The 115343-nt window shown below is 33.3% G+C and carries 109 protein-coding genes, 2 tRNA genes and 1 other RNA gene (2 of these 112 cut by a window edge); 58 read left to right on the top strand and 54 right to left on the bottom strand.

Annotated features, from left to right (window positions below):
• Positions 1–103, top strand: partial view of a M48 family metallopeptidase gene (locus tag Q0856_RS10220; RefSeq protein ID WP_298504688.1) — the 3' end only. 707 nt of this gene lie to the left of the window's left edge; only the last 103 of its 810 coding nucleotides appear in the window; its start codon lies beyond the left edge, outside the window; the stop codon is at positions 101–103.
• A gap of 165 nt (positions 104–268) precedes the next feature.
• Positions 269–1657, top strand: a complete 1389-nt coding sequence (locus Q0856_RS10215; protein ID WP_298504685.1) for an MFS transporter — start codon at positions 269–271, stop codon at positions 1655–1657.
• Positions 1658–1718: 61 nt separating this feature from the next.
• On the opposite strand, the gene Q0856_RS10210 is transcribed toward Q0856_RS10215, so the two are convergent.
• From Q0856_RS10210 to Q0856_RS10195, 4 genes are read right to left on the bottom strand one after another with little or no spacing between them, the layout of a single operon-like run.
• Positions 1719–2444 (bottom strand): head GIN domain-containing protein, encoded by a 726-nt coding sequence (locus tag Q0856_RS10210; protein ID WP_298504684.1) that lies wholly within the window; start codon positions 2442–2444, stop codon positions 1719–1721.
• Between the two features lie 29 nt (positions 2445–2473).
• Positions 2474–3568: a hypothetical protein gene (locus tag Q0856_RS10205; protein WP_298504827.1), complete on the bottom strand. Its 1095-nt coding sequence runs from the start codon at positions 3566–3568 to the stop codon at positions 2474–2476.
• Positions 3549–4109 carry a hypothetical protein gene (locus Q0856_RS10200; RefSeq protein ID WP_298504682.1) on the bottom strand — a complete coding sequence of 187 codons (561 nt, stop codon included), beginning with the start codon at positions 4107–4109 and terminating at the stop codon, positions 3549–3551. Before Q0856_RS10200 ends, Q0856_RS10205 begins: the two co-directional genes overlap by 20 nt.
• Positions 4110–4111: 2 nt before the next feature.
• Positions 4112–4663, bottom strand: a complete 552-nt coding sequence (locus tag Q0856_RS10195) for an RNA polymerase sigma factor (protein ID WP_298504680.1) — start codon at positions 4661–4663, stop codon at positions 4112–4114.
• A gap of 345 nt (positions 4664–5008) precedes the next feature.
• Between Q0856_RS10195 and lon the strand changes: the two genes are divergently transcribed.
• Positions 5009–7459 (top strand): endopeptidase La, encoded by a 2451-nt coding sequence (gene lon, locus Q0856_RS10190; protein WP_298481225.1) that lies wholly within the window; start codon positions 5009–5011, stop codon positions 7457–7459.
• A gap of 24 nt (positions 7460–7483) precedes the next feature.
• Positions 7484–8182 carry a (d)CMP kinase gene (gene cmk, locus Q0856_RS10185; RefSeq protein WP_298504678.1) on the top strand — a complete coding sequence of 233 codons (699 nt, stop codon included), beginning with the start codon at positions 7484–7486 and terminating at the stop codon, positions 8180–8182.
• A gap of 37 nt (positions 8183–8219) precedes the next feature.
• Here cmk and Q0856_RS10180 read toward each other — a convergent pair whose 3' ends face one another.
• Positions 8220–8600, bottom strand: a complete 381-nt coding sequence (locus tag Q0856_RS10180; RefSeq protein WP_298481229.1) for a LysM peptidoglycan-binding domain-containing protein — start codon at positions 8598–8600, stop codon at positions 8220–8222.
• Between the two features lie 261 nt (positions 8601–8861).
• Here Q0856_RS10180 and rpsA point away from each other — a divergent pair, with 261 nt between their 5' ends.
• Positions 8862–10688 carry a 30S ribosomal protein S1 gene (gene rpsA, locus Q0856_RS10175; protein WP_298504677.1) on the top strand — a complete coding sequence of 609 codons (1827 nt, stop codon included), beginning with the start codon at positions 8862–8864 and terminating at the stop codon, positions 10686–10688.
• 90 nt (positions 10689–10778) lie between these two features.
• Here the strand turns inward: rpsA and Q0856_RS10170 are convergent, their stop codons facing one another.
• On the bottom strand, positions 10779–12167 hold the full coding sequence (locus tag Q0856_RS10170) for an alpha/beta hydrolase (RefSeq protein ID WP_298504674.1): 1389 nt from the start codon (positions 12165–12167) through the stop codon (positions 10779–10781).
• A gap of 159 nt (positions 12168–12326) precedes the next feature.
• On the opposite strand from Q0856_RS10170, the gene pyrR reads away from it, so the two are divergent.
• The 8 genes from pyrR (at position 12327) to Q0856_RS10130 (ending at position 19283) form a co-directional block, all read left to right on the top strand.
• Positions 12327–12866 carry a bifunctional pyr operon transcriptional regulator/uracil phosphoribosyltransferase PyrR gene (pyrR, locus tag Q0856_RS10165; RefSeq protein ID WP_298481239.1) on the top strand — a complete coding sequence of 180 codons (540 nt, stop codon included), beginning with the start codon at positions 12327–12329 and terminating at the stop codon, positions 12864–12866.
• Positions 12867–12869: 3 nt separating this feature from the next.
• Positions 12870–13796 (top strand): aspartate carbamoyltransferase catalytic subunit, encoded by a 927-nt coding sequence (locus tag Q0856_RS10160; protein ID WP_298504673.1) that lies wholly within the window; start codon positions 12870–12872, stop codon positions 13794–13796.
• A 2-nt stretch (positions 13797–13798) separates the two neighbouring features.
• Positions 13799–14131 carry a ribonuclease Z gene (locus Q0856_RS10155; RefSeq protein WP_298481243.1) on the top strand — a complete coding sequence of 111 codons (333 nt, stop codon included), beginning with the start codon at positions 13799–13801 and terminating at the stop codon, positions 14129–14131.
• Between the two features lie 6 nt (positions 14132–14137).
• The gene (locus tag Q0856_RS10150; protein ID WP_298504825.1) at positions 14138–15043 is read left to right on the top strand and encodes a ribonuclease Z; all 906 of its coding nucleotides are present in this window, start codon (positions 14138–14140) and stop codon (positions 15041–15043) included.
• Between the two features lie 75 nt (positions 15044–15118).
• On the top strand, positions 15119–15766 hold the full coding sequence (gene pdxH / locus Q0856_RS10145; protein ID WP_298481245.1) for a pyridoxamine 5'-phosphate oxidase: 648 nt from the start codon (positions 15119–15121) through the stop codon (positions 15764–15766).
• A gap of 56 nt (positions 15767–15822) precedes the next feature.
• Positions 15823–16311, top strand: coding sequence for a histidine phosphatase family protein (locus Q0856_RS10140; protein WP_298504670.1), 489 nt, complete (start codon positions 15823–15825; stop codon positions 16309–16311).
• Positions 16308–18377 (top strand): polyphosphate kinase 1, encoded by a 2070-nt coding sequence (gene ppk1, locus Q0856_RS10135; protein WP_298504668.1) that lies wholly within the window; start codon positions 16308–16310, stop codon positions 18375–18377. The genes Q0856_RS10140 and ppk1 overlap by 4 nt, the downstream gene beginning before the upstream one ends.
• A 12-nt stretch (positions 18378–18389) precedes the next feature.
• On the top strand, positions 18390–19283 hold the full coding sequence (locus Q0856_RS10130; protein WP_298481250.1) for an exopolyphosphatase: 894 nt from the start codon (positions 18390–18392) through the stop codon (positions 19281–19283).
• A gap of 35 nt (positions 19284–19318) precedes the next feature.
• Here the strand turns inward: Q0856_RS10130 and Q0856_RS10125 are convergent, their stop codons facing one another.
• The 30 genes from Q0856_RS10125 to Q0856_RS09980 form a co-directional block, all read right to left on the bottom strand.
• Positions 19319–19918, bottom strand: a complete 600-nt coding sequence (locus tag Q0856_RS10125) for a GrpB family protein (RefSeq protein WP_298504665.1) — start codon at positions 19916–19918, stop codon at positions 19319–19321.
• A gap of 30 nt (positions 19919–19948) precedes the next feature.
• Positions 19949–20302: a DoxX family membrane protein gene (locus Q0856_RS10120; RefSeq protein ID WP_298504663.1), complete on the bottom strand. Its 354-nt coding sequence runs from the start codon at positions 20300–20302 to the stop codon at positions 19949–19951.
• Positions 20303–20328: 26 nt separating this feature from the next.
• The gene (locus Q0856_RS10115; RefSeq protein WP_298481254.1) at positions 20329–20628 is read right to left on the bottom strand and encodes a DUF1905 domain-containing protein; all 300 of its coding nucleotides are present in this window, start codon (positions 20626–20628) and stop codon (positions 20329–20331) included.
• 29 nt (positions 20629–20657) lie between these two features.
• Positions 20658–21047, bottom strand: a complete 390-nt coding sequence (locus Q0856_RS10110; protein ID WP_298504659.1) for a VOC family protein — start codon at positions 21045–21047, stop codon at positions 20658–20660.
• 46 nt (positions 21048–21093) lie between these two features.
• Positions 21094–21816, bottom strand: a complete 723-nt coding sequence (locus tag Q0856_RS10105) for a pirin family protein (RefSeq protein ID WP_298504655.1) — start codon at positions 21814–21816, stop codon at positions 21094–21096.
• An 18-nt stretch (positions 21817–21834) separates the two neighbouring features.
• On the bottom strand, positions 21835–22134 hold the full coding sequence (locus Q0856_RS10100; RefSeq protein WP_298504652.1) for a putative quinol monooxygenase: 300 nt from the start codon (positions 22132–22134) through the stop codon (positions 21835–21837).
• A 396-nt stretch (positions 22135–22530) separates the two neighbouring features.
• The gene (locus Q0856_RS10095) at positions 22531–23112 is read right to left on the bottom strand and encodes a Crp/Fnr family transcriptional regulator (protein WP_298504649.1); all 582 of its coding nucleotides are present in this window, start codon (positions 23110–23112) and stop codon (positions 22531–22533) included.
• Between the two features lie 234 nt (positions 23113–23346).
• Entirely contained in the window at positions 23347–23784 is a 438-nt protein-coding gene (locus Q0856_RS10090; protein ID WP_298504647.1) for a DUF2214 family protein, read from the bottom strand.
• A gap of 3 nt (positions 23785–23787) precedes the next feature.
• On the bottom strand, positions 23788–24417 hold the full coding sequence (locus tag Q0856_RS10085; RefSeq protein ID WP_298504645.1) for a hypothetical protein: 630 nt from the start codon (positions 24415–24417) through the stop codon (positions 23788–23790).
• Positions 24418–24509: 92 nt separating this feature from the next.
• A complete protein-coding gene (locus Q0856_RS10080) occupies positions 24510–25085 on the bottom strand; it encodes a Crp/Fnr family transcriptional regulator (RefSeq protein ID WP_298481269.1) in 576 nt (191 codons plus the stop codon).
• A 142-nt stretch (positions 25086–25227) separates the two neighbouring features.
• Positions 25228–25689 carry a RidA family protein gene (locus tag Q0856_RS10075; protein WP_298504641.1) on the bottom strand — a complete coding sequence of 154 codons (462 nt, stop codon included), beginning with the start codon at positions 25687–25689 and terminating at the stop codon, positions 25228–25230.
• Positions 25690–25901: 212 nt separating this feature from the next.
• Positions 25902–26357: an SRPBCC domain-containing protein gene (locus tag Q0856_RS10070; protein WP_298481272.1), complete on the bottom strand. Its 456-nt coding sequence runs from the start codon at positions 26355–26357 to the stop codon at positions 25902–25904.
• On the bottom strand, positions 26354–26680 hold the full coding sequence (locus Q0856_RS10065; protein ID WP_298504638.1) for a metalloregulator ArsR/SmtB family transcription factor: 327 nt from the start codon (positions 26678–26680) through the stop codon (positions 26354–26356). The genes Q0856_RS10070 and Q0856_RS10065 overlap by 4 nt, the downstream gene beginning before the upstream one ends.
• Before the next feature lie 570 nt (positions 26681–27250).
• A complete protein-coding gene (locus Q0856_RS10060) occupies positions 27251–27577 on the bottom strand; it encodes a hypothetical protein (RefSeq protein WP_298504637.1) in 327 nt (108 codons plus the stop codon).
• A gap of 120 nt (positions 27578–27697) precedes the next feature.
• Entirely contained in the window at positions 27698–28192 is a 495-nt protein-coding gene (locus Q0856_RS10055; RefSeq protein ID WP_298504634.1) for a VOC family protein, read from the bottom strand.
• An 80-nt stretch (positions 28193–28272) separates the two neighbouring features.
• The gene (locus Q0856_RS10050) at positions 28273–29175 is read right to left on the bottom strand and encodes an AraC family transcriptional regulator (RefSeq protein WP_298504630.1); all 903 of its coding nucleotides are present in this window, start codon (positions 29173–29175) and stop codon (positions 28273–28275) included.
• Positions 29176–29264: 89 nt separating this feature from the next.
• Entirely contained in the window at positions 29265–31436 is a 2172-nt protein-coding gene (locus Q0856_RS10045) for a molybdopterin-dependent oxidoreductase (protein WP_298504628.1), read from the bottom strand.
• A gap of 431 nt (positions 31437–31867) precedes the next feature.
• Positions 31868–32428 (bottom strand): dihydrofolate reductase family protein, encoded by a 561-nt coding sequence (locus Q0856_RS10040; RefSeq protein ID WP_298504626.1) that lies wholly within the window; start codon positions 32426–32428, stop codon positions 31868–31870.
• Between the two features lie 106 nt (positions 32429–32534).
• Positions 32535–33710 (bottom strand): acyltransferase family protein, encoded by a 1176-nt coding sequence (locus Q0856_RS10035; protein WP_298504624.1) that lies wholly within the window; start codon positions 33708–33710, stop codon positions 32535–32537.
• A gap of 83 nt (positions 33711–33793) precedes the next feature.
• The gene (locus Q0856_RS10030) at positions 33794–34558 is read right to left on the bottom strand and encodes a LytTR family DNA-binding domain-containing protein (protein WP_298481288.1); all 765 of its coding nucleotides are present in this window, start codon (positions 34556–34558) and stop codon (positions 33794–33796) included.
• A gap of 303 nt (positions 34559–34861) precedes the next feature.
• A complete protein-coding gene (locus Q0856_RS10025; RefSeq protein WP_298504622.1) occupies positions 34862–35794 on the bottom strand; it encodes a hypothetical protein in 933 nt (310 codons plus the stop codon).
• A gap of 146 nt (positions 35795–35940) precedes the next feature.
• Positions 35941–36636 (bottom strand): hypothetical protein, encoded by a 696-nt coding sequence (locus tag Q0856_RS10020; RefSeq protein WP_298504619.1) that lies wholly within the window; start codon positions 36634–36636, stop codon positions 35941–35943.
• 43 nt (positions 36637–36679) lie between these two features.
• The gene (locus Q0856_RS10015; RefSeq protein WP_298504823.1) at positions 36680–37528 is read right to left on the bottom strand and encodes an IS3 family transposase; all 849 of its coding nucleotides are present in this window, start codon (positions 37526–37528) and stop codon (positions 36680–36682) included.
• Positions 37529–37738: 210 nt separating this feature from the next.
• Positions 37739–37984 carry a helix-turn-helix domain-containing protein gene (locus Q0856_RS10010; RefSeq protein ID WP_298504617.1) on the bottom strand — a complete coding sequence of 82 codons (246 nt, stop codon included), beginning with the start codon at positions 37982–37984 and terminating at the stop codon, positions 37739–37741.
• A gap of 104 nt (positions 37985–38088) precedes the next feature.
• A complete protein-coding gene (locus tag Q0856_RS10005; protein WP_298504615.1) occupies positions 38089–38565 on the bottom strand; it encodes an integrase core domain-containing protein in 477 nt (158 codons plus the stop codon).
• 251 nt (positions 38566–38816) lie between these two features.
• Entirely contained in the window at positions 38817–39779 is a 963-nt protein-coding gene (locus Q0856_RS10000; protein WP_298504613.1) for an NAD(P)-dependent alcohol dehydrogenase, read from the bottom strand.
• A 333-nt stretch (positions 39780–40112) separates the two neighbouring features.
• Entirely contained in the window at positions 40113–41039 is a 927-nt protein-coding gene (locus tag Q0856_RS09995) for an AraC family transcriptional regulator (protein WP_298504612.1), read from the bottom strand.
• Between the two features lie 244 nt (positions 41040–41283).
• Positions 41284–41976 carry a hypothetical protein gene (locus Q0856_RS09990; protein ID WP_298504610.1) on the bottom strand — a complete coding sequence of 231 codons (693 nt, stop codon included), beginning with the start codon at positions 41974–41976 and terminating at the stop codon, positions 41284–41286.
• Positions 41977–42217: 241 nt separating this feature from the next.
• Positions 42218–42799 (bottom strand): tRNA-(ms[2]io[6]A)-hydroxylase, encoded by a 582-nt coding sequence (locus tag Q0856_RS09985; protein WP_298504609.1) that lies wholly within the window; start codon positions 42797–42799, stop codon positions 42218–42220.
• A 58-nt stretch (positions 42800–42857) separates the two neighbouring features.
• On the bottom strand, positions 42858–44639 hold the full coding sequence (locus Q0856_RS09980; protein ID WP_298504607.1) for a DNA polymerase III subunit gamma/tau: 1782 nt from the start codon (positions 44637–44639) through the stop codon (positions 42858–42860).
• Between the two features lie 129 nt (positions 44640–44768).
• On the opposite strand from Q0856_RS09980, the gene rnpB reads away from it, so the two are divergent.
• An RNA gene (gene rnpB / locus Q0856_RS09975) (RNase P RNA component class A) lies at positions 44769–45082 on the top strand.
• Positions 45083–45111: 29 nt separating this feature from the next.
• Here the strand turns inward: rnpB and Q0856_RS09970 are convergent.
• Genes Q0856_RS09970 through Q0856_RS09955 form a run of 4 tightly spaced genes read right to left on the bottom strand, consistent with a single transcriptional unit; the run spans position 45112 to position 47622 of the window.
• Positions 45112–45591 (bottom strand): OsmC family protein, encoded by a 480-nt coding sequence (locus Q0856_RS09970; RefSeq protein ID WP_298504606.1) that lies wholly within the window; start codon positions 45589–45591, stop codon positions 45112–45114.
• A 24-nt stretch (positions 45592–45615) separates the two neighbouring features.
• The gene (locus tag Q0856_RS09965; RefSeq protein WP_298504604.1) at positions 45616–46161 is read right to left on the bottom strand and encodes an RsmD family RNA methyltransferase; all 546 of its coding nucleotides are present in this window, start codon (positions 46159–46161) and stop codon (positions 45616–45618) included.
• Entirely contained in the window at positions 46161–46994 is an 834-nt protein-coding gene (locus Q0856_RS09960; RefSeq protein ID WP_298504602.1) for a DUF3822 family protein, read from the bottom strand. The genes Q0856_RS09965 and Q0856_RS09960 overlap by 1 nt, the downstream gene beginning before the upstream one ends.
• On the bottom strand, positions 46972–47622 hold the full coding sequence (locus Q0856_RS09955) for a hypothetical protein (protein ID WP_298504601.1): 651 nt from the start codon (positions 47620–47622) through the stop codon (positions 46972–46974). The genes Q0856_RS09960 and Q0856_RS09955 overlap by 23 nt, the downstream gene beginning before the upstream one ends.
• A gap of 101 nt (positions 47623–47723) precedes the next feature.
• Between Q0856_RS09955 and Q0856_RS09950 the strand changes: the two genes are divergently transcribed.
• The 6 genes from Q0856_RS09950 to Q0856_RS09925 are packed head-to-tail and all read left to right on the top strand — an operon-like array spanning position 47724 to position 52915.
• Positions 47724–49157 (top strand): ATP-binding domain-containing protein, encoded by a 1434-nt coding sequence (locus Q0856_RS09950; protein ID WP_298504600.1) that lies wholly within the window; start codon positions 47724–47726, stop codon positions 49155–49157.
• 25 nt (positions 49158–49182) lie between these two features.
• On the top strand, positions 49183–49749 hold the full coding sequence (locus Q0856_RS09945; RefSeq protein WP_298477177.1) for a DUF4126 domain-containing protein: 567 nt from the start codon (positions 49183–49185) through the stop codon (positions 49747–49749).
• Positions 49750–49782: 33 nt separating this feature from the next.
• Positions 49783–50496 carry a 3-deoxy-manno-octulosonate cytidylyltransferase gene (gene kdsB, locus Q0856_RS09940; protein WP_298477228.1) on the top strand — a complete coding sequence of 238 codons (714 nt, stop codon included), beginning with the start codon at positions 49783–49785 and terminating at the stop codon, positions 50494–50496.
• Positions 50487–51185 (top strand): HAD family hydrolase, encoded by a 699-nt coding sequence (locus Q0856_RS09935; RefSeq protein ID WP_298504598.1) that lies wholly within the window; start codon positions 50487–50489, stop codon positions 51183–51185. Before kdsB ends, Q0856_RS09935 begins: the two co-directional genes overlap by 10 nt.
• 7 nt (positions 51186–51192) lie before the next feature.
• A complete protein-coding gene (locus tag Q0856_RS09930) occupies positions 51193–52320 on the top strand; it encodes an iron-containing alcohol dehydrogenase family protein (protein WP_298477171.1) in 1128 nt (375 codons plus the stop codon).
• Between the two features lie 55 nt (positions 52321–52375).
• The gene (locus Q0856_RS09925) at positions 52376–52915 is read left to right on the top strand and encodes a 1-acyl-sn-glycerol-3-phosphate acyltransferase (RefSeq protein ID WP_298504596.1); all 540 of its coding nucleotides are present in this window, start codon (positions 52376–52378) and stop codon (positions 52913–52915) included.
• On the opposite strand, the gene Q0856_RS09920 is transcribed toward Q0856_RS09925, so the two are convergent.
• The 9 genes from Q0856_RS09920 to thrA form a co-directional block, all read right to left on the bottom strand.
• Complete coding sequence (locus Q0856_RS09920; protein WP_298504595.1) at positions 52912–53415, bottom strand: hypothetical protein; 504 nt, start codon at positions 53413–53415, stop codon at positions 52912–52914. The genes Q0856_RS09925 and Q0856_RS09920 overlap by 4 nt on opposite strands.
• Before the next feature lie 105 nt (positions 53416–53520).
• Positions 53521–54231 carry a YebC/PmpR family DNA-binding transcriptional regulator gene (locus Q0856_RS09915; RefSeq protein WP_298477157.1) on the bottom strand — a complete coding sequence of 237 codons (711 nt, stop codon included), beginning with the start codon at positions 54229–54231 and terminating at the stop codon, positions 53521–53523.
• A gap of 74 nt (positions 54232–54305) precedes the next feature.
• Positions 54306–54593: a 4a-hydroxytetrahydrobiopterin dehydratase gene (locus Q0856_RS09910; protein ID WP_298504592.1), complete on the bottom strand. Its 288-nt coding sequence runs from the start codon at positions 54591–54593 to the stop codon at positions 54306–54308.
• A gap of 17 nt (positions 54594–54610) precedes the next feature.
• A complete protein-coding gene (locus tag Q0856_RS09905) occupies positions 54611–55432 on the bottom strand; it encodes a sugar nucleotide-binding protein (RefSeq protein WP_298477151.1) in 822 nt (273 codons plus the stop codon).
• Positions 55433–55434: 2 nt separating this feature from the next.
• Entirely contained in the window at positions 55435–56349 is a 915-nt protein-coding gene (locus Q0856_RS09900; protein WP_298504591.1) for a glutaminase, read from the bottom strand.
• Positions 56349–57434: a glycine cleavage system aminomethyltransferase GcvT gene (gene gcvT / locus Q0856_RS09895; protein WP_298504588.1), complete on the bottom strand. Its 1086-nt coding sequence runs from the start codon at positions 57432–57434 to the stop codon at positions 56349–56351. The genes Q0856_RS09900 and gcvT overlap by 1 nt, the downstream gene beginning before the upstream one ends.
• A 93-nt stretch (positions 57435–57527) precedes the next feature.
• Complete coding sequence (gene thrC / locus Q0856_RS09890) at positions 57528–58820, bottom strand: threonine synthase (protein ID WP_298504586.1); 1293 nt, start codon at positions 58818–58820, stop codon at positions 57528–57530.
• A gap of 3 nt (positions 58821–58823) precedes the next feature.
• Positions 58824–59747, bottom strand: coding sequence for a homoserine kinase (locus tag Q0856_RS09885; protein ID WP_298504584.1), 924 nt, complete (start codon positions 59745–59747; stop codon positions 58824–58826).
• Between the two features lie 2 nt (positions 59748–59749).
• Positions 59750–62194, bottom strand: a complete 2445-nt coding sequence (gene thrA, locus Q0856_RS09880) for a bifunctional aspartate kinase/homoserine dehydrogenase I (RefSeq protein WP_298504582.1) — start codon at positions 62192–62194, stop codon at positions 59750–59752.
• 260 nt (positions 62195–62454) lie between these two features.
• On the opposite strand from thrA, the gene Q0856_RS09875 reads away from it, so the two are divergent.
• Complete coding sequence (locus tag Q0856_RS09875) at positions 62455–63993, top strand: NAD(P)H-hydrate dehydratase (protein WP_298504579.1); 1539 nt, start codon at positions 62455–62457, stop codon at positions 63991–63993.
• A gap of 88 nt (positions 63994–64081) precedes the next feature.
• On the opposite strand, the gene Q0856_RS09870 is transcribed toward Q0856_RS09875, so the two are convergent.
• Positions 64082–64477, bottom strand: a complete 396-nt coding sequence (locus Q0856_RS09870; protein WP_298477129.1) for an STAS/SEC14 domain-containing protein — start codon at positions 64475–64477, stop codon at positions 64082–64084.
• Positions 64478–64657: 180 nt separating this feature from the next.
• Positions 64658–67207, bottom strand: a complete 2550-nt coding sequence (locus Q0856_RS09865) for an ATP-dependent Clp protease ATP-binding subunit (protein ID WP_298477126.1) — start codon at positions 67205–67207, stop codon at positions 64658–64660.
• Positions 67208–67467: 260 nt separating this feature from the next.
• Here Q0856_RS09865 and gyrA point away from each other — a divergent pair, with 260 nt between their 5' ends.
• A complete protein-coding gene (gene gyrA, locus Q0856_RS09860; RefSeq protein ID WP_298477122.1) occupies positions 67468–70002 on the top strand; it encodes a DNA gyrase subunit A in 2535 nt (844 codons plus the stop codon).
• 36 nt (positions 70003–70038) lie between these two features.
• On the top strand, positions 70039–71301 hold the full coding sequence (locus Q0856_RS09855) for a tetratricopeptide repeat protein (protein WP_298504576.1): 1263 nt from the start codon (positions 70039–70041) through the stop codon (positions 71299–71301).
• Between the two features lie 77 nt (positions 71302–71378).
• Here Q0856_RS09855 and Q0856_RS09850 read toward each other — a convergent pair whose 3' ends face one another.
• A complete protein-coding gene (locus tag Q0856_RS09850) occupies positions 71379–72557 on the bottom strand; it encodes an acetyl-CoA C-acyltransferase (RefSeq protein WP_298504573.1) in 1179 nt (392 codons plus the stop codon).
• Positions 72558–72678: 121 nt separating this feature from the next.
• Here Q0856_RS09850 and Q0856_RS09845 point away from each other — a divergent pair, with 121 nt between their 5' ends.
• The 14 genes from Q0856_RS09845 to Q0856_RS09780 all read left to right on the top strand — a co-directional run bounded on the left by Q0856_RS09845 (position 72679) and on the right by Q0856_RS09780 (position 90433).
• The gene (locus Q0856_RS09845; protein ID WP_298477113.1) at positions 72679–74730 is read left to right on the top strand and encodes an HDIG domain-containing metalloprotein; all 2052 of its coding nucleotides are present in this window, start codon (positions 72679–72681) and stop codon (positions 74728–74730) included.
• A gap of 110 nt (positions 74731–74840) precedes the next feature.
• A tRNA-Ser gene (locus Q0856_RS09840) sits at positions 74841–74929 on the top strand.
• 98 nt (positions 74930–75027) lie between these two features.
• Positions 75028–75102, top strand: a tRNA-Pro gene (locus Q0856_RS09835).
• A 229-nt stretch (positions 75103–75331) separates the two neighbouring features.
• On the top strand, positions 75332–76609 hold the full coding sequence (locus tag Q0856_RS09830) for a site-specific integrase (RefSeq protein ID WP_298504570.1): 1278 nt from the start codon (positions 75332–75334) through the stop codon (positions 76607–76609).
• 305 nt (positions 76610–76914) lie between these two features.
• Positions 76915–77334, top strand: coding sequence for a hypothetical protein (locus Q0856_RS09825; protein ID WP_298504567.1), 420 nt, complete (start codon positions 76915–76917; stop codon positions 77332–77334).
• Between the two features lie 119 nt (positions 77335–77453).
• Positions 77454–81215: an efflux RND transporter permease subunit gene (locus Q0856_RS09820; RefSeq protein ID WP_298504564.1), complete on the top strand. Its 3762-nt coding sequence runs from the start codon at positions 77454–77456 to the stop codon at positions 81213–81215.
• Positions 81212–82432 (top strand): TolC family protein, encoded by a 1221-nt coding sequence (locus Q0856_RS09815; protein ID WP_298504561.1) that lies wholly within the window; start codon positions 81212–81214, stop codon positions 82430–82432. Before Q0856_RS09820 ends, Q0856_RS09815 begins: the two co-directional genes overlap by 4 nt.
• Positions 82433–82442: 10 nt before the next feature.
• Positions 82443–83051 (top strand): DUF3347 domain-containing protein, encoded by a 609-nt coding sequence (locus Q0856_RS09810; protein ID WP_298504559.1) that lies wholly within the window; start codon positions 82443–82445, stop codon positions 83049–83051.
• On the top strand, positions 83052–83504 hold the full coding sequence (locus Q0856_RS09805) for a heme-binding domain-containing protein (protein WP_298504556.1): 453 nt from the start codon (positions 83052–83054) through the stop codon (positions 83502–83504).
• 74 nt (positions 83505–83578) lie between these two features.
• Positions 83579–86083: a heavy metal translocating P-type ATPase gene (locus Q0856_RS09800; RefSeq protein ID WP_298504553.1), complete on the top strand. Its 2505-nt coding sequence runs from the start codon at positions 83579–83581 to the stop codon at positions 86081–86083.
• A 15-nt stretch (positions 86084–86098) separates the two neighbouring features.
• Positions 86099–86686 (top strand): DUF2911 domain-containing protein, encoded by a 588-nt coding sequence (locus Q0856_RS09795; RefSeq protein WP_298504550.1) that lies wholly within the window; start codon positions 86099–86101, stop codon positions 86684–86686.
• Position 86687: 1 nt separating this feature from the next.
• Complete coding sequence (locus Q0856_RS09790) at positions 86688–87395, top strand: PepSY domain-containing protein (RefSeq protein ID WP_298504548.1); 708 nt, start codon at positions 86688–86690, stop codon at positions 87393–87395.
• The gene (locus Q0856_RS09785; protein ID WP_298504545.1) at positions 87392–89167 is read left to right on the top strand and encodes an efflux RND transporter periplasmic adaptor subunit; all 1776 of its coding nucleotides are present in this window, start codon (positions 87392–87394) and stop codon (positions 89165–89167) included. The genes Q0856_RS09790 and Q0856_RS09785 overlap by 4 nt, the downstream gene beginning before the upstream one ends.
• Positions 89168–89413: 246 nt before the next feature.
• Entirely contained in the window at positions 89414–90433 is a 1020-nt protein-coding gene (locus Q0856_RS09780) for a sulfotransferase (protein ID WP_298504543.1), read from the top strand.
• Positions 90434–90689: 256 nt separating this feature from the next.
• Here Q0856_RS09780 and cysC read toward each other — a convergent pair whose 3' ends face one another.
• Entirely contained in the window at positions 90690–91280 is a 591-nt protein-coding gene (cysC, locus tag Q0856_RS09775; protein ID WP_298504540.1) for an adenylyl-sulfate kinase, read from the bottom strand.
• Positions 91281–91713: 433 nt separating this feature from the next.
• Here cysC and Q0856_RS09770 point away from each other — a divergent pair, with 433 nt between their 5' ends.
• The 21 genes from Q0856_RS09770 (at position 91714) to Q0856_RS09670 (ending at position 114452) form a co-directional block, all read left to right on the top strand.
• Positions 91714–92100 carry a hypothetical protein gene (locus Q0856_RS09770; protein WP_298504538.1) on the top strand — a complete coding sequence of 129 codons (387 nt, stop codon included), beginning with the start codon at positions 91714–91716 and terminating at the stop codon, positions 92098–92100.
• A gap of 44 nt (positions 92101–92144) precedes the next feature.
• Entirely contained in the window at positions 92145–92456 is a 312-nt protein-coding gene (locus Q0856_RS09765; protein ID WP_366139606.1) for a DUF6660 family protein, read from the top strand.
• Positions 92457–92579: 123 nt separating this feature from the next.
• Positions 92580–96914: a CusA/CzcA family heavy metal efflux RND transporter gene (locus Q0856_RS09760; protein WP_298504532.1), complete on the top strand. Its 4335-nt coding sequence runs from the start codon at positions 92580–92582 to the stop codon at positions 96912–96914.
• Between the two features lie 4 nt (positions 96915–96918).
• Entirely contained in the window at positions 96919–98124 is a 1206-nt protein-coding gene (locus Q0856_RS09755) for an efflux RND transporter periplasmic adaptor subunit (protein ID WP_298504529.1), read from the top strand.
• A gap of 3 nt (positions 98125–98127) precedes the next feature.
• The gene (locus Q0856_RS09750; RefSeq protein ID WP_298504527.1) at positions 98128–98541 is read left to right on the top strand and encodes a transcriptional repressor; all 414 of its coding nucleotides are present in this window, start codon (positions 98128–98130) and stop codon (positions 98539–98541) included.
• Positions 98542–98822: 281 nt separating this feature from the next.
• A complete protein-coding gene (locus tag Q0856_RS09745) occupies positions 98823–100013 on the top strand; it encodes a di-heme oxidoredictase family protein (RefSeq protein WP_298504524.1) in 1191 nt (396 codons plus the stop codon).
• A 2-nt stretch (positions 100014–100015) separates the two neighbouring features.
• On the top strand, positions 100016–100450 hold the full coding sequence (locus Q0856_RS09740; RefSeq protein WP_298504521.1) for a Rieske (2Fe-2S) protein: 435 nt from the start codon (positions 100016–100018) through the stop codon (positions 100448–100450).
• The gene (locus Q0856_RS09735) at positions 100447–101670 is read left to right on the top strand and encodes a hypothetical protein (RefSeq protein WP_298504520.1); all 1224 of its coding nucleotides are present in this window, start codon (positions 100447–100449) and stop codon (positions 101668–101670) included. The genes Q0856_RS09740 and Q0856_RS09735 overlap by 4 nt, the downstream gene beginning before the upstream one ends.
• A 103-nt stretch (positions 101671–101773) precedes the next feature.
• The gene (locus Q0856_RS09730; RefSeq protein WP_298504517.1) at positions 101774–102358 is read left to right on the top strand and encodes an isoprenylcysteine carboxylmethyltransferase family protein; all 585 of its coding nucleotides are present in this window, start codon (positions 101774–101776) and stop codon (positions 102356–102358) included.
• A gap of 29 nt (positions 102359–102387) precedes the next feature.
• A complete protein-coding gene (locus Q0856_RS09725) occupies positions 102388–104352 on the top strand; it encodes a heavy metal translocating P-type ATPase (protein ID WP_298504514.1) in 1965 nt (654 codons plus the stop codon).
• An 89-nt stretch (positions 104353–104441) separates the two neighbouring features.
• Positions 104442–106292, top strand: coding sequence for a P-loop NTPase fold protein (locus Q0856_RS09720; protein WP_298504511.1), 1851 nt, complete (start codon positions 104442–104444; stop codon positions 106290–106292).
• 604 nt (positions 106293–106896) lie between these two features.
• Positions 106897–107232: a single-stranded DNA-binding protein gene (gene ssb / locus Q0856_RS09715; protein WP_298504509.1), complete on the top strand. Its 336-nt coding sequence runs from the start codon at positions 106897–106899 to the stop codon at positions 107230–107232.
• A 75-nt stretch (positions 107233–107307) separates the two neighbouring features.
• Positions 107308–107757, top strand: coding sequence for a JAB domain-containing protein (locus Q0856_RS09710; protein ID WP_298504507.1), 450 nt, complete (start codon positions 107308–107310; stop codon positions 107755–107757).
• Between the two features lie 11 nt (positions 107758–107768).
• Entirely contained in the window at positions 107769–107966 is a 198-nt protein-coding gene (locus tag Q0856_RS09705; RefSeq protein WP_298504504.1) for a hypothetical protein, read from the top strand.
• Positions 107967–108422: 456 nt separating this feature from the next.
• On the top strand, positions 108423–108950 hold the full coding sequence (locus tag Q0856_RS09700; RefSeq protein WP_298504502.1) for a BfmA/BtgA family mobilization protein: 528 nt from the start codon (positions 108423–108425) through the stop codon (positions 108948–108950).
• Position 108951: 1 nt separating this feature from the next.
• A complete protein-coding gene (gene mobB / locus Q0856_RS09695; protein ID WP_298504500.1) occupies positions 108952–109980 on the top strand; it encodes a MobB family relaxase in 1029 nt (342 codons plus the stop codon).
• A complete protein-coding gene (locus Q0856_RS09690) occupies positions 109977–111419 on the top strand; it encodes a type IV secretion system DNA-binding domain-containing protein (protein ID WP_298504498.1) in 1443 nt (480 codons plus the stop codon). Before mobB ends, Q0856_RS09690 begins: the two co-directional genes overlap by 4 nt.
• 271 nt (positions 111420–111690) lie before the next feature.
• Complete coding sequence (locus Q0856_RS09685) at positions 111691–112527, top strand: RteC domain-containing protein (RefSeq protein ID WP_282117153.1); 837 nt, start codon at positions 111691–111693, stop codon at positions 112525–112527.
• A 287-nt stretch (positions 112528–112814) separates the two neighbouring features.
• Positions 112815–113093: a helix-turn-helix domain-containing protein gene (locus Q0856_RS09680; RefSeq protein ID WP_298504497.1), complete on the top strand. Its 279-nt coding sequence runs from the start codon at positions 112815–112817 to the stop codon at positions 113091–113093.
• Between the two features lie 150 nt (positions 113094–113243).
• Positions 113244–113741, top strand: coding sequence for a hypothetical protein (locus Q0856_RS09675; RefSeq protein WP_366139605.1), 498 nt, complete (start codon positions 113244–113246; stop codon positions 113739–113741).
• 33 nt (positions 113742–113774) lie between these two features.
• Positions 113775–114452 carry an ATPase gene (locus tag Q0856_RS09670; RefSeq protein WP_298504494.1) on the top strand — a complete coding sequence of 226 codons (678 nt, stop codon included), beginning with the start codon at positions 113775–113777 and terminating at the stop codon, positions 114450–114452.
• A 1-nt stretch (position 114453) separates the two neighbouring features.
• Here Q0856_RS09670 and Q0856_RS09665 read toward each other — a convergent pair whose 3' ends face one another.
• Positions 114454–115343, bottom strand: the 3' end of a protein-coding gene (locus Q0856_RS09665) for a restriction endonuclease (RefSeq protein WP_298504492.1). 1405 nt of this gene lie beyond the right edge of the window; the window shows 890 of its 2295 coding nt (coding positions 1406–2295); its start codon lies off the right edge, out of view — the gene reads right to left on this strand; it ends in the stop codon at positions 114454–114456.

The raw sequence follows: 115343 nt of genomic DNA, 5'->3' as shown, positions 1-115343 counted from the left end.
GAGTACGCACCCCTCTAATGATACTAGAATAGCAAATTTAACAGCTTGGGCTCCATTGGCAAAAGAAGAAGCAGCTAAATTTGGAGTAGTTACTTTTAAGTAAGTTGTCTGGGAATATGCCTATGAGGTATTAATTAGAAACTAAATTATTTGGTTTAGGATAAGACTCGAAGCATTTAAATCTCGATTATCAAATAAAAATAATAACTTATTAATTGTATATTTAAAGACCGTTCTATTAAAGGAACGGTCTTTTTTTATTAAAAATATGGCAAGAACATTAGCAATAAAGGGGAGTAGAAAATTATTAAACGCTTGGGCTTTTTATGATTGGGCTAATTCCGTGTATAGTTTGGTAATTTCCTCTGCGGTTTTTCCGATATTTTATGGAGCCTTATTTAGAGAAGCAGGAATAGAAAAAGTATCCGTTTTTGGAGGAGAAATAGCTAGAGCACCTTTAATTAGTTATACTACATCAGCTGCTTTTGTTTTTATAACACTCATTATTCCTTTGCTTTCTGGAGTTGCCGATTATATGGGGAATAAGAAGGTGTTTATGAAATTCTTTTGTTACCTAGGTGGTTTTTCTTGTATCGGATTGTATTGGTTTTCTTTAGAAAATATTTATGTTGGGCTGGCCTGTTATTTTTTTGGTTTAGTTGGTTTTTGGGTAAGCTTTGCAATCAATAACTCGTACTTACCAGATGTAGCATACGAGGAACAGCAAGACAAAGTAAGTGCTAAAGGCTTTTCTATGGGGTACATAGGAAGTGTTATTTTGTTACTTTTCAATTTAGCAATGGTAATGAAGCCAGATTTTTTTGGTTTTGATGTAAGTATATCAGACACAATAAAGGAAACAGGAGATTTGGCAGAAATTAACGCGGCATTAGAGGCTGCAAAAAACGCCGCTTCTTTAAAAGCCATGAAGGTTTCTTTTGCTACCGTAGGTGTTTGGTGGATAATTTTTGCACAATACACTTTTTATTATTTGCCACTCGGGAATAAGAAAGAAGGGGAAAAGAAAAATATTGTTCTTAATGGATTTAAAGAACTTAAATTGGTGTGGTATCAATTAGGAGATGAGGTAAAATTAAAACGTTACTTAATAGCTTTCTTTGTATATAGCATGGCTGTTCAAACAGTAATGTTAATTGCAACTTATTTTGGAGAAGAAGAAATTAATTGGGGAACAGATAACGAGCGCACAACAGGCCTTATTGTTAGTATTCTGGTGATACAAATAGTTGCAATTTTTGGAGCAACTTTAACAGCACTAGCATCGAGAAAATATGGTAATATAAAAACATTAATAATTGTTAATTTAATGTGGGTGGCTATATGTGTTTATGCTTATTTTGTAGTAACTCCTACGGATTTTTATATCGCAGCAGGTTGCGTTGGAATGGTAATGGGCGGTATACAAGCCTTGTCAAGGTCTACTTATTCTAAGTTTATTCCAGAAACTACAGATACGGCTTCCTTTTTTAGTTTTTATGATGTTGCTGAAAAAATAGGAATTGTTATAGGTACGTTTATGTACGGATTTGTAGCGCAGTATACGGGTAGTATGCGTAATGCTATCATTTTTTTGGGTGTATTCTTTTTAATAGGTATGCTTTTGTTAACTAAAGTAGAGAAAAAGGATAAAGCATAAAAAAACCTCTAATGTTAGAGGTTTTAGGTTTGATTATAGTTTTTGATTGTGAATAAACTCCTTATCCTTTAGAGATATCTCCGGAACCAGATACTTTGGTGTCTATCTTAATCGGGTTCCCTTTATAAGTAATGTCTCCAGAGCCAGATACTCTAGCTTTTAGTCTTTCCTTTACAGTAACTTTAATATCCGCGGAGCCAGAAATATTTGCATCTACATTAGTAGCATTTAAATCAAAAGCTTTAATATCTCCACTTCCAGATATGGTGGCATCGAAGTTATTGGTCGTGCCGCTTAAGTTAATATCTCCGGAACCGGACATAGAGGCGTCAATGTTATTTGAGTTTATATCAAGGCTAATATCTCCAGAACCAGACATAGCAGTTTTAAAATCGGAAGTTTTAATGGTTTTTTTGCCAATAATATCTCCGGATCCAGAAAGAGTTACTGCGCTAATACTTTCCACAGGAACAGTTATTATAATGCCATTGTTCCAAGTAGATGGTTTTAAGTTAACTCCTTTTTCTACTTTAATTACTAATTTATTATCCTTTACTTCTGTAAGTATATAATCTAGTAAATTTTCTTCCCCCTTTAAAGATATTTTACCTTCAGAACCATCTACCAATTCAACATCAAACCAACCAGAGACTGATATAGCATCATAATCTGAAGTGGTTCTATTTACTGTAGTTACATTTCCATTTCCTTTTATTTTTTTGCCCCATTGTGCAATACAAGAGGAATACATTAAAATAGATAAACTTAAAATTGCTATTTTTTTCATGATTTTTGTTTTTGATTGATGTTTTTTAATTAGTTGTTTTTATAAAAAGAAACGCTTCCGTATTCGCTATCTATAGAAACGTGGTGTCCACTATTTGGGCTGCCGTGATAACCTTTATAGTGTTTTTTATTAGATTTTTTGGTACTTAAGTTAATTTCAAATTCGTCCTTTCCGCTTACGCCGGCATATTCTGTTGAGATATCAAAATCAAAATGATATTTAGGACTGTATCCAATTTTAATTCCAGTATAGTCACTATTAATTGATAGATTTCCAGCATCTTCCGCCATTTCTTTAATTTGTAGTGCCCCGTAATCTGAAACCAATTGAACGTTTCCGTGTATTGTTCCAAGTTTTACATTAATGTAGTCTCCATTACCTTCTATATTATTAACCTCGCCAATGTCTATTTTTCCGTAGTCACTTGAGTATTGAAGGTTTTTCATATAGGAGATAGAAGCGTTGGTGTAGTCTGCTTTTATAATCAGGTTTCCAGCTTTTTCAATAGTAAATCCAGAATAGTCGGCTGTGATAGTTCCGCTATTAATGTAATTTATATTTGATTTAGAAGTATAGTCAAAATTTAGAGTATTGTTGCGCCCTCTTAATTCTCCAATATCTAATCGGCCGTAATCGCAGGATATTTTAGCATGACCATCAACTCTATCTAAAATAATATTACCATAATCGTTAGATAAATTTACGCGGTTTTTGATAGGCATTTTTATAGTGTAGTTAATTTGCATATTAACATTACCACTATTGCCCCAATTCCATCCCCAGCTACTTTTGGAGTTATTGAATATGGTTTTAGCAGAAACCATACTTGAGCTTCCTTCAAAATTAACCGTAATAGACTCTAATTTTTTCTGAACTTTTTCTTTGTTATTGCCGTTAGTTTTTATGTGAACTTCGATAAGAATACGGTTTTCATTCCATGAGGTAATATTTAAGTTTCCGTAACTATTAGCAATTTTCAATAAAGCATCAGAATTTACAGAATATTCTTTTTTTATGGTCTTTTCTTTGGTATATTTTCCTTTTAGTTTTCCGTTATGGGCAGAAACCAATAAGGGAGCTATAAATAAAATAAGAGTAGTGTATTTATATAGTAAAGTTTTCATCATGCGTATTTTTTATTTTTTTTATTCTATCAATTTGGGCAAGAACCTCATTAAGTAAATCTATCCGAGTTTGAAAATTGGTAATCATTGCACTGAGGATTAATTTGCTATTTCCTCCATTCAATAAATCTTGCTCTAATTGGCTATAATTCTTTTCTAATTTGTTTAATTGCAAAAGAGTGTCTTCAATTATTTTCTTTGTTTCAGGTGAGTTTTCTTTTTCTAGTTCTTTTATTTGGTCATCTATTAAGCTAACAAAATAGAGTTCCGATTTAGAGACTTCCGGAGAAATTTCAGCTACTTTATCTTCAGTAGTTATGCTGTTATTTAAGCCACCAATAGCAAGAAAAAATAGTAGGGCAATAGAGGCTGCTATGGATAAAGGTTTCCACCACGAGTTTTTCTTTTTAGTAATAGTTGCTACAGTATTTTTCTGGCGCAATTTTTCTAAAAACCTAGTCTCATGCCCTTCTATTGGTTCTTCTATATCAAAAGAGCCTTGAAGGTCGTTAAAGAGTTTATTAATAGTATCTTTTTCCATTGTTAAGAGGTTAACATTTTTTGTCTTAGGCTTTCTTTTGCCCTAGATATTGTTGTTCTACAGTTGGCATAACTTAAATTCATTATGGTTCCAATTTCTTCATAATCATACCCTTCAATTAAATGTAAGGTCAAAGAAATTCTGTAATTGTCTTTTAGTTTTTTCATGGTTTCCAATACTTTTTGAGCCTTCAGTTCCGTAAACACATGATCAGAAGAAATTCCATTGTTGTCTTCGACCTTGTACATTGCATCTTCAAAAGCGACTTCATTATTTTTTTGTTGCTTTCTGTAATGATAAATACTGTTGTTGATTACAATACGCTTTAACCAAGCGCCAAAGCTAACTTCAGCTTTAAAAGTATGCAGTTTCGTAAACGCGTTTAAAAACGATTCTTGCATAACATCTTCAGCTTCCGCACTATTTTTTACAATTCTTATGGCAGTGTTGTACATTGCTTTATAGTAGAGATTGTAAATTTCTAGTTGTGCACTTTGTTTACCGTCAAGGCATAATTGCAATAGGTTATCAATATTTTCTCTTTTTTGGCTCAAAAAGGGTTTAGTTTGTTATAAAGATATCGCAATTTATTTTTTGTTACAGTTTGTTTAAAAAAAGAAAGTGGAATAATGTGGTATTCTTGAATTTGTTATTATTACTCGGTAATACAAGATCTATTTAGAAGTTAATATTTTTGTTTTCTACGGTTTGTTTCTAGTTATGATAGGAGTAATAAAAGTAGATTTGGTATGTGCTTGGCATAACAATTGTCTTTATAGTAACGAAAGAAAGTGATGAGGAAGGTAAAGCCAATAAATTCAAGGCTTTATGAATAATTTTAATAATTAGATAAAAAAAGAATTCTGTTGTATTAGTGACAGAATGACCGAAATAAGTATATGGGAGATTCTAAATTTTCAAATTTTGACAATATGTCTTTGCATAGTATAGACGAGGATTCTGAGTTAATACCTTTATTAACGCCGGAGGATGAAGAAAAAATGAATAGTGAAGGTTTGCCAGAAACTTTACCAATATTGCCTTTGCGTAATACCGTATTGTTTCCTGGTGTCGTAGTACCAATTACGGCAGGTAGAGATAAATCTATTCAATTAATTAAGGATGCAAATAATGGTTCTAAGGTTATAGGTGTCGTTTCTCAAAAAGATGAGGAAACCGAGAATCCAGGTGTTGATGATATTAATACACTAGGTACTGTAGCTAGGATTTTACGAGTTTTAAAAATGCCAGATGGTAATACTACAGTAATTATTCAAGGGAAAAAAAGGTTCGAAATAGCAGAAGTGCTTACTAAAGAACCTTATTTAACAGCAACTGTAAGGGAAACCAAAGAAGAAAGAGAAGATCAAGATAGTTCTGAGTTTTTGGCTATTATAGATTCTATAAAAGAATTAGCTCTTAAGATTATTAGAGATAATCCTAATATTCCTAGCGAAGCTTCTTTTGCTATTAAAAATATTCAGAGTGATTCTTTTTTAATCAATTTTGTGTCGTCAAATCTTAATTTAGAAGTAAAGGCTAAGCAAGAATTATTAGAAATTGGAAATTTAAAAGAGAGAGCTCTAGCTACTTTAAAATATATGAATGTAGAACTTCAAAAACTGGAGTTAAAGAATGACATTCAGTCTAAAGTTCGTAATGATTTGGATAAGCAGCAACGCGAGTATTTTTTACATCAGCAAATGAAAACCATCCAAGAAGAATTAGGTGGTGTTTCCTATGATGAAGAAATACAGGAAATGAGGGAGAGAGCCAAAAAGAAAAAATGGAATAAAAAGGTAGGAGAGCATTTTGATAAAGAACTATCGAAAATGCAAAGAATGAACCCTCAAGTAGCAGAGTATTCCATTCAAAGAAATTATTTGGACTTGTTTTTAGATTTGCCGTGGGACGAATTTTCTAAAGACAAGTTCGATTTAAAACGAGCTCAGAAAATTTTAGACAGGGATCATTACGGGTTAGAAGATGTAAAGAAGAGAATAATAGAGTATCTAGCAGTTTTAAAACTAAGAAACGATATGAAATCTCCTATTCTTTGTCTTTATGGGCCTCCGGGAGTGGGTAAAACATCTTTAGGGAAATCTGTAGCTGAAGCTTTAGGCAGAGAATATGTTAGAATTTCTTTAGGAGGATTACGCGATGAAGCAGAAATAAGAGGGCATAGAAAAACGTATATTGGAGCAATGCCGGGAAGAATTGTACAGAGTTTAAAAAAGGCCGGGACTTCGAATCCAGTTTTTATCTTAGATGAAATAGACAAATTATCTAATAGCCATCAGGGAGACCCTTCTTCTGCCATGTTAGAGGTTTTAGATCCAGAGCAAAATAGCGAGTTTTATGATAATTTTTTAGAAATGGGATACGACCTTTCTAAAGTAATGTTTATTGCTACCGCAAATAATTTGGGGTCTATTCAGCCGGCATTACGAGATAGAATGGAGATTATTAATGTTACTGGTTATACTATTGAAGAAAAAGTAGAGATAGCTAAAAAGCATTTGTTGCCAAAGCAATTAAAAGAACATGGTTTATCCGATGAACATTTAAAAATAGCAAAACCGCAATTAGAAAAAATTGTGGAAGGTTATACAAGGGAGTCCGGTGTTCGTTCTTTGGAAAAGCAAATTGCTAAAATGGTTCGTTATGCTGCAAAATCTATCGCGACCGAAGAGGAATACAGTATTAAGATAGGTAATGAAGATGTAGAGGATGTGCTTGGTGTTCCAAGGTTAGAAAGAGATAAATATGAAAATAATGATGTTGCCGGCGTAGTTACGGGTCTGGCATGGACAAGTGTTGGTGGAGATATTCTTTTTATAGAGTCTATCCTGTCTAAAGGAAAAGGAGCTTTGAATATTACAGGGAATCTTGGAAAGGTGATGAAAGAATCCTCTACAATTGCAATGGAGTATATTAAATCTAACGCAGATATATTCGGAATAGAAACTGAAGTGTTCGATAAGTATAATGTGCATATTCACGTACCAGAAGGAGCAACTCCAAAAGATGGACCAAGCGCAGGTATAACCATGTTAACCTCTTTAGTTTCTTTGTTTACGCAACGTAAAGTAAAAAAGAGTTTGGCAATGACGGGGGAAATAACTTTAAGAGGAAAAGTTTTGCCAGTAGGAGGCATAAAAGAAAAAATACTAGCAGCTAAAAGAGCGCGTATTAAAGAGATTATACTTTGCGAATCGAACAGAAAAGATATCCTAGAAATTAAAGAAAGCTATTTAAAAGGATTAACTTTCCATTATGTTACAGATATGCATGAAGTTATAGATTTGGCATTAACTAAAACAAAGGTTAAGAATGCTAAAAAGTTATAATGCTTTGTAAGTAAAATTAAAGTGATGACAAAAATTACCATAGCAATAGATGGTTATTCATCTACCGGAAAAAGTACTATAGCTAAGCAATTAGCAAAGGCTTTAGAGTATGTATATGTGGATACTGGTGCTATGTATAGAGCGGTTACGTTATTTGCTATGCGTAATAAATTCATAGGAGGTTTAAAAGAAGATATAGAAGGTTTGGTAGGTGCATTGTCTACAATTGTTTTAAAGTTTATATACAATGAAGAACTAGGTTTTTCGGAAATGTACTTAAATGGAGAAAATGTAGAGAAAGCAATCCGAACTTTAGAAGTTTCTAAAAATGTGAGTAGAATTGCGGAGATACAAGCGGTTAGAGAAATACTTGTACAGCAACAAAAAGAGATGGGGAAAGACAAAGGAATAGTTATGGACGGTCGGGACATAGGAACTGTGGTTTTTCCAGATGCAGAGTTAAAAATTTTTATGACAGCTTCCGCGGATAAAAGAGCTTATCGTAGGTATAAGGAGTTGTTAGATAAAGGAGAGAAAGTTTCTTATGAAGAAGTTCTTAAAAATGTAGAAAGCAGAGATTATATAGATTCGCATAGAGAATTTTCTCCATTACGGCAGGCAGAGAATGCTATACCTTTTGATAATAGCGATATGGGGTTAGAAGAACAATTTGAGCGAATGCATAATTTTGCATTAAGAATAATCAATAAAAAAGGACGCTAATTAGCGTCCTTTTACGTAAAAATTAGTTTGTTGTTTCTTACAAGTTAGGAATAACTAATTCCTGATCCGGATGAATAACATCAGGATTTTTTAAAATACCAGTGTTAGCAGCGAAAATTTCTTTGTATTTCATTGCATCGCCGTAATAGTGTTTTGCAATTTTACTTAGAGATTCTCCACCTTTAACCGTATGTCTGTGGTATACAGAATCATCCGAAACGGTAATATTTGCTTTAACGTCAGAAGGGCTTTCTCCGCCTAATTCTTTAATTTTATCCCATAATAAGTTTTTCTCGTATGGAGTATTTGCTTCTCCTTTTATTTTTAGGATGCCACCTTCTTCAGATACATCTCCATTTTTAATTCCTAATTGCTCACCTAGGTTTAAAACTCCTTGGTATTTTGCTTTAACGCTCATAATAAATTTTTTAAACGGTTAATATTTATAGCTCAATATACTAATAAATAGCAGAAAAAATCTCCTAATTGTACTTATTTATCTATTAAAAAATACTCTTGCTTATAATAGGTTGGTAGAATCATAAATAAATTGTATTTTTGCACACCTTTTTTGCAAAGAAATAAGAGGAAAAGGGAATAAAACAAAAATAAACATAACAGCTTCTGTGATAATTGTTTAACTCTTACGAAATCATAGAATACAAATTTAAATCTTCAAATGGCTGAAGAAAAAGCAAACGTTCCTGCAGAAGAAACTGTAGTAGCACAAGAAACAAAGGTGGAAACACCTGTACAGGATCCTAAAGAATTTTTAGAAAATTTTAACTGGGAAAAGTACGAACAAGGAATTGAAAAAGTAGAAGACTCTAAATTAGAAGAGTTTGAAAAACTTGTTTCTGAAAATTTCGTTGATACTGCAGACGAAGAAGTTGTAGAAGGAACAGTAGTTTACCTTACAGATCGTGAGGCAATTATTGATATCAATGCAAAATCAGAAGGTGTTATCTCTTTAAATGAGTTTAGATACAATCCAGATTTAAAAGTAGGTGACAAGGTTGAAGTATTAATCGATATCCGTGAAGACAAAAGTGGTCAGTTAGTTCTTTCTCATAGAAAGGCAAGAACAATCATGGCTTGGGATAGAGTTAATGCTGCACATGATAAAGAAGAAATCGTTAGCGGTTTTGTTAAGTGTAGAACTAAAGGGGGGATGATTGTAGATGTTTTTGGAATTGAAGCATTCTTACCAGGTTCTCAGATAGATGTTAAGCCTATACGTGATTACGATCAGTATGTAAACAAAACAATGGAATTTAAGGTGGTGAAAATAAACCACGAATTTAAAAACGTTGTTGTTTCTCATAAAGCACTTATTGAGGCTGATATTGAAGAACAGAAAAAAGAAATCATTGGTCAATTAGAAAAAGGACAAGTATTAGAAGGTGTTGTTAAAAACATTACTTCTTATGGTGTGTTTATTGATCTTGGTGGTGTAGATGGTTTAGTACACATTACAGACCTTTCTTGGAGTAGAATTAATCATCCAAATGAGGTTGTAGAATTAGATCAGAAATTAAATGTTGTAATTTTAGACTTTGATGAAAACAAATCTAGAATTCAATTAGGTCTTAAGCAGTTAGAGAAGCATCCTTGGGAAGCTTTATCTGATGAAATTAAGATTGGAGATAAAGTAAAAGGTAAAGTTGTTGTAATCGCTGATTACGGTGCATTTATCGAAGTTGTAGAAGGTGTAGAAGGATTAATCCACGTTTCAGAAATGTCATGGTCTACGCACTTACGTTCTGCTCAAGATTTCGTAAAAGTAGGAGATGAGGTAGAAGCAGTTGTTTTAACTCTTGATAGAGATGATCGTAAGATGTCTCTTGGTATTAAGCAATTAACTCCTGACCCTTGGACAGATATTACTTCTAAATATCCTGTAGGTTCTAAGCATAGCGGAATCGTACGTAACTTTACAAACTTTGGTGTTTTTGTAGAATTAGAAGAAGGTATAGACGGACTTATTTATATTTCTGATTTATCTTGGACTAAGAAAATTAAGCACCCATCAGAATTTGTTGCAGTAGGTGATAAATTAGAAGTGGAAGTTTTAGAGTTAGATGTTGAAGGTCGTAAATTAAGTTTAGGGCACAAACAAACTACAGAAAACCCTTGGGATAAGTATGAGGCTGAATTTGCTTTAGATACAGTTCATAAAGCAACTATTGCTGATATTGTTGATAAAGGAGCTACAATCGAATTCAACGAAGATATCGTTGCATTTGTACCGCAACGTCATTTAGAGAAAGAAGATGGTAAAAAATTAGGCAAAGGAGACGAGGCTGAATTTAAAATCATTGAATTCAATAAAGACTTTAAGCGTGTAGTAGCAAGTCATACTGCAATCTTTAGAGAAGAAGAAAAACGTAATGTAAAAGCTGCTGTTAAGAGACAAGCTGCTGCTGCTGACGAGGCTAAACCAACTTTAGGGGATGCTAATGAAGCGTTACAAGCGTTAAAAGATAAAATGGAAGGTAAGGCTTAATCCTTAGTTTTTATTTTACAATTATAAAGCCCAAACATATGTTTGGGCTTTTTTTATGCGGTAATCTAGCTTTTGTCATCTATAGCTAGTTTACTTGGTTTCTTTTAGTATCCATTCGGTAATATCGAGCATAACTTTAGGAGAAAAGGTTTGTTCAATAAGTCCATATTCGCTTGGTAGTCCAGTAACGCATTCCTGAAAAAGATGATTAAGGTTTGGGTATTCTGTAGTAGTAATGTTTTTATTTCCCCCATCATTTAAGGCCTGTTTAATTGCGTTTAAATTTTCTTTTGGTGGCACTTGTAAATCTTTAGCGCCATTTACAGCCAAAACGGGACAACTAACTTTGTTTAAACTTTCTTTCGGATTGCATTTTAAAAAATAAAGCATCCAAGGAGAAGTTATTTGCTTGGTGGTTCTATTAATAAATTGTTCTGAGTTGCCATCAGGAGGAGTTATTTTTCCGTCAGAAATGGCGATTTCCAGTTGTTTACGAATATTTATTTTTAAAGAATCCTGATTATCGAACTGTTGAGCTAAATCGAAAATAGAACTATTAATAGCTTTAGAATTTTCAATATCTTTTTCAGAAATACCAGATGCTCGCGCAATCAATTCTTGCTGTGCTAAAAGTAGTTTATCTCCTTTTGTTCCTACTCCCGCAAGTAATACAATAAAACCTAACTCTTTACTTTTTGCAGCAACCATTGGGGCAATTAGTCCCCCTTCACTATGACCAATTAATCCAATTTTGGTAGGTACAATTTCTTTTCTTGTTTTTAAAAACGTAAATGCGCTTTCCGCATCGGAAGCAAAATCAGCAGAGTTTGCCAAACTATGATTACCTGTAGAAGCTCCAAAACCTCTATCATCATAACGCAAAACAGCAATTCCTTTTTTTGTTAAATAATCAGAGAGTATTAAAAATGGTTTATGATCTAATATTTCTTCATTTCTATTCTGCGGTCCACTACCAGAAATTAAAATAACAGCAGGGAATTTGCCTTCTTTTTTCGGTAACGTTAATGTTCCAGCAAGTGTTATATTAGCTTTTTTGTTTAAGAAAACTACCTCTTCTTCGTAATATGGGTAAGGTTTTTTTGGTGTTTGCGGTCTTTTACTTTTTTGTTTTTTTATTTCTTTTCGGGTTAACACTAAGGGTATATGCGTACCGACTTGGGAAAATGTTCCGGTAATTTTGTCCTTTTCAAATTGTCCTTTAAATTGAGCACCAATGACGCTTATTTCAATTTCAAGTTTATTTTCTTTTATAATGGTTTTAGAAGCTGGTATGCCAAAAGAACTTTGGTCTGGGCTATCTAAGCTTGTTTTGTATCCGTCCTTTGTTTCGGATATGTTAAATACAATTCGTAGTTTAAATTGGTCTAAATAGCCATACCATTTTCCTGTTATGTTTTGACTGTAGATTTGTGATAGACAAAGAAAAGCTAAAGAAAAAAGTGTGATTTTTTTAATCATAAATAAGGTTGTTAAATTCAGAATTGAATATAGTTTATGTATTGGTAGTTATATTTTGTTTATTGTTACAATTTGGTTTGAGTGGTTGTAAAATAAATTTCTTTTTCTTTAACGATAATTCCCTATTTTTGTCATTCAAAAGAGTATAGGATTTAATGCATGAGTAAAAAAGTTCTACTTTCCTCAAAAGAAATAAATATCATCCTACATCGATTGGCTTGTCAGCTTTTGGAAAGTCACTTAGATTTTACAGATACCGTTTTAATAGGCATTCAGCCAAGAGGTAAATTTTTAGCAGACCGATTAACAAAAATTCTTTGTGATGAATACGGGGTTAAGAAAATTGACTTAGGCTATTTAGATATCACATTTTATAGAGATGATTTTAGAAGAGGAGATAAAACCTTAGAAGCCACAAAAACTAAAATTGATTTTTTAGTAGAAGATAAAAAAGTAGTGTTAATTGATGATGTTTTGTATACAGGAAGAAGTATAAGAGCAGCATTAACTGCTATTCAGAGTTTCGGTAGACCTTCAGAAATAGAATTGCTAACCCTAATAGATCGTAGATTTAGTAGGCATTTGCCAATACAACCTAATTATAGAGGAAGACAAGTAGATGCTATTAACAATGAAAAGGTGCAAGTAATGTGGGAGGAAAACGATGGTAAAGACGTTATATATTTAATAAATAAATAAGAAATGAGCGAACTAAGTGTTAACCACTTATTAGGAATAAAATATCTAAAAGAAGAGGATATTCAACTCATTTTTGAAACTGCAGATCATTTTAAAGAAGTAATTAATAGGTCTATTAAAAAAGTTCCTTCTTTAAGAGATATTAATATTGCTAACATATTTTTCGAAAATAGTACAAGAACAAAACTCTCTTTTGAACTAGCGGAGAAAAGACTTTCTGCCGATGTTATTAATTTCTCTGCAGGACAATCTTCCGTTAAAAAAGGAGAAACGCTTATAGATACTGTGAATAACATTTTATCTATGAAGGTAGATATGGTGGTTATGCGCCATCCAAATCCTGGAGCAGGAATCTTTTTAGCAAAACATGTAAAAGCCGCTATTATAAACGCAGGTGATGGCGCTCATGAACATCCAACACAAGCATTATTAGATTCCTTTTCTATACGGGAAAAATTTGGAGATGTTGCTGGGAAAAACGTAGTTATTGTAGGTGATATTTTGCACTCCAGAGTAGCGCTATCTAACATTTTTGCTTTAAAACTTCTTGGAGCAAATGTTAAAGTTTGTGGTCCTAAAACATTGATTCCAAAACATATAGAATCTTTGGGGGTAGAGATGGAAACAAACCTAAGAAAAGCGTTAAATTGGTGCGATGTTGCCAATATGTTACGTATTCAAAATGAAAGATTGGATATTAGTTATTTTCCAACAACAAGAGAATATACACAGCAGTTTGGTGTAAATAAAACGCTATTGAATAGTTTGGATAAAGAAATAGTAATTATGCACCCAGGTCCAATTAATCGAGGAGTAGAAATAACTAGCGATGTGGCAGATTCTAAACAATCTATAATTCTTAATCAAGTAGAGAATGGGGTAGCCATACGTATGGCTGTAATTTACTTATTGGCCTCAAAAATAAAATAAGTATGATACTTACTAAAGAAGGAAATACTACTATTGTATTTCAGGAAAATATAACACTCACTGTATTCTTAGATAATTTGAATGCTACATATTCTAAAATTAATAAAGATAATATTGTAGTAAATCTTTTTTCGTTTGATGCCTTAACAGCAAATGATATTTTAGAATTTATGCAATTGTCTAATACCCATAGAGCCGCCAAGAAATCTTTTGTTTTGGTAACTACAAAAGTATCTTATGATGATACTCCAGAGGAACTTTGTGTGGTACCTACTATACAAGAGGCGAAAGATATTATTGAAATGGAGGAGATAGAAAGAGATCTAGATTTGTAATTGATGATGAAACTAACCATACTTGGTTGTTATGCAGCTACTCCTAGAACTTTAACTAATCCTACTTCTCAATTATTGGAGATTAAAAATCATATGTTTTTAATCGATTGTGGGGAGGGTACGCAGGTACAGCTTAGAAAACATAAGATTAAGTTTTCTAGAATAAATCACATATTTATTTCTCACTTACATGGTGATCATTTCTTTGGTTTACCTGGATTGGTATCTACTTTTAGACTTTTAGGAAGAGAGAAAGAATTGCACATTCATGGACCTAAGGGAATAAAAGAAGCAATAACTCTACTTCTAAAATTAGGAGATTCTTGGACAAATTACAATTTGTATTTTCATGAAATAACATCCAAAGAATCGATCTTAATTTATGAAGACGATAAAGTTAGCGTAACTACTATACCTTTATCACATAGAGTGTATACTAATGGTTTTTTGTTTCAGGAAAAATTGGGACAAAGGAAATTAAACATAACAGCGGCAGAAAAGTTTAAAGTAGATAAAGCGTATTATCAAAATATAAAAAACGGAAAAGATGTGATTCTAGATTCAGGAGAACTAATCTCTAATTCTAAATTATCATTAGACCCAGATACGCCCAAAAGTTATGCTTTTTGTAGTGATACGGCGTATAAACCAGATATTGTTCCGATAATTAAAAATGCAACCGCTTTATATCATGAGTCTACTTTTTTACATACAGAAGGAGCCTTAGCTGTTAAGACGAAACATTCTACTGCAAAGGAAGCCGCTGAAATAGCTAAAGCTGCAAATGTTAAAACACTCATCCTAGGACATTATTCCACACGTTATAAATCTATAGATTTGTTTAAAACAGAAGCCGAAGAAGTTTTTGCTAACGTAGAGTTGGCAAGAGATGGGAGGGTGTTAGAGTTTTAGTATAATTTTTTGCCCTAGTTTTTCATTGTCCTATCTTTTGTAGACCTTTGTGTATCTTGTAAAAGGTAAAAAATTATGCAAAAGGATCTAAGTAATTATAGAAAATCTTACGAGAAGAGCGCACTTGATGAGAGCAGTATTTCGGATAACCCAATGGAGGTTTTTCAGAAATGGTTTTATGAGGTTGAAGAATCTCAAGGGGTAGATGAGGCCAATGCAATGACTGTCTCTACAGTTGGCTTAGATGGTTATCCAAAAAACAGAGTGGTACTATTAAAAAAATACACTCATGAAGGTTTTATTTTTTATACCAATTACAATAGTGAAAAAGGAAAAGCTATTGCTAATAACCCGCAGGTTTGTCTTTCTTTTTTTTGGCCCAACTTAGAGCGTCAAATAATTATTAAAGGTAGGGCAGAAAAGATAGCAAAGAATTTATCTGATGGGTATTTTGAGTCTCGCCCAGATGGGAGCAAATTAGGCGCAATTGTTTCTGAGCAAAGTAGTGTTGTAGCTTCTAGAGAAGTATTAGAAAGCGATTTAAAGAAATTAGAAGAAACGTATAAAAACAAAGAAATTAAGCGCCCTGAGCATTGGGGAGGATATATAGTAAAGCCCATTTCTATGGAGTTTTGGCAGGGAAGGCCTAATAGGTTGCATGATAGAATACGTTTTGAATTGCAAGAAGATTTTAATTGGAAAATAGACCGTTTAGCTCCTTGATGAGATAGAAATTGTTTTCGGTGTTATGGTAATCTTAATAAAAAATATACCAACAAATGAAGCATCTTATTTTAGTTAGACATGGAAAATCTTCTTGGGAATATGCAGTAAACGATATAGATAGACCTTTAAAAGAAAGAGGTATTAATGATGCCTTTTTGGTTAGCAATGTGTTAAACGAACAAAATATTGAAATAGACTTTAGTTTTTCTAGTCCGGCAAATAGAGCTTTACATACTGCAATGATATTTTTAAGGCAATTGAATTATGATTTTTATAAATTTCAGGTAACCAGTGATTTATATGATTTTTCCGGGGAAAGTGCAATTTCATTCATTAAAAATATAGACGATAAATTAAATACGATTTTAGTTTTTGGTCATAATTATGCCTTTACGCATATTGCCAATTCTTTAGGAAATACTTATATTGATAACGTTCCAACAAGCGGGTTGGTACATTTATGTTTTAATCAAGATAGTTGGTCTAGCATAACAAAAGGAGTAACAAAACAAGTTCTTTTTCCAAAGCAATTAAGAGTATGATAAAAAATAAGAATCAATATATAAATAGAGAAATTAGTTGGTTGTTATTTAACGAGCGTGTATTACAAGAAAGCGCAGATCCTAAAGTTCCTTTAATTGAAAGAATGCGATTTTTAGGAATATTTTCTAACAACCTAGATGAGTTTTTTAAAGTAAGATACGCTACCGTTAAAAGAATTTTTGAAGCAGGAAAAAAAGGTAAAAGCGTTCTCGGTGGACAAATAGCAAAAGATTTATTAGAAGAAATTACTAAAACAGTAATTTACCAACAAACTAAAAGTCTTGGTATACTTAAAAAGGTGCAAGAGGAACTAGAAAAACAAAATATTTTTGTTTTAAAGGAGACAGAACTAAATGCTAATCAAAAAGAATTTGTAAAAAAATATTTTGTTCAAAAGGTTAGTCCGCAATTAATGACCATCATTTTAAGCGATGCCAATAAGTTTCCGACACTAAAAGATACAGCAGCGTATTTGGCTGTAAAAATGTTGTTGAAAGAAGAAGAGGGAGGAGTTAAGACAAAAAGGTTTGCTTTAATAGAAATTCCAAAGGGAATAGATCGTTTTGTGGTGCTGCCAAAAGAAGAAGAAAAGGATTATATTATCATATTAGATGATTTAATACGGTTTTGCTTAGATAGTATTTTTACGATGTTTGATTATGAATCTATTTCGGCTCATATGATAAAGATAACAAGAGATGCAGAGCTAGACATTGATAACGACCTAAGCAAAAGTTTTATCGAGAAAATATCTTCTAGCGTAGAGCACCGAAAAATTAGTGATCCGGTACGTTTTGTATATGATAAGAGTATTGCTAATGATACTTTGACTTATCTTAAAGAAAAGATGGAAGTCGAAGATACGGATAGTGTTATTCCTGGAGGACGTTACCATAATAGGAGAGACTATATGGGTTTTCCCAGTTTAGGAAGACAAGATTTACTGTACGATAAAATTACTCCTCTACCCATAAAAGGACTTAATATGCAGGGAAGCATATTAGATTCTATAGCAAAAAAGGACTATTTACAATATACACCTTACCATAAGTTTTCTTATATCATTAAATTTTTAAGAGAAGCGGCTTTAGATCCAAAAGTAAGGTCTATAAAAATCACAGTATATAGGTTAGCCAGTAACTCGCAAGTAGCAGCTTCTTTGATTAATGCAGTAAAAAATGGAAAACAAGTAACCGTACAGATAGAGTTGCAGGCACGTTTTGATGAACAAGCAAATATTGAATACGCGGAACAACTACAGGCAGAAGGAGTTAAGTTAATTTTTGGTGTTCCAGGATTAAAGGTACATAGTAAAATATGTTTAGTAGAACGGGAGGAAGAAGAAGGTTTAAAACGCTACGGTTTTATTAGCACAGGGAATTTTAATGAGTCTACGGCCAAAATTTATACCGACTATACTTTGTTCACAGCACATGATGGTATTTTAAAAGAATTAAATAAAGTTTTCGATTTCTTTGAAACTACATATAAAATTAATAAATACAAACATTTAATAGTATCTCCTCATTATACGAAAAGTACATTTATAAAACTTATTGAAGAGGAAATAGAAAATGCTAGAATGGGTAAAGAAGCATTTATTAAAATAAAAATGAACAGCTTTACTTCCTATAAAATGATAGACAAGTTGTATGAAGCAAGTAGTGCTGGAGTAAAAATACAGCTTATTATAAGAGGTATTTGTTGTCTTGTTCCAGGTGTTAAAGGAATGAGTGAAAATATAGAAGCTATTAGTGTGGTAGATAAATTTTTAGAGCATGCTCGAGTGTTTATTTTTGGTAACGATGGCGATACTAAAGTATATATTTCTTCTGCGGATTGGATGACGCGTAATTTGGATAATAGAGTAGAAGTAGGTTGCCCTATTTACGACAATGAAATTAAAAAAGAGATATTGGAAACATTTAATATTTCTTGGAATGATAGAGCAAAAGCGCGATTGTTTTCGGATAAACAAGATAATGCATATAGGCCAGAAGAGGAAGAATCTAGTAGGTCCCAATTTGCTAGTTATTCGTATTATTTAAACAAGTTGAATTCTTAAAAGAGAGAAAGATTGAAAGTTAGAAAATTTGCAGCAATAGATATAGGGTCTAATGCTATTCGTTTGTTAACTCATAATGTAATTGAGGAAAAAGGAAAAAAAACGCAGTTTAGAAAAAGTGAATTGGTTCGTGTTGCTGTTCGTTTAGGGGAAGATTCCTTTACAGTCGGAGAAATTTCGGAAAAGAATGTAAATAGAATGGTAAAGTCTATGCAAGCTTTTAAATTGTTAATGGAGGTTGCAGGTGTGGAATATTATAGGGCTTGTGCTACGTCGGCCATGCGAGAAGCTAGAAATGGACAGGAGATTATAAATAGAATAAAGGAAGAAGCTGATATATCTATCGACTTAATAGATGGTAAAGAAGAAGCAAAGATAATTGCTTCGACAGATTTAAAAAACGTAATTAAGCAAGACCAATCGTATTTATATATTGATGTTGGTGGTGGTAGTACGGAGTTTACCATATTTGCAAAGGGTAAAATAAAAATTTCTAAGTCCTTTAAGTTAGGTACGGTACGTATACTAAATAATATGGTTAGTGAAGATTTATGGAAAGAATTACAATCTTGGATTAAGACTAACACAGAGGGTTTGTCTAAACTTTCTATAATAGGTTCTGGAGGAAACATAAATAAGCTACACAAGATGTCTGGAAGAAAAGAAGGGCAGGCTCTTTCTTATATATGGTTAAATGCGCAGTACCATTTTTTAGATAGTCTAAGCTACGAAGATCGTATATCGGAATTGGGGTTAAACCCGGACAGAGCAGATGTAATTATCCCAGCAACACGTATATTTCTTTCAGCAGCAAAATGGAGTGGTGCTAAGAAAATATATGTGCCAAAAATAGGGCTGTCAGACGGAATTATTAAGACATTATATAATTCTAAAAAGAAAAAGTAATAAAGTTTTATATTATAGAACCGTACTAAATATTTTTATAGAGAGCCATTTTGTATACTATCTTTTTTATCGATAATATCTAACGTTTCGTTTATAAAATGTGTTTTTCCAAGTACATAAGAGCCTCTATCATTTTTAAATTTAGACGCTAATTCCATTTTTAAGCTTTCATATTCTTTAGCTCTTTTCAAATTAGAATTTAAAAAATTTCGAAATTCAATTTGTTTCCACATTGCATTATCTTTTGGGCACATGTGAATATGAAAAATCTGTTCTTTTTTTCCGTCAATATTATATCCTTTTCCAAAAGTAGAGTATGTTTCTATATTTTCCCTTGCCGGAACCACAAAATGAGAGTAGCCTAACGCTGTGAAATTTGCAATTAAATCTTCATTAAATAAGGTTTCTTTTGGTATTTCTATCATCAAATCTATATATGGTTTTGATTTAATAGTAGGAATTGAGGAACTTCCAAAATGTTCTATTCTTAAAATTGTTTTACTACCAACTTTATCTATAATTCTCTGTTTTTCTCTTTCATAAGTATTTTTCCATTCAGGATTATGTTCAACCAGTTTAATTGGAAAGAGTGTATTCCAATCTTCTTTGGTTAAATCGTATAAGGTCTTTTTCATTTTATAAGCCCATTTATATGGAATGATTTTTTAAGAATAAGCAATATAAATAAGTTCTGTAAGAATAGCCATGTTTTTTGCGAAATGCATGCTTTCTAATAATTTTAACTGATTGTCTTTTTCTTTCCAAAACTGATGCAGACTAAAAGAAGCGATAATAAGGAATATAGAAAGGCCAATTACCCCGTAGCGTATTAAAAAGTTAAACATTAGTGTTGCACCGTCAAAAATAAGAACTATACTACTTAGTTGAACCATGAGGCGTGGGGAGACAAGCCCTCTTTTTACGGAATATTCTTCATAAATATGCGTGTTTACTATATGGTTAATGCCATTTAGAATAAAAAATAGACCAAGAAGAATTAGTAGGATTGTTTTTATCACGGTAATAATTTTTTGGATAGGTTATATTATACAAACAGGGTTACTTCTAGTGTTTGGTCTTTTTTTATATTTGATTTTTTTCTGACTTCTGCTTTTACTGGTAGAATGTAACAGTTTATTTTGGTGTCGAACCATATTGAAGTATTCCAACTTATTTCTTTAATTATTACAGAAGCTTTCATTCTTCCCCAACCTTCTTCTTGCCACTGAAGATTTTTTCTAATTTCTGTAGAAAAACCTTTAGGTATGGTTACAAAATGCCAACCACCTTCCAAGTTGTCCTGCCATATTTTAGCAGAGAATTGATATTTTATTTTAGTATTCAAATTTCTTTATAATAAGTTATTTTTCATATTTATTTTTTAGGGCTTTCTATCTTCCATGGTGGATTTAGTCTGTTTTCTCCTCCATAATAAAGGATTAATTGGTTGCCATCTAAATCTTTTAATCTAGCCTCTCTCCAAAGCCATTTTTGGTCCGTTGGCTCTAAATCAAAAACAATTCCTTTTTGTTTTAAAGTTTCTATATATTCATCTAGGTTTTTACATTCAAAATAAACGTAAATCCCATCACCATGTGGAAGTTCATTAGTTTGATGAAGAGAAAAGCTAGAGTTTCCATCAGGGCATTGAAACCTGGCGTAGTGAGGCAAGGATGTAACAATTAATGTTAATCCCAACTTTTCGTAAAATGGGATAGATTTTGTTAAATCTTCTGATGGTACTGTTATTTGATTTAAGTTCATTTATGTTAAAAGTATGTTTTTAATTCTTTTTATGCATCTTACTTTTTTATTTAGGGAGTTCCATCGGGACTTCCATTAATAAAAATTCGGAATCGCTATTAGCCTTAACGGTTAATTCATTGGTATTCCATATACCAAGACCATCTCTCGTGGCTAATTCCTGTTCATTGACAGTAATGTCTCCTTTTAGGTTAAAAACATATAGCCCATTGTCTTTGGATTTAAGTTTGTATTTGGATGTAAATCCATTTTCAAAATTTGCTAAATGAAACCATGCGTTTTGATGTATCCATACTCCTTCATCCTCTGAACTGGGTGATAAGATTTGCTGAAATCTATTTACTCTATCCTTTTTGTTAAGAGAAATTTGGTCATATCTAGGGGTAACATTGTCTTTATTCGGAATAACCCAAATTTGTAAAAATTTCACTTGGCTATCTTTGTTTTTGTTAAACTCACTATGTTGTACACCGGTTCCTGCACTCATTACTTGTACGTCTCCATAATGTATGGTTGTTGTGTTGCCCATACTGTCTTTATGTTTTAAATCTCCTTCTAACGGGATTGATATTATTTCCATATTTCTGTGCGGATGCGTGCCAAAACCCATTCCTGGGGCTACTGTATCATCATTAAGAACTCTTAAAACACCAAAATTCATTCGTTCGGCGTTGCGGTAATTGGCAAAACTAAATGTGTGGTAACTTTGTAGCCACCCATGATTTGCATGTCCTCTTGTTTCCGCTTTGTGCAATACTATATTTTCCATGTAATAGAATTTGTTAAATTATAATTTTGTTTGATTATGGATGTCGTAAATTGTAATTATAGGTGTTGATTGAAGCATTTTTTTCGACACTTTCATAAACTCTTTAAAATAATCCTGAGAGATATGAAAATCTATAGCTTCTTGATTTTTCCATTCTTCAAAAAATAAAAAAGTATTTTGTTCTGCTTTTATTTCTGAAAAATTAAAACTAATATTTCCTATTTCTTTTTTAGATTGAATACTAGCTTCTTTTCCCAATGCAATAAAGTTAGTATAATACGCTTTCTTTATTTTCCAGATACCAGATATTACTTTCATGTGATTTTTTTTTTAAAATTAAAGCGCCAAAAGGACATTAAATGTCAGGGGTGTTTTTTTTAGGAGTAATTAGTTAGAGCTATTTTTAACTTATGTCTTGAAAAAATCTTCTAGCCTTTTTACGTCGTAAGAATTAGAAACATTATTATCAACCATTTCAGTAAAGAAAAACTCTATAAGTCAATAGATTTTTTGATGCACTACATGCTCTTAACACTGAGAGTAATGCCCACTGTAGGGTTAACCCAGTTAATGTCTTCTGTAACCCATTTGAGAGTGTTTGGTTTAGTAATATGGCCAATAAAAAAATCTTCATTAGAAAACCCGCTACCTTCTCTTGCATATTCTTTTTTTTACAAATTTATATGCTATATACAAGGTTTCTCTTGACTATTGTCAAGAACGACTTTTATCGAGAATTCGTTTTTTTATTCTACTAAGTGTTTCTGGAGAGACTCCTAAATAAGAAGCTATGTATTGTTGAGGAACTTGTTGAAATAATTCGCCTTGTGTGTTTAGTAAATCTAAATATCTTTCTTCTGGTGATTTAGTGATGAAACAAGCAATAAGTTTTTGACAAGTAATAAGTTCATTTTCTGTAGCAATCCTAGCAATAATTTCCATTTTAGGTACTTGCTGTAATAATTTTTCAATTTTTGGTTTGGTAAGTACAAAAATTTCGGTCTGGTTAATTGCTTGGTAATTTTCCGTTGCAGGAATATTGAAAGTGAAGCTCTCTCCTGCGCATATATATTGTCCGGTAGTATAAAAGAAGGCGGTTTTATCTTTACCGTCTACATTATAAAAAAGCCTAACACACCCTTGGTTTACAAAATAAATCTCATTAGATACTCTTCCTTCGGAAAAGATTATTTCGTTTTTATGAAACACCTTTTTAGTAATAGCATCTTGCAAATATTTTTTCTCTTGTTCAGAAAGAGAAATATAAGCGTTAACAGTATTTATTATTCTATCCATTTTTTATCTATTGCATTGTATTTGCAGTCTAGAAATATGTTATGACTAGTTTTGATACGAAATAAATCAACCCGTTTGGGCGTATCAAAATTCTAAGCCAAGGGGGAATTTGGCTATTTTATAAAATTACACAAAACTTAGGATTTAGGGTTAAATTTTATACTTATTATGGTATAATTGCCGCAATTATTTAAGTTTTCGTTTCAATTTCTTTTGGTGGCATGCTATCTTAATTTAGACAATACCTTTTGCAACAAATACAGCCAATAATGGAATTACTAAAAATAGTACCAATTCAACTTTAAGTATGAGTTGAACCGCCTTAAAATGTTCTAATTTCGTAATTTTAGTTTCTAGATTTTTTGACTTGTTAAATTGAATCGTAGGATAAATAGATAAAAGGCCTGTAATGGCAAACAAAGATAACTTAACTATAAATAATGGATTAGAAAGGTAATAATTAGGACCTTTTCCAAAATAATACATTCTTAATAAACCAGTTGCAATTGTTAGTCCAGAAAAAATACCAATTAATACATTTGCCCTTTTAAGGATAATAAAATTGTTTTCAGTCATTTCTTCTTTAATAATACTGAGTTCCACAATTAAGGCTGAAAAAAGTATAAAGACAGAAATAAAGTGAGCATATGTTACTATGGAATATAGCCACATGATTTAACGAAATTTGGTTGGTGCATTCTCTAGTACTTTTGGTCTAAAAATCATTGCACTTTCTTCAATTTTTGCAAACGGAGTTTCTATTCCATCCTTTAGTTTAAATAACTCAACGGTTTCTAGTAACGTTCCTTGCTCATATTTGTAATGTTGCGTTATTCTCATAGTGTTGTATGGGGCAAAAGAACTGATATCATCTATGGAAAATTGAATTGTCTGATTTCTAAATTCGTTATCTGTACTACCCGTTCCATTTCCTAAAGAAGAATTAATAGTAGAAACAATTTTGTTACCTTTTTCTGTGAAATTAATTCCAAAAAACATAGTTTGTTCTCGTTCTCCCGCTTTTCCGTCATAATCCGGATGAATTCGATGCATGTTTTTAACCGATTTCCAAGTATTTCCATATCGTCTTTGAACTACTTCAAAGGAATAATCATTGGATTCGTTTCTTTCATATTTTCCATTGATATAGATGTAAGATTCTCCATTTCCAAGCCACAGAATGGTATAGTTATCTTCTGTTGTAGGAAGTATTTTACTTGTCGGAATAATAGTCTTGTTCGATGAGCTACAAGACGCAAATACTATTGTTATAAGGATAATTAAGCAAATGGGTAATTTTCTCATAAGGATATACTTTTTAAATGTTATATATAATCAACACCGCAAATGTATATTTGAGAATTCTCTTAAAAATTGATGTATGTTACAATCGTATTTTAAATAGAAATTTCTTTTCTAATTCTACTAAGACTCTCTCTTTCTATACCCAAATAGGAGGCAAGTTGGTAAAGAGGAATACGTTGTATAAATCTGGGATAGTCTTTTATCATTTGTAAGTACCTTTCTTTCGCCGAGAGAAATAAAAATGATTCAAAACGATTAGTGGCAGTTGCGTAAACACTTTCTGCAATAATTCTTCCAAAGCGTTCCCAATTTTTAGACTTATTATAGGCATCTTGAAGAGAGTTAGAGTTGAATGTTAATAACTCACAATCTTCTAAAGCTTGAATGTAATATCTACTAGGAGTGTTTCTCAGAAAATCTAAGTAAGATACCGCATAGTCATTTTCTAAAAAGAAATGATTGTTAATTTCTTTCCCATCTGAGAGGTAATAAAAACGTAATAAACCTTTTTCAACAAAAGAAATTTCATTTACTTTTTGCCCTTCTCTTAACAGAAATTCTCCTTTTTTTAAAACCTTTTTATTTAAATGAGGAATAAACATGGAGCACTCATTTTCAGAGAAATTAGTTATTTTTCTAATTTGTATTTTAAAATTATCTAAATTCATTTTTTTAAGCGTATCTCGTTTGTAACTCTTTGCGTAATTTCCGTAGAATAGGGGAGAGGATTTTTTTTGAGTAAAAAGAAATTATTCACTTAATATAAAGGGAATAGAACTTTTCATGGGAACATATGTTACGAACAATTTGTTATTCTTTTATTATAGTAAATGTAGCTGTTAAACCAACACTAAAGTTTCTTGGCAATTTTTCAACTCCAAAAATAGCTCTTGAATGTTTGCCTTTCTTTTCTAATACTTTTACGAATAAATCCGAAGCTCCGTTTGCAACAATTGGAGAGTCATCCCAATTTGTTCCCGATTGAAAATAAATATCGATATGATTTAGTCCAACGATTTTATCAAATCCAATTTTGTTTTGCACTTGAGCCAAAACGTTCATGGCGCACAACTCCATTGCTTTATATCCTTGTTCAGTCGAAACTTCATTTCCTAATCGTCCTTGATAAAAATATTCTTCATTTAATATTGGAAATTGGATTGCAATATAGGCGATATTTTCACGAATATTGACAGATACGTAACTTCCCCCCGGCACAGATACATCTGGAAGTTTAAGATTTAGTTTTTCAAGATTTCTTATCGGGTTCATATTTTCAATTTCGTTTTTTTAGCTTGGATTACTCTCTATTAAGTTTATATTTTTTTGCAAAGAACAATTTCTGGTTTTTAAGTGTTATCCTTAAATAAGTTAGAAAACCAATTTCTACTGCTTTATTCTTAGCGAATTCTAGTACGTGTTATTAATGAGCTTACATTTGCTATCATATAGTAAATGGCTTTCTTTGTTTTAGGATGCATTTTCTATTTATTTAGTGTATGTACTATTTTTTCTAATCTGTTTAAGGCCGACCCCCAACCATTATAGAATCCCATTTCTTCTTGTTGCTTGCAATACGCAGCTGTTTCGTGAACCACACTAAAAGTAAATTTTGTCTTATCTCCATCGGCCTCAAAGTAAGTTTGTAGTTCTACATTTTCTGTCATAGGTTTAAAATCTGCAGAAGTGATTATTTTTTTTAGTTTTTCAATTTCTTTATATGTTCCTTCAGAAATAAATTCACTTCCGTCTGGCATAGGCATAGCGTATTTCCATTTTCCACCTATTTTAAAATCATGTTGAATTACTTTAATATCCATTCCATTTGGGGCCCACCACTTTAATATGTGTTCAGATTGTGTCCAAGCGTCCCAAACTAATTGTATCGGCGCATTAAAAATTTTCTCAATAGTTAATGTTCTACTAGCTAAATCGCTCATTTTTTGTCTTTTTTTATTTGTATTTTATTAAGGTAGTTTTCAAAGGAATCTATTCTGTCTTTCCACAACGTATTATATTGTTTTATCCACAAGAAAGCCGGGATAAGTTTTTGCGGTTGAATTAAACATAAGCGTTCTCTTCCTTTTTGGTTAAAACTGATTATACCACATTCGTTTAATATTTTTAGGTGTTTAGAAATTGCTGGTCTACTGATTTCAAACTTTTCAGCCACTTCATTGATACTTAAAGTTTCGGTAGCTAGTAATTCAATGATATCTCTTCTTATAGGATCTGCAATTGCTTGAAAAACATCTCTTCTCATAATTTACGTAACTAGTCGGTTACGAATATATGTGTAATCATTTGGTTACGCAAATATTTTTTTAATTAATATGGATTTTCAGTAAAAGAACCAAGGAGTATTAAGAAGCAATACCCTTTGTTTTTATGCTATCTATGGGGAAGAGTTACTTATAAAATGAGAGTTTTATTTTTTGGACAACTCCTATGTTGAATTATTAAGATAGAAATGAAGCTCTATGGAATTCCACAAATTATAGTAAACAACCTCGGGGCAAGCCCACGAGGCATTAGAAGGAAAATTAGCATTGATTTCGACGCAAGCGTCGGAGCATTTAAATCTCGATTATCGAGTAAATAAATACGGTTTTCGCGAGGTTTTCTGCCGAGTTTGCCTATTTAGTATTGCAATATCGTAATGCTGTGGCGGAATGATAAAAAGTATTTGTGTGAAGCAATTTTTAGATAATAAAATTGCTTTCTAAAGGATATGGCTTATTAATGATTCAGACTACTATATCTGAATCATTGATTGAGCTATATTAAAATAGAAGAGATAATAAAATGTTTGTTTAATAGGCATCGACAAAAACTACTTGCCCCTTATAAAATCATCAACCGAGCGTTCAAAAGCTTTACCAACTAAAGCTCCCGGTACAGGATTAAAACATGGCATCATCTCGCCATAAATATCCCAAGCTTCTTCCAAAACCTTTGGGTTGATAGAATTAATTCGAATACCACGTAGCATTTCCAGGGCTACACATTTAACAATAGTGTCAATGGCACGGCTTATTGCGTCATCTGCTATAGCAATTGGAATAGGTTTTATATTTAAAATACCAGTAATTATGCTAAAAGAACCATTATCTGCGATGTATTCTTGACAGCTGCGAACAACATTGATTTGCCCCATCATTTTACTCATTGTAGTACTGAATAATTACAATTATCCATAGAACGACCCGCAGTTGTTACTTTATGTTTACCTAAACCAGTTAAAGCTTTTACACATTGCTGAGCGGTTGCTTTATCACTTTTAGTTTGCAGAATTAAGACCAAGCCTATTTCCCTCTGTATCTATAAACAAAGCAAAAAAACCACTTTCATCAGCGTGAGCAGTTTTAGGAACAATAATTTTACCTCCATTAACTTCAACTTTGTCAAGTATCGTTTGGAGGTTGTTTCCGCCATTGAGATAAATGGTTACACCATCAGCAGATGGTTTAAAACCCTCTCCTTTCATTATCACCCCAGTAACCGTTTGATTTTCATAAGGAAATATTCCCATTTCCATTCCTGGCATTTCCATTTTTTGAATTTTAATATTCAAAATTGCTTGATAAAAAGTGATGGCTCTTGCAATATCTGTTGCCGGTATTTCAAAAAGGGATATGTAACTATTCATAGTATTAATATTTTTTTCTATAGCTAAACCTTGTTTTTCTGTTTTAGAATCGGGTTTGTTTTGTTTTTTACATGTAACAAAACAAATAGCAAACAGAATGGAAACACTTAAAAATATTCTTTTCATTTATCTTAGGATTATATAATTATCGCAACAAAGTTATTTTGAATAGGTATATTAAAATTGTAAAAATGCGACAATAAATGCTATTTGTAGAAAAGGGTGGAAAGGGCCATGTTTTCGTTTCCTAAAAACTCTTTCGGAGTTGTTCCGATGAATTCTTTAAAGTCTTTAATAAAATGTGCTTGGTCAAAATACTGACTTTCATAGGCAATATTTGTTAGGCTTTCTTTCTCATCAAGTAGCATTTTTAAAGCTGTTTGCAACCGCAAAACCTTAGCTAATTGTTTTGGACTAATACCTATCTGTTTTCTAAAATCTCTTTCAAGTTTTCTTCTTTTAGATAAATCGTTCTTCAATATTTTATTTATTGAGCTACTCCCGTTGGTTGCTAGAAGAGAATTTACGGTTGTTTTAACTAAATTTTCGATAGTTGTGTTCTGATTAAGTCTATCTAAAAGAAATGCTTCAATGATTTCAATACGTTCTTGTGTACTTGTTGCTTGGAAGATTTTCTGTTCTAGTTTTTTTGCCAGTATTTCTCCGAACAAATTTTCAATTGGTGTTTCTGTATTAACTAATTTCTCCAGAGAAGTAGATACAAAATTAGCAAACCCGTATGGGTAAAAACAAATAGCAAATGAATCAACATCTCCCAAAGGTTCTATGTAGTAAGATTCTGTTCTTTGTCCCATTATCATGACATTTGGGTGTACAATAAAGTCATTTTCGGATACGTAACGCTTAATCTTATCCTTGAAGTTAAAGGTCATTTCAATACAACCATCAGGTACAATTTTTTGTTTCTGATTTTGTGAGTCAAACGGAACTTCCAGAGTCCAATAAAATTTGACTATGGATTCCAAGTTTTTATTTGGTTTATAAGTCTGATATTTCATTAACTGAATTTGTTTCTTAGAGTACCCTTGAACGGTTGGACAAAGTTTGATTGCCGTAATTTGTTCAAAGGACAATGTGGCTGAACCCAAAGTTAGCTTTTTGCGCGTGATTTCCGTTTAGGAAATCCGCCGGTAATGAATTTGGGTATTGTTATGGGCTTTATGTACTAAATTTGAATTCATGTTTTTGCTACTTGGACACGACAGTCTTGGAGTGCGGCTCCACCTCCTATATCCGTCAATAGGTCATTTGTCAGGTTGTTAGATGCCTGCCCCCCTTTGATTAATGAAGGCCAAAAACCGTGTGGCATACATACCACACCTGGCCTAATACGGTCAGAGATTTTCGCTTCAAGGATAACTTTACCGCGTTGATTGAACACCACTAATTCATCTCCATTTCGTATGCCCCTTGAGCTAGCATCTTCCGGATGTATATCTAGCCAAGGTTTACCTTCGTTTTGTCGGAGATGCTTAACATTAGCATGCGAAGAATTATGAAATCCTTTTGTATTCTTTATCGTCAAAAGTTGTAAAGTGTAATTGGCTTTTTCCTTCTCCGAATAGGGAACTTCTTTGTAGGATGGTAGACCATTATTTTTACTAACAAATTCACATTTACCGCTAGCTGTACCGAAATTGCCTTCTGCGTGTGGTAAAAATGGCTCTGGAATTTTATATCGGGCCCAGCCATTTTTCTGCATGTAGTCAAAATCAATTCCTTCTAGGTAGGGGTGATCAGAATCGAAGGCCGACTTTACTAGTTCTTTATCGGTTTCAATAAAGCAATCGTCGGTATACCCCATTTCTTTGGCCATAAGGCGAAAAAATTCGCTGTTTGGTTTGGCTTCTCCCAACGGAGTAATAGCAGGTTGATTGATATTGATATAGACTTGCCCCCAAGAATCTCCAATGTCCCAATGTTCAAGCTGGGTTGTGGCTGGGAAAACATAATCCGCATATTTGGCAGTCTCGGTCATGAAATGCTCCAATACAACTGTAAGAAGGTCTTCTCGCTCCAGCCCTTTTTTTGTTAAGTTCGCATTGGGTGTCGTTACCATCGGGTTTGAGTTGAAAATAAAAATAGATTTGATGACTGGATTAAGGTCTGGATTATTAAGAAGTTGTCCTATTTGAACCATATTAAGGGTGCGTTTTGTTTGTGTTGGCATTTGATTATGATAACTTAATCGCTCCCAGTTGAGGGCACGACCGCCCATCTCAAAAGTCAAGTGCATTAATCCGCCACCTAGTTTGCGCCATGCTCCGGTTAGCGATGGCAGTATAGCGACCGCTCTAGTGCCATCCCCACCGTTGTAATTATGTTCAATTCCAACCAGAATACGAATCAAAGAGGGGTCACCACTGGCATACTCCTTAGCTAATTGAATAATGTCCTCACCCGGTAGACCGCAGATATTTGAAACCCTTTTAGGGTCATATGATTTGATATGTTCTTTTAAATCTTTATAACCAGAGGTGTAATTGTCAATATAATCTTGATCTACTAAACCTTCATTAATTATAACATTCATCATTCCCAGAGCCAATGCAACATCTGTACCAGGTAGTAGTTGAATGTGCCAGTCGGCCTCTTTAGCAGTTGCAGAAACAAAAGGGTCTATGACAATAATTTTTGCCCCAGCTTCCCTTGCTTTTAAAGCGTAAGGCCATTGATGAACATTAGAGTTTTTAGTGTTGGTGCCCCAAAGTATAATGTATCGGCTATGAACCATATCTTCTGGTAGCACACCCATTGCTGTACCATTCACTTGAAAGTTTGCTGGTATTACAGCACCTCCACAAATTGTATGCGCAATATCTGAAGCTTCCATTCTGGAAAAAAAGCGGCTACTCATCACGTACTTTTGTACCTGGCTCTGAGTTCCCATGTATCCGTGGGAAAGAACAGACTCGCTGCCATGCTGGGCAATTGTTTCTTTGAGTTGATCTCCCACTTCCTTTATGGCCTGTTCCCAGCTAATGGCTTCAAATTTACCCTCGCCTTTTTTACCAACTCGCTTCATAGGTGTTAATAATCTGTCAGGGTGATATGTAATATCATCAGGGAAAGTTTCCATTTTACCACACAATTTACCTGCTGTAAAAGGGTTGGCTTTGTCTCCAACAAAAGAAATGACTTTGTCATCTTGTACTTCAACCTTCCAACTGCATGAATCGGGACAATCATGATAACAAACACCATGAAAAGTTGATGTTTCGATAAAACTATTACCTGCAGAGCCAAGCATTGAACTAGGAAGAACGGAAGCCAAATGAAGACTGGCGTAGCTTTTGGCTCCTAAGTTTACAAACTTTCGTCGTGTGATCTTGTTTTTTTTCTTATCCATGAATTATTTATTTTGATTAATTCATGCAGGGGATTTGAATTAATTGCCCATTGCGGTTCGGTATAACCATTAGTTACAGGAAAGTTAGTAATAATTTTTGGTTTGGCACTAAATTTAGCAATACCTATTGGATACGGACAGAGTCCGTTCTATTGTAACGGTGGTTAGTAATTGTCAGTAATAGTATTTCAATAATTCTTATTCCATTTTCCCCAGTTTGGCGGTTCTTTCTGTCATAAGGGGTATGGCTTTATCTAGGATTGCCCATTTGAATGTAAAACACACCAGACGGTGGCAAAATTTCTGTCAGCTCCTCCTGCGATAGTATTTTGAAGGGAATTAGTCATCAATTTAGTTGAGTAATCATTTGTTCCTACAATTTTAGTCCAATGATTTTGGATTCTAAATCCAATTTAGACTCGAAGTTCCTATTAATCTTTAGCATTGTTGGGCTTAGTGTTTTTTTTCAGGTCGTAGGTTAGGATTTCAAGTCCATCATCAAATGATTCTTTTTCAATCAATTTTCCAACTAATGAAGTCTTAGAATTCCCAAAAAGAGGAATTCCATTTCCAAGTATTATCGGATTTAGTTTCAGTTTCAACTGGTCGATTAATCCATGGTCAAGAAGCCAACCAGCAAATTGTCCGCCACCACAGAGGTAAATGTCTGTTTTAGATTTTTCTTTGATTTCTTTTATTCTTAGAATCGATTTTTTTTCAATTCGGACGTTTTCGGCAAGATTCTCAATTTTAAGTGTTTCTGAAAAAATGTGGTGTTCCATATGCGGATATGCCGGTTGCCCAGGAACCAACCCAAATTTATAACCAAATTCATATGTTCTGCGTCCCATTATCACCGTTTCGAAATCTAGTAAATCAGATAAGTATTTTTCTACTCCTTTCCCAGTAGGAACGAACTTACTTATATCATCATTGGCTCCTGCAATATATCCATCAAGAGATATAGCTACGTAATAAATTATTTTTTGCATTACTTAATTGTTTTATTTTTTTTGTTCTAAAGCAAAATTTAGAAGATTTAACGGCTTCGTAAATAGAAAAAGGGTATTTGGATTAACATAAAATGCCCTTTGTTTTTTACTTCAGTTCTTTGTTGTCTTTTAGTGCTTTTTCTTCCTTTCTTTTCATTCCGAATATAAATCTCATAGCATTATAGGGGCTTATGAATAGATGGTAGATTATGATGATGATAAAAAAGCAAACAAATATTAAAAACAAAATTTTCAATGAAATTTCATCTTTCGTTTGAACAACATAATATGCTAAAATAACAATTACAGTTTGATGTAAAATATAAAAAGGATATACTGCTGTATTCATATAATTGAGCAATTTATTATTTTTATTAAAATACCTTTTTCCATACCCTAAACTTGAAAACACCCACATCCAAGAGTTAAAATTTAGAAGACCAATAAAAAGATAGGTTTGTGGTTTCTCAATCCAATTCACCCAAATGTCAAAAGGCTCCCAACCATTCCATCTCAAAACATTTATTATAACAATAGAGAAAAAAGCAAACTTTAAAAACAAACGTCGTTTGTCTTTAAGTATTCCCATTACTTGTTGAAATCTACAGAATAGTAATCCAGCAATAATAAAGAATATAAAAAAGGAATGTCTTGCTATATCATTTATCAAATCGTGAGTAGTTTTATAATGGACTGATAAAAATGTATAAGGAAGTATTGCGACAAAAACGAAAACAAATATTGAATTAGGCTTTTTAAAAAAAGTGTTTAGAGCTAGTATAAGCTTATTCTTCTTTTGCAAAGCGTAAAATAGTGGAATAGATAATATGTTATAACAAAATAAATAAGGAATAAACCATAAATGTAACCAATGAAAATTTCCGTTTGGCCACCATTTAAATTCTAAAAATGATTGATAAAATTCAATATAATTTTGGTCAATTCCTTCTAATTTTCGTTCAAAATATATTTGAGGAGCGACAAGAATGAATGTCCAAATAATCGTAGGGATTATTAAACGTATAAATCTTTGGATAGTGAATTCTTTCCAGTGCAAGCGTTGCATAAGAATGTAAGAAATATATCCAGAAATAAAGAAAAGTAAAGGCATTCTAAAAAATGCCATCCAATAGTTAATTTCTAATAGCATATTGCTTGTTTCTGCATTTTTGATATGCCAGTTCCATTCAGCTACAAAAACCATAAAAACGTGGTAAACAAACATCATTAAAATAGCTATTACTCTTAATGAATCAATGTAATAATATCTACTAGTTTTCATTCCTTATTTTTTTGTCAAAAATAAGTTGGTTTGGGTTTATTAGGCTTGTTTTGTGATGATTGACAAGCTTTTGTGATAGAAAACTAGTCTTGTTTTAAGTGCTTCATTATCAAATTAAAATGTTTAATCATATTCCTTGAAACTGGTACGATATGATGATTTATTTTTAATTGGTAACCTTGTGCATTTCCTTTAATATTTTCTATGTAATTAGAATTGACAAGATATGAACGATGTGTTTTAATTATGTTTGGATATATTTTAAAAAGGGTTTCCAAATTTTTTAATGTACTTCTGACTAACTTTTTATTTTGAGATTTTTTATTAAGATATATTTCTATATAATTCCCTTCTGATTTGGCGAACATAAATAGGTGAATCTCTATTTCAAAATCATTGATTTTAATTTTAGCGTCTACTTGATTAGTTGTTTTTGGAGTATTATTAAGAGTAATATTTAAGGAGCTTGCATTATTTTTATGTTTGGCATTTAGCCTATTGAAATTAAAAGGGGTTAAAATAATAACGAATAAAGAACCTATTAAAAAGGTATTCCTAATTTCGTCATATAAATAATATAAAGACCAATTGTTTTTATTTTCATAAATAATATCTCTAATTAAAAATTGAATTAATCCAACAGTTAGAAAAAAAATGAAAATGAAAACTGCTTCTTTTGCAATGTTCCATTTGTTTTCTAGTTTAAGTAATTTATAAACTATAGAAATAGTAAACAGAACGAAAACAGGAGTTATCGAATGAATTATTGAAATCCAAAAATAATTCATCTTATGTTCAGAATATTCAACATTAAATGGCTCAAAAGCATAATTGAAAAAAAAGGTCATAAAAAAAAACAAAGAAATTATTATTTTCAGACTCTTCCTCTCGTAATAGTATGGATATGGTTGTAATAAAAAAGTTGATATGCTATTTTTCAAACTTGAAGATTCTTGATTTTTTGCATTAAAGACAACGGTTGGACTAAGTGGTTAGTACGGGATTAAATTAACATTTATTTTCGGATTAGCACTTAGCCAAATCTTTTTATTTTGTTTTAATTTTTCATTCTTAAAGCCAAATCAAAAAGATTTAAAGCACTCTATAACAACACACTAAACTTTGGTTAAGCATTAAAACTCGTATTAATATTAGCCATTGTAGGCAATAGTTTTTATTACTTCAGATTCTCCTATTTTTCCAGAAATCATATCCATAGTTTTTCCTGAATGCAAAAGAACTTGATTTTCAAAAAAATGTTCGGCAATCCTTCCTCTTCCTTTCACATTATTTATATAGCTAAGAATATTTCCATTCTTTAGGTCAATGCAATAATCAACCCCCCAATTATTTTTAATCGTAGATGATGCAGATAAAAAAATTAAATCTTGAGATTCAGAACTAAAAATTTTTCGAGAAATATTATTCGGTTTATCTTCAAGTTGTTTAAAATCTATTTGCCAATTCTTTGTGTTAAAATTATTCGAAAAGCTATACAAGATATTTTCAGAAGATAAAAGCACAAATGTTTTTTCTCTACTAAGAAATTTGATTTTTTCAATTTTACCAATTACATCTATTAGTATTTCATCAGTTTCTCCAGTTTCAAAAGAGAAACAAAAGATACATTTCTTTTTGGTTTCACTCGGTACATAAAACTCGTTTTTAAAACGGATAAATGTTCCTTTACAAATGCGCAATTCTTTTTTTGGTAGTTCTGTTTTTTCAAAGTTTCGTAGGTCTAAAGAAAAAAGTTTTTTATTGTAAACATCTAATAATATTCTATTATTTCTCTTGTCAAATATTGAATCGTATACTAAATAATCTTTGGTAGAGAATATTATTTCTTCTGTTTTGATATTAAGAATGATTAGTTCAGTTTTATTTGTGCCTCTATGAGAAATCCATTGACTTTTTAGTATTAAAAGTTCGGAATTATCAGAAATAGTAATTGGCTCCCAATCTTCATATTCTTGCAATAAGCGTGAAGTCTTATTGTCAAAGTTTAAAAAAAATAATCCTTTTCCATTAAAAGATTTACCTTTTTCAATTAATGCAGTTTTGTTTGTTCGATTTACTATCATTCTTTGAGCTATTGTCAATGACTTGGTTTATAAGTAGTTGCGCGTTAAAGTTATGAACTTAGCAAGTACGCGTCAAGTTGAAAATCCGCGAGGATTTTCCGAGTAGGCTAGAACCAAGCAATTATTGTTACACTGTGTTGGCAATGTTATTTTCTTTTATAATAGACTTGATTTCCTTTAGAAACAACAAATTCTTTGCTTAATTCCAATTTGGGAAGTTTAAATATTTTATCATTAACAGAATGTTCTTTTGTTTCTTTTAGTGTCATTGTTATTGTCATCATTCCATCTATTCTTTTAATAATCTTTAATGGTAAAGAATTCGATAATTTTAAATATTCTGACCACATATCATATTTATGATTACTATATAATGTCGAGTCCATTTTTAAATAATCTGAATTAAAAAAATACTCATAAGTACCTGTTTCCCATTCTACAATAACTTTAGAACATTTTATGTCAAGGATAACTTCATCTGTTTGTTCTACTGTGATTTTGGGCTTTTTGTCTTTTAGTTCTGTTTCCACATCGATTTCAGCTATAATCGCAGGAACTAAATCTGATTTTTTGTCTATTGTTAAAATCTCATTCCTTTCTGATAAGTAGACAACTTTAATTTTTTCTTTAGTCGGTTTACTCAAATAGTTGCCGTTTTTATAGGTAATCAACGTTTCTTCGAAGAACTTTCCACTTCTCATCATTTTTTCTTTTGTCATTCCGAATTGTTTTGAGAATTTTTTCGCAATTATGATGTCATTTTCATACACAAGTGTTCCCTCAAAATTTTGACTGAAACTTAAAACCGGAATTAAAAATAATAGTAGTATAGTATTTTTCATTAACGTGTCTTGTCCTGAAATAGGTTGACCTTTTTTGTGATGATTAAAAGGATAATAATTCCAGATTATTTTTATTTTTTCGATACAATTTGTAGTCTATATTTTGTTTTAAGTGAACCTTGTTTAGTGTGCTTAAATTGAGACTCCAATGTGTTCTAAAATTGTTGTAAATAAAGATAGCCTTTTTAGCTATTTTTTGTGCAAGTTTAGTGTTTTTAATTGTTTCTTTTAGTGCATATTCATATTTGAGTGTTTTGTTAATTCGTTCGGCTACTGCGTTTTCATCCGGGTCGTATTGCTCAGTCATACTCAAAGTTAAGTTGTTATTTACTGCAAATAGGGTATAGGTAGGGTTGCAGTATTGCAAACCTCTATCGGAATGATGAATTAGCTTTTTATCAGGATATATTCTGTTTTTAAGAGCCATTTTCAGTGCTTCTAAGCAGAGTTCCGTTCTCATATGGTTATCTATTTTGTATCCCATGATTTGTTTTGAATATGCGTCCGTAACTAAAGCGAGATAATTATGACCGTTTTGTGTTTTGATATAGGTGATATCAGTAACCCAAAGTTGTTCAACTCTGGTAGGTATTTTATTTTTAACAAGGTTTTTGTATTTGTAAAAATGATGTTTAGAATTTGTTGTTATATGATATGTTTTGTTTTTCTTAATGAGTAGTTTATGGTTTCTAAGGAACACAAAGAACTTGTCTCTACCTATTTTTATATTGTGTTTTTTGAGTTCATTTTTTAAATGGTCATGTAATTTTTTATCACCAGTTTGTTGTCCAATTTTGTTTCTACAATCACGCACCAATTGTATCATAATTTGTTCATTTATTTCTTTATTATGATGTGATTTTAGTCGTTTATAAAAGGCCTGTTTGCTTATCCTAAAACATGTAGTTAACCATTTTCTTTTAAACGGTTTTGTTTCTTTTTTTGAATCTCGTCTGCTAATGTTTTGGGCAATGACTTTTTTGACATATCGACACCAGTAATTAGTTCCATGTCTGCAATGATATCTTGTTGGAAGTCTTTTACGAATTCAAGTTCTTCAATCTTCTCTTTAAGTTTTTTGATTTACTCATAATTTATTATTTTAAGTAGGAATTCGTGATGTACTTCGTAGTTCATCTTTTTTACTCATACCAATTTTCTTTTGTTCTAAGGTACTGTATTTTTTCATCCAGTATTGAATGGAGCTTCTAGAGACTTGATATTTATTTGAAGCGTGATTGATGGATATTTGCCCATTATGAATTTGGTCAATGATTAAAAGTTTGAGTTCAAAGCCTACTTTTTTGTAGGTCTTTTTTGGGCAGGGTGCTTTTTTGTTTTCTTCCATTGGTGACTAAATTTGATTAATTTTTTAGTCAACCTATTTCAGGACGATGCAGTTTTTATTATGTTCGTTAATATACATAGTTTACAAAAGTTATAGATTAGCGTTTACACTAAGTTAGTTTCTAATCTTACTGATTGTTCTTTCTTTCTAAACACCTGTTCATCAAAGAACCCTAAAAATACGTTTCTATAAAACACCCTCCAAATACCATTACCAATCTCTAGGGCACCGATATGTTTACCTTGGAGCGAAGCGGAAAGGTAAACCCAATTGTAGGCCTTCCATCTGATGGCTCCATTTTGTGTAACTTTTAAGACTTTCATTTTAGAATCGTAATCAAAGTGTTGGATTCTTTCGGGGAAAGGTCTTGTTGAAAATTCATGTACTGAAGCGGGTGTTTTCATGTCCAATGCTTCATGAGGTCTTAGGTTGTTATATTCTTTTACAAAGCTGTTTAAGCGTCTTTGTTGCGCTTTCATGTCATAAGCTGAAGGATTGGCACAGGCGGCCTTTAAATCCCTGTGCATACGTTCATGCCGTCCGTTCTGTTCAGGGTGTGCCGGGTCTGAAAATACAGGCATAATTCCGAGTTCTATGAACCAATACGATAATCTGGTAAATCGTTGTATCGCGGCCACGGAACCAAATGGACTTCCATTGTCAGTATGGATTTGTTTAGGGATGCCAAATTTCCTAAAAACCCTTTTGAATTCTGCTTTTCGTAGAGGGAAGCTTTTTAATTAATAAAGTAAAACTCCTTCTGTATGTATAGTAGATTATCAAAAAGTTCTGAATCTTAGAAAGGTTCTAATTTAAGGGTTAACTTAAATTTTTACACCACATTTATTATAACATTGCCTTTTTTATGACCTTCTTCTACGTACTCGTGAGCTTTTTCTGTATCATTCAAAGAATAAGTTCTATCAATTATAGCTTTAAAATTTCCAGTTTCAAAATAGGTTTTTAATTTTTTTAAATAGCTTAGTTTTATTTTTAAAAAACCATCATCAACGGATGCATAACTACCATTGGATGTAACTGCAGTTTTAGACGCTACTTTTAAACGTGATGTTTTGTTTTTTCCGACTGCATCTAAAATGAAATCATATTTTTCTAATTTATTGATTGCCTCTTTAGATGTGTAATCAATGACTTTAATTGCACCAAGTGATTTTACTAAATCAAAATTTTTATTGCTACAAACTGCTGTGACTTGAGCTCCATGATATTTGGCAATTTGTACAGCAGCTGTACCATTAGAACCAGAAGCCCCATAAATTAAAACTTTTTGTCCTTTTTTAATATTTGCATTCCTCATAAAATGCATGGCTAATACTCCTCCGTAAACAATTGCTACAGCCTCTTGATGGCTAGCATTTTTAGGTTTAAGGGCTATTTCTCCTGATTCTACTTCTTTTATGGATACGCATTTATATTCTGCATAAGTTCCTCTACTTACTCCCGTAAAACCATATACTTCATCTCCAAGTTTAAAGTTAGTAATGTTATTAGTTTCTTCTATTACACCAGAGAAAACCAAACCAAGTATAGGGTTTCGTGGTTTTGTAAATCCAATAAATACACGCATTCCAAATTTCATTAACTGCTTCATAGGAAAACGATGTCCTCCAGGCACTTTTAATCCACGAAGAAGACAATCACTTGCAGTAACAGCAGTTGCGTGTATTTTTACTAATATCTCATTTTCTTTTGGAATGGGTTTTTTGACTTCTGTTAATTTTAAGACATTCGGCTCCCCATATTTTGTGCATAAAACTGCTCTCATTTTTTTCATGATTTCTATTTATTTTAATTCTTGGAACTCCAATGCCGCGTCAGCCAGTAAGTTTATAATGGTGTTTGGTGAGATAAAAGAACCTTCTATTCGCAAAATATTGTCACAATCTTCTAAATCATAATTCTATTCTAACTCCAAGACAAATTATCTAGCAGGGGTTTTATTTTGTCAACATCCTTTGTAGTCCTAACCGAAGTCTTAAATGCCTGAATTATTCCTATTTTTATTTTCTTTCTCAGTGCAAAAAACAATAATTGTTTACCATTTGTTTTTTCGTCCATCAAAAGTAGAGATGAGAGATGTATAAGACTAGAAGGGAACAATCTGATGCTAGGACAAATCAATCAATTTTCGATAATCAACTGGTGTTATACCTTCTTGTTTTTTGAATAAACGGGTAAAATAAGATTGGTCATCAATTCCCAATTCTGAGGCGATTTCTTGAATAGAAAGATCTGTTTGAAAGAGTAAAACTTTGGCTTCATTGATTAATGATTCTCTAATCCAAACGGAGGGAGATTTTTGGGTAATCAATTTGATTGTTTTATTTAAATGATTAGGGCTAATATTAAGCATAGAAGCATAATCAGAAACCTGATGTCGAGTATTTATATTTTTGTGAAGTAATTCTATAAACCTATTGGTTAACGTGACCGCAGTTCTATTTTTGTGGTTTAAAAGTGGCTGATAATCAACATTTAAATCGCAGAGTGAAGCGATAAGATGAGATTGAATGATAAGTTTATTATGTAGTCCATTGGTTGTGTATTCATCCAGAATTCTGCGTAAGGCATGGACTAAATATTTTGCCGATTGGTTTTTAAGTTTAATAATAGGGTTGCCCCAAACAGTCAAAAATTCGAATGATGTCAATAAATCCTGACTACCAATTTGTCCTATTAAAAAATCATCGCTAAATCCACAAATAAAACCTTCTCCTTCTTTTCCTTCATTGTAGTTTTCTACGCTATGACTAAAAACCTTTCCTGCTGGAATGACAATACATTCATTTTTATGAATTCTAATTGGTTGAAAGCCAGCTTTCATTGCTAATACACCACTTGTTAGAAAGATGAGTGAATGTGTTTTTGCCTTTACTGGGGGAACGGGAGGCTGAGAAATTTCAGTTAAATCTTGTAAACTTGCAATATAGAAGTCTTCGTAACCTTGTTTGAAAGTATCATTTCGTTTTGAACCAAAGCACATGTAAGATTCTAAAAGTTCATTTGGTTTGAGGGTTTTTATTTTTGATTCCATGTGTTCTATTTTTTGTCTGCTTGCCGCTAACGGACTTGTGTATGAAACGTAGCGTACAAAAAAGACACTAAATTTTCGGATTAACACAGAGCCTTCCCGAAGCTTCGGGATTATATTTTGTTTTTAATTTTTCCTTTTTAAGAGCCAAATTAAAAATTTGGCGGACTTTCTAAATAAACACAAACCCTTTGGTTAAGCACCTTATTAGCTATGTTTTATACACCGTGTTGGCAATAGTTGTTTTTTAGCAGGAAGAACAACTTCCTACTTTATGTTTTATAAATAATTCTTTATCCGTTTTGCCGGATAAATAGAATATTAATTCAATTCCAGCGTAATGAGTTGAAGTTCCAATCAACATATCAAGTCGATTATCACCATTTAAATCTCCAATCCAATAAAGATAAATTCCACCTTCAAATCCTCCAGATGGAAAGGAAGTAATATCCATTTTCACAATACTTTCATTAGTATTTCCAGAAGCAACTCTTAATTCATAATTTTCTATTTTCTCAAAATATGGAAACTCGTTATTTTCAGTTTCAATTAACTTGCCTTTAGCGTAAATTGAATAACCTCGGCTTTTTTCTTCGTTTTCCGAGTTAGGAACAGAAAATATTATGGTTTCTCCAGGATACATTTTCCTATTAATCCATCTACCATTTGTTGAGTCCTTTATTGAATTCAATCCTTTGATTAGAAATTTTGGTTGAGTAGTGTTGTCGGAATTGTATTTTTTTATTTTGAAATTAGTTATCAAATATTTTTCTTTTTCATAAACAGCGAAGTAGTCAGAAAATTCAATTTTACTTTCATCTATTTCACTCCATTCATAGCAATTCATAAGCATTACATTTATGGGCTTGTTGTTTTCTAAATTTTGAGAGTAGGTATTGCTATAAATAAATAATGAAAAAATCAGAAATCTTACATTCATAGTTCAATTTAGGGTTTAATGCTAATTATTTCCAACGGTTGAATATAAATCACTAGTAATCGATATATCATTTATATGCCTAATCTAATTAATCTTTATGATAAGGAAAGAAAATTCTTTAGAAAAATATAGAATGGGCTTGTTTTTTTAAGAAATCTTAAAATTTAGGATGGCAGACTAAGGATAAATTTTAACTAGCGATACGCTACTTATTAGTATTACCTAGAATTATATAAATGACTTATCCGTGAACGGTTTCTTTGTTTCCAAGGTTTTTCATTATTGTAGCTTCATAGGTAAGTAAATCTTGCCATTTTTTATTTACTTCTTCGGTATCGCCATATTCTCTGGCAAATTGTAGGAACATGGTGTAATGTCCGGCTTCACTTACCATTAATTTATGGTAAAATTCAGCAAGTTCTTTATCTTCTAATTCTTCGGAAAGAAGTCTAAAACGTTCGCAACTTCTGGCTTCAATTAAAGCGGCATAGAGTAATCTATGTATTAACTGCGTGGTGCGACTACCACCTTTTGGAAAAAATTTAATCAAAGAAAGGACATATTCATCCTTGCGGTCTCGTCCTAATGTTTTTCCGCGCTCTAGAATACGATCATGTACCATTTTAAAATGTCCCATTTCCTCTCTAGAAAGAGCAATCATTTCCTTTACCAAATCTGGATATTCAGGAAAAGATACAATTAAAGAAATAGCAGTACTTGCTGCCTTTTGCTCACAATAGGCATGGTCGGTTAATATCTCATCTATATTCTTCTCTACTATGTTTACCCATCTGGGGTCCGTTGGTAATTTTAGTCCTAACATATGCTTTAATTATATTTAAATGAACGGAAACAGTTTTAGTTTTTTTTGGATAAAGGCTTTAGTTTATATCCATATCAAATTCTTGCCTAAGAAGGTCAACGATTGGGTTTTTCTGTCTTAATTTTTCGTATTTCTCTTCTGGGGTAAAGGCAAATTTTGTTTCTGTAGTTTCGTTAACGGTAATTTTTAATTCTATGAAATAGTTATTTAATTCTTTTTTTAAGTGTTCCATGAGTTCGTATTGTTCACGTTCCACTTCTTTTTTCATAGTATTATTAGGGAGTTCTATCCAAATAGTTGTTTGGTTTCTTAATTTAGGAACATCGGCATTTAAGTTAGAGGCCAATATTTTTTGTCCTTTCGCGTCAATTACATCTACAAATGCTGCCCATAATTTTTGCATTTTTTCTTCTGGAAAAGCGTCTCTTGGTAATTTTGCTTCATCAACAACATTCTCCTTTCTATTTAACTCGTGCTCTTTTTTGGCTTTAAGACTAGAAATAGATAGGCCAGAAACTCTTTTTATAGGATTTTTTAAATCTATCTTTTTAGGGGAAGGGGGGGGCGTAGTTTTTTGCTCTTCTATTATCGGGGTTACTTTAGATATTATGGCTTCTTTAGTTTCAGAGGTAGGTGTTTTTTGCTCAGGTATAGTAGTAGCAGTATTACTCTTTATATTTTCAAGGGTAGAACCATTACTTTTGGCACGAAAAAAAGAGGCAGGAGCAATAAACTCTATAGTTTTATTGTGTAATGCTACGGATTCGGGATTTTTTTTTTCTCCATCAAAATTGATAGAGGATAATTTCATTAAAGTAAGTTCTACAAGTAACCGCTGATTTTTACTGGTTTTGTATTTTAAATCACATTCATTAGCAATATTCAGTGCCTGTAAGAGGAAAGAACCTGATGCTTTCTTTGATTGTTCTAAATATTTCTTTTTGGTTACTTCTCCGACTTCTAATAAGGCAATAGTATCTTGGTGTTGGCATACCATTAAATCTCTAAAGTGTGATGCTAACCCACTTATAAAATGATGCCCATCAAAACCTAAAGAAAGTGTTTTGTTGAATAGAATAAGAGATTGCGGAATATTGTGTTCTAAAATATAATCAGTAGCGGAGAAATAAGTGTCGTAATCTAATACATTTAAGTTTTCTGTAACTGCCTTTCTAGTAAGGGTATTTCCGGAAAAACTTACTACACGGTCAAAAATAGAAAGGGCATCTCTCATGGCTCCATCAGCTTTTTGTGCAATGATATGTAAGGCTTCTTCTTCAGCTGCAATACCTTGGCTTTCTGCAATATATTTTAAGTATTCGGCCGCATCTTTAACGGTAATTCGTTTAAAGTCGAATATCTGGCAACGAGATAATATAGTTGGTATTATTTTATGCTTTTCGGTTGTTGCTAAAATAAAGATAGCGTGCTTAGGGGGTTCTTCTAGTGTTTTAAGAAAAGCATTAAAGGCAGATTGCGATAGCATATGTACCTCATCAATAATATATACTTTGTATTTTCCTACCTGAGGAGGAATACGTACTTGGTCAATAAGACTACGAATATCATCAACGGAATTGTTTGATGCGGCATCTAGTTCAAAAATATTAAATGCAAAATCTTCATCATCTTGTTGGTTACCGTCTTGGTTAATTTGCTTAGCTAGTATTCTGGCACATGTAGTTTTGCCAACACCTCTAGGGCCACAAAAAAGTAAAGCTTGGGCTAAATGGTTACTTTCTATAGCATGTAGTAAAGTATTAGTTATAGCCTGTTGACCCACTACATCTTTGAATGTTTTAGGTCTATACTTACGTGCTGATACTATAAATGGTTCCAAATACTTTTTTATTAGATTATATGACTTTACCAAAGTACTAATTACAAATATAAAAATAGCTATAGATTTTGTACCTCATTTAAGTAATAATAGCAACATATTTATCAACAATTGAGTTACATTTGTGCTCAAGCAGGTCTCCTTATCGCTGTTCGTCTTGTGCGAAGAGAGGAAAGTCCGGACACCATAGCGCAGTATAGCGGGTAACACCCGTCTCCCAATGTATTGGGACGGACAAGTGCAACAGAAAGTATGTACAGGTAATGCTGTAGTGAAACCAGGTAAACTCTATACGGTGAAACGTCACGTAAATCAGTGTTCGAGGGCGGCGCGTCCGAGCTGAAGGGTAGGCGGTTAGAGCCTTTGGGTAACCATTGGCCTAGATAAATGATAAGGTTTTGTTTTATACAAAGACAGAATCCGGCTTATGGCCTGCTTTTTTATCTTAGAAATCCGCGGTATTTATAATTCTTTATAAAGCGTTTTCAACACTAATATTACAATCGTGTTTTATTTTAAAATTGCAAGAATTTGCAATGAAACACATTGTGTTTGCCTCTGTATGCAATTCTATAGCTTTTGGTACATGCTTGGAGTTGGTTATCGTTATATTCGGGTGTAGAGTTACGCTAGTAAACTTACCACTACCATCTGTGTTTTCTTCCATTATTCCTGTTGCATTATCTACGTATGACGTTACAATAATATTATGAACCGAGCATAAATGTAAATACCAAAGCATATGGCACGAAGAAATGGAAGATAGGAATAAATCTTCTGGATTATAACGCGTTTTATCCCCTAAGAAAGATGGGTCAGAAGAGCCATGTATTTGGGAATATTTGCCTTCGCCAAGTATAGAATGGTTTCTATTATATGTTTTATAGTTTTTTGTTCCGGAACCTTCGTTGCCAGTCCATTCCACTTTAATGTTGTAATTGTGTTTTTTCATGATGAAGAGAAATTTGGGTTGTTTTTATTTAGAATTTGCTTCAAAAAAACTAAATACACTACCTCCATATCGTCTTTGGTTGGCGAAATTTTTTAAAGAGGATAAGTCTGTGTGTTTGGAGTGTTCTATTATTAATACTCCATCATTAAGAAGTAATTCATTAGAAAAAACCATTTCAGGAATTTTTGTAAAGTCTTCTATAGATAAATCATAAGGGGGGTCTGCAAATATAATAGTGCTTTTCTGTTTTACATTTTCCAAAAAAGAAAAGACATCACTTTTAATAGTGTTAATATTAAGTTCTAATTCATCAGAAATTTTGTCAATGTACTTAACACATCCATAGTTGGCATCTACTGCTGTTAGTTGTGTAGCTCCTCTGGATGCAAATTCGAAACTTATATTTCCTGTTCCCGCAAAGAGGTCTAATAGAATAATGTCTTCTATATAGTACGTATTATTTAAAATATTAAACAGAGCTTCTTTTGCCATGTCTGTTGTGGGTCTAACAGGTAGTTTTTTAGGAGCTTGTAAATGTCTTCCTTTGTGTTTTCCGGAAATTATGCGCATTATAGGGCGTTTATAACAGTGAAATCGATAGATTCACTGTTAGATTCTTCAATAGGATGATACGGATTATTTGGAATAAAAAGTGATATGTTTTTTATGTATTTATAGCAAATACTATAGAGGTTATCATCTTCTTCAATGGAACCAAAGAGTCTTAAAGTAACTGTTTCAGGATCTAAGTGTAGTTGTTCTAGGGTAAAAAGAATATAATAGATGAAGTCTTCTTTGGTGGTAAAATTAAAGCTATTATGTAATTTTAATTTTTTATTAGTAACAACAGTTATATCCATTTGTTGTTCCGAAGCATGAATATAGCACGTTTCTTCTTTTTGAGAATGTAAATTATTTAAAAGTGTGTGTACCATAACGGTGCTATGGTGCTTGTAGGTGAACTCTCCAAAAAGGTCGTAGATATAATTGTTTACATTCATAAAAGGCACGTAAACAGTTACTATTTCTTGATTGTCTATTTCGTCATAAGCTAACAAATCATTAGCCAAAATTTTGGTATTAAAAGTTAAATAACTTTCTAATTCATTAGAATTAAAAAGAGGGGTTGGTACTAAACTGAAAAGGGAATTTTTGTGTATTACTATTACATCAGAGAATTCTTGTTTGTGTATTTGATGCTTTTCGAGAATAGGTTGTAGTTCTTGGAGTAAACTGTACGGGTTTAATTCACTTTTAAATAGGATGTTCTCAGACTGTATAACTTTATTGCTAATAGTGTCTACAACACAAAAAGAAAGTCCATTCAAGCTAACTTGAATGGACAATTTCTTAAAATTTGTATCTGCTCCGATGGCAGTATTATTTATCTGTTTTTTTGTCATATATTGGAGGCCAGTTACCACTTGTACTAACTTCATCTAAAGAGCCAACCTTTATAGTGCTACCATTAACTTCTTCAACACTTGCATGGGAATTTTCACGTTCTAAAAGCGTTTTTGGTTGATCAAATAAAACTACGCTTTTCTCCACTTTTGCTTCAAAAACAGGAGCCTTATAACCGCTTTTTTCTATAATTGAAGATTTCATGGTAAATTTCTCACCATTTGGAGCTCCAGGAACATTCATCATTGTTTTGTAGCGATCATCTTTTTTAAATAAAGAATCTTTAACAGAAACAAAACCTAAAGTGTCTATAATTTTTACTTCTTTTAATACTTCAATACCATAAGCTTCATCCATTTCCATGAAAGAAGAATCTCTTTGTTGCGTTATGGTGTATTTTCCTCTTTCTACAAAATCAATAAGACCTTTAAAGTCATTTGCGTATTTTCCAGTAACTGTTTTGTAAGCTTCTTGCGAATTTTTAATGTCTTTTAACTTAGAAACAACTTTAGCAAAACGCTCTTGTTTTACTTTTTTAAATTCGATTGGCCCGTTAACTGATTGATATATAGCATATCCTAATCCGATACACGCAATCCAAAGTACAATTTGTATTATGGTCTTCATTTTGTAAGTGTTAATTATATTTAGTGGTTATCACAAATCTACAATTTTTTTTTATTCGCAAAAGGTTTTCTCGAAAAAATCCTGATTATATTTGATGATATATGAAATCTATGACTGATGCTTCTTTTTTCGCTTTATTAAAGTCCAAATTCCCTCATGAGCCAACATTAAAACAAATAGTGGCTTTGCAAAAACTTTCTTCTTATGTTTTGTCTAAGGAGAAAAATGAAGTTTTTTTACTACGTGGTTTTGCCGGAACAGGTAAAACAACATTGATAGGAACCATGGTTAATAGTTTGTGGCAAACAGCGATGAAAGCTGTTTTAATGGCTCCTACGGGAAGAGCGGCTAAGGTAATGTCTAATTATTCTAAAACGAAAGCATTTACAATTCATAGGAAGATATATTTTCCTAAAAAACAAAGTGGGGGAGGGGTGCAGTTTGTAATGGCACCAAATAAGCATAGGAATACCATTTTCGTGGTAGATGAGGCATCTATGATTCCCGATACACCTGCGGACTCTAAATTGTTCGAAAATGGTTCTTTGTTAGACGATTTAATTCAGTTTGTGTATTCGGGGCATAATTGTAAATTATTATTAATAGGAGACACTGCGCAGTTGCCACCGGTTCATTTAAGTCTGAGTCCGGCTCTAGATGCCGATAAATTATCTTTAAACTATAATAAAGAAGTTGTAAAGTTAGAGTTGGATGAAGTTGTTCGACAGGCAGAAAATTCAGGAATATTGGTAAATGCAACTCTTCTAAGACAGGAATTAGAGGGGTCTTTTTATGATGCATTTAAATTTAATGTGCAACCTTTTACCGATATAGTAAGATTACAAGATGGTTATGAAATTCAAGAAGCTATAGATACCTCGTATTCCGAAAATGGTAAAGAAGAAACCGCTTTTATTGTTCGCTCTAATAAACGAGCAAATCTTTATAACGAGAATATTCGTAGCAGAATTTTATTTTTAGAAAACGAACTTGCAGTTGGAGATTATATGATGGTTGTGAAAAACAACTATTATTGGCTTAAACCCGAATCGGAAGCTGGTTTTATTGCAAATGGAGATATTATAGAGATTTTAGAAATTTTTAGGTTTAAAGAAATTTATGGCTTCAAATTTGCTGAGGTTAAAGTAGCTATGGTAGATTACCCTAATCAAAAACCTTTTGAAACAGTTTTGTTGTTAGACACTATTAGTGCAGAAACTCCATCGCTTTCTTATGAAGATGGTAATCGTTTGTACCAAGAAGTAATGAAAGACTTTGAGAATGAAACATCAAAATATAAAAAATTTTTGGGGGTTAAAAACAATAAATTTTTTAATGCCTTACAGGTTAAGTTCTCTTATGCCATTACATGTCATAAATCGCAAGGAGGGCAATGGAACACTGTTTTTGTAGAGCAGCCGTATATGCCCAATGGGGTAGATCGAGAGTATTTAAGGTGGCTGTACACTGCAGTTACTAGAGCTAAAAAACAATTATATTTAATAGGTTTTAAGAATGATTTTTTTGAAGAGTAAGCATTTTTTAATTTAAACGAATACTATGACAACGGAAACAATCTTAAGTATTTTTTTAGGAGTAGGTTTAGCAGCATCGGTAGGCTTTAGAGTGTTTTTACCCTTGTTTGCTTTAAGTTTAGCTTCTTATTTTAATATATGGGAACTTAACGAAAGTTGGGAGTGGATAGGGAGTTTAGCAGCTTTGGTAGTTCTGGGGGTAGCCACTCTAGTAGAGATATTTGCATATTTTATTCCCTGGGTAGATAATCTCTTAGATAGTTTTGCAGTACCTTTGGCCGCTATAGCTGGTACGGCAGTAATGGTGTCTACTATAGCCAATTTAGACCCAGTGGTAACTTGGTCTCTTGCTATAATTGCAGGAGGGGGAACCGCAACAGCCATTAAAGGAGCGGGAGCAACAACAAGATTAGCTTCTACAGCAAGTACAGGAGGCGTGGCAAATCCTGTAGTTGCTACGGTAGAAACAGGTACGGCTTTTGCAGTAACTGCGGCTTCTATTTTTGCACCTTATTTGGCAGCAGTATTGGTAATATTAATTTTAATAATCATATTCCGAATTTATAGAAAAATAAGACCTCGGAAAAGCTAATTTAATACCCTATTAAAAGTGAAGATAATAGCAATGATTCCAGCGCGTTACGCTGCATCAAGATTTCCAGCAAAACTTATGCAAGATTTAGCAGGTAAGCCAGTAATAGTACGTACGTATGAAGCTGCAGTGGATACGCAGTTGTTTGATGAAGTTTATGTAGTGACAGATAGTGATGTAATTTTTGAAGCTATTGAAAAAGCTGGTGGTAAGGTACTTAAAAGTATAAAAGAGCACGATTGTGGAAGTGACCGTATAGCAGAAGCTGTGGCTAATATGGATGTAGATATTATTGTAAATGTTCAAGGCGATGAACCATTTACAGATAGAGAAAGTTTGGCAAGTGTTCTAACTGTATTTAAAGAAGATCCTAAAAAAGAGATTGATTTGGCTTCCTTAATGGTAAAGATTACAGATGTAAATGAAATTAAAAATCCGAATACGGTAAAGGTAATTGTAGATAATGACAATCGTGCATTATATTTTTCTCGTTCTCCAATCCCTTACCCAAGGGATAAAGAAATAGAGAGTGTTTATTTTAAGCACAAAGGAATTTATGCTTTTAGGAAAAGCGCTCTTATGGATTTTCAACGATTGCCTATGTTAATGCTAGAGGCAGTAGAGAAGATAGAGGCAATTCGATATTTGGAATATGGTAAAACTATTAAAATGGTAGAAACCACAGTAAGTGGTATTGAGATAGATACACCTGACGATTTAAAAAGAGCAAGAGCAGAATGGAAGTAGATTATAGTACTATAAAAGTTATTGGTTTTGATGCAGATGATACTCTTTGGATAAACGAAACCTATTTTAGAGATGCAGAAGAAGAATTTGCTACATTGTTAGAGGGGTACGAAACTAAAAATAAGATAGATCAGGAGCTTTTTAAAATGGAAATAAAAAATCTAGAACTATACGGGTATGGTGTTAAGGGTTTTATGTTATCTATGGTAGAAGCGGCTATGGAGCTTTCTAATAATAAAGTATCGCAAAAAACAATATCAAAAATATTAGAGATAGGTAAAAGGATGCTTTCTCATCCTGTAGAACTATTAGCAGGAGTAGAAGAGGTGTTGCAAACCTTGCAGTCTAAATATAGATTAATTGTTTTAACAAAAGGCGATTTATTAGATCAAGAAAGAAAATTAGAACGCTCAGGATTATCTAAATACTTTCATCATGTAGAGGTGTTGAGCGATAAAAAAGAAAAAAACTATTCTAATTTGTTAGAGCATTTAGAAATTGAAGTGTCTGAATTTTTGATGATAGGAAATTCTTTAAAGTCCGATGTTTTACCATTAGTTAATATTGGAGCAAAAGCAGTTCATGTTCCTTTTCATACCACATGGCAACATGAGGAAGTAGAAAAGGTGGATGATAAGACAGAGTTTCTAACAATACATAGTTTAGCTGAAATAGTGCCATATTTGTAAGAGTATAATGGAAATTAAAAAAGAAGTAAAAGTGAAGGATGCCGGACGTAACAATCCTTTAGAATATAAGAACTTTCCAATGGTTCCTAGAGTTGTCTTTGGTAAAGGTAGTTTTGTTCAATTGGGTGAAATTTTAATGCCTAAAAGAAAACACTCTGAAGCTCCATTTATTTTTTTAGTAGATGATGTTTTTGAAAATCAGGAATTAGCGGCAAAAATTCCTTGCATTTTTAGTGATAAAATTATTTTTATATCTGCCGAGGAAGAACCTAAAACACATCAGGTAGATGCTATCGTAGATTTAATACGTTCTGAGTTTGCAGAAGAACCATCAGGGATTGTTGGTATTGGCGGAGGAACACTTTTAGATTTATCGAAAGCAGTTGCAATTCTATTAAATAATAAAGGAGGGGCCGCGGATTATCAAGGATGGGATTTAGTTACTCAACCTTCCTTATATCATGTTGGTGTTCCAACAATAAGTGGAACAGGTGCGGAAGTGTCTAGAACTACAGTGTTATTAGGGCCTGAAAGAAAATTAGGAATAAATTCAGATTTCACAACTTTTGATCAAGTATTATTAGACCCAGATTTAACTATTGGTGTACCCAAAGACCAGTGGTTTTATACCGGGATGGATTGTTATATTCACTGTGTAGAGTCATTAACTGGAACATATTTAAACGCATTTAGCCAGAGTTATGGGGAGAAATCTTTAGACCTTTGTAAAGAAGTTTTTTTGGGAGATTTAAATGATGAAGAAGCCAGAGATAAGTTAATGATGGCTTCGTGGCATGGAGGAATGAGTATAGCTTATTCGCAAGTAGGTGTAGCGCATGCGTTAAGTTACGGTTTGTCTTATTTACTCGGAATAAAGCATGGAATAGGAAATTGTTTGGTTTTTCAATATCTAGAAGAATTTTATCCAGAAGGAGTGGTATTGTTTTATAAAATGATGGAAAAGCATAATATTGTTCTGCCTAAGGGAATTTGTAAAGACCTATCGGAAGAAGAATTTAATACCATGATAAGGGTAGCTATGGGAATGGTTCCTTTGTGGGAAAACGCTTTAGGTGAAAATTGGAGAGATGTTATTACCGAAGAGAAATTAAGATCTATTTATCAGAAAATATAGGGGCCTTTAGTTAACCAGGGAAAAGAGCATTTCTTTCCTATTTTATTTTTTTTAGATGCATAAGATTGCAAAATTTATCTATTACAAAATTTTAGGATGGGTCACTGTTGGCGATTTTCCAAAGGTAGATAAATGCGTAGTGGCAGTAGTTCCGCATACAAGTTGGGTAGATTTTTTTCTAGGACTACTTATTCGTAAAGTTTGGAATGAAGAGATTAATTATGTAGGAAAAAAAAGCTTGTTTGACTCCCCTTTTGGTTGGTTTTTTAGATGGACCGGTGGTGCTCCAGTAGATAGGAGTAAAAATAATAATATGGTGAATGCCACTGCTGAGGTATTTAAAACTCGAAAAAAGTTTAGATTAACCTTAGCTCCAGAAGGTACACGTAAAAAAGTAACAGAATGGAAAACAGGATTTTACTATATAGCAATAGAAGCAAAAGTTCCAATAGTATTAGTTGCTTTTGATTTTGGAAAAAAACAAGTAAAAATATCTAAACCATATACACCAACAGGAAATAAAGAAGAAGATTTTAAATCTTATGAATTGTTTTTTAAAGGAGTTAAAGGGATGGTAGAGGAATATAGCTATTAAAACCGTTCAATTAATTTTTTTTCTGGTGTTTTCTCTTCTTTTTTAGTGTTACCAGGAAAAACTAGATTAGTACTAGAATAGGTAGAGCCAAAAGTAATATTGGCATTGTATACTTGTTTTATTGCATCTTCTACTTGATGCGCTGTGAGCTCTTTTAATGGGTGAATAAAAACGGACCAAATTATTTCATCACTAAGGGCGTATTTTACGTCTAAAGCAGAATGAAAATTGGCTACTAAGGAGTTTAGTATTTGTTCTTCTTCTAATTTTTTATATTCTATAATTGGAGAAATAATTCGCATTCGGTTGGCGTTTTCATCGTAAACACATACAAGCATAGTACGGTTGTATATAAACTGTATAGAGTTACTTTTTAAGTTGGTGGTATCTGCAATTTTAGTAATTATTTCTTCTAACTTTTCTGGACTCATATCCTGAGAATAGGCCTTAAAAGTAATAGCAAAAAATAGTATTGCAGGTAAAAAAAACGACTTAACCATAATATTAATTTAGGATTAAGTCGTATAATTTATGAAGAGTTAACAGTAAACTCGTTTTTACTCTAATATCGCGAGTTAATGTTTAGTGGCTTTTTAATTGGTAGTTTATTCTTCCATGGTATGATATACATTCTGTACATCATCATCTTCTTCTATTTTTTCTAATAGCTTTTCAACATCTGCGGCTTGTTCCTCCGTAAGTTTTTTAGTTACTTGCGGAATACGTTCAAAACCAGAGGATAAAATTTCTATCTCTCTAGATTCTAATTCTTTTTGAATAGAACCAAAACTTTCAAAAGGAGCGTAAATTAGAATTCCGTCATCATCTACAAAAACTTCTTCTGCGCCAAAATCTATTAATTCTAGTTCTAATTCTTCTGGGTCTATACCTTCAGCAGGAATTCTAAAATTACATGTATGATCAAACATAAATTCTACAGAACCAGAAGTTCCCATATTGCCATTACATTTGTTAAAATAGCTACGTACATTGGCTACTGTTCTGGTATTGTTATCTGTTGCAGTTTCTACTAGTATTGCAATCCCGTGAGGAGCATATCCTTCAAACAAAACCACCTTAAAATCTCCAAGACTTTTGTCACTAGCTCTTTTAATAGCACGCTCTACATTATCTTTAGGCATGTTTACAGATTTTGCATTCTGTATAACTGCTCTTAGTTTTGCGTTTGAGTCTGGGTCTGGCCCTCCTTCTTTAACGGCCATTACAATATCTTTGCCAATACGTGTAAAGGCTTTGGACATAGCAGACCATCTTTTCATTTTACGTGCTTTTCTAAATTCAAAAGCTCTTCCCATGGTGTTCTTTTTTAAAGGTACAATTACAAATTTAATAAATTTTATTACCGTTGCAAGAGTAATATAGTATAGGTTTAGTCACTTGTAATTATTTGTTCTATGGTATGAGCCAATGTAATATCGTTTTCTGTAATTCCATTAGCATCATGCGTGTTTAGACGAATATTAAGCGAATTGTATACATTAGTCCAATCTGGGTGATGGTTCTGTTTTTCGCATTCAAAAGCTATACGTGTCATTACAGAAAAAGCGTCTTTAAAATCTTTAAACTCAAAAGTGGTTTCAATAGCACCGTTTATATATTCCCAGCCATCTAATTGTTTTAGATTTTCTTCTATTTGGGCATCTGTTAATTTTTGCATTTTGTTTTTTCTTAAAGTTAGATGATAAAATGATGATCGATAATATCTTGGTATGTAAATTGAAGGTTTTTAGGGAGTTTGTTTGTTTTTGGTAAAACAGCCATATAACGCTCATTGTTAGTGGTGTAATTTCTTTTGTAAATAGGACTGAATGTTCCTATTCGGTCAATTACTTCTTTTATAAATTCTTCATGGTGTACAAGGTCTCTGCAGCCTAAGTGGTAAATGCCACTTTTATTCCTGTTAATTAAATAATGTATTTGTTGGGTTAATTTATCATCATTGGTAACATTCATCACAAGGTTAGGAAAAACATCAATAGGCTCATTGTTTAAAATGCTGTTCTTTATGTCTTTAATTCTGGTAGAGGTATTACCAAAAACCATTGGAATTCTTAGTATTGCCATTTTTTCAGCAGGCAACCTTAAAAGCATGTTTTCTATACGAATTTTTAAACGCCCGTAAATACTTTCGGATAAGGTTTTATCATTTTCATAAGAAGGGTACTTGCTATAGGCATCAAAAACATTGGCAGAGGATATAAAAAAAAGTCTGCAATTGTTTTCTTCTAGATATTCCGTAATATGTTGGTGTGCCTGTATTTGAGCTGCAAAGTTTCCTCTAACCGCAGAAATAACTATTTGAGGGTTTATGTTTTTAAGGATGTCATAAATGTCATCCTCTTCCATGTTGTATTTAATAAATTGTTGGTTTTTCTCGAAAGACCTTCTGGCGGAATTATAAGTTGCGTATGTTTTAAAGTAAGGGCAAAGCTCTTTATAAATAGCATTACCTATAAAGCCACTCCCCCCTAATATTAAAATTTTTTTTACTTCCAATTTTAAAAAATTGAGTGCCCTGTTCTAGTTGTTAATTCTTCTAAGGCGGCCATGCCTAATTTGGAATTTCCTTTAGGATTTAAGCCAGGGGACCATGTTGCTATGCAATATGTATTAGGTAATAAGGCAACAATACCACCACCAACGCCACTTTTTCCAGGAAGACCAACTTCAAAGGCAAATTCCCCCGCTTCGTCATAAAATCCACAAGTTAGCATTAGAGCATTTATTCGTTTTACCTGATTTATATTTAGGTAGCTTTTTCCTCTTTGGCATTTACCATGATTCATGAAAATAAAAAATGCGCTAGCCAACTGTTTGCAATTCATTTCTAATGCGCATTGATGAAAATAAAAATCGAGTACAGTATCTACATCATTAATTAAATTCCCATAGGATTTAAGAAGATTTGCGGCTGCATAATTTCTAAAACCGGTCTTCTTTTCGGATAGTGCTACTTTTTCATTGTATCGAATTGTTTTGTCATTCGCTAGTTTTTGAACAAAATTTAAAAAATCTTTTTTAGGATTTTTTAAATGAGAAACCAATATGTCCGCCACTACAATGGCTCCTGCATTTATAAAAGGATTTCTTGGTATTCCATTTTCTAATTCTAAAAGTGACAAATGATTAAATGGGTCACCTGAAGGCTCTACATCTATTCTTTTCCATAAGTCATTGCCTACTAAACCAAAAGAATGAGCAAGCGATAGTACTTTAGAAACACTCTGGATAGAAAAACCTTCTAAAGCATCTCCGGTACTAAAATTGTTATTGTCAGCATCTATAAGGTGAATACCAAATTTATTAATATCAATGGAAGCAAGTTCTGGAATATAGGAAGCAATTTTACCTTTATCTTTATTTTTTTTTGCGGCTTTTGCTATGTTATCTATTATGTTTTGATACCCAATCATTACACTTTGTAAAAAGGTAGCTTAACTACGGTTGCAGGAATGGATTTTTTACGTACCTGAATATTTATTTTAGAACCAATTTCTGAGAATACATTTGGAACATACCCTAATCCTATGCCTTTTCCTAAAGAAGGCGACATAGTCCCAGAAGTTACAATGCCAATACTATTCCCTTGTCCGTCTACGATATCATAATCATGTCTAGGAATACCTCTTTCATCCAATTCAAAAGCAACTAATTTTCTTTTTAATCCATGTTTTTTTTCTTCCGAAAGAGCTTTGCTATTTACAAATTCTTTAGTGAATTTGGTAATCCAGCCTAAGCCTGCTTCGAAAGGAGAAGTAGTGTCATTGATATCATTGCCATAAAGACAATAGCCCATTTCTAATCTTAACGTATCTCTTGCGGCTAATCCTATTGGTTTAATGCCAAATTTAGCACCAGCTTCAAAAACGTTATCCCAAACTTGTTTTACCTCTTCATTTTTACAATAAATTTCAAATCCTCCAGACCCAGTATATCCTGTAGCAGATATGATTACATGTTCTATACCTGCAAAATCCGCAACTTTAAAATTATAAAATTTAATTTCAGATAAATCTATACTGGTTAAGCTTTGCATAGCTTCCACCGCTTTTGGACCTTGTATAGCTAGTAAAGAATACCCTTCCGAGATATTGCGCATATCTGCATTAAATTCTTTGTTGTATTTAGTAATATGGCTCCAATCTTTATCAATATTAGAAGCATTAACAACAAGTAAGTATTGCTCATCTTTTATTTGATAAACAATTAAGTCGTCTACTATACCACCAGTTTCATTAGGAAAGCAGCTGTATTGTGCTTTTCCAATAGAAAGTTTGGAAGCATCATTAGAAGTTACTTTCTGTATTAAGGCTAATGCATTTGGGCCAGAAATTAAAAACTCGCCCATATGCGAAACATCAAAAACGCCAACACCCTTGCGTACGGTTTCGTGTTCTATGTTTACCCCTTCATAAGAAACAGGCATATTATATCCAGCAAAAGGAACCATTTTTGCCCCTAGAGATTCGTGAATAGCAGTTAATGCAGTATTTTTCATTATTTCATAAATTTAGTCGCGCAAATTTATCGAAAATATATGGATACGCTTATTTCGACTGAATTTTTTAATAAAAATGTAATAACAAAAATACTACTGTAATAAGTAGCTTTTTAGTTCTTCGTAAGTTCCTATTTTATGAGAAACTTTTTCTTTATCCATGACTTTCAAGATTTGCGAAGGGATAGGGATTTTAACATCCATGGTTTCTTCTACAATATCTAAAAACTTAACAGGATGAGCAGTCTCTAAGAAAATACCATAAGTATTAGGATTTTCTTTTTGATATTTCTTTAAACCTAAATAACCTACAGCTCCATGAGGGTCTGCAGTATATTCAGAATCTTTATAAATGTCCACCATAGCTTTTTTGGTTTCTTCATCTGTAAAAGAATAAGAAGAAAGGTTTTTAGCTAAATCTTGAAAATTGTCTTTAAATAAATGGCGAATTCTAATAAAATTACTAGGGTCGCCAACATCCATGGCATTAGAGATTGTTGCTGTAGAAGGTTTAGGAGAATATTCTTGTGTTCTCATAAACTCAGGAACGGTATCATTAACATTAGTAGCTGCAATAAATTGTTTTACCGGCATGCCTAAACGTTGTGCCATTAAACCAGCACAAATATTTCCAAAGTTCCCACTAGGAACAGAAAATACAATTTCTTTTCCTTTGGATTTAGCTTCTTTGTAAGCAAATAAGAAATAAAATAATTGTGGTAACCAACGTGCAACGTTTATAGAGTTTGCGGAGGTTAACTGCATTTTGTCTAATAACTCGCTATCTAAGAAAGCATTTTTAACCATTGCTTGGCAATCATCAAAAGTGCCATCTACTTCTAAGGCAGAAATGTTTTGCCCTAAAGTGGTTAATTGTCTTTCTTGAATATCGCTTACTTTTCCACTAGGATATAATATTACAACTTTTACACCTTTAACACCTAAGAAGCCATTAGCTACAGCGCCTCCAGTATCTCCAGAAGTAGCAACTAAAACAGTAACTTCATTATCTTCTCCTTCAGAAAAATAGCCCAAACAGTTAGCCATAAATCTTGCCCCTACATCTTTAAAAGCCATAGTAGGGCCATGAAACAATTCTAAAGTTGCAGTATCTTCATTTAATTCTACCACAGGAAAATCAAAATCTAAAACGGTATCTAATATTCCTTTTAATCTATCTTCAGGGATTTCTGAAGAAACAAATTGTTTTATGGCTTCAAAGGCAATTTCTGTATTAGATAAGGATTCTATGTTTTCAAAGAACGATGCCGGTAATGGTGTTATGCTTTCTGGAAAATATAACCCCTTATCCGGAGCAATACCTTTAATTACCGCGTCTTTAAAAGATACATTTGGAGCTTGTTTATTTAGGCTGTAAAAGTTCATTCTTTAATTTATTATTTTTATCCCTTGGGTATTAATTTTGGATACATGTATGTCAAAATCAATACCAATATTTTTGTATACTTTTTTCATTGCTTCGGCAACTTTTTGTGCGGTTTCTTCTCCTTTGCTAAAAGAAAATATAGAAGGCCCAGAACCAGATATACCGCACCCTAAAGCACCAGCTTTAATGGTTTCTTCTTTAATAGAATCGAAACCAGGTATTAAGATAGAGCGAATAGGTTCTATGATATGGTCTTCTAGAGAACGGCCTATTAAATCATAATCCTCCATAAATAAACCAGCAATTAACCCGCCAACATTACCCCATTGTTTTATACCATTTTCTAGAGAAATAGTAGTTTTTAAAATTTTTCTAGAGTCTGATGTTTTTACTTCAATCTGGGGATGTATAACAGTTGCAAAAAGCTCTGACGGATTCTTTATAGGAACAATATCTAAAGGCGTGTAACTACGCACTAAAGTAAAAGCGCCAAATAGGGCAGGGGCAACATTATCTGCATGAGCAACACCACTAGCTAAACGTTCTCCTTCCATTGCAAATTTTACTAATTCGGTTTGGGAAAAAGGATTTCCAAGTAAGTGGTTCATAGCCCATACTGCACCAGTAGAACTTGCTGCGCTACTTCCTATACCGCTACCAGCTTTAATTTTTTTGTAGATTTCTATTTCAAAACCACCAGTATATTCTGCTTTTTCTAAAAGAGCTAAGCCAGCAACACCCGCAACATTTTTATTGGTTTCTAATGGTAAATTTTGCCCTTCTAGTTTTGTAATTCGTATTCCGGCTTCTTTGGTTTTACGAACAACCATTTCATCTCCAACAGAATCTAAAGCAACTCCTAGAACATCAAAACCACAAGAAATATTTGCAATTGTAGCAGGGCAAAAGACTTTTATTTCTTCCATATTTAAAAGTTTCCTATTCTAATAATATCTGCAAATATACCAGACGCAGTAACATCTGCACCAGCGCCAGCTCCTTTTATAATCATAGGTTGGTTAGGGTATCTTTCTGTATAGAAAAGAACAATATTGTCGCTTCCTTCTAGATTGTAAAAATCATGACCTTTTGGTATTTCTTGTAAACCTACACTAGCTTTTCCATCTTCGTATTGTGCAACATACTTAAGTTTGCTATCTGCGTCTTTAGCTTTCTTATAAATAGCTTGGAAAGAATCTTCATGCTTTATAAGTGAAGCAAAAAAGTCTTCGTTATTTGTTGTATCTAAACTTTCTTTAGGTAAAAATGGATTGTTAACAATATCCTCAATCTCAATTTGGTTTCCGCTTTCTCTTGCTAAGATTAATATCTTACGCATTACATCAACCCCACTTAAATCTATTTTTGGATCCGGCTCTGTATACCCCTCTTCCTGAGCTTGTTTCACAATATCATGAAAGGTTGTTTCATCATTAAAATAATTAAATACAAAGTTTAAACTTCCAGAAAGTACCGCTTGTATTTTTAAGATTTTATCTCCAGAAGCAATTAAATGCTTAAGTGTATCTATAATTGGTAAACCTGCACCTACATTAGTTTCAAACAAGAAAGGAGCATTGTATTCTCTTGCTAATCTTTTTAGTTCTTGGTAATTATCAAATTTAGAAGAACATGCAATTTTATTACAAGTAACTACAGAAATACTGTTTCCTAAATATTTATTATACGTTTCGGAAACTTCTGCACTAGCTGTATTATCTACAAAAATGCTGTTTCTGTAATTTAGAGAATTAACTTTCTCAAAGAACTTTTGCTTATCTGCTTTTTCCCCTTTTGCTAGAGAGTCTTCCCATTTACTAAGGTCAATTCCACTCTCATTAAATAGCATAGTTCTGGAATTAGAAATTCCAATTACTCTAATATTTAATTTTAAATTTTCTTTTAAATAATCACCCTGTTGTAAAACTTGGTTTAAAAATTTGGCTCCTACATTACCAACCCCCATAACAAAAAGGTTCAGTTGTTTTATGTTTTCTTCAAAAAACTCCTCGTGTAGGGTATTTAAAGCTTTTTTAACATCCTCTTTTTTAATTACAGTAGAAATGTTTCTTTCGGAGGCACCTTGAGCAATAGCTCTAATGTTTACATTGTTTTTTCCTAAAGTGCTAAACATTTTACCGCTTAACCCTTGGTGGCTCTTCATATTATCGCCAACAAGTGCTACGATAGCTAAATCTTTTTCCGGGATAACGGGGTTAATTTTTCCGCGTTCTATCTCATATTCAAAAGCTGTATTTACAATTTCTACAGCTTTATCTATGTCGTCTGCAGAGATACCTACACAAATAGAATGTTCTGAAGAAGCTTGTGTAATTAGAACTACACTAATTTCTGCTTGCGATAATACTTCAAAGAAGCGTTTAGAAATACCTGGAATGCCAACCATTCCGGAACCTTCTAGTGATAGTAAGGCAATATTCTCTACACTGCTAATACCACGAACTGTTTTTCCTTTTTCGTTTTTGGATTTTGTTATTAGAGTCCCTTCATTTTCAGGGTCAAAAGTATTTTTAATACAAATAGATATCCCTTCTGTTAATACCGGTTGTATAGTTGGCGGGTATAGTACTTTTGCTCCAAAATGGGAAAGTTCCATGGCTTCTTCATAAGAAATATGAGGAATAGCTTTTGCTTGGCGAACCAATCTAGGATTTGCGGTATACATACCACTTACATCGGTCCAAATTTCTAAAATGTCCGCTTTTACGGCTGCCGCGTATATAGCTGCAGTATAGTCCGAACCTCCACGACCTAATGTAGTAGAATTCCCATTTTCTGATGAGGCGATAAACCCTGGAGTTACAATAACAGTATGTTCACTGTTGGTGAAAAAGTTTTTGCTATTTTTGTATGTCAGGTTAAAATTAACAACCGCTTTTCCGTTTAAATCGTTTGTTTTTATTAACTCGCGACTATCTTTGTATACTGCGTTTAAATCTTCTTGAGCAAAATATTCGCTAATGATATAGGAGGATAATAGTTCTCCGAAACTTACAATTTTATCGGAAAGTTTGGGTGTTATTTCACCTATTAAAAAAGCCCCTTCTAGTAAGGTTTCTAAAGTGTTAATTTCGCTTTTTACTTTGCTTAAAACTGCACTTTGACTTTTTACTGTAATAAGTTCTTTAGCTGTAGATAAATGTCTTTCTTCAATTTCACCTAAAACTTGTTTGTAAGTTGCATCTTGATTAGAAGCTAAGTCAGCTGTTTTTAAAAGTAAATCGGTTACTCCTCCAAAAGCAGAAACAACAATGATGTTTGTTTTGCTTTTGCTATTACTTACAATATTTTTTACTAAACCTATATTATTTGCGTTGGCTACGGAAGTACCGCCAAATTTTAAAACTTTCATTATGTAATGGAATTAACTTGTACTGAATAAGTGAGTTGCGCGTAAAGACGCTTAAAATGGACGTATATGTAGTTGCTTACCCCAATGGGGTAATTGTGCCAATTGTAGTTGTACCATTGGTCAAGGTAGAAAATAATATGTCCGTTATTTTGTCGTACATGATTCTTTGTATGTTTCAAAAGTAGTACATTTGGTTTGCTAATCAAATGTTTCTAGTGATTTTTATGAAATCCTCACTATTTGCTTAATAATTGTATAGAATGAAACTTTTTACTGCCCAGCAAATATATGCTGCTGACAAATTCACAATAAATAAACAAGAAATAACAAGTGACTCTTTAATGGAGCGCGCTGCAATTCAGATTTTTAATTGGATGCATTTGCGTATGCAAGGTGCTCCGGTGAAAATTCATCTTTTTTGCGGAATTGGTAATAATGGAGGAGACGGAATAGCATTAGCTCGCCATTTACAAGAACATGGATATAATATAGCAGTGCATGTTGTTAATTATAGCGAAAAGCGTTCTAAAGATTTTTTAATCAATTTAGATAGGTTAAAAGACCGAAAAATATGGCCTAATTTTATGGATTCGGATTGTGAATTCCCCGAAATTGGTAAAGATGATATAATAGTAGATGCTATATTTGGAATTGGATTAAACAGAGCGCCAGACGATTGGGTTGTGAATTTAATGGAGCACTTACATAAATCCGAGGCTTTTGTGCTTTCTGTAGATATTCCTTCCGGTTTGTATACGGATAAAGTCCCTGCTAATGAAAAGGCGGTAGTAAAGGCAAATTATGTACTAAGTTTTCAGGCTCCAAAGTTGGTTTTTTTCTTACCAGATACCGGAGTCTATATAGGGCAATGGGAGATTTTGGATATAGGATTAGATCCGGAATATCTTATAAGTACAGAGGTGGATTATGAGATAATTGGTAAAAATGAAGTTTTACCATTGTATGTACCAAGAGAAAAATTTTCTCATAAAGGTACTTATGGTCATTCATTAATAATTGGTGGTAGTTACGGAAAAATAGGAGCTTCTATTTTAGCTACTAATGCGGCTTTAAAGATAGGAAGTGGATTGGCGACTGCGTATATTCCAAAATGTGGTTATATTCCTATGCAAACTGCTCTTCCTGAAGCTATGGTTTTAACAAATTCGGAAGAAAATATTACGGATATAGACTTTAAAATTGAACCAGATGCTATTGGTGTAGGAGTTGGTTTAGGTACAGAAATAGAAACTGTAAATGCTTTTTCTAAATTCTTAGATAAAAATAAGTTGCCATTGGTAGTAGATGCCGATGGTTTAAATATACTGTCTGAGAATAAGGAATTATTAAAAAAACTCCCAGAGAATTCTATTCTTACACCGCATCCTAAAGAATTGGAAAGGCTAATTGGTAAGTGGAAAGGAGATTTTGATAAGCTTAAGAAAGCGAAGGCTTTTTCTAAAAAATATGCTTGTGTACTTGTTATAAAAGGAGCAAATACAGTTATTTTATTTAACGGAAAAGGCTATGTAAACACTACTGGTAATCCAGGAATGGCAACAGCAGGAACGGGAGATGTATTAACAGGTGTAATTACAGGTTTACTGGCGCAAGGTTATGATTCTCTGGGAGCTGCAATATTTGGTGTTTATTTACATGGTAGAGCAGGAGATATGGTTGTAGAGCAAGTTGGGTACCAATCCTTAATGGCGAGTGATATTATAGAAGCTTTAGGTGATGCTTATATAGATTTGTTTAAAGCTCCGGAACAGCCGAAAGAGAAAGAAGAGCAACAATAATCAGCTATTATTAAATGGCTTGTACTGTAGAATAGCCAAAGAAAATTTATTCAGACATCTTTCGAAGATTAGTATGCTTTGATTTGGCTTATTTTATTCTTTTTTTAATCCAAGCTAAGGCGTTGTTATATTCAATATAGAATTTCATGGTTTTTTTGTAAAAAAGTTTTTCTATATTAAAATTGTGCATATCTATTTCTTTTACAGAGACTATAGCAAATGCCTTAAGGTTTTCTAATTCTCTTAGGTAACTATATATAGTTGGGTCTATGGCATATGAGTTTTTGCGATAACTTATGTATCCGAAGGGTTTATCTTTAAAATGAATTTCAGAAATACCTATAATTTGATACGCTCTTTCTAATGTAACTGTAGCGCCTTCATCAAAAATAGAAACTATATAATTATCATATACCTGAACTTTTCCTATGTCTAATTGATATTCTTTTACTACAATTTTTTTCTTCGCCAAACCCACTTTCATGTATTATGTGTTACAATATTCTTAGCGAATGTACAGGTAACCTAAAGTTTATAATAATAAATTAGACTAAAGGCTTAAATTTCGTTTATACTGCTTTTTGGTTTAATTAGAGTTAAGAGGAAATAAAAATGGAGTTACAATTTGTAACTCCATTTTTTCAAAATTTATAAGATTTAGTTTTTAAGCTTCCGAAGATTTTTTTGCTTTTTTTATTTTAATAGTAAGTATTTCTTTTTTCTTATCTAGGTCCATAAGAATACTATCTCCTTCTTCTAATTTGGAGTTTACTATTTCTTCTGCTAAGGTATCTTCAATATACTTTTGTATGGCTCTTTTTAATGGTCTTGCGCCGTATTGTTTGTCAAAGCCTTTTTCTGCAATATAGTCTTTGGCTGCTTCTGTTAGGTCTAAGTGGTATCCTATGTCTTTAATTCTAGCGTATAATTTGTCTAGTTCAATATCAATAATCTTATGGATATCTCCTCTTTCAAGAGCATTAAATACAATTACATCATCAATTCTGTTTAAGAATTCTGGAGCAAAAGCTTTCTTTAAAGCGTTTTCAATAACTCCTTTTTGGTGTGCATCTGCTTGCGATTTTTTTGCTGCAGTACCAAAACCAACACCTTGCCCAAAGTCTTTTAATTGACGAGCTCCGATGTTAGATGTCATTATGATGATGGTGTTTCTAAAATCAATTTTTCTACCTAAGCTATCGGTTAAAAATCCGTCATCTAACACTTGTAGCATCATATTAAAAACATCTGGATGTGCTTTTTCAACTTCATCTAGTAATACTACAGAGTAAGGTTTTCTTCTAACTTTTTCCGTTAGTTGTCCTCCTTCTTCGTACCCTACATATCCTGGAGGTGCGCCAACTAATCTAGATATAGCGAATTTTTCCATATATTCACTCATGTCTATACGGATAAGAGCTTCTTCAGAATCGAATAGTTCTTTTGCAAGAACTTTTGCTAACTGGGTTTTACCAACTCCGGTTTGTCCTAAGAAAATAAAAGAACCAATTGGCTTGTTAGGGTCTTTAAGTCCAGCTCTGTTTCTTTGGATAGCTTTGGCAACTTTGGCAACAGCTTCGTCTTGCCCAATTACATTCGATTTTATGAGCTCAGGCAATTCTGCTAATTTATTACTTTCAGTTTGAGCAATTCTATTTACTGGTATGCCACTCATCATAGAGACTACGTCTGCTACATTTTCTTCGGAAACAGTTTCTTTATGAAGTTTGCTGTCGTCTTCCCATTTTTCTTGAGCTATAACGAGGTCTTTTTCTATTCTTTTCTCATCGTCGCGTAATTTCGCAGCTTCTTCATATTTCTGCTTTTTAACAACGCTATTTTTTAGCACCTTAACATCTTCTAGTTGCTTTTCTAGCTCTAAAATTTGTTTAGGAACATCCATATTAACAATATGTACTCTAGATCCAGCTTCATCTAAAGCGTCAATAGCTTTATCCGGAAGAAAGCGATCTGTCATGTATCTGTTGGTTAACTTAGCACAAGCTATAATCGCTTCATCTGTGTACGTTACATTATGGTGGTCTTCGTATTTAGATTTGATGTTTTGTAGAATTTCAATAGTTTCTTCAACCGTTGTAGGTTCTACAATTACTTTTTGAAAACGTCTTTCTAAAGCACCATCTTTTTCAATATACTGCCTGTATTCATCTAAAGTTGTGGCTCCTATGCATTGAATTTCGCCTCTGGCTAAAGCGGGTTTAAACATATTAGAGGCATCTAAGCTCCCAGTTGCACCGCCAGCACCAACGATAGTGTGTATTTCGTCAATAAAAAGAATAACATCATCATTTTTTTCAAGCTCGTTCATAACGGCTTTCATGCGCTCTTCAAATTGGCCACGGTATTTCGTACCAGCGACTAAAGAGGCTAAATCTAATGTTACAACCCTTTTGTTGTAAAGAATTCTAGATACTTTTTTGTTGATAATTCGCAATGCTAAGCCTTCGGCAATTGCACTTTTACCAACGCCAGGTTCTCCGATTAAAAGTGGATTATTCTTTTTTCTACGGCTTAATATTTGAGAAACACGCTCTATCTCTTTTTCTCTACCAACAACAGGGTCTAGTTTATTTTCTTCTGCCATTTGGGTTAAATCGCGTCCAAAATTATCTAAAACTGGTGTTTTGGATTTTTTATTACCTTTTGGGGTAGATGTATTTCCGAAAGTACTCTCTTTTCCTTCATTAGAATCTTCGGAGTCGCTTGGGAAAGATTCTGAGGTAGGAGAGTCTACAATATCATCATCACTAGTAATCATAAATTTAAATTGTTCTTTAACGCCGTCATAGTCCACTTTTAGTTTGTGAAGTAGCTTCGTCGTTGGGTCGTTCTCATTTCTTAAAATACAAAGTAATAAATGAGCAGTATTGATAGAAGAACTTTGAAACAACTTTGCTTCTAAAAAAGTAGTTTTTAAAGCACGTTCAGCCTGTCTTGTTAGGTGTAGGTTCTTTTTGTCTTTTTGTGTGCCACTAGGGTTTGGATTAGATGGACTAAGAATTTCAACCTTTCTTCTTAAATGGTCTAAATCTACATCTAAAGCATCGAGAATGTTAATTGCTTTTCCATTTCCGTCTCGTAATAATCCAAGCATAAGATGTTCTGTGCCAATGAAATCATGGCCTAGTCTTAATGCTTCCTCTTTACTGAAGGCTATTACATCCTTTACCCGTGGTGAAAAATTATCATCCATATAATTATTGTATCAGCTATAAAATTACTAAATCTAGCTTAAACATAAGCAATTACCGTACCTATATTCGTTAAACTATATCTAAATGACGAAAAAAGTACGGAATAGCAAAATTATTGCGTATCAAATTATTAACCGTTAGTATGTGTTAAACTGTTAATAAATTCTTTAATAAAGTGTCTTCTAAATGCTTTGTTGACTTCGATTTTGAGTATATTGGCATGCTTTTTTAACCTTAACTAAAACAATTAGATTCTAAGATGGCAGACGGAGAAAAATTGATTCCTATTAATATTGAAGATGAAATGAAATCGGCTTACATTGATTATTCAATGTCAGTCATTGTGTCACGTGCACTTCCAGACGTAAGAGATGGATTAAAGCCGGTACACAGAAGGGTTTTGTTTGGGATGTATGAATTGGGAGTACGTTCTAGTAGTGCTCATAAGAAATCTGCCCGTATCGTTGGGGAGGTTTTAGGTAAGTATCACCCACATGGAGATACTTCGGTATATGATTCTATGGTACGTATGGCGCAAGAATGGAGTTTGCGTTATATGTTAGTAGATGGCCAAGGTAACTTTGGTTCTATTGATGGAGATAGTCCTGCTGCAATGCGTTATACGGAAGCTCGTATGCGAAAGATGGCAGATGATATGCTGGCAGATATTGATAAAGATACCGTGGATCATCAATTAAATTTTGATGATTCTTTAAAAGAGCCAGTGGTTTTACCTACAAGAATTCCAAACTTATTAGTAAATGGAGCTTCTGGTATAGCGGTAGGTATGGCAACCAACATGCCACCACATAATTTATCTGAAGTCGTGGATGGTACCGTAGCTTATATTGATAATAATGATATTGAAATAGAGGAGTTAATTACGCATATAAAGGCTCCTGATTTTCCTACCGGCGGAATTATTTATGGTTATGAAGGTGTAAAAGAAGCTTTTCATACGGGTCGTGGTAGAGTGGTAATGCGAGCTAAAGCTGTAATAGAAGAAGTACAAGGAAGGGAATGTATTATTGTAACTGAGATTCCTTATCAAGTGAATAAAGCGGATATGATTAAGAAAACCGCGGACTTGGTAAATGATAAAAAAATAGAAGGCATTTCTACAATTCGTGACGAATCGGATAGAAAAGGAATGCGTATAGTTTATATTCTAAAAAGAGATGCAGTACCTAATATAGTATTAAATATGCTATATAAATATACTGCCTTACAATCTTCTTTTAGTGTAAACAATATTGCTTTAGTGAACGGAAGACCGCAACTTTTGAATGTAAAAGAGATGATTCACTATTTTGTGGAACATAGACATGAAGTGGTTGTTAGGCGAACAGAATTTGAACTTAAAAAAGCAGAAGATAGAGCTCATATCTTAGAGGGTTTAATTATAGCATCGGATAATATAGATGAGGTAATTGCAATTATTAGAGCATCTTCGAATGCAGACGAAGCAAGAGAGAAATTGATGGAGCGCTTTAAGCTTTCTGAAATTCAATCTAAAGCTATAGTAGAAATGAGGCTACGTCAATTAACTGGACTGGAGCAAGATAAGCTTCGTGCAGAATATGACGAAATTTTAAAAACTATAGCGGATTTAAAAGATATTCTTGCGAATAAAGAGCGCAGAATGCAAATCATTAAAGATGAGCTTCTAGAGGTTAAAGATAAATACGGCGATGAGCGTAGGTCAGAAATAAATTTTGCTGGTGGAGATTTAAGTATGGAAGATATGATTCCTAACGAGCAGGTAGTAATTACTATTTCTCATGCGGGTTATATTAAAAGAACACCACTTTCGGAATATAAAACTCAGAATAGAGGAGGAGTTGGTCAAAAGGCTTCATCCACGAGAAATGAGGATTTCTTAGAACATTTGTTTGTTGGTACTAACCACCAGTATATGCTATTCTTTACGCAGAAAGGAAAATGTTTTTGGATGCGTGTCTATGAAATTCCAGAAGGAAGTAGAACATCAAAGGGTAGAGCTATTCAGAACCTTATTAATATTGAGCAAGATGATAAAGTAAAAGCATTTATCTGTACGCAAGATTTAAAAGATGAAGAGTATGTAAATAGTCATTATGTTATTATGGCAACTAAGAAAGGTGTGGTTAAGAAAACCTCTTTAGAGCAATACTCTCGTCCTCGTCAAAATGGTATTAATGCGATCGGTGTAAGAGAAGGGGATGAATTGTTAGAGGCTAAATTAACTACAGGAACAAGTCAAGTTTTCTTAGGATTAAAATCCGGTAAAGCAATTCGTTTTGAAGAAAGTAAAACAAGACCAATGGGTAGAAATGCTTCTGGTGTACGTGGTATTACTTTGGCTCATGATAATGATGAAGTAATAGGAATGGTAACCGTTCATAATTTTGAAGATGAACTTTTAGTAGTTTCTGAAAATGGGTATGGTAAGCGTTCTAGTATAGATGATTACCGTGTTACTAACCGTGGAGGTAAAGGAGTTAAAACAATATCTATTACAGAAAAAACAGGGGGCTTGGTAGCTATTAAGAACGTAACGGATTCTGATGATTTAATGATTATTAATAAATCGGGAATTGCTATTCGAATGGCTGTAGAAGATTTAAGAGTAATGGGTAGAGCAACGCAAGGCGTTAAACTTATTAATATAAAAGGAAATGACTCAATTGCTGCTGTAGCAAAAGTTATGAAGGATGAAGATGAAATTGATGAATCGGAATTGTCTGATATAGAGGTAGATGCGGAAGATGGCACGGCAATTGATAATGATAGTTCAGAAGAAACAAAAGAATAATTATAAACAACACTAATATTTTAATTGAGTAAAAAAATGAAAACGAAAGTTATATTATTGGCAGCAATGTCCTTTACCATGGTAGGGTTTGCCCAGAAGAGTGAGTTAAAAGCAGCGGATAAGGCTTTAAAAGGAGGTGACTCTAAGTCTGCCAAAGCATCTTTGGAAGCTGCCTCAGGTTTAGTTGCTAATGCAGATGCAAAAGTAAAGGCGCAATATGAGTTTTTAAAAGGAAAAACTTATGCCGATCTAGCTAAAAAAGGAGATAATGGAGCTTTTAAAGAGGCTGTTGCTTCTTTTAAAAATGTTTTAAAAATTGAAGAAGAAAGTGGCAAAGCTAAATACTCTGCAGAAACAAAACAGCATATGTCTGCTATTACTGCAGATTTAGTTAATTCAGCTGTAGCGGACAACGGAGCTAAAAAGTTTAAAGAAGCTGCTGAAAAACTATATATGAGTTATAAGTTGAGTCCTAAGGATACTTCTTATTTGTATTATGCGGCGAGTAGTGCCGTGAATGGAGGTCATTATGAAGAGGCTTTAACTTATTATAACGAATTGCAAGAAGTTGGTTATGATGGTAGCGGTGTAGTTTATAAAGCTACTAATGTTGCTTCAGGAGAGAGCGAAGAAATGGATAAAGTACAGAGAGATTTAATGGTTAAATCTGGAACGTATAAGGACCCTGTAGATGAGAAAACCCCATCTAAGAAAGCTGAGATTGTAAAAAATACAGCTTTAATATACACACAATTAGGTCAAGATGAAAAAGCATTAGAAGCGTATAAAGCTGCTAGAGTTAATGATCCAAAAGATGTGAATTTAATCCTTAATCAAGCTAATCTTTATTTTAAACTAGGAGATAAGGATAAATTTAAAGAATTAATGGCCGAAGCAGTTGAGGTTGCTCCAGAAAATCCAGATTTGCATTATAATATTGGTGTTATCAATATGGAGCAAGGAAATATTGCAGAAGCAAGAGACGCTTATAAAAAGGCCTTAGAAATTAATCCAGGATATACCAATGCACAATTAAACCTTTCTACAACTTATGTGAATGAAGGTAATGGTTTAATTGATGAGATGAACTCTTTAGGGAATTCTAGGGCAGATATAGCTCGTTATGATGAATTGAAACAACAGAAAGATGATTTGTTTAAAGAAGGAGCTGGTGTTTTAGAGGAAGCTTTAAAAACGAATCCGGATAACCAAGGTATTTTAACTCAGTTAAAAAACATCTATGGTGCAATGGGAGATAATGAAAATTTCATGAGATTAAAGAAGTTATTAGGAGAGTAATTCTTTCATTATTCAATAGTATTTAAAAAGGGTCTCTTACTAAGTAGGGGACCCTTTTTTTGAAGTTTAACTATATTTTAGTTGTTTCTTTCTATAACTATGGCAGAAGCTCCACCACCGCCATTACATATGGCAGCAGCGCCCGTTTTAGCATTTTTTTGTTCTAAAACGTTTATTAATGTAACTAGTATTCTTGCTCCTGAACAACCAAGAGGATGCCCTAGAGATACCGCACCGCCATTAACGTTTACGTTAGAATCGTTTAAGCCTAGTATTTTTACGTTAGCTAATCCAACAACAGAAAAAGCTTCATTAAATTCAAAATAATCAACATCAGAGATAGAGATATTAGCTTTTTCTAATGCCTTAGGGAGTGCTTTGGCTGGAGCAGTGGTAAACCATTCTGGTTCGTGAGCCGCATCGGCATAACTTTTAATAGTAGCAATGGGCTTTAGGTTTAGTTCTTTCGCTTTTTCTTCACTCATTAAAATCAAAGCCGCGGCACCATCATTAATAGTAGAAGCATTTGCAGCAGTAACAGTACCATCTTTTGTGAATGCAGGGCGTAATAAAGGTATTTTCTCTAACCGTACATTTTTAAACTCTTCATCTTCGGTAACAAGTATAGGTTCTCCTCTTCGTTGTGGAACTTCCACAGGGATAACTTCATTTGCAAAAAGACCATTTTTCCATGCTTTTTCTGACCTTTTGTATGATTGTATGGCAAAAGTATCTTGGTCTTCTCTAGTAAACTTATATTCCGCAGCACAGGCATCCGCGCAAACACCCATAGCGTTTTCATCATATGCATCTACTAATCCATCTTTCTGCATACCGTCTATCATAGAGGAAGGTCCAAATTTAACCCCTTTTCTCATATAAGTATAGTGGGGAATAAGGCTCATGTTTTCCATTCCTCCGGCTACAATAATAGATGCATCACCTATTGCTATAGCTTGCGCCGCTTGCATTACAGATTTCATTCCAGAGGCACATACTTTATTAATAGTAGTACAAGGAACAGTGTTGGGTATTCCAGCAAAAATGGCCGCTTGTCTAGCAGGTGCTTGTCCTGTTCCGGCTTGTATTACATTGCCCATTATTACTTCTTCTACTTTATCTGGGCTTAATTTTATTTTTTCTAAAGCTCCTTTGATGGCAGTTGCACCTAATTTTGGGGCTGGTATAGTGGATAATGCCCCCATGAAGCTGCCAATTGGGGTTCTAACGGCGGAAACTATTACTACTTTTTTCATTTATTTAAATTACTTAAACGTTTTCGTAAAATTAAGTAATTAAATAACAAATCAAATGGTTATTAGTGCAATAGGTTAATTAACATTATATTTTTCTATTTTTGATATTCAGAATATCTATATGCGAAAATCTCTGGACAATATTTATAAGAATCAGTCCCATATCTACAAATACGGTTTATATATAGTATCTATTTGTTTTATTGTTTTCTTTTTTCCGAAAGGAGGAAAGTTTAAATATGAGTATCAAAAAGGAAAACCCTGGCAGTTTGAAAACTTATATGCTCCTTTTGATTTTTCTGTAAATAAAACGGATACGGAAATAGCTCGTGAGAAAAAAGAAATTATTGAAAGCCAGATTCCTTATTATAGAGTAAGAAAGGCAATTGAAAAAAGTGTTTCTAAAGAATATGTAAATAGTTTTCTTACTGTTTTTGATAAAGATAATTATAACAGAGAGCAAAGAATAACGTTAGACGAGGTTGGTAGGGAAATTTTAAAAGTTCTATATAGAAAGGGATTGAGCTCAGGTAAAGATGTTAAAGAAAACACTTCGCTTATTTATATAGTTAAGAACAATTCGGCGCAACAGATAGAGGTAGAGAATTTACCTAGCATATTGCAATTAAAGGAGCGTATAAATAAAGTTCTTTCTGAAAAAGGTTTGTTAAGTTTTGAGCCTTCGTATTTTGCTCTATTCGAAAAGATAGTACAACCTAATATTTTTTATGACCAAGAATTGTCGAACAGAGCATTAGAAGATGCATTGTCTAAAATATCTTATACTCGTGGGGCAATAGAACAGGGAGATATTATCATTTCAAAAGGAGAGGTGGTAAAAGCAGATAAGATAAAAGTATTAGATTCTTTAAAGGCGCAGTATGAGTCAGAATTGTGGTCAGATTCTAATTACTATTATATAATTATTGGTTATGTAGTTTTAGTAGCATTGGTTTTAATGATGCTTTTATTGTTTATTAGAAAATATAGGAGTTCTATTTTTGAAAACAGTACCAAAGTAACTTTTATATTTTTCAATATACTTTTATTTGTTTTCATTACAACACTGATGTTGCAATATGAGGAAGCATATGTGTTTGTGGTACCGTTATGTATTTTACCTTTAATTTTAAAAACTTTTTTCGATTCCAGATTAGCTTTAATTGTTCACGTGCTAACAGTTTTGTTATTAGGGTTTATTGTCCCAAATAGTTTTGAGTATCTTTTTTTACAGATTATAGCTGGTGTTGTAACTATACTTACTGTATCCGAATTGTATAAAAGAGCTAATTTGTTTATTTCTATAGGGCAAATAACATTAATTTATATACTTGGTTATTTGGCTTTTCATGTTATTCATGAGGGTAATCTCAATAATTTAGATTGGATAACTTTAAGTTTGTTTTTGTTGAATGGGATGATAACAACAGTGTTTGTTCAGCCTTTAATATATATATATGAGAAAGTATTTGGTCTAGTTTCCGATGTTTCTCTCTTAGAACTATCCGATACCAATTCTAAACTATTAAAAGAGCTATCTAATAAAGCTCCTGGAACTTTTCATCACTCTTTACAAGTGTCTAATTTAGCAGAAGCGGCGGCTAACGAAATAGGGGCGAATGCAATGCTAGTTAGGGTAGGCGCTTTGTATCATGATATTGGTAAAATGGCCAATCCAACTTTTTTCACTGAAAATCAGATAACCAACGCCAATCCTCATGACGAATTAGAGCCTAAAGACAGTGCTAAAATTATTATAGATCATGTTATTAATGGTATAGAAATAGCAAGAAAAAATAAATTACCAGATAGGGTAATAGACTTTATTCGTTCGCATCATGGGGTTACTCTCGTATATTATTTTTATAAAAAACATTTAGACTTGCATGGAGAAGCTGATGAAAAAGATTTTAGGTACCCAGGACCCTTACCTTTTTCTAAAGAAACGGCAATTTTAATGATGGCAGATTCTGTAGAAGCTGCATCTAAAAGTTTAAAAAATCCTACGTACGTGATAATTGATGAATTTGTGGATAAAATTATTGCAGGACAAGTAAATGCAAATCAGTTTTTAAATGCCAATATTACTTTTAAAGAGATAGAAATTATTAAAAAAGTGATGAAACAGAAGCTTCGGAATATATATCATTTAAGGGTAGAATATCCAGAATGAGATAGTTACAAATTAAGTGATAAAAAAAGTAAAAAAAATGTTGGATTATAGTATATGAAAATATACATTTGCATCCGCGTTGAGATACGCACGTTCTTATAAAAAGATTTGGAGAGGTGCCTGAGTGGCCGAAAGGAGCGGTTTGCTAAATCGTCGTACCTAGAAATAGGTACCCAGGGTTCGAATCCCTGTCTCTCCGCAAGAGTCTGCGTGAGATGGCAGATACATAATATAAACAAAGAAACTTAGTACCGGTTGTTTTTTTGTTTTCTACAGAAGTAGAAATACACTCATTATCGGGGTGTAGCGTAGCCCGGTTATCGCGCCGCGTTTGGGACGCGGAGGTCGCAGGTTCGAATCCTGCCACCCCGACAAAAAGGGTATCATTTGATACCCTTTTTTTATTAAACAAATGAAAATCAAGCAAATACATTTTTTTTGATTTCATTTGAATAGCTTTAATATCATAACAAAAGTTACCTATTCGGTTACCTATTTTTAACCGTTTTTTTTCAATACATTGGTAATTCCTTAGCGTTTGACTTTCGCTTCGATTTGACTTTCGTAAAACAAATCGAATATTCACTTAAAGCGAGAGTTTATGGAAACTTCAAGAACTTTTAACATTCATTTTTGGCTAAATTTGGCCAAGAGAAAACAAGATTTTGCACCAATCTATGCGCGTGTAACTGTTGATGGAAAACGTGCTGAAATCAGTTTGAAAAGGCAAACTTCGGTTACCTATTGGGATACTAATTCCAAGAAAACTACTTCAAGAACGCCTGAAGGCAAATCCCTGAACAATTATATAGACCAGGTACAGGCGAAACTATTGGAATGTTATAAGCAGTTATCTTCTGATTTTGAGTTAGTTACGGCAAACGGAATCAAAGCTAGATTTCTCGGGCAGGACGAAAGACATAAGACATTACTGCAATTGATAACCTATCATAATGAAAATATGGTAGGGACTTTGAAGTTTGGGACATTAAAAAATTATTATACGACGGAAAACTACATCAAACTATTTCTTGTTAAAAAAAAGAAATTAAATGATATTTATTTGAAACAATTGTCTCATAGTTTTATAATTGATTTTGATCAGTTTTTAAGAAAAGGACCATCATTGAATAATTCACAGCCATTAAAAAATAATGGTATTATGAAGCATTTGGAACGCCTAAAGAAATTGATGAATCTGGCGGTTGAATTAGAGTGGATGGATAAGAACCCTTTTACTCGATTCAAATTGAAATTTAATAAGCGTGAAAAAGCATTTTTGTCCAAATACGAATTAGAAGCTCTAGAAAATACAGAACTTAAAGAAAAAGGGTATGAAATAGTGAAGGATGTATTCATTTTTGCATGTTATACAGGGCTATCATATATAGATGTTAAAATGTTAGTTGAAGATAATATCACTAAGGGCATTGATGGGAATTATTGGATATTTACACGACGAGAAAAGAACGAGCAGCTGGTAAAAATTCCATTATTAGATAATGCTTGGAAAATCCTTAAAAAGTATGCCTGCCATTCAGAGAATAATAATGGTTTGCTACTACCTGTATATTCCAATCAGAAAGTCAATACGTACTTAAAAAAAATAGCAGACTCCTTGAATATCAAAAAAAAGTTGACATTTCATTCTGCTAGACACACGTTTGCTACTACTGTTACTCTTTCTAACGGTGTTCCAATAGAAACAGTATCAAAACTTTTGGGGCACACCAAACTTTCAACAACGCAAGTTTATGCAAGGGTGTTGGAACAAAAGGTAAGTACTGATATCCAGGACTTAAAAAATAAGCTCGAAGGAATAAATAAGCAGGATGAAAAAAAACCAATAATTGCTGAAAATTATTTTTACCAGACTTAATTATTTTAAAAAAAATGTTTACTAAGTATTAATATTACAGGCGTGGTGGATTATGAGTAGACTCCAAATTTGAAATCTGTCAACTCTAAAATAGTATGCATATATGAGCTCTCAAGGCTATAAATTTTTATGCTCACCGAATAGGTGATTTTTAGAATCTAAATTTTGTATTTTAGTATTAATGATATTAAATACTATGTTTTTGTTGATAAATTGTATACTATAATTTATTTTTTTTAATTTAAATACGATAACATTATGTTAAAATCAATTAGATTATTGTAAAAATTTGTAATTTCGATGTTATGAATTCTTTCTTCAATAAAATAATGTCCGCTTTAATGGCTTTTGTAGTAATGTTTTCTACAATGTCATTTACTGTAGATTTACATTATTGTGGAGATACAATGGTTGATTTCTCGTTTTTCAATGCAGCAGAGTCTTGTGGAATGGATAAAATACAAGAAACTTCTGATTCTGAAAACACATCAATGTCCCAAAAGTCTTGTTGTTCAGACGAAAAATTAATTATACAAGGACAGGACGATTTAAAAGATAATTTTAGCACCCTTACATTCGAGCAACAAGTTTTTGTTGCATCTTTTGTATATTCTTATATCAATCTTTTTGAAGGAAGAACATCTAAGGAATTTCCTTATACAGATTATTCCCCCCAATTTGTCAAACGGGATGTGCAAGTCTTGCATCAGACATTTTTAATTTGATTTATTAGACAGTATTAAATGCGCCAAACGATAACTATCGTTTTGGTCTCAACTTGTTTATTTGATTTTCTGTATTCCAGAATATCGAATCTTTCATAACTGTTTAATTATCAAATCATATGCTTAATAAAGCTATCAAATTTCTTATCGAGAATAAGCTCGTAGCCGTTTTAATGCTCACTCTATTTGTAGGTTGGGGTATTGTAAATTCACCCTTTAGTTGGGAAACTGGTTTTCTACCTTCAAACCCTGTAGCTGTAGATGCTATTCCAGATATTGGTGAAAACCAACAAATTGTCTTCACAAAATGGCAAGGTCGTTCGCCACAAGATATTGAAGACCAAATTACCTATCCTTTAACTACTTCATTACTGGGTATACCAGGAGTAAAAACAATTCGTAGTTCTTCTATGTTTGGCTTTTCTAGTATCTATATCATTTTTGAAGAAGATATTGAGTTTTACTGGTCTCGTAGTCGAATCTTAGAGAAGCTAAATTCATTACCAGCAAATTTGTTGCCAGATGGCGTAAACCCTGCTTTGGGTCCTGATGCCACAGGTTTAGGTCAAATATATTGGTACACGTTAGAAGGACGTGATGAAAACGGAGATGTAACTGGAGGTTGGGACTTACAGGAACTAAGTAGTATTCAAGATTACTATGTTAAGTATGCGCTTTCTGGTGCAAGTGGTGTTTCAGAAGTTGCTTCGATAGGTGGTTATGTTCAGGAGTATCAAGTAGACGTGAATCCTGAAAAAATGCGGCAATATAAAATTGGTTTAAACCAAATTGTAAAAGCTGTAAAAGAGAGCAATCAAGATATAGGCGCACAAACTTTAGAAATTAACCAAGCTGAATATCTAGTTCGTGGTTTAGGCTATGTTAAGTCTATTGATGATATAGAAAATGCAGTCGTTTCTTCTGAAAATTTCACAGCATTACGCATCAAAGATGTGGCCAATGTTACACTTGGGCCAGCAACAAGACGCGGTATTCTAGATAAAGAAGGAGCGGAAGTTGTAGGTGGCGTTGTAGTTGCTCGTTATGGTGCAAACCCTATGGAAGTCATCACTAATGTAAAAGCAAAAATAGATGAACTCAAAGGCGGTTTACCTTCAAAAGTACTTGCAGATGGTCGTACATCTCAACTTACCGTAGTTCCGTTTTATGACCGTACAGAGCTTATAGAGGAAACATTAGAAACACTCAACGAGGCATTAACTCTAGAGATTTTAATTACCATTCTGGTCATCATCATAATGGTCTTCAATCTAAGAGCTTCTATACTCATTTCAGGACTATTACCCGTAGCTGTGCTAATGGTTTTCATTACAATGAAACTCTTCGATGTAGATGCAAATATCGTTGCACTTTCAGGTATCGCTATCGCTATTGGTACAATGGTCGATGTCGGTGTCATACTAGCCGAAAATATGATACGGCATATGGATGACAAAAAACTTCGCCTTAACGAAAACGGTGAGGAATACACCACAAATCAAATTATCTATAATGCTACAGCCGAAGTTTCAGGAGCTATTCTAACAGCTGTTCTAACTACCATAATAAGTTTCGTTCCCGTTTTTACAATGATAGGTGCAGAAGGAAAACTATTCCGTCCACTTGCCTTTACAAAAACAATGGCACTATCGGCATCTTTAGTAATTGCGTTATTCATAATACCACCATTAGCAGCGTACTTATTTAAGAAAAAGAACATTAAAAACTCTTTCAATTATATAATCAATTGTTCTCTTATTGTGACAGGTGTTATAGCAATCATTTATGGGTACTGGCTGGGATTGATTTTAATAGCCTTTGGTATTACGGCAATAATGACTTTAAGAAATGTGCTTTCACGAAAGCGTGCTAGCCTTACAAATATTATAATAGCATCAGCCGCTATAGTAATACTGCTAGCGACATATTGGCGACCGTTAGGCTTTGATAGAAGCATCATCCTCAATCTATTATTTGTATCTATAATCTGCTTCGGTATTCTAGGGGTATTCTCAGTTTTAAGAAGATATTATAACCAGATTTTGAAATGGGCCTTAGCAAATAAATTGCTATTTCTTATCATTCCAGCAACGGTACTTATTTCTGGTGCGTGGATAATGAATAACACAGGGAAGGAATTTATGCCATCACTTAATGAAGGTTCGTTCCTCTTAATGCCCACCTCGCTACCTCACGCTGGTGTAGAAGAGAATAAAAGGGTATTGCAACAACTGGATATGGCTGTAGCTACTATTCCTGAAATAGAAACTGTAGTGGGCAAATCAGGTAGAACAGAATCTGCGCTTGACCCTGCTCCGCTTTCGATGTATGAAAATATGATTCAGTATAAATCTGAATATATGCATAATGCAAAAGGTAAAAAGCAACGCTATAAAGTAAATGAAGATGGATTTTTCATTACTAAACACGGTAATCTTGTTATCAACCCTAATATGGATGTCGATAATAAAAATACGAGCTATGACACGTCAAAATTAAGAGACCCTTTTGCTATTAGTTCTAACCATTTGATTGAAGATGATGATGGTGAATATTACAGAAACTGGCGACCAAAAATTGAAAGCCCTGATGATATTTGGAACGAAATTGTGAAGGTTACTAAGTTACCAGGAGTGACTTCTGCACCAAAATTACAGCCCATTGAAACCAGACTCGTGATGCTACAAACAGGAATGCGAGCACCTATGGGAATCAAAGTGAAAGGTCAAGATTTGGCACAAATAGAAACGTTTGGTTTGCAACTTGAAACTATTTTAAAACAAGCTGAAGGTGTCAAAGAACAAGCTGTTTTTGCAGACCGTATTGTGGGTAAACCCTATTTATTAATTGATATTAAACGTGAGCAGTTAGCACGGTATGGAATATCGATTATGGACGTTCAGCAGGTTTTACAAGTGGCTGTTGGTGGAATGCCACTTACCCAAACTGTCGAAGGTCGTGAACGTTATGGCGTGCGTGTACGCTATCCACGAGAATTACGAGGTAATCCAGACGACTTAAAAAAGATTTATGTTCCAGTAGAAAAAGGCAGTCCTGTTCCTTTAGGCGAGTTGGTAGATATTCGTTACGAGCAAGGTCCGCAAGTCATTAAAAGTGAAGATACATTTTTGATAGGCTATGTACTATTTGATAAGCTCGATGGTTTTGCAGAGGTAGATGTAGTAGAAAATGCACAGGCTTTGTTTAAACAAAAAATAGAAGCTGGCGAACTAACTGTTCCTAAAGGAATTAGCTATCAGTTTACAGGAACATATGAAAATCAATTGCGAGCCGAAAAAACGCTTTCAGTTGTAGTTCCTTTAGCGCTTGCTATTATTTTCTTGATTTTATACTTCCAGTTTAAGTCTGTCTCTACTTCACTTATGGTATTTACAGGAATCACGGTTGCTTTTGCAGGTGGTTTCATAATGATATGGTTGTATGGTCAAGATTGGTTCTTCAACTTTAGTTTTTTTGGAGAGAATATGCGAGACCTGTTCAATATGAAAACTATCAATTTGAGTGTGGCAGTTTGGGTTGGTTTCATCGCTCTATTTGGTATTGCTACAGATGATGGTGTCGTAATGGCAACCTACCTCACTCAAACTTTTGACCGAGACAAACCAACAGACAGAAAAAGTATTAGGCATTCAGCGCTTGAAGCTGCCGAAAAACGAATCCGCCCTTGTCTAATGACAACAGTAACTACAATTCTCGCTTTACTTCCTGTATTAACATCCACGGGAAAAGGAAGTGATATTATGATACCTATGGCTATCCCAATTTTCGGGGGAATGGTGATTGACATTACATCTTATTTTATTGTACCAGTATTGTACAGTTGGAGAGAAGAATTCAAATTAAAAAAAGAAAACAAATGAAAAATATAAAAATCATCATCTGCGTTTTGTTTGTTTCCGCTTTTGCGAGAGCACAACAATTGCAATCCTATATTCAGGAAGCCGAAAATAATAGTCCGGAGATTCAAGCGTATAATCTTCGCCATAATATAGCTGAAGAAAAAGTGAACGAAGCAAATTGGATTCCGAATACAGAATTTAGCGCAGGCTATTTTGTTAGTGAACCAGAAACAAGAACAGGGGCACAACGTACACGGTTTTCTGCAAGACAAATGCTGCCTTGGTTTGGTACGATTACCGCTAGAGAAAATTATGCTAGCTCAATGGCAGATGCAGAATATGTTGAGATTGTCATAGCCAAACGTAAACTAGCACTTTCTGTTTCTCAATCATATTACAAACTGTATAGTATTACTGCAAAACAGAAAGTACTTGACGAGAATATTCAATTATTAAAAACCTATGAAAAACTGGCACTTACATCTGTTGAAGTTGGAAAAGCTTCTGCGGTAGATGTGTTGCGATTACAGATTAGACAAAATGAATTACAACAGCAAAAAGAAGTACTATCTGAAGCCTATTTAGGAGAGCAAACGACTTTTAATAAATTACTTAATCGAGATAAAGCTACGATAGTAAATATCATTGAAGAGTTTTTGTTGCCTGCTGAAGACATCGTGTATGCAGGGAATGCTTTAACTTTAAATCCAGAGTTGCTTAAATATGATAAACTCTATGAATCTATTGAGCAGTCGGAATTGTTGAATCAAGCAGAACGCAATCCTATGATTGGTTTTGGGCTGGATTATGTGCCAGTTTCTGAGCGTCCTGATTTGAATTTTAGTGATAATGGAAAAGATATTTTTATGCCGATGGTTTCCCTTTCTATTCCAATTTTCAACAAAAAATATTCTTCAAGAAGTAAGCAGAATGATTTGAAACAATTAGAAATAACAGCTCAAAAAGATAATCGCTTAAATATTTTAGAGTCCGCTTTCGCGAAAGCGATATCACAATGCAACCAAGCTAGAATTAAATACAATACACAAGAGAAAAACTTAAAGCAAGCTAATGATGCGGAAGAAATTCTTATCAAGAATTATGAAACGGGAACTATTGATTTTAATGATGTGCTAGATATACAAGAACTACAATTAAAGTTTCAAATCAATCAGATAAGTTCCATAACAACATACTATGCGCAAAGTGCGGTAGTCAATTATTTAATAACTCAATAAACAAAAAACAATGAAAAATTTAAGAATATTAACAGTGATGTTAGCAATCGCATCAGTAATCTTTACTACTACCTCTTGCAAAGACAACAAGAAAGAACAAAGTAATGTTAGCGAAGACCATTCAGAAATGAACCACGATAATAGCGATGGTCATCACGAAGGAGAAAAAAAGGAAATAGCTATGAGTGGCAATCAAGATGGCAATGCAGAATCAGTTTTAAAAGACTATTTCAGCCTTAAAGGTGCTTTGGTTAACGATGATAATGAAAAAGCAAAAGGACTTGGTACTACTCTGGCAAAAAGTTTTGGAAACCTTGATACTTCAAAATACTCTGATACTCAAAAAAAAGAATTAAAAGAAATCATCGAAGATGCTACGGAACACGCTGAGCATATTTCAGAAAGTGATATCAAGCACCAACGGGAACATTTTAAAATTTTAAGCAAGGATATTACAGATATGGTTGCTATTACAGGAACAGCAACTAAATTATATGAGCAGTTTTGCCCGATGTACGATGGTGGAACGGCTTGGTTAAGCACCAAAGAAGAAGTAAGAAACCCTTACTATGGTAGCAAGATGTTGAAGTGTGGTAAGGTACAACGAGAAATAAACTAAATGAAGATTCTAAAAGTCATTACAATTATTGCATTGGTCGTTCTTGTGGGTATACAATTTGTACCAACAGAACCTAATCAAAATGATGTAACACCACAAACAGATTTTATGTTGGTCAATGAAGTACCAATTGCTATCCAGAATCAGTTAAAGGTGTCTTGTTACGATTGCCATAGTAATAACACTAGCTTTCCTTGGTATAATAAGGTACAGCCAGTTGCTTGGTTTTTAGAAAATCATATTAAAGAAGGAAAAGCCGAACTTAATTTCAATGAATGGAAAAACTATTCTAATAGGAGAAAAAATAGTAAGCTACGCTCAATTATTAAACAAATTGAAAATGGAGAGATGCCTATGGATAGTTATACGCTAATCCATAGAGGTGCTAAACTGGATTCTCTAGCAAAAAATGAGATTATTAATTATATGAATAATTTGAAAATAAAAAATTAAGTCCTGATTTGGGAAGGTAAATTCTTTGATGGTTGGTTAAAAGACCTTCCCGCATCAGGTACAATATAAGTTATATGAAACATACTTATCACATACACGGAATGACCTGCAACGGCTGTCGAAATCACGTAGAGCAAACACTTTCTAAAGTGGAAGGCGTGACTAATGTTTCGGTAAATTTAGAAAAAGCTGAAGCATCTATCGAAATGGAATCTCATATTCCTATCGAGACATTTCAAAAAGCAATGCAAAATGATGGTGGTTCTTATAGCATACATAAATTGGGAGAACATCATAAAGCGAAAGAACCCAAAGAAGAAAAGCCTAAAAGCAAAGGAGCTGGTACATTTTATTGCCCGATGCATTGCGAAGGCAATAAAACCTATGATAAATCTGGCGATTGTCCTGTATGCGGAATGGATTTAGTAGAAGTACAAAATTTGTCAATTACATCATCTGAGCAATGGACGTGTCCAATGCACCCTGAAATTGTTAAGGATGAAGCTGGAGCTTGTCCCATTTGTGGAATGGATTTAGTGCCTATGCAACCAGACCTTTCCGCAGAAGAGAAGACCTATAAAAAGTTACTTAAGAAATTCTGGATAGCTGTAGCTTTTACGTTACCTATTTTCTTAATCGCAATGAGCGAGATGATTCCCTACAATCCATTATACGATGTAATGGAGCAAAAATCGTGGAACTGGATTCAGTTTGCACTTTCAATCCCTGTCGTGTTTTATGCTACTTGGATATTCTTTGAACGTGCCTATAAAAGTATAATAACATGGAATCTTAATATGTTTACCCTTATCGGGATAGGTACTGGAGTGGCCTGGGTTTTTAGTGTTTTTGGGATGCTGTTCCCTCAAATATTTCCACAAGACTTTTTAACCGATTCAGGAACTGTATACGTTTATTTTGAGGCGACCACCGTTATTTTAACTCTAGTATTACTCGGTCAGGTACTTGAGGCACGTGCGCATAGTAAGACCAATTCTGCAGTCAAGGAACTCTTAAAACTCGCGCCCAATAAAGCCATTAAGGTAGTAGATGGAAATGAAGAGGAAGTTTCCATCGATCAGATAGAGAAAGGAGATATTCTTAGAGTGAAACCGGGTGATAAAATTCCTGTAGATGGTAAAATTACCGAAGGCGAAACTACTGTTGATGAATCAATGATTTCGGGAGAACCTATTCCAGTTAATAAAGTCGAAGATGATAAAGTAAGTAGCGGTACCATAAACGGTAACCAGTCGTTCTTGATGGAAGCCGAAAAAGTAGGTAGCGATACGCTGCTGTCCCAAATCATAAAAATGGTCAACGATGCTAGTCGCAGTCGCGCACCTATTCAGAAACTGGCAGATACGGTTTCAGGCTATTTTGTGCCAGTAGTCATATTTATTGCGGTCATAACCTCTGTCATTTGGGTAATCTGGGGGCCAGAACCTGCGTATGTCTATGGGTTTGTGAATGCCATTGCCGTATTGATAATCGCTTGTCCGTGTGCTTTAGGATTGGCCACACCTATGTCTGTAATGGTAGGCGTTGGTAAAGGCGCTCAAAATGGCGTGCTTATTAAGAATGCCGAGGCTTTGGAAAAAATGGACAAAGTGGATACACTTATCGTTGACAAAACCGGGACGATTACAGAAGGAAAACCTACCGTTGAAAAAGTAGGGTCCTTTGATGAGAGTCGCTTTCGCGAAAGCGAAATTCTACATCTTATCGCATCTCTAAACAGTTCCAGCGAGCATCCATTAGCCGAAGCTACAGTGAAATACGGAAGGGAGGAGAAAACCAAAATATCAAAAACCGAAAATTTTAGCGCAGTAACTGGAAAAGGCGTAGAAGGAACAGTTGCAGGTAAGAAGCTCGATTTGGGAAATGATAAAATGATGGAATATGCTCAGGCCAAAATTACCTCAGAAATGGAAGCCGAAGTGAAGTCATTCCAAAAACAGGGAAAGACGGTTTCCTACTTGGCAGTAAATGGCGATGTTGTTGGCTATGTGGTTATTGGCGATAAAATAAAAGAAACGAGTGCAAAGGCAATCAAAGAGTTACAGGATAAGGGTATCGAAGTAATAATGCTCACAGGGGATAATCACGATACTGCACAAGCAGTAGCATCAAAACTGAATCTTGCGGATTTTAAAGCTAGTATGCTACCTGAAAACAAGTTACAAGAAGTTGAGAAATTGCAGAATGAAGGGAGGATACTTGCAATGGCAGGAGATGGTATTAACGATGCACCTGCTTTGGCCAAAAGTGATGTAGGTATTGCTATGGGTACTGGAACAGATGTCGCTATTGAAAGCGCAATGATAACCTTGGTTAATGGCGATTTGTACGGTATTTTAAAAGCAAGAAAGTTAAGCCATAAGGTGATGCGGAACATCAAGCAGAATCTCTTTTTCGCTTTTATCTACAATACTTTAGGCGTACCTATTGCAGCAGGTGTTTTGTTTCCGTTTTTCGGAATTCTGTTATCACCAATGATTGCAGCCTTAGCAATGAGTTTTAGTTCAGTTTCTGTAATAGCAAATGCGCTCAGACTCAAAACAAAATCAATTAACTAATCAAATACTTATAGAATGAAAAATACTATCATCCTTTTGTCTCTAATCATTTTAGTCTCTTGTAAAGAAACTTCAAAAGAAGCGCAAGAACTAAAAAATGGAGAAGCCACAGAGCAAAAAGTAACAACTGTTGAACCAGTCAAGAAAAAGCCTTTAAGCCCTCATACCTCTGCAATGGCAATGGTAGGTGATGCACATATTCACATAGACTATTCTTCGCCGGGTGTTAGAGATAGAATTATTTTTGGTGGTTTACTGGCGTATGACCAAATATGGCAAGCAGGAGCGCATATGGCAACGTGGATAGAAACCAATAAAGATTTACAAATTGATGGCAAAACACTTCCTAAAGGCAAGTATGGGTTTTTTACAATTCCCTCAAAAGATAATTGGATTATCATTTTTAATTCTAATTGGGAGCAACACGGCAAAGATGAATATGACGAGAAAAATGATGTGTTGCGATTTAAAGTTACCCCTAAAATTTCCGAAGAAATCAAAGAACATTTAGAATACAAAGTAACAAAGACTACCGATAATTCAGGAACAATTAGCTTGAGTTGGGAAAAGGTTCTTGTTGAATTTCCTTTTGAAGTAAAATAAAATGGTCAAAAGAAAAACAGCACTTAAAATAAGAAAAGCGCATCGCTATCTGGGTATCTTTTTAGGTATTCAGTTCTTGATGTGGACGATTAGCGGAATGTACTTTAGTTGGACGGATATTGACGAAATACACGGAGACCATTTTAAAAAAGAAATTCCTGACCAAACCGCATTTTCAGATTTAGTGGGAAGTTCTCAACTAAATTTTCAGGAACCTATTAAATCGTTAGAATTACTTGAAATAGCAGGTACACCCTTTTACTGGATTAATGAGGCTGTGCTTTATAATGCACTTACAGGAACAAAGAAAGAGGAGCTCACAGAACAAGAAGCAATCAAAGTAGCAGAACGCTATATGTTGTCGAATTTAGAATTTGACCAAATAAAGAGAATTGAAACAGTGGGAGAACACCACGAGTATCGTGGAAGGTCATTGCCAGCCTATGAGATTTCATATAAAACAGATGAAAATTTAAAGGCTTATGTGGCGATTAAGAATGGAGCTTTTCAGACTGTACGTCATCGCAATTGGCGTTGGTTTGATTTCCTCTGGATGACACACACTATGGATTATCAAGGAAGAGACAATTTTAATACTATAGTATTAAGAGCTTTTTCACTTTTAGGATTGATAACAGTTCTCAGTGGTTTTTTGCTTTGGTTTACAAGTTCCCCTACAGTTAGAAAAATTAAAAAAAGTTTAAAATGAAAAAGAACATCTTATATCTAGGTATTGCAGTAATCATAGGATTACTTGGCGGATATTTATTATTCGGAAATAGTACGGAGAGTACAGGTCAAGCAGTAGATAATCACGACCATTCAGAGGCCTCTGCTAATCAAATGTGGACGTGTTCAATGCATCCACAGATTATGCAGCCAGAACCTGGCGACTGTCCAATTTGTGGAATGGATTTAATTCCTGCCGAAACTGGTGCGGAAGGTCTTGCTGCCAATGAAATTAAAATGACCGAAAATGCCTTGGCATTAGCTAATATTCAAACCAGTATTGTTGGGAGTGTTGCAACTTCTGACGAAGACGGTATGATTTCGCTCTCTGGTAAGATTGCTGAAAACGAAGAAAACAACGCTGTTCAAGCAAGTTATTTTGAAGGTCGCTTAGAGCGGTTGAATGTTAGCTATGAAGGACAAAAAGTAAATAAGGGACAATTATTAGCTACTATTTATGCACCTAATCTTGTAGCTGCCCAGCAGGAACTAATTACAGCAGCGTCATTAAAAGAATCGCAACCGGCTTTATATAATGCAGTACGTAATAAATTAAAACTTTGGAAACTTTCAGAAAAGCAAATTAGCAGTATAGAAGCTTCAGGAAAAGTGCGCGAGAACTTTCCAATCTACGCAACCGTTTCAGGAACGGTAGCTATGGTAATGGCAGCAGAAGGCGACTATGTAAAACAAGGTCAACCCATTTTAAAAGTGAGCAACCTAAATTCGGTTTGGGCAGAATTTGATGCCTATGAAAATCAAATTTCGCAGTTTAAAAAAGGGCAGAAAATCAATGTTACCACAAATGCATACCCTAATAAGAAATTTGATGCCGTCATTACATTTATAGACCCTGTTCTTAACAATCGCACTAGAACTGTAACTGTTAGAACAACGCTTAAGAATAAAGAAAATTTATTCAAACCAGGGATGTTTGTCACAGGGAAAATAAAAAGGACAATGCAGAATTCCGAGGAATCGTTAAGTATACCTGCCAGTGCTATTTTATGGACAGGAGAACGCTCTTTGGTGTATGTTAAAACAAATCCGAATGAAGCTGTTTTTGAAATGCGAGAGGTTACTATTGGCATTCGTAATGGAGACAATTATACAATTACTACAGGATTAGAAAATGGAGATGAAATAGTCACTAATGGTACTTTTACTGTAGATGCAGCTGCGCAGTTGCAAGGTAAAAAAAGTATGATGAATAAATATGGAGGTAGAACAATGACGGGTCACGAAGGACATTTAGGAATGCAAGAAACTTCGATGGAAAGTAAATCTAATACAGTTCCTATGATGGAAATGAAATTATCAGAAGCATTTCAAAGTGTGTTTCAATCTGCATTACAACCCTATTTTAAAATGGAAGATGCTTTTGTAGTCAGCGATGCAAGTCAAGTTTCTATTTTAGCTAAAACCACGGCAGAAAAACTAAAAGCTATTGGAGTAAATAATTTAGGTAAGATGGAAAAGTCACATTTGTCTAAGAGTGTTGAAATGTTGGGTGCGATTTCTTCTAGTCAAGATATAGAGAGCCAAAGAAAATACTTAGTGATTTTAAACGAAAATATAGTAGTTCTTGCGATGAATATCGAATCGCCTACAGAAACACTCTACGTTCAAAAGTGTCCTATGGCTGATAACTATAAAGGGGCCATTTGGTTAAACCAAAAAAAGGAGATTGAAAATCCATATTATGGTGAATCAATGCTGTCTTGTGGCGCCATAGTGCATGAAATTAAATAAACTTTTACTATATCTAAAAAAAATGCCGTGAAGAATACTTACAAGTCAATAAGCAATAGCTCAGGAGAGAAAGTGCTATTTCTAAAAAGAATGAAAAGGAAATACTTCATTTCCCAACTAATAAATTTTAAATGGTACTTTTTCTAAAAAAGAAATTGAGATTTAATGAATACAACTGTTATAAAAGCGAATATTAAAATAATCAACCATACTGGGGTTTACTGTTCCTAAATTAAAAATCACAAAATGAGTTATTCAAATTTTAAAGACCCTATTGGTTTACTTAAGCGAATGTTGCTTTCTGGAAACAAAACTGCTTATTTCATTTTACTGAGAGAATTTTGCGCTAAGCTAGCTGTACCTTTTGATTTGTTATTGCGAAATTCTGAAAAAAGAAAATTAAATGAGTCGCAAGACTCATCCCTGCCTATTATATTAGTTTTAGGAGGTTCAAGAAGCGGAACGACCCTTCTTTATCAAACTTTAGAACGATATTTAAACGTTAGTTATATTAGTAATTGTATTGCATTTTTTATTAATTCTCCAATATCTGCATTTAAATTGTTTCACAGATTAATTCCTAAAGCAGCAAAGAGTAGTCAAAGCTATTTCGGCAGTGTTCAGGGTTTTGGAGGGCCAAATGACGCATTTTTTTTATGGAACAGATGGTTAGGCGATGATAGAAATTATGCGCCTGAGGATATAAGTGAAGAATCAAAAGTAGAAATGAGAGCCTTTTTCAATTCCTGGTTGAGAACAACAAAAAAACCATTTCTAAATAAGAACAATCGAAATTCACTTTGCGCCCCAATGTTTGACAAGATATTTCCAAATATTTTCTTTGTTGAAATTTATAGAAACCCAGTTTTTGTTGCTCAGTCTATTATTTTATCACGTAGAACGGTTCAGGGGAGTGATAAAATTGGATGGGGGCTGCTCAGCAAAGATTCTGAAATCAATGATGATTCTTTGGCCTATATTGATGACATTTGCCAACAAGTATATGAAGTTGATCAGCTACTTGCGAAAAACAGAGCTAAAATTGATCCCAAAAAATATGTTAGAGTCTCGTATGAGGATTTTTGTGAAAACCCTAGTGCTATTATTGAATTGGTTGGTACTAGAGCTCTAGACCAAACAATATATGATACTAGCCTTGTGAACCTAAAATTTTCAAAGGCATCTAACGGGCAACGATTAACGGATGAAGAATTTAGTCGTATTAAAAGTTGTTTAAAGAATCTTTACAACAAAAAAAATGAATAGCTTAAAATGATTTCATAAAATCACCTCTTTGTTAGTGTAGTATATTTTGTAAAGATAACCTTGTATCTAGCCTATATGTACCAGTTTCAATATGCATAGTTTCAGGTACATCTAAAGAGTAGTTATCTGTTAGGGAAAAAATACTTTTTGTCCTAATCGTGTAAGTATTTTAGCATCTTTGCCTCCAGAGAAGAGTATCATAGGGTTCATGAATTGTGCAAAAACCTACCTAAGTAATTTAGAAAATACTTCTCGATTAGGCTTTTAGTTTGTGTTTTATACATTTTAGAACCAATGTTACTGACTCTTCAACAGAAAGATTAGAAGTGATTTCTAAATCGGGATTTTCAGGAATTTCGTAGGGAGCAGAAATACCAGTCATATTCTTTACTTCACCAGCTCTAGCTTTTTTATACAAGCCTTTGGGATCTCTACGTTCACATTCGGCAAGATCTGTATTGACAAATACCTCAAAAAAATTATCAGAACCAACGGTTTGCTTTATGTTTTCTCTATCTTTTATATATGGAGATACAAACGCTGCTAAAACAATACACCCTGCATCAATGAACAATTTGGATATTTCACCTACACGTCGGTTATTTTCAGAACGATCTTCAGGTGAAAATCCAAGATTTCTGTTTATTCCTTTACGGATATTATCCCCATCAAGTACATATACGTGCATTTTTTGTTTATACAAATGGTTTTCAAGCGCATTTGCAAGGGTAGACTTGCCGGAACCTGACAGACCAGTAAAAAGCACTAGAAAAGAGCCATGTCCATTAAGGATCTGGCGTTGTTCTCTTTTTATTTTGAATTGATATTCTACTAAATTGTTTCCCATTTAAAACTTATTTAATTAATGTAAATAACAATACTTTCGTGATAGGTAATATGAAAAATTCGTTGAAGAGCCCGTTTTATCTATAAGAGTTTATTATTTTAATAATTCAGTATAGAAAAACAATTTATATCTCGATATCGCAGTAGTTTTAGGCTTGATTGTGGAGGCTATCTATTTATTTGGTAAAAATAATGTAGATAGAACTAAATAGGAAATTCTAGATAGTTATAATCATTCAGAAGCATCTGCTAATCAAATGTAGACGTGCTCGATGTACCCGCAAATTATGAAACCTGCCCTATTTATTGAATGGATTTAATTCCTTAGGAAACTGGCGCAGAAGGTCTAGGTTCAAATGCTATTTCAAAAATGAAAATGAATTTACCAAAGGCATTTCAAACAGTATTTCAAGTTGCGTTAAAACTTTTTTTTAATGGAGGACGCTTTTGTAATAAGTGATGCGAGTAATGTATCTGCTTTGGAAAAAAATAGATTTTACAAAAAAATCAATGTTATCGAAACTGGTGATTTAGGTAAAATGGATAAGTCACATTTAGTTAAAAGTATTACAATGTTGGATACAATTTCCTCAAGTAAGGATTTAAAAACCCAAAGAGGTTATCTATTTATTTTAAATGAAGATATAGTTTCCAAAGCGATAAATATAGAGTCACCTTCAGAACCCTTATACGTTCAAAAATGTCCTATGACCAATAGTAATAAAAGTGGAATGTGGTTAAGTAAAGAAAAAGAGATTAAGAATCCATATTACGGTGAAGCAATGCTGTCTTGTGGAAGTACCATTGATTCATTAAAATAAAACTTTGCAACTGAGTTGCACGAAAATATTTTTATATTTGTTGCTTGAAATATTTCGCACTCATATTATCAATTTACTTTTTGGCACTTAACTTTGCAACTTGCAAAGATAATTTAGCGCTTGATAATAAAGTTAAAACAGAAGTTGTAGAAGCTTTTGGTGACGACCATCAGCACCAAGATTCAGATTTATGTTCGCCTTTTTGTATTTGCCAATGTTGCCATATAAATGCAACATATTTTCAATTTGCAGATTTAAAATTTAATTTTCCTTATATATCTACTCAAGATTTTCTTTACTTAAACGGTACAGAAAAAGATTTCACTACTTCAATTTTACAGCCACCAAGGGCATAATTCAGTTTTTTTAAGGATAACTATATCCAATTTCAAGCCTATCATGGCTCTTTTCATTTCGAGTAATTCTAATTTTCATGTTAGAATTATATCGAGAAGTTTAACTGAATTAACACACTTTCTATGATTAATAAAATCATTGATTTTTCAATCAATAACAAATTCATCATTGGTTTGCTAACGCTTACCATTGTTGGAGCAGGTATTTGGAGTATGACCCAAGTACCAATCGATGCTGTTCCAGATATTACCAACAACCAAGTACAAGTCATTACACAAGCACCAAATTTAGGAACAGAGGATATTGAGCAAATTATTACCTATCCTGTAGAGGTTGCAATGAGCAATCTGCCTAATGTTCAAGAAATTCGTTCCATTTCTCGTTTTGGCTTATCAGTTGTTACCATTGTTTTTGACGATGATATGGGAACATATCTGCCACGTCAATTAGTCGCTGAAAAACTCAACGACATCAAAGGACAAATTCCTGAAGGGTTTGGAGAACCTTCTATGGGTCCTATTTCATCTGGTCTTGGAGAAATATATCAATATACACTTAAAGTCAAACCAGAATACAAAGACAAATATTCAGTTACTGATTTGCGTACTATGCAAGATTGGATAGTACAACGTCAAATGGCAATGGTTGAGGGTGTTGTTGAAGTTAATGCTATTGGTGGAAAAATTAAGCAATATGAAGTCGCCGTCGATCCAAATGAGTTGCGAGCAATAGGCTTAACAATTACCGATGTCTTTAAGGCGTTGGAAAACAATAATCAAAATACAGGTGGTGCATATATTGAAAAAAACCATCAAGCTAATTTTATTCGTGGCGAAGGCTTAGTGCGCAGCTTGGATGATATTAAAAAAATCACAGTAAAAAACACCAATAATATTCCTATAACTATTGGCGACATTGCCAAAGTGCAATTTGGTTCTGCTATTCGTTATGGTGCATTAACACAAGATGGCGAAGGAGAAGTTGTAGGTGGTTTGGTAATGATGCTTAAAGGAGCAAACTCAAACGATGTTATCGAGAATGTAAAAGAGCGAGTGGCTCAAATAGAAAAGTCATTGCCAGAAGGCGTGATTATTGAACCTTTATTAGACCGAAGTAAATTAATAGCAGAAACTACTTCAACTGTAGCAACAAACCTTATTGAAGGCGCATTAATAGTCATTTTTGTTCTTATTTTCTTATTAGGAAACTGGCGAGGTGGTTTAATAGTAGCTTCAACCATTCCATTGTCTTTGTTGTTTGCCTTTATATTGATGAATGTATTTGACGTGTGGGCAAATCTAATGAGCTTAGGTGCGATTGATTTTGGAATCATTGTAGATGGAGCAGTAATAATAGTTGAGAGTACAGTATTTCTCATTACATCCCAAGTACTAAAAAAGAAGAGCCTTACAGCAAAAGAAAGAGATAAAGTGGCTTCAAATGCTTCAAAAAAAATGATGAATGCAGCCTTTTTTGGTCAGCTAATTATTCTAATTGTTTTTCTTCCAATTTTGGCTTTACAAGGTATTGAAGGGAAGATGTTTAAGCCAATGGCATTGACTTTCATTTTTGCAATGATTGGTGCAATGGTTCTTTGTTTGACGTATGTGCCAATGATGTCTGCCTTGATTTTAAGAGCACCAAAAAATGACAAACAATCGTATGGCGATAAATTTGTGCTTTGGGTAGAACGTAAATACCAGCCTTTATTAGAAAAAGCCTTAAAAAAAGGAAAACTAATAATAGGTGTTTCTGTTGTTTTATTCGGTATTGCAGTCTTTATGTTTACGAGAATGGGTGGCGAATTTATACCACAACTCGATGAAGGCGATATTGCGTTTCACGCCATTTTAAAACCTGGCAGTTCCCTTACAGAAACTATTGAAACGACTACGAAAATTGAACAAATTGTAAAAACAAAGTTTCCAGAAGTTGAAAAAATTGTAAGTCGAATTGGTGTTGCCGAAATTCCAACAGATCCCATGCCGATGGATTTAGCCGATGTTTTTGTGATTCTGAAGCCAAAAAGCGAATGGACAACAGCCACTACAAAAGATGAATTGATAGAGAAGATGAAAGAAGCGGTTGAAATCGTTCCAGGCGTTAACTATGAATTTACACAACCTATCGAAATGCGCTTCAACGAATTACTAGAAGGTGTTAGAGAAGACATTGCAATAAAACTTTATGGAGAAGATATAAATGTACTGTCTCAAAAAGCAGAAGAAATATCCAAAATTATTGCAGGTACAGAAGGCATTGGCGATATGAAAGCGGAAGCCACAACAGGTTTGCCACAAATGACCATTACGTACAATAGAAATAAATTAGCCCAATACGGACTGCAAATAAATACGTTGAATCAAATTGTTCAATCTGCTTTTGCAGGCGGTACAGCAGGAATTATTTTTGAAGGCGAAAAGCGATTCGATTTAGTGGTAAGATTAAATTCTCAAAACCGAAAGGATATTTCAGATGTACAAAATTTATATATCAACTTACCGTCTGGCACTCAAATTCCACTTCGGGAAGTTGCAGATATAAGCTACAAAGCAGGACCAATGCAAATAAGTAGAGATAACACTAACAGAAGAACCTATGTTGGTATTAATGTAAGAGGACGTGATGTAAAATCTTTGATAACTGAAATAAAATCCAAGTTAGATGCTAAATTAGAATTGCCAACAGGCTATTTTATTAGGTATGGTGGTGCATTTGAAAACTTAGAACGTGCCAGTAACCGTTTGCAAACTGTAGTTCCAATTGCGTTATTACTCATTTTTGTACTTATTTATTTTGCTTTAAAATCGTTGCCACAAACCTTAATGATTTATATCGCAATTCCTATGGCAACCATTGGTGGTGTAGTAGCATTGTGGCTCAGGGATATGCCATTTAGTATTTCCGCAGGTGTAGGTTTTATTGTTTTGTTTGGCGTTGCTGTTCTTAACGGTCTGGTAATGATAAGCGGACTGAATGAACTTAAAGAAGAAGGTGTTACCAATCTTAAAGATAGAATTATTGAAGGTGCAAAACGAAGAATTAGACCAATTATGTTAACCGCTTTTACAGATGTTTTAGGCTTTTTACCTATGGCAATTTCGGCATCAGCTGGTGCAGAAGTACAACGACCTTTAGCAACGGTTGTAATTGGTGGTTTATTAACGTCTACATTATTAACATTGTTCGTTTTACCAATATTATATCATTGGGTAGAAAATAAATCATTCAAGTTTAGAGCAGACAAAAAAGTAATTACAGTTACTGCTATGATAGCTTTTATGTTTTTGTTACCAATAACAGGAAACGCCCAAGAAGTTAACGATACGTTGCCGATTATTTCAATGAATGAAGCGGTTAAATTGTCAAAAGAAAATTTTCCGCTTTTAAAACAAAAGCAATTAGAAATTAGTAGACAAGAGCAGTTAAAAAGTACAGCTTATGATTTTGGTACAACTCAAGTTTTTACAGGAGGCGAGGAAATTAATAGCGGAAATGGTATTTATACGACTATCGGAATTGGTCAAAGCAACATTGATGTGTTTGGTATTTCTGCAAAAAAGCGATTGCAAGAACAACGCATTCAACTAGCTCAAAAAGCGTTTCAACTTTCAGAATTAGATTTAGAATTGGAAGTAAAAAAGGCGTGGGCAAATGCCTTGCAGAGTAAAAGGAATTATAATTTATACAAAGAGTTAGATTCTATATATACCAACTTTGAAAAAGCAGTAGCATTGAATTATGAAGTAGAAGCTATTTCAAGGTTAGAATATTCAGCAGCTAAAAATCAAGCCTTACAGATTCAAAATAAATTTATGCAATCTAAAAGTGAATATGATATTGCGTTGCAACAGTTAAACTTATGGCTGGTTTCTGATACATTCTATACTGTTCCTAATGATTTTGAAATTACTAATGAAATTGATGTTGATGCTTTTAACCTAGAAGAACATCCCTTATATGGTATAGCACAATTACAAGTAACAGAAGCAGAAGCAACATATAAGGCTGCAAGAGCTGATAATTTACCCAAGTTAAATCTTCAAGGTGGATTACAAAACGTAAATGGAAATTCAGGGTTTTACACCTATCAAGCAGGTATTTCAATTCCTTTTTTGTCAGGTACTAATAAAGCAAAAGTTAAAACCGCAAAAATTGATACTGAAATTGCCGAAACGAACATTCAGTTCAAAAAACAAGACCTACAATCCAAGTTTATACAATCAAAAGAGAATTATCAAAAATGGAAGACGTCTTGGTTTTTCTATAAAAATGAAGTGTTACCACTTGTGAAAGAGCAAAAAGTGGGTGCTTTATTTGCCTATAAAGAAGGAGAGATAGATTATACAGGATTTACACAACTCATAAAAGAAGCTATTCAATCTGAATTACAAGCTCAAGAAGCATTAATAAATTATTTAGGAAGTACATTTCAACTACAATATTTTAATAAATAAGAAAATGAAAAACACACGATATATAATCTTAGCACTACTAACAGTTTCACTTTTAGTTGTTGCTTGTGGAAATAAAGAAAGCCACAAAGAAGGCGATGGTCATGCACACAATGAAGATGCAAAGCCAGAAGCTGAAAAAGCTCATAGTGAAGAAGAAGAAGTGATGCTATCACAGCAACAGTTTGATGCCTTAAAAATGAAAACAGACACCTTAGTATTGCGTAATATGAGCGGTTATGTAGAAGCTAATGGCACATTGGAAGTACCACCACAAAACGAAGCGGCTATTACGTCTGTTGTTGGTGCAAATGTGGTATCTATAAAAGTAATTGAAGGCGATAAAGTTAATAAAGGTCAAGTGGTTGCCTATCTATCACATCCTAATATTATAAAAATGCAGACCGATTATTTGAATGCTTTTAGCAACAGTAATTTTTTAAAGAAGAACTATGAACGTCAGCAAAAATTATATGATGCAGGAGTTGGCTCTGGTGCAAGTTTTCAAAAAGCCGAAGCAGAATATGATGCCTCTAAAGCTATGGTAAATGGATTGGAAGCGCAATTGAGGCTATTAAACATAAACACGTCATCTGTACAAAAAGGAACAATTGCTCAAAGTATATCATTACGTAGTCCAATAGATGGTTTTGTCCAAAAAGTTGAGGTTAAAATAGGACAATATGTAGAACCACAAACCGAACTTTTCGAAATCGTAAACACGCATCACGTTCATGCAGATTTAATGGTGTTCGAGAAAGACGTTTATAAAGTAAAGAAAGGTCAAAAAGTGATTTTCAATTTACAATCTAATACAGACGAAGACCTTATAGCAGAAATCTACTCGGTAAGTAAAACTTTTGAAGATAATCCTAAAGCACTTCACGTACATGCTGAAATTGAAAACAAAAAAGGAAATCTAATTCCAGGAATGTATATAAAAGGTAAAATTCAAGTTGAGAATGCAAAAACCAATGCATTGCCAGAAAGCGCTATTATAAAAGAAGGCGATAGATTTTATGTATTTTCAGTAGAAAGAGAAAATGAAGATTGGAGTTTTAAACCTATTGAAGTGCTTTTAGGAGAAAAAGATGGTAATTGGATAGCCGTTGAATTTGCTGAAGAACAAGATAAAGCTACAAAATTCGCTTATAACAATGCCTACTATCTTATTGCAGAAATGAAAAAAGGCGAAGCAGAACACGAACATTAAATTATGCAAACAATTGAACAACTTTTAGAGTCAAAAAATATACGTGTTACAGCAATGCGCTTACTTATTTATAAGTTTCTTGCTGAGAAACAAGTAGCAGTAACATTAAGTGATATCGAAAATGCTTTTGATAAAGCAGATAGAACTACATTATATCGAACAGTAAAGACCTTTGAGGAAAAAGCGATTGTACATCAAATAGATGATGGTACAGGGATTACAAAATATGCGCTATGTGAAAAGGGATGCAATTGTGAGATTGAAACCGATTTGCATTTACATTTTCATTGCAATAACTGCAATGAAACCATTTGTTTAACAGAACATAAAATTCCTCAAATTAAAGTGCCAGATGGATTTGTTTCTGAAGATATAAACTTAGTAGTAAAAGGTATTTGTGATAAATGTAGTGGATAGTATATGGCAATCTATTTTACATCGTAACAATTATATTTTAAATAAAATGCTATTCGGTATGACTATTAAATTTTTATAAAATGTGAAGATAAAGAGCGTAACCATTTACATAATACATTTTTGAATATCAAAAAACTATGATAGTCAAAAATATTAGCTATAAAATACTAACGAATTTCTGAAGTATTATTGCTATTCTAAAAATATATTTAGATTAATCTAAATATATTTTTAAGTACACTTAAATATTTATATTTTTGTGTCCCGAAATAAGCAAGAGTATGAAAATTAGATTTTTTTTTTATAAAGTAATTTGTATCATTACGATGGCGTCCTGTGACAATTTTGTACCAATACTTTCAGAAAATGAAGAAGTGCTGGACGGAGAAATGGTAGGATTAACACTAGCACAACAAGCTGAATTTCTAAGAGGAGATGAAGCATTTGGTGAGGTTTTTACATCGTCAAAGGGGTTAGGTCCCTTATTTAATACTAATAGTTGTATTAGTTGCCATGCAGGTGATGGAAAAGGGCATCCCTTTACTACACTTACCCGTTTTGGGCAGTCTGACAATTCGGGCAACCAATTTCTAAATGTAGGAGGTCCGCAACTTCAACATAGAGCATTACCAGGTTACCAACCTGAAAACATTCCAAACGGTGCAACATTCTCAAAATTCACTCCTCCTGCTGTAACGGGACTTGGTTTTTTGCAATATGTAACCGATGAGGATATTTTGGCAATGGCAGACCCTAATGATACCGATGGTGATGGTATTTCCGGTGTCCCTCATTGGTTGCCTCTTAAAGATTTTGTTATACCTGCTTCTAATGCTATTTCTCAGAACGGAATGTACATACATCGTTTCGGAAAAAAAGCCGTTGCTTATGATTTATTAGACCAAACAGTTGGTGCATATAATGAAGATATGGGCATAACATCCACTTTTAATCTTATAGATACATACAGTGGATTATCTATAGACCCAGAAGTTTCGGATAATACAATACGTGATGTTGTAGCTTATTTACAAACACTTAAAGCGCCCGTACCTAGAAATCAAAACGACCCAAAAGTTATTAATGGAAAATCTCTTTTCAGTCAAATAAACTGTGCTTCTTGTCACACACCTACCTTAAGCACTGGTTACTCTCCAATAGAAACCCTTTCATTCAAAGAATTTAATCCTTACACAGACCTTTTATTACACGATATGGGTGGCGATTTGGATGATGGTTATACTGAAGGAAACGCACTAACATCTGAATGGAGAACCCCACCGCTTTGGGGGCTTGGTTTATCGGAATCGACACAAGGTGGACAATACTTTTTGTTGCATGATGGGAGAGCAGGAAGTATTTCTGAAGCTATTTTATTGCACGGTGGGGAGGCAGAAAATAGTAAAAATCAGTTTGTGAATCTTTCTGAAAACGAAAAAGAAGATTTAATCAAATTCTTAGAATCACTATAGACATGGAACGAAAAGAATTTATTAAAACTTGTGGATTTGCTTGTTTAGGGACTACTATTTTTTCACCACTAATGCAAGGATGTGTCTCCACAAAAAGCATTAGCGCAAAAATTAATGGAGAAGATTTAATAGTTCCTCTATCAAATTTTGAAAAAGACGGAAAAACACTAAAATATCTTGTGGTAAATAATTCGCAACTGCAATACCCTATTTATGTTTTTCGATTTTCAGAAAACCATTTCACAGCTTTATATATGCAATGCACTCATCAAGGGAATGAAGTGACTGCCTACGGCGAAAAATTGGTTTGTTCTGCACATGGGAGCGAGTTTGATAATAAAGGTAATGTAACCAACGGTCCTGCATCAAATCCATTACGTGAATTTCAATTAGAGTTAGACAATCACAATATTTTAATTTCACTGAATAAAGCATGAAACATATAGTTATAGTAATCCTACTTTTAATATCTACATTATCTTTTGCACAAGTAGATACAACCCTATTAAAAAGGCAACAAGTAGACAGTACCAAACAACAACTTAATATGGATGCAGTCTATAATAGACCCTTTTTAAGTTTTGGAAAACTCCCCGTTTCAGTAGGTGGTTATGCAGAAGTAAATTGGCAACATATAGGGACAGATGGTGTATCTGAAGGACATCAATTTCAAATGCGAAGAATGACTTTGTTTGTAGCTTCTTCTATTTCAAAGAAAATTAAATTTTTAAGTGAGATAGAATTTGAAGAAGGAGGTAAAGAGATTGCTATTGAATTTGCTTCTTTGGATGTTGAATTTCATCCGTTATTCAACTTAAGAGGAGGTATCATTATGAACCCTATTGGAGCATTTAATCAAAACCATGATGGTCCAAAATGGGAATTTACAGACCGCCCAATTGCGGCCACACAGATGTTACCCGCAACTTGGAGTAATGCAGGTTTTGGATTGTTTGGAAAGACCTATAAAAATAACTGGATGTTTGGTTATGAACTATATCTTTCAAGTGGTTTTGATGACGCTATTATTGATAATGAAGAGGGAAAAACATTTTTGCCTGAATCTAAAGAAAATGCAGAACGTTTTGTAGAATCAGCAAGCGGAACCCCTTTGACTACTGCTAAGATTGCTATAAGAAATAAGAAATTTGGAGAAATTGGACTTTCCTATATGGGTGGTATTTATAACACCTTTCAAGACGATGGTATTGTACTTAATGAAAAGCGAAGGCTAAATGTTTTTGCTATAGATTACAACACAACCTTAACAAAAATAAATACATTTATTACAGGCGAATGGGTATGGATTAATGTAGATACTCCTGAAACCTATACGCAACAGTACGGAGACAAGCAATATGGAGGGTTTTTGGATATAGTCCATCCCGTTTTGAAACAAAAAATGCTTGGTTGGGATAATGCAACCTTAAATCTGGCTTGCCGATTAGAATATGTAGATTGGAACGTAGGTACATTTAACGAGACTGGTGACAATATAGGAGACGAACTTTGTAGTATTATGCCAGCAATCACTTTTAGGCCAACACAGCAAACAGTTTTCAGGCTAAATTACAGGATACAAAGACAAACAGATATTCTGAACAATGCACCAGCCAAATTAGGTGGATTTAGTTTTGGTATATCTACCTACTTTTAATCTATATTGTACTTTAATTCTGTTATTAGTGTTAAGTCTTGCGGACAAAAATGCACTTCCATTGCATTGATATTTAGAGCATTTTTGTATCAAATTAGAAATTATGTTATTATTCGCTTATCTGATATTATATTTTTTATTAGTCTTTGTGTTAAGGTCTATTTTGCTTTGTAAAAAAACAGGAATAAACCCATTAACGTTTAAAAAAACAGATAATGCTCACGATTATAATGGTAAGGTTTTTAAATTTATCACAGTTTTCGAGCTCATTGTCGTTGGAACTTATGCTTTTAAAAATCAATGGTATGAATACTTACTTCCATTTTGGTATTTAGAAAATCCTACTTTACAAAAGATTGGTTGGACACTTTTGTTTCTATCGTTAATTGTAGTATGGATTTCTCAAAGCCAAATGTCAATTTCTTGGAGAATTGGGATTGATGAAAACAATAAAACTAAATTAGTAACAAATGGGATGTTTTCAATTTCAAGAAACCCAATTTTTCTTGGAATTATGATTGCAAATATTGGATTATTTTTAGTAATCCCAAATGCTTTTACACTATTGATAATCTCATTATCTACAATAAGTATCAATACTCAAATTAGATTAGAAGAAGAATTTTTAAGGCGTGAATTTGGAAATGATTATTTAGAGTATGCAAAAAAAGTAAGACGTTGGATTTAAATCTTTCATATTTGAAGAATTAAATAATAATGAAAAAAAAGAAAGTCAATTTAAGAGATTTAAAACCAGATTTAGAGGGGCAAAATAGTCACGATGATGGTCACAATCATAATAGTTCAGAAAGCGTAGGAAAGTTTAATACTTATTTGCCAGCAATTTTCAGTTTTGTAATGTTAATGATTGGTATTGCAATCGATTATTTCGATATGTTCCCATATTTTAAAGGGTGGATTCGTATACTATGGTATGCAGTAGCGTATATTCCCGTAGGCTTTCCTGTAATAAAGGAAGGATGGAAAAGCATCAAAAAAGGAGATGTTTTTACAGAATTTTTCTTAATGTCTATTGCTACCATAGGTGCATTCGTTATTGGAGAATATCCTGAAGGTGTAGCAGTAATGTTATTCTATGCCGTTGGAGAGTTATTTCAAAGTGCGGCAGTAAATAAAGCAAAGGGCAATATTAAAGCTTTGCTCGATGTACGACCTAATGAAGCTTTGGTAAATCGGAATAATGATTACATTTCTGTAAGTCCAGAAGCGGTTGAAATTGGAGAAAAAATTCAAGTCCGTGTGGGAGAAAAAATTCCTTTAGACGGTATTCTCCTTTCCAAAAATGGCTCTTTTAATACAGCGGCTTTGACTGGTGAAAGCAAACCTGATACGATTGCAAAAGGCGAAAAAGTATTTGCAGGGAGTATTAATTTGGATGGTGTTATTGAAATTGAAACTACCAAAGAGTTTAAGGATAGTTCTATTGCACGTATTCTCAATATGGTACAGAATGCAACAGCTCGTAAATCGAAAACCGAATTGTTTATTAGAAAATTTGCACGAGTTTATACACCAATTGTTGTGTTTTTGGCTATTGGTGTTACTTTCATTCCTTACTTTTTTGTAGATGATTATGTCTTTAGAGATTGGTTATACAGAGCCTTAATTTTCCTGGTTATTTCTTGCCCTTGTGCATTGGTTATTTCTATTCCATTGGGTTATTTCGGAGGATTGGGAGCAGCTTCAAAAAATGGAATTTTATTTAAAGGCGCTTCGTTTTTAGATGCCATGACTAGGATAAATACTTTGGTAATGGACAAGACAGGAACGGTTACCAAAGGAGTTTTTAAAATCAAAGAAATCAAAGCCATTAATTGGGATGAAAAAGAGTTTATGAAATACCTGATGGCTATGGAAGAACAATCCACGCATCCAATTGCAAAAGCCATTTTAGAATATAAAGATGAAGGTACAGATTATGAAGCTTCAGAAGTATCTGAAATCGCAGGTAAAGGTCTAAAAGGTATCGTAAATGGTAGGACTGTTTTAGTTGGTAACAAAGCCCTAATGACAGCCAATAATATTAATGTTGTAGAAGAAACAGAAACTATTGTAGAATCGATTGTTTTGGTTGCTATTGATGACGAATTTACAGGTTATGTTGTTATTGCAGATGAATTAAAAGATGATGCAAAAGAAACGATTACTGCATTACATAAAGTAGGTGTCAAAAATATAATGATGCTCTCTGGCGATAAGGATTCCATTACTCAAAAAGTAGCTTCCGAGTTAAATATCGAAATCGCTAAAGGCGGTTTGTTACCAGAAGATAAGCTAAATGAAGTCGAAATTTTAAAACAAGACCCTAATAATAAGATTGCTTTTATAGGCGATGGTATTAATGATGCACCAGTTTTAGCAGCAAGTGATGTAGGTATTGCCATGGGTGGTTTAGGAAGTGATGTTGCTATTGAAACCGCAGATGTTATTATTCAAACCGACCAACCTTCGAAAGTGGTAAAAGCCATTAAAATTAGTCGTTCCACCCGAAAGATTGTATGGCAAAATATCATATTAGCATTCGGTGTAAAAGTAATAGTGCTGATTTTAGGAGCAGGTGGTTTAGCGACAATGTGGGAAGCAGTATTTGCAGATGTTGGTGTTGCATTGTTAGCAATATTGAATGCGGTTAGATTACAGCGCATGAAATGGATTGATTAAAAGAATTAAAAGGATAAATAGCATAAGATTAATTTTTCTAAATTAATCTTATGCTATTGTTTAACTTGTAGAGCTAATATCTTTTTTAAATGAATTCCGAAAATATAGCTTCAATAGTTGTAGAGTATATAGAAACGCAAAACACCCAATATGCCTTACTTCTAAATGGTGGTTGGGGAACAGGAAAAACATTTTTCTGGAAAGACACATTATTACCATTAATTCAAAAAAAGAATCTTGATTCCATTTACATTTCTCTTAATGGAATAAAAACTATAGATGCGCTACATAAACAACTTTTCTTTAAACTCATACCGTATTTTGATAAAGCGCAAAACAAAACATTAAAAACGTTAGCGGCAATTAGTGGTAATCTTATAAAATCGGCAAGTAAAGCTTTTATAAAGGTTGATCCATCTGATTTGTTTCAAGGCATTGGTTTAGATAATTTTGATTTCTCTAAGAAATTTATCTGTTTCGATGATTTAGAACGCTGTAGAATACCAATGAAAGAATTGCTAGGTTTTATCAATGGTTTTGTAGAACACAAAAACCTTAAATGTTTAATTCTAGCTGATGAGGACAAGATTTTTGAAACGGATGAAAATCAAAAAACAAATTACTACAACATTAAAGAGAAAGTTATAGGGCGAGTCTTAAATTATAAGCCGGAACTTAAAAGTGTAATTCCTAAACTCTTTAATAAATATGAAAATGATAATGCTTTTTTACTGTTTCTAAAAAAGAACGAAAATTATATCTTTCGAATTTTTGACGAGCAGAAAGAAGATAACATCAGGATTATTTCATTCTTCTTAGATAGTCTTCAAAATATTTTCAAACACACTCATGAAATTGAAGAAGAGCTCAAAAAAGAACTACTGTTCTTAATAGCTATTCTTTCTATTGAATTTAAAAGAGGCCTTTTGAAATCTAACGAATCTGAAGACTATAATGCACTAGGTAATACAACACATTTCTGGTATCAAGAATTAGAGTCAGATAAACTAGTGGTCAATCTTTTAAATAAGAAGGAAGAGCAAAAGCCCGAAAAGAAAAAAACTTATGCAGAAACTTTTTACCTGAAGTATGTAAGTAGTAGATTAGAAGATTATCATTTTTATGAGAGTGTTTACACTTATGTGCTATCAGGCTATTTAAATACAGATAAGCTTTCTGAAGAATTAGAAAAAAGAAAGCCAGAACAACCAACAAAGGAACAAGATGCTTTTAGCAATCTTATGAGTTACAATTTTAGGAAGTTCACAGATGATGAGTTTACAACTTATACTACAGATGTATTAAAGTATTTAGAAGAAGGTGCTTATAGTATGTATTCTTATGAGCAATTGTCTGGCTTCTATCATTTCTTTGCAGAAAAAGGACTAATAGACTACACTAATGATGAAATAGAAGAAAAATTATTCGCAGGTATTCAAATTGCTTCTAAACAGAAGGAAATTGATCGTAGGTTTTACAATAACATGATTCACTTTGAAGTAAGCAATCCTATTGTACAACCTATAAGAGATAAAATTATAGAATTGCATACTGCACTTGATAAAGAGTTAGTAAAAGAGGAAAGTAATCAACTTATTGAAGTACTTGCAAAGGAGGAATACGAAAAACTAAACGAGCTTTTTAAAGATAAAAAATTCAACAAAGATTTCATAGCTTATCTAGACGGTCAGGCCTTATTTCAAGCTTTAAATAAAAATACAAATCAGTTTTTAGCCTTATTTGGAAACGAAATTAAAGAAAGGTATAAGCATACTAATGTTAAGATGTTCTATCCTAATGATTATGAATGCCTGTACCAATTGCATCTAGCTATTCAAAAGCATTTAAATGAAAATGAAATTCCAACTCTACGTAAGTTTTTATGGGAGGAGTTAGAAACTTTGCTAGATAATGCATGTGAAGCATTAAAAAAAAGATGATGCCGAGTTAGGTACTTAATTTAAAAGTTAACAAGCCACTCAGCACATTTCCTTACTTTCCATAAAAACTACATTCCAGAAAAAGAGCTTCACTAACAAAGGTCTTAGACATAATTAACGCTTTTTACTCCAGAATTAAATGTTCCTTTCCTGCATAGTGGAACGGGTTAACGATATGAAGGGTAAAAAACGTGAATCAAATCCGCTTAATAGGAAAATCACATTTCATATATAGCCCCACTCCCTTCCATTTTAGACTTCACCTAGTGTTTTAATTCACTTACCGAACCTCCATTATTACCTTTTTTTGTCAGCAAAACAACAACATTCCGTTTTGAACTACGGCATAAACCAGGCCCGCTCTAAAGCGGGTCTCTTTTTTATACGTCTTATCAAACCGGAATATTGAATCACACAGGGCATCAAAAAAAGGTAACAACGAAGGCTCTATGGGAAGTAAATCAAAATATCGAATTATGAAATCATCTCAAAATATCCAAAAAAGGAAGTGGAACTAAAGAAAAATCAAAAAGGAAAACACTCTGGATATACTAAGTAAATCACTTTTAAAATAAATGAATATTAATCTTTTAAATATATAATTATGAGTACTATTAAAAATCATGTACAGTTAATCGGAAATGTTGGACAAGAACCAACGGTTACAAATTTGGAAAGCGGAAAAAAAGTGGCTCGTTTTTCTTTAGCCACCAATGAGAATTACAAGGACAGTAAAGGAGAAAAGCAAACAGATACCAATTGGCATACTGTTGTCGCTTGGGGAAAGGTTGCTGAAATCATCGAAAAGTATGTAAACAAGGGAAAGGAGGTCGGAATTGTTGGAAAACTAAAGACTAGAACCTATGAAACCGAAGAAGGCAATCAACGCTATGTTACCGAAGTGGAAGCCAACGAAATATTGCTTTTAGGTAGTAAGTAAACTTAAAAAGAAAGAGGGCATCACCCGCAAAAGTTCTGCCCTCTTTTTCATTATTAATCTCTAAAGAAAAGAACAATGAAAGACAAAGTTAACGAAATTCAGATAAGTTACAAAGAGCGTGTGCCAGCACCTTTTTGGCAACAAATAAGCTCTTCCCAAGATGCTAATGCATTATTATTTGAACATTGGAATAAAAACACCATTGCACTGCAAGAAACTTTTAAAGTAGTATTACTCAATAATAGTAATAAGGTGAAAGGTATTTATCAATTATCAGAGGGTGGAATAACGGGAACTATGATTGACCTACGCATATTATTTGCCGTAGTATTAAAAACGCTATCTGTAGGTATTATTTTAACCCATAACCATCCATCGGGAAAATTACTTCCTAGTGAAGCAGATAAAAGAATTACGGAGAAAATAAAAAAGGCAGCGGCTCTTTTTGATGTCAAAGTTCTAGACCATTTGATTATTACTCCAAATGGGGAATACTACAGTTTTGCAGATAATTGCCTATTATAATTTTTTAGATTATGATATACTTAAATTATAATAACCTCGATGCAGAAACCCAGCAACATTTGCTATCCGTTTCTAAAGAAGAAATTGAAAATAAATTTGGTACGGATTTAAAAATATATGCTAAAGAAAACCATATGGAATATGAAACTATTCTATATGAGGAAGCCGTCAAAAATTTATATGCATATACCTATGTTTTCAACATTTGAACCAGTACAAGTAAGTGTCAAGACCTTTGATTTTCAAAGGTCTTTTTTTATTGAAAAATGTAGGCGGATATTTCCTAATCTGACATTCAGTTTTAAGCAATACTCAATAATCATACATAATGGTTTAAAAACAGCGTATTAGAGACTAATGCACGTTTCCATTTTGCATCGTAATTGGATACATTTATACAACATGATTAATAAGAAAAAGCAACTGACCTTTCGACAAGCTCAAGACAGGCTTTTTTAGTCCGATTGTTCGAAATTTTTGTTCGCTTGGAGCGAACGAAAAGGAGAAGCAAGAGGGTAACACGCAGAGCGATGTTATGTCTATTTTTTGTTTGTAAAATACTGTTAATCAAATAAGTACAATATTTAGTAGATATCAAGATTTTAGAATTTGCAGCAAACAGCGGCAAAGTCCCTATAAACAGGTGATTTTTTACAGCAAAAAGAATGGGAGAATTTTCAAAATATCATTTTTCGGCTATTAATGTCAAGAAAAAAGTAGCGCTTAGATTCCGGAAATTTTCGAAAGAAATATCCAAATCGAATACGGAAACTTTGGAAGCCATGCTTAACTTTTTTCATTGGAATAGCCTGCATCCTAATGACGATTTGGGGGTGAAGAATGACGGTACAAAAAAGAGAATCAATGCGCTTATAGCTATCGTAAAAAACATTGAAAAACACCAGACCAAACCTACCGCAGCTATGCTGCAAACTTTATTTGAAGAAACCACCAATCTTGAAAAGGAAGAAGAGAGTTTTGATTTTGAAACTCCAAACCTAATAACAGAAAATGAAGAACTCGATTATTACCGGAAGGAATATTTTATAGTGAAAGAAAACTACACTGCACTACAACAGGATATCCAGTATATCCTAAATAAAATACAGTATGTAAAGAGCAACTTTGGAAGTGGGTATTTTAAAGTGGAATTGGACAGGACAACATTGGAGGAATTAAAGAAAAAAATATAGTATGTATATTACTATATCACCACATAAAACAGGTGGAAACTATGCACAGAGTGCAGGAGATTTTGTTGCCTATCTGGAAAAAGAAAACCAAGGAAAGTCGATTGGGAATTACGAACATTTTTTTAATCAATATGGAGAAGAAATTACAGCTGCAGAAGTCATAAAAGAAATAGATGGTAACACGGCAAAACTAAAGAAAACGGAACCTAAGTTTTATTCCATTACGATTAATCCAAGCCAAAGGGAACTCCAACATTTACAAGATTCTAAAACGGAATTAAAAACGTATGCACGAGAATTGATGAAAGATTACGCTAAAGCTTTTAATCGCGAGATAGAAGGACGAGCTGTAACAGTTGATGATATTAAATACTATGCTAAAATAGAACAAGTGCGTACTTATAAAGGAACGGATAAGCAAATACAAGAAAACCAACCGTATGCTACAAAAATATTGCAGCTTAAAAAAACAATAAGAGAGATAAGACAAGGCGTTTCTATTGGGGATATCAAAAAAATAGAAAGCAAAATCGCCAGATTGGAAAAGGAAGCACCACACCAACAAAACGGAAAACGGATTGTTCAAGGCATGCAAAAGGATGGCAACCAAAGTCATATCCATATTATTGTGAGTAGGAAAGATATAACAAACAGGCATAGCCTGTCTCCAGGAAGCAAGCATAAAGCTTCCGAAGTAAGCATGCATGGAAAAATGGTGAAACGAGGATTTAATAGGGATGAATTCTTTAAAAGTTCAGAAAAGACTTTTGATAGGCTATTTCAATACAAACGAAATTATGTAGAAACTTATCCAGCCAGGAAACTGTTTCTTAAAAATCCTAAAGTATACTTTTCCATTCTTTCAGGGCTTCCAGCAAACGAAAAAGCAATGGCCTATAAAATGCTTGCTACATCTGGAGTGCCTTTAATGAATATACCAACCCATAAGGTGCAGTTGGCTTTAAAAGCAATTAAGGCCATAAAAAGAGGAGTGGGTAAAGCCATACAATCGAGTTCTATTGGTATATGAGTTGGTCTTTGCCACATATTATTCTTTATATAGTTATACCGCTATTAGTTATTTTAACTTTTGCCTATGTGTTTTTTCATGAAGAGCAATCTGGAATTTCGGATAAAAAGTATCGAGTACATTTTAAACTGAAACATGGGCAATTCAAAATTGAAAATGTAAAAAGAGGCGCGTCCATAATTGGTTCGGCTGGAAGTGGAAAAACCGAAAGTGTTATTTATAATTTTATGCAGCATTTTAGTAAAAATGAATACTGTGGTATTATACACGATTATAAAGATTTTGAGCTCACAGAAATGGCATACCCACTTTTTAGAAATAAGGAGATTCAATTCTATACAATCTCATTTGATGAAATTCACTATCGAGTAAATCCTATTGCGCCCAGGTATTTGCCTAATGAAGAAAGCGTAAATGAAGTATCTAAAGTCTTGCTTGAAAATTTACTGGAACAGAATCTTTCGGAAGCTTCAGGAAGCAGTAAATTCTTTGCAGATGCTGTAGAGGGCTTATTAAGTGGTTTAATTTGGAAATTAAAAACAGCATATCATGAATACTGTACGTTACCGCATCTAATAGCCTTGTTTCAGTCCATGAATACAAAGAAACTTGTTGCTTTTTTAAGTTCCGATTTAACTGCTAAAGCAATGGCGAGTGCTTTTATCAATGGAATAGAATCCGAGAAGCAAACGGCAGGAGTTAAAAGTACTTTAGCGAATGCTTTTAAAAAAATTAGCACACAAAAATTGTTCCTAGTGTTATCCGCAGATGAAGTACCGTTGGATATTAATAATTCTAAAAATAAGGCAGTTATTTCTATCGTGAACAATCCACAATATGAATCTGCATATTCACCTGTTATTGCGATGATTATGCATACCGTTATTAAACAAATGAGTGTTCGGAATCGAGAATCTTCTTTTGTTTTAATGGAAGAGGCTCCCACAATAAAGCTTTTGAATATGCATCGTATTCCTGCAACCTTACGAAGCTATGATATTGCTACGGTTTATGTAATGCAAGACAAGATTCAGAACGATATGCTCTATGGAGAAAAAGCAAGTAAAGCTATTTTGAGTAATCTATCCTATCAGTTCTTCGGAAAAGTAAATGACCCAGATACGGCGAAGTATTATGAACGTTTTTTTGAGTTGGTAAAGATGGAAACCACAAGTGTCAATAAAGGGTTTAATCTCAATTTTGATACTCGAATTACCAAAGGAGAAAAAGAAGTTTCCAAGCGTAGAGCGGATGTTTTTTTTCGTTTAAAACAAGGAGAGTTTATCACTTTTGCAGATGGCAAAGATAAAAGAGTTCAGTTTAAACTTCAGGACATTCAAAAACAAAGACCCCAAAAAACAAGGTTATACTCTAGCAAGGATTTACAACTAAATCTGGAACGGATTTATAGACAGGTAGATGTCATTTTTAAAAAATAAATCTTTCTAAACCTAAATTATAACTCAAGTGTCTTACAAATTAGTAGTACAATTTTAGGATAGCCAATAGTCCATATAATTCTAATATCTCATACGGAAAGCTATTAATTATGTTAGAATAATGTCAATTAACATTCTATAAGGCATAATTATTGTAGGATTTTTCTAACTAGTGACGCTTTTGTTATGTAAAAAATTTGCCCCCATCTGTTATTCAGTACATAACTTAAAGAAGAAAAATTCTAACCATTATTCTATAAAGTGGAGGCTTATGGACTTAAAATTACACGCAATACAATTAACTCAAAAATTAGAAGCATTAAATCCGGAGGTACCTTATTGTTCTAAAGATACAAATACGATTATCATCCTCTGTCGCAACTTACTTACCAAATTTCATAAGATAGTGGTTGCTAAAAAATTCGAGACTATTGCTTTGGAAATTGAATTTTTTAAGGAGATTAAGCAGGTGCCGTTAAGTAATTTAATTTATTATTCAGAGATACGTTCGCTAGAACTACATTTTCCTCGTACAAATACAAAGAAACAAGAAGATTATATAAGAAACCGAATGGATAAGATTAATAATTTCTTTATTCATAATATTGATTTTACAGAGTATATCGATATGGAGAAAACATATTTAGATGAGCAATATTTTACGAGAAAGCATTTGGATGAGCATATGATTACGCATACCAAGTTCTACTATTTACACCCAGATTTCAATACCAGTCATGATTTATTATTGGGGAAATTTATAGCCTATAAGAGATTAGTACATTATCTCTATACCAAACTAAATTATTTAGAGAATCCTTTAGAAACAGAATATCAAGACTTAAGTTTAAAGCATAACCTACAATGGACTGCAACGAAAGTTGCTCTCACCGAATTGGTATACGCTCTCTATCATAGCGGAGCCATTAATAATGGAAATGTGGAGATCAAAGAAATAGCGGAAGCTATGAGTCAGATATTCCATATGGATTTAGGAGATTATTACAGAACCTATTCTGAAATACGATTAAGAAAGAAAAGTAGGGCTAAATTCATCGATAAGCTCTCATTTTCTTTATCCTCTAAATTAGAATCGGAAGACGAATAAATAAGATTATCATTTTCCCAAGTTACACCCAATTCGGGAATTCCGCAATAAATACAATTTAGCGATATTTTATATAATTTGATTTTTAGCATTCCTATAATTACATGTTAAATAGCCCTAAACAGGCTTAAAATATAAATGTTAATTTTTTACCCATGTCGGGTGTAACTTGTGAAAAACTCCCAACAAAACCCTCCAATTTTGTAGAACGAAAGTCAAATCGAAGCAAAGTCGTCATTAAACGGATGAACCTTGGCGGCTTTGTTTTTTAAAACAGTTTTACAAATATGGGAGCAACAATTATTACCACCGAAGATCTTCGCGAGTTTAAAATGGCATTACTAGAGGATATAAAACAATTATTAGATAGCCAACCGAGTCATGCAAAGAAGAAATGGCTAAAATCTCCAGAGGTGAGAAACTTATTAGGAATATCTCCAGGCACTTTGCAAAATCTACGAATTAATGGAACATTACCCTATACCAAAGTAGGAGGGGTGTTGTATTATGAGTATCAAGAAATTATGCAGGTTTTAGAAAAGAACAGAGTTCACAACAAATTCTAAAGCACTTTGGAGGGGGTAAATTATAGGGTCGAGTGTAAAGAAACAGTCCTGTGGACTGTATTAGAGAAGGAGCCAGCCGGCGCGTTGGCATCATATTTCCAATAGATTATGGAAGATGTAAATTATATAAAACATTTAAACAATGTCTTCATGCAATTCTCTAAAGATAGTCGCTTAAATCCAACACATATAAGTTTGTATGTGGGGTTATTTCAAATTTGGAACACCAATTTTTTTAAAGAAGAATTCTATGTGAATAGGGCAGAAGTAATGGAAATTTCAAAGATTGGTTCTAAGTCTACCTACCATAGGTGTATAAAGGAATTAAGTCATTGGGAATACTTACTATACACACCTTCTCACAATCCATTTAAAGGGAGTAGAATTAAGATGTTCCATTTTGGGACAAGTACCGAACAAGCTCTGTACCTAAGTCGTACCAATATCGAGACAAGTGCTGGACAAGCATTGGTATCTATAAACAAACATATACAAACTTTAGAAAACAATAAAAACAACAACAAACGCGGAAATTTTAAAAAATTAAATTCTCAGAATTCTGAAACCGAAGAAAAACAAAATGCAACTGTTCCATATCAGGACAACTTAAAGACTAGTACCGATAAAAATTACGATGAACCTCTGTGAGCGTCGGATTCATAACCCGAAGGTTTTTACACGATGAAGAAATTACTAAAACCACATATCATTGTTGAAGGAGTTGTACAATACTCGTTGGGTAACATACATGGAAATCAAATTATCTATGATTTTGATAAAATGTTGATTTACCTGAATGCAAAAGGAAAACTCTTGTTTGGTTCTAAATTCAAAATCTTTGATGAAGACCGAGAGATTCTTTTTAAACTCTGCAATTACTTTATTCAGGACGAAACCAATTGCAAAAAGCTAGGTATAGATACAACTAAGGGAATTCTTTTAACAGGCCCTGTTGGTTGTGGTAAAACTAGTTTAATGAAATTGTTACGGCATATGGTACCCTACCAAAGGCCGTATAAAATTATCCCTACCAGAAACATTGCTTTTGGGTTTAATCACATTGGCTACAAAACTATTGAAGATTATGGAGATAGTCAATTCTTTTGTTTTGATGATTTAGGAGTAGAGCCAATGGGGAGACATTATGGAAAAGATTGTAATGTAATGGGGGAAATACTACTTTCTCGTTATGATTTATTTTGTCACTCGGAGTGCAGTCGAAGGGTAAAAACCCATGCCACAACCAACCTTAATGCTCAAGAGTTAGAAGAGCGTTATGGTAATCGTGTTCGTTCTCGTATGAGACAGTTATTTAATTTGATTGCTTTTGATAGGGGGAGCTTGGATAAGAGGAAGTGATTTATTCTTCGGTAAGTCCTTCAAATAAGTCGGAAATGTATAGATTCTCCCTCTCTAGCATTTCCTCGTGTTCTCTAGCTTCGTCCGCGTAATCGCTCATATCCATTTTAGCTTCTTTCTTATCCATATAGGCAGAATGCTTTTTCGATAAATCATTTATCTCATCATTTAATAGATATTCAAATTCCTTTTCAATTTCCTTTAAATCTTCTATGAGACTTTCATATTTAGAAGTCACTGTATTTTCAATCTCTTTTTCTACAATGCTATAAAGTTTTTCCGAAAAATCATTGGTGTTAACATATTCTTGAAACTCATTTGCGAAAATGGTATTTAGTCTAGAAAAGTCTTTGAGAATATCTATAGAATCAATTTGCTCCGCAAACTCTTTAACAAGCTTTTTAGCATTATTTTCAATGGTAGTACTTTTTGTTTTTGATAATAAACTTATATAAGCCCATCTTACACTATAATTTGTGAGTTCAGGTTTTAAGGTTTCTTCAAATTTTTTAGTCACAAAATCTTCTAATATTTGATTTGAAACACTTTCTAATTCTACTAGTATTTGGTTAAGAAACAAGAGCCTGAAATTTGGATTTTTATACCACTCAAACCTATCTGAATTGGTGTAATTAAGTCTGTAAATTATTGAAGTTTTGAATAAGTCAAAATCAATAATAATTTTATCTATGTAGGCCTTAAGAATAATTTTATCTAATGTTATTCTTCTTTTGTATACACTTTTCTTTTTTTCAAAAGTAAAAATCCTGAAGAACTGACTAACAAATGAAAATGACCTTATTAAATCAAGTATTAATATATTTTTTCCTTCAATGTAATTGATTAGAAAATCTTGTATTGACGGATTCTGAAACTCAATTGCAATTTTAT

Origin of the sequence: uncultured Maribacter sp., assembly GCF_947496775.1 — a bacterium.
Taxonomy (GTDB): domain Bacteria; phylum Bacteroidota; class Bacteroidia; order Flavobacteriales; family Flavobacteriaceae; genus Maribacter_B.
This window is presented reverse-complemented; position numbering and strand designations above follow the sequence as displayed.

Bases quoted from the DNA above. Each gene is read 5' to 3' on its own strand.
- Q0856_RS10215 (WP_298504685.1), top strand. From the start codon at position 269: ATGGCAAGAACATTAGCAATAAAGGGGAGTAGAAAATTATTAAACGCT.
- Q0856_RS10210 (WP_298504684.1), bottom strand. From the start codon at position 2,444: ATGAAAAAAATAGCAATTTTAAGTTTATCTATTTTAATGTATTCCTCT.
- Q0856_RS10205 (WP_298504827.1), bottom strand. From the start codon at position 3,568: ATGAAAACTTTACTATATAAATACACTACTCTTATTTTATTTATAGCT.
- Q0856_RS10200 (WP_298504682.1), bottom strand. From the start codon at position 4,109: ATGGAAAAAGATACTATTAATAAACTCTTTAACGACCTTCAAGGCTCT.
- lon (WP_298481225.1), top strand. From the start codon at position 5,009: ATGGGAGATTCTAAATTTTCAAATTTTGACAATATGTCTTTGCATAGT.
- cmk (WP_298504678.1), top strand. From the start codon at position 7,484: ATGACAAAAATTACCATAGCAATAGATGGTTATTCATCTACCGGAAAA.
- Q0856_RS10180 (WP_298481229.1), bottom strand. From the start codon at position 8,600: ATGAGCGTTAAAGCAAAATACCAAGGAGTTTTAAACCTAGGTGAGCAA.
- rpsA (WP_298504677.1), top strand. From the start codon at position 8,862: ATGGCTGAAGAAAAAGCAAACGTTCCTGCAGAAGAAACTGTAGTAGCA.
- Q0856_RS10170 (WP_298504674.1), bottom strand. From the start codon at position 12,167: ATGATTAAAAAAATCACACTTTTTTCTTTAGCTTTTCTTTGTCTATCA.
- pyrR (WP_298481239.1), top strand. From the start codon at position 12,327: ATGAGTAAAAAAGTTCTACTTTCCTCAAAAGAAATAAATATCATCCTA.
- Q0856_RS10160 (WP_298504673.1), top strand. From the start codon at position 12,870: ATGAGCGAACTAAGTGTTAACCACTTATTAGGAATAAAATATCTAAAA.
- Q0856_RS10155 (WP_298481243.1), top strand. From the start codon at position 13,799: ATGATACTTACTAAAGAAGGAAATACTACTATTGTATTTCAGGAAAAT.
- Q0856_RS10150 (WP_298504825.1), top strand. From the start codon at position 14,138: ATGAAACTAACCATACTTGGTTGTTATGCAGCTACTCCTAGAACTTTA.
- pdxH (WP_298481245.1), top strand. From the start codon at position 15,119: ATGCAAAAGGATCTAAGTAATTATAGAAAATCTTACGAGAAGAGCGCA.
- Q0856_RS10140 (WP_298504670.1), top strand. From the start codon at position 15,823: ATGAAGCATCTTATTTTAGTTAGACATGGAAAATCTTCTTGGGAATAT.
- ppk1 (WP_298504668.1), top strand. From the start codon at position 16,308: ATGATAAAAAATAAGAATCAATATATAAATAGAGAAATTAGTTGGTTG.
- Q0856_RS10125 (WP_298504665.1), bottom strand. From the start codon at position 19,918: ATGAAAAAGACCTTATACGATTTAACCAAAGAAGATTGGAATACACTC.
- Q0856_RS10110 (WP_298504659.1), bottom strand. From the start codon at position 21,047: ATGAACTTAAATCAAATAACAGTACCATCAGAAGATTTAACAAAATCT.
- Q0856_RS10105 (WP_298504655.1), bottom strand. From the start codon at position 21,816: ATGGAAAATATAGTATTGCACAAAGCGGAAACAAGAGGACATGCAAAT.
- Q0856_RS10100 (WP_298504652.1), bottom strand. From the start codon at position 22,134: ATGAAAGTAATATCTGGTATCTGGAAAATAAAGAAAGCGTATTATACT.
- Q0856_RS10095 (WP_298504649.1), bottom strand. From the start codon at position 23,112: ATGGATAGAATAATAAATACTGTTAACGCTTATATTTCTCTTTCTGAA.
- Q0856_RS10090 (WP_298504647.1), bottom strand. From the start codon at position 23,784: ATGTGGCTATATTCCATAGTAACATATGCTCACTTTATTTCTGTCTTT.
- Q0856_RS10085 (WP_298504645.1), bottom strand. From the start codon at position 24,417: ATGAGAAAATTACCCATTTGCTTAATTATCCTTATAACAATAGTATTT.
- Q0856_RS10080 (WP_298481269.1), bottom strand. From the start codon at position 25,085: ATGAATTTAGATAATTTTAAAATACAAATTAGAAAAATAACTAATTTC.
- Q0856_RS10075 (WP_298504641.1), bottom strand. From the start codon at position 25,689: ATGAACCCGATAAGAAATCTTGAAAAACTAAATCTTAAACTTCCAGAT.
- Q0856_RS10070 (WP_298481272.1), bottom strand. From the start codon at position 26,357: ATGAGCGATTTAGCTAGTAGAACATTAACTATTGAGAAAATTTTTAAT.
- Q0856_RS10065 (WP_298504638.1), bottom strand. From the start codon at position 26,680: ATGAGAAGAGATGTTTTTCAAGCAATTGCAGATCCTATAAGAAGAGAT.
- Q0856_RS10060 (WP_298504637.1), bottom strand. From the start codon at position 27,577: ATGATGGGGCAAATCAATGTTGTTCGCAGCTGTCAAGAATACATCGCA.
- Q0856_RS10055 (WP_298504634.1), bottom strand. From the start codon at position 28,192: ATGAAAAGAATATTTTTAAGTGTTTCCATTCTGTTTGCTATTTGTTTT.
- Q0856_RS10045 (WP_298504628.1), bottom strand. From the start codon at position 31,436: ATGGATAAGAAAAAAAACAAGATCACACGACGAAAGTTTGTAAACTTA.
- Q0856_RS10040 (WP_298504626.1), bottom strand. From the start codon at position 32,428: ATGCAAAAAATAATTTATTACGTAGCTATATCTCTTGATGGATATATT.
- Q0856_RS10035 (WP_298504624.1), bottom strand. From the start codon at position 33,710: ATGAAAACTAGTAGATATTATTACATTGATTCATTAAGAGTAATAGCT.
- Q0856_RS10030 (WP_298481288.1), bottom strand. From the start codon at position 34,558: ATGACCTTTTTTTTCAATTATGCTTTTGAGCCATTTAATGTTGAATAT.
- Q0856_RS10025 (WP_298504622.1), bottom strand. From the start codon at position 35,794: ATGATAGTAAATCGAACAAACAAAACTGCATTAATTGAAAAAGGTAAA.
- Q0856_RS10020 (WP_298504619.1), bottom strand. From the start codon at position 36,636: ATGAAAAATACTATACTACTATTATTTTTAATTCCGGTTTTAAGTTTC.
- Q0856_RS10010 (WP_298504617.1), bottom strand. From the start codon at position 37,984: ATGGAAGAAAACAAAAAAGCACCCTGCCCAAAAAAGACCTACAAAAAA.
- Q0856_RS10005 (WP_298504615.1), bottom strand. From the start codon at position 38,565: ATGCCTGTATTTTCAGACCCGGCACACCCTGAACAGAACGGACGGCAT.
- Q0856_RS10000 (WP_298504613.1), bottom strand. From the start codon at position 39,779: ATGAAAAAAATGAGAGCAGTTTTATGCACAAAATATGGGGAGCCGAAT.
- Q0856_RS09995 (WP_298504612.1), bottom strand. From the start codon at position 41,039: ATGGAATCAAAAATAAAAACCCTCAAACCAAATGAACTTTTAGAATCT.
- Q0856_RS09990 (WP_298504610.1), bottom strand. From the start codon at position 41,976: ATGAATGTAAGATTTCTGATTTTTTCATTATTTATTTATAGCAATACC.
- Q0856_RS09985 (WP_298504609.1), bottom strand. From the start codon at position 42,799: ATGTTAGGACTAAAATTACCAACGGACCCCAGATGGGTAAACATAGTA.
- Q0856_RS09970 (WP_298504606.1), bottom strand. From the start codon at position 45,591: ATGAAAAAACACAATTACAACATTAAAGTGGAATGGACTGGCAACGAA.
- Q0856_RS09965 (WP_298504604.1), bottom strand. From the start codon at position 46,161: ATGCGCATAATTTCCGGAAAACACAAAGGAAGACATTTACAAGCTCCT.
- Q0856_RS09960 (WP_298504602.1), bottom strand. From the start codon at position 46,994: ATGACAAAAAAACAGATAAATAATACTGCCATCGGAGCAGATACAAAT.
- Q0856_RS09955 (WP_298504601.1), bottom strand. From the start codon at position 47,622: ATGAAGACCATAATACAAATTGTACTTTGGATTGCGTGTATCGGATTA.
- Q0856_RS09950 (WP_298504600.1), top strand. From the start codon at position 47,724: ATGAAATCTATGACTGATGCTTCTTTTTTCGCTTTATTAAAGTCCAAA.
- Q0856_RS09945 (WP_298477177.1), top strand. From the start codon at position 49,183: ATGACAACGGAAACAATCTTAAGTATTTTTTTAGGAGTAGGTTTAGCA.
- kdsB (WP_298477228.1), top strand. From the start codon at position 49,783: ATGATTCCAGCGCGTTACGCTGCATCAAGATTTCCAGCAAAACTTATG.
- Q0856_RS09935 (WP_298504598.1), top strand. From the start codon at position 50,487: ATGGAAGTAGATTATAGTACTATAAAAGTTATTGGTTTTGATGCAGAT.
- Q0856_RS09930 (WP_298477171.1), top strand. From the start codon at position 51,193: ATGGAAATTAAAAAAGAAGTAAAAGTGAAGGATGCCGGACGTAACAAT.
- Q0856_RS09925 (WP_298504596.1), top strand. From the start codon at position 52,376: ATGCATAAGATTGCAAAATTTATCTATTACAAAATTTTAGGATGGGTC.
- Q0856_RS09920 (WP_298504595.1), bottom strand. From the start codon at position 53,415: ATGGTTAAGTCGTTTTTTTTACCTGCAATACTATTTTTTGCTATTACT.
- Q0856_RS09915 (WP_298477157.1), bottom strand. From the start codon at position 54,231: ATGGGAAGAGCTTTTGAATTTAGAAAAGCACGTAAAATGAAAAGATGG.
- Q0856_RS09910 (WP_298504592.1), bottom strand. From the start codon at position 54,593: ATGCAAAAATTAACAGATGCCCAAATAGAAGAAAATCTAAAACAATTA.
- Q0856_RS09900 (WP_298504591.1), bottom strand. From the start codon at position 56,349: ATGATTGGGTATCAAAACATAATAGATAACATAGCAAAAGCCGCAAAA.
- gcvT (WP_298504588.1), bottom strand. From the start codon at position 57,434: ATGAAAAATACTGCATTAACTGCTATTCACGAATCTCTAGGGGCAAAA.
- thrC (WP_298504586.1), bottom strand. From the start codon at position 58,820: ATGAACTTTTACAGCCTAAATAAACAAGCTCCAAATGTATCTTTTAAA.
- Q0856_RS09885 (WP_298504584.1), bottom strand. From the start codon at position 59,747: ATGGAAGAAATAAAAGTCTTTTGCCCTGCTACAATTGCAAATATTTCT.
- thrA (WP_298504582.1), bottom strand. From the start codon at position 62,194: ATGAAAGTTTTAAAATTTGGCGGTACTTCCGTAGCCAACGCAAATAAT.
- Q0856_RS09875 (WP_298504579.1), top strand. From the start codon at position 62,455: ATGAAACTTTTTACTGCCCAGCAAATATATGCTGCTGACAAATTCACA.
- Q0856_RS09870 (WP_298477129.1), bottom strand. From the start codon at position 64,477: ATGAAAGTGGGTTTGGCGAAGAAAAAAATTGTAGTAAAAGAATATCAA.
- Q0856_RS09865 (WP_298477126.1), bottom strand. From the start codon at position 67,207: ATGGATGATAATTTTTCACCACGGGTAAAGGATGTAATAGCCTTCAGT.
- gyrA (WP_298477122.1), top strand. From the start codon at position 67,468: ATGGCAGACGGAGAAAAATTGATTCCTATTAATATTGAAGATGAAATG.
- Q0856_RS09855 (WP_298504576.1), top strand. From the start codon at position 70,039: ATGAAAACGAAAGTTATATTATTGGCAGCAATGTCCTTTACCATGGTA.
- Q0856_RS09850 (WP_298504573.1), bottom strand. From the start codon at position 72,557: ATGAAAAAAGTAGTAATAGTTTCCGCCGTTAGAACCCCAATTGGCAGC.
- Q0856_RS09845 (WP_298477113.1), top strand. From the start codon at position 72,679: ATGCGAAAATCTCTGGACAATATTTATAAGAATCAGTCCCATATCTAC.
- Q0856_RS09830 (WP_298504570.1), top strand. From the start codon at position 75,332: ATGGAAACTTCAAGAACTTTTAACATTCATTTTTGGCTAAATTTGGCC.
- Q0856_RS09825 (WP_298504567.1), top strand. From the start codon at position 76,915: ATGAATTCTTTCTTCAATAAAATAATGTCCGCTTTAATGGCTTTTGTA.
- Q0856_RS09820 (WP_298504564.1), top strand. From the start codon at position 77,454: ATGCTTAATAAAGCTATCAAATTTCTTATCGAGAATAAGCTCGTAGCC.
- Q0856_RS09815 (WP_298504561.1), top strand. From the start codon at position 81,212: ATGAAAAATATAAAAATCATCATCTGCGTTTTGTTTGTTTCCGCTTTT.
- Q0856_RS09810 (WP_298504559.1), top strand. From the start codon at position 82,443: ATGAAAAATTTAAGAATATTAACAGTGATGTTAGCAATCGCATCAGTA.
- Q0856_RS09805 (WP_298504556.1), top strand. From the start codon at position 83,052: ATGAAGATTCTAAAAGTCATTACAATTATTGCATTGGTCGTTCTTGTG.
- Q0856_RS09800 (WP_298504553.1), top strand. From the start codon at position 83,579: ATGAAACATACTTATCACATACACGGAATGACCTGCAACGGCTGTCGA.
- Q0856_RS09795 (WP_298504550.1), top strand. From the start codon at position 86,099: ATGAAAAATACTATCATCCTTTTGTCTCTAATCATTTTAGTCTCTTGT.
- Q0856_RS09790 (WP_298504548.1), top strand. From the start codon at position 86,688: ATGGTCAAAAGAAAAACAGCACTTAAAATAAGAAAAGCGCATCGCTAT.
- Q0856_RS09785 (WP_298504545.1), top strand. From the start codon at position 87,392: ATGAAAAAGAACATCTTATATCTAGGTATTGCAGTAATCATAGGATTA.
- Q0856_RS09780 (WP_298504543.1), top strand. From the start codon at position 89,414: ATGAGTTATTCAAATTTTAAAGACCCTATTGGTTTACTTAAGCGAATG.
- cysC (WP_298504540.1), bottom strand. From the start codon at position 91,280: ATGGGAAACAATTTAGTAGAATATCAATTCAAAATAAAAAGAGAACAA.
- Q0856_RS09770 (WP_298504538.1), top strand. From the start codon at position 91,714: ATGGAGGACGCTTTTGTAATAAGTGATGCGAGTAATGTATCTGCTTTG.
- Q0856_RS09760 (WP_298504532.1), top strand. From the start codon at position 92,580: ATGATTAATAAAATCATTGATTTTTCAATCAATAACAAATTCATCATT.
- Q0856_RS09755 (WP_298504529.1), top strand. From the start codon at position 96,919: ATGAAAAACACACGATATATAATCTTAGCACTACTAACAGTTTCACTT.
- Q0856_RS09750 (WP_298504527.1), top strand. From the start codon at position 98,128: ATGCAAACAATTGAACAACTTTTAGAGTCAAAAAATATACGTGTTACA.
- Q0856_RS09745 (WP_298504524.1), top strand. From the start codon at position 98,823: ATGAAAATTAGATTTTTTTTTTATAAAGTAATTTGTATCATTACGATG.
- Q0856_RS09740 (WP_298504521.1), top strand. From the start codon at position 100,016: ATGGAACGAAAAGAATTTATTAAAACTTGTGGATTTGCTTGTTTAGGG.
- Q0856_RS09735 (WP_298504520.1), top strand. From the start codon at position 100,447: ATGAAACATATAGTTATAGTAATCCTACTTTTAATATCTACATTATCT.
- Q0856_RS09730 (WP_298504517.1), top strand. From the start codon at position 101,774: ATGTTATTATTCGCTTATCTGATATTATATTTTTTATTAGTCTTTGTG.
- Q0856_RS09725 (WP_298504514.1), top strand. From the start codon at position 102,388: ATGAAAAAAAAGAAAGTCAATTTAAGAGATTTAAAACCAGATTTAGAG.
- Q0856_RS09720 (WP_298504511.1), top strand. From the start codon at position 104,442: ATGAATTCCGAAAATATAGCTTCAATAGTTGTAGAGTATATAGAAACG.
- ssb (WP_298504509.1), top strand. From the start codon at position 106,897: ATGAGTACTATTAAAAATCATGTACAGTTAATCGGAAATGTTGGACAA.
- Q0856_RS09710 (WP_298504507.1), top strand. From the start codon at position 107,308: ATGAAAGACAAAGTTAACGAAATTCAGATAAGTTACAAAGAGCGTGTG.
- Q0856_RS09705 (WP_298504504.1), top strand. From the start codon at position 107,769: ATGATATACTTAAATTATAATAACCTCGATGCAGAAACCCAGCAACAT.
- Q0856_RS09700 (WP_298504502.1), top strand. From the start codon at position 108,423: ATGGGAGAATTTTCAAAATATCATTTTTCGGCTATTAATGTCAAGAAA.
- mobB (WP_298504500.1), top strand. From the start codon at position 108,952: ATGTATATTACTATATCACCACATAAAACAGGTGGAAACTATGCACAG.
- Q0856_RS09690 (WP_298504498.1), top strand. From the start codon at position 109,977: ATGAGTTGGTCTTTGCCACATATTATTCTTTATATAGTTATACCGCTA.
- Q0856_RS09685 (WP_282117153.1), top strand. From the start codon at position 111,691: ATGGACTTAAAATTACACGCAATACAATTAACTCAAAAATTAGAAGCA.
- Q0856_RS09680 (WP_298504497.1), top strand. From the start codon at position 112,815: ATGGGAGCAACAATTATTACCACCGAAGATCTTCGCGAGTTTAAAATG.
- Q0856_RS09675 (WP_366139605.1), top strand. From the start codon at position 113,244: ATGCAATTCTCTAAAGATAGTCGCTTAAATCCAACACATATAAGTTTG.
- Q0856_RS09670 (WP_298504494.1), top strand. From the start codon at position 113,775: ATGAAGAAATTACTAAAACCACATATCATTGTTGAAGGAGTTGTACAA.